Genomic DNA, 115343 nt, shown 5'->3' with positions numbered 1-115343 from the left:
TCAGCAGCCTTGAGCTGGCGTTCATGATCGTTGCCGTCATGCTGCTGGGCGTTGCAATCGGTGGCAGCAAGCTGCGCACCTGAATGCCGCTATAACTTGCGCGCCATTCCTGAAACCCGGATCGAACTGCCGATCTGCTCAGGGATCTCGGCGCGCAGACGCGACGGGCTGCCCATGTCTTCGCCTTGCAGGATGTCGATCAACCCTCCGTGCGGCCAGCCGACATCACGCAGATAACCGCCCAGCGCCGCCGTAGCTGCGCCCGTGGCCGGATCTTCGTACACGCCACCGAACGCAAACGGGTTGCGGGTATGAAACATCTGATCGGTTTCTGCCCAGGCCAGCAGAATCGTTGCCCAGCCCTCACGCACCATCAACTCGCGCCCGGCCTGTTGGTCGTAATGCATGGCCTTGAGCGCTGCGCGGCTGTTCAGCGCCAGAATCAGATGCCCGGCACCGCCGTTTATATGCGCTGGCGGGATGCGCTCATCCAGATCGCTGTGCGTATAGCCGAACAGCGTCAGCGCTTCTTCCAGCAACTGCGCGCTGACCGGTTTGCTGAACGTGGGCGGCGATTGCAGCGCAGCCGACGTCAGCGAACCCTGAGCATGCCCCTCGACCGTGATCTGTGTCTGATTGAGGGTCAGATCGAACACACCGTCGCCTTGCTGCGCCGCCAGGACGGCACCCAGCGCAATGGTGGCATGACCGCAGAACGGCACTTCGGCCAGTGGCGAGAAGTAACGCACTCGCCAGCCGTTTTCGAGAGGGGCGGCGAACACGGTTTCGGAAAAGCCGACGTCGGCCGCGATCTGCTGCATGCGTACCTCATCAGGCAGCGAGGCACCCAGCCATACACCCGCCGGATTACCGCCTTGATCGCCATCGCTGAACGCGGCCAGTTTGAGTATTTCGGTTGTCATGAGCTCGGGTCCTTGCCGTGGTCACGGGCGCACAGTGTGCTATGCAGAGGAGCGGGTAATCCAGTGAGAAAGCTTGATGCGGTGTATTTGCACGGCTGATGCCTGAGTGCGTTCACGGTGGATATCAAAGCACCTCACACCTCGCCATACGCCGCTGGACCAGCCGCTCGCGCAGGTTATCGTAGGCCCAGTTGAACAGCAGGGTGTACGGCAGAAACATCAGCAGCAAACCGATATCCAGCCAGAATGCCTGCATCAGGCTGATCGACAGCCACCAGGCGGCCAGTGGCACGACTGCCAGAATTAGCCCGGCCTCGAAACCGATGGCGTGGAGGATGCGGGTCATGGCCGTCATGGCAAATCCGAATCGGCTCCGCAGCCGGTCGAACAGGGCGTTGTAGACCATGTTCCAGAGCATGGCAACGGTGGAGATCATCACCGTCATGATGCCTATCATGGCCAGCGACTGGTTCATGATCCAGGCCAGCAGCGGCGCGACCAGAATCACGCCGCCGACCTCGAACAGGGTGGCGTGCAGCGCGCGTTCGCGGATAGTTTTATGCACCACGGGTGGTTGCTGACGTGTGGGCTGTTCGCGGTGAGTCATGTTCAGGCTGTCCTTTTGCTCGTTCATGGCCGCATTATCATCGGTGTTTACGTTAATCTGAAAATCGTTACCATCGGTAAAACCGATAAGAGATTGCCATGAGTTATTCACCTGAAGCCCTGGAAGCTTTTGTTCAGATCGCCGCACTGGGTTCGTTCAGCGCCGCTGCTCGGCGCCTGGGCAAGAGTCAATCGACCGTCAGTGAGGCAATTTCCCGGCTGGAAATCGACCTGGGGCTGGCGTTGTTTGATCGCTCGTCAAAGCAGCCGGTGCTGACCGACGCGGGGCGGGTCATGCTTGGCCGCGTCGATGACTTGTTGTGCGCCTCGGACCGGCTGCGCCGTGCTGCCGCGCGACTGGCGGCGGGCGTCGAGCCACGGTTGACGCTGGTGCTGTCCGATGCCAACCAGTTTGCGGATTTCGAGCGGCTGATGACTGAGCTGGATCAGCGCTTCCCGGAGCTGGAAATGGAGTGCGTGTTTGCCGAGCATGGCGATGCAATCAGCCTGGTGCAGTCGGGTCGGGCATCCTTGGGGCTGCTGTCGGCGCAGGCCAGCTACCCACCGGAAATAGGCCACGCTACCATCGACGAGAGCGCCGATTTCGGTCTGTTCGTGTCGCACAAACATCCGCTGGCCGCGCTGGAGCGGGTCGATTATCAGCAACTGGCGCGCTACCGCGCCTTGCGCCTCAACACACTGGTCGAGCACAGTATCCCCACCGACGACCTGCCCACCAGTGGCCACCGTCACTGGTCAGCGCCCAATTACCTGCTGCTGATGGACATGGCTGCCTTCGGTTTTGGCTGGTCGGCCTTGCCGCGCTGGCTGGTGTCGCGCTATTCCGGCGGGCTGCTCAAGGAACTCAAAGTAGCGGGGTGGCCGCGTCGTTCGGCGGTGGACATCATCTGGTCGTTCGAACGCAGCCTGGGGCCTGCAGGAGCATGGTTGCTGGATTCGCTGGTGCCGTTTGCGGGAGAGTGAGGCGGGTTCACCACAACATTCGTCCGATTTCCTCGATAAAAATCGGAACGGTCTGACGAGTTTGACTGGTGGGACAATAAAAGCATCAGTGGCTGCATTTCAATCAACCCGCAATGGCCCAGAACGCACATTTACCTCAACGCGAAAGGCCAGGTCGATACCTCGCCTGAAAGTGGTACGGACGTCGAGCAGCTAAAACCGTGTGGATCGAACTGATCGAACAGCCCACTCCACCCTCGATACAGCCCCCCAATCCCGCTATAAGCTATAAATAGCCTCCGCACACCGACAGCAAAGGAACCGGGCATGGCCTTCGATTGGCATTCTGACCTCATCACGCGAGACACGCCGGTGAATGATCACTATCGAAACACACAGAACGTGCGGCGCTTCATGACCGGGCAGTGTGGCCCCTCGTTCAGGTTTGATCGGCGGTTCATGGCCTGGATCAACAATGGCGAGCCCAAAAACATGGGGCAGGTTGTGGATGAATGGTTGCGGTTGTCATCCGTCTGAATGACGAGCATACCAACCCGAATCTGACGCGCTGCACGGTTTTTTCATAAAAGCAGGGAAAACTGTGTGCAAAACGCCATTATTTTTGCAAGCGGACGGTTTTTCTCGTAGCGTGCTCGTGCCGCCCTGTCCGATGGGAACGCGGCGCAACCCATGCCGCAGGTGCAGCCGCCGTGACCCCGACCGATTTACAAGGTCTCCAGAGCCGATTAGCCGCTCTGGAGCAGGAAAACGCCTCCCTTAAAGAGAGCCTGAGCGTCAGTGGCCAGGAAGCCCGGCACGCCTTGGCGCAGTCTCAGGAGCGTTACCGTTTTCTGTTCAACGCGATGGATGAAGGTTTTTGCATCATCGAGTTCTTCGACGGGCCACATGGCCCGCTGAGTGATTACATTCATATCGAGGCCAACCCGGCTTACGAGTACCACGCCGGTATTCCCGATGTGGTCGGCAAGAAGCTGCGCGAAATGGTTCGCGAAGAGGCCGATGGCTGGGTGGAGTTCTATGGCGAGGTGTTGCGTACCGGCAAGCCTGTGCGTTTCGAGCGCGAGCTGGTAGCGACCGGGCGTTACCTTGCGCTGACGGCTTTTCGCATCGAGCCTGCCAGTCGCAATCAGGTCGCGGTGCTGTTTCAGGACATCACCGAGCGCAAGCGTGCCGAACGTGCACTGCAGCAGCTCAATGAAACGCTGGAAGCGCGTATCGTCGAGGCAGTTGCCGAGCGTAATGTGCTTGCCAATGTGGTCAATGGCACCAGTGCGTTCATCCATGTCATCGACTCCGACTACCGCTGGATGGCCATCAATGGCTCTGCACTGCGCGAGTTCGAGCGCCTGTTTGGCGTCCGACCGCAAGTCGGTGACAACATGCTCGATTTGCTGGATGACCGCCCGATCAGCAAGGCTGGCCTCAAGGAGCGCTGGACGCGTGCGCTGTCGGGCGAGGAGTTTGCCGAAAGCGTCAGCTTCAGCGATTCAAATGACCCGGTAAGACACTTTGAAATGCGCTACAGCACCCTGCGCAATGCAGATGGGCAGGCCATTGGCGCTTACCTGTTTGCGTATGATGTCAGCGAGCGGCGGCGCGAGCAGGAGCGTCTGACCCAGGCCGAAGAAGCTTTGCGTCAGTCGCAGAAGATGGAGGCTGTCGGCCAGTTGACGGGCGGTATCGCCCACGACTTCAATAACTTGCTGACCGGCATCACCGGCTCGCTGGAACTGCTCAAGACGCGCCTGAGCCAAGGGCGGTTTACTGAAATAGACCGTTACGTGGCGGCTGCGCAAGATGCCTCCAAGCGTGCCGCTTCGCTGACTCACCGTCTGCTGGCGTTTTCGCGGCGACAGACGCTGGACCCCAAGCCGGTCGATATCAATCGGCTGGTGATCGGCATGGAAGAGCTGATTCGGCGTACGGTCGGGCCGCACATCACCCTGGAAGTCGTGACGTCGATCGGCTTGTGGTCAACGTTCATTGATGCGCCGCAACTTGAGAACGCTTTGTTGAACCTGTGCATCAATGCCCGGGATGCAATGCCGCGAGGCGGGCGGATCACTATCGAGACGGCCAACCGGTGGATTGACGAGCGCGGCTCACAGGCCCGTGACCTGTCGCCGGGGCAATACCTGTCGCTGTGTGTCAGCGATACTGGTACCGGCATGTCGCCGGAGGTCATCAATCGGGCGTTCGACCCGTTTTTTACCACCAAGCCATTGGGGCAGGGCACGGGCCTGGGGTTGTCGATGGTGTACGGCTTTGTGCGTCAGTCCGGCGGACAGGTGCGCATCTACTCTGAGCCGGATCAGGGAACGAACATGTGTCTGTACCTGCCGCGCCATTACCTTGGAGCCCCTGAGGAAATCGAGGCCGTCGGCACAGACGTTTCACCGCCGGTGCAGACCGAGCGCACGATAATGATCGTTGATGACGAACCGACCATTCGTATGCTGGTTGCCGAAGTCCTCGAAGACCAGGGTTACATCCCCATCGAGGCGGGAGAGGGCGCGTCGGCACTCCGGATTCTGGAGTCGGATGCAAGGATTGATTTGCTGGTGACCGATGTCGGTCTGCCGGGCGGCATGAATGGTCGACAGCTGGCCGATGCGGCACGAATCATCCGGCCCGACCTCAAGGTGCTGTTCATCACGGGCTATGCCGAGAACGCGATAATTGGCAATGGCCATCTGGATCCGGGCATGTGGGTGTTGACCAAGCCGTTTACCATGGAAGCGTTCGCCAGCCGCATTTACGAAATGATCGAGCGTGACGACTGAATCTGATCGCTGTCAGCGGTTTGGCAGCGCCTGAAACTCACCCTTGGACAAACCCTGCACGTCATTGCCCATGCTGTCGCGGATGCTCAGGTCGGCGCCTTTGTCGGTCAACGCCTTGAGCACTTCAGTGCGTTTGAACAGGGCTGCGTACATGGCTGCCGTCTGCCCTGCGTTGTTGGTCAGATCGGGGCCGCAGTCGGCTTTTACCAATTGTTTGGCAATGCTCAGTTCACCTTTGAAAATAGCCCCCATTAACGCCGTGTTGCCGCGATTGTCTTTCGCGCAAGGGTCTGCGCCTGCGTCGATCAGGCGGGTGACCGAGTCTTGGTGACCGTGGTAGGCCGCCAGAATCAGGCCGGTATAGCCTTGTTCGTCACGAACATTGAGGTCGTAATGGGCCTCGATGAAGGTATCGAGCATTGGGTTGTTGCCTTCACGGGACGCGTCGAAAAACAGTGTGCGCAGTTGGCTGGCAGTCTGTTCGGCGGTCAGATCAGGCGTGGCGGCGGGCTCTGCGGCGTTGGCCATGGCGCCAAACAGGAACAGACCGTAGATGAGATTCTTCATGGGCATTCTCCAGGCCAGGCCCGCCCTGACGTGGGATAACGTCAGGGCGGGACAGCAGATCATCAGTCTTTCAGGCTGGCAGCCAGTGACTTGACCTTGGCCAGATCGCCTTTGGCCGCTTCGGTTACCCGAGTGCCATAGGTGGGGTCTGCCTTGTAGAGGAACGACAGCATGATGTTCTTGCTTTCGGTGTCAGTGTCGGCCAGCGATTCACCGAAGCTCTGCACCAGGTCGGTCTGCTCTTTCGCGTTGTAAGAGCGATACAGATCACCCGCCTGCTTGAAGTTCTGCTCACGCGTGATCTTCGCCTGCTGGGTAGTGCCGCTGATTGGCAGCTCGCTGTAACGTGCTTTCTCATCGGCAGGACGGGGTTCCAGACGGCTAGGCTCGTAGTTCACGCCGCTGGTGGTTTTGCCGCTGTTCATCGCGCCATCCTGATTGCCGTTGTTCACTGCAACCTTTGGCTGGTTGACCGGCAGGCTCAGGCCGTTGGCACCCAGGCGATACATTTGCGTGTCGGCATAGGAGAACACTCGACCTTGCAGCAGACGGTCTTCGGAAGGCTCGATACCAGGGACCAGGTTGGCGGGTGCCATGGCGACCTGCTCGGTTTCCTGGAAGAAGTTGTCGACGTTCTTGTTCAGGACCATCTGGCCGATTTTCTTCTCTGGCACATCAGGCCAGATTTTGGTGGCGTCCAGCGGGTCGAAGTCGAACTTGGCCAGGTCTTCAGGTTTCAGCACCTGGATGTACAGGTCCCATTTCGGGAAGTCACCCTTCTTGATGGCGCCGACCAGGTCGTTGGTCAGGTGGCTGTAGTCCTTGGACTGAACCTGAGCGACTTCTTTAGGGTCGAGGTTCTTGATGCCTTGCAGCGTCTTCCAGTGGAACTTGACGTAGTGCACTTCGCCTTTGGCGTTGACCAGTTTGTAGGCGTGAACGCCGTTGCCGTCCATGAAGCGATAGCCGGTCGGTGTGCCTTCGTTGGAGTACAGCAGGGTCAGCGTGCGCGTGGCTTCCGGTACATGCGAGAAGAAGTCGAAGCGGCGCGAGTCGTTGTCCAGGTTGGTACGCGGGTCAGGCTTGAAGGCGTGCACCATGTCCGGGAACTTGATGGCGTCGCGGATGAAGAACGTCGGGAAGTTGTTGCCTACCAGGTCCCAGTTGCCATCAGCGGTGTAGAACTTGGTGGCGAAGCCATGCGGGTCGCGCAGGGTTTCTGGCGAGTGGTTGCCGTGGACCACGGAAGAAAAACGTACGAATACCGGGGTCTTCTCACCCGATTTGAAGACGGTCGCCTTGCTCAGGTCGCTGATGTCGGCGGACGCTGTGAATTCGCCTTTCACGCCAGTGCCGCGTGCGTGGACCACACGCTCCGGGATACGCTCGCGATCAAAACGCTGCAGCTTCTGCAGCAGCTGTACGTCTTGCAGCAGGACAGGCCCTTGGGCGCCTGCAGTCTGAGAGTTCTGGTTGTCGCCGACCGCTGCGCCATTGTCGCGGGTCAGGGTGTCCGCTGCATAGGCAGCCGGAATGCTGATAAGGCCGATGGCTGTTAAATGAACCATGTGTCTGGACCAGTTTAATAACGGCATTTTGAATCCCTCATATTTTTTTAGTAGGCCGAAGAATCTTATGCGCGTGAGGGCAGAGTGGTGATTAAAAAAATGTATGGGGTTGATTGAGATAAATGCTTATCACGCCAGGGAACCGAGCGCTAACAACTGTGTGATGCCGGATTTCAAGGCGGCCGGCGCGACGTTAAGAGTGCATTTTATTTCTGTTTTAAAAAGTTTTTAGTTATTTAACTCATTGAAAATAAATAGGTTTTTATTTGTATGACGGCGAAAATTAAAAGCCTGCTGGCGGTCGCTTTTATGGGCGGGATAGTAATCATTATCAACTTGATGGCTGATGACTATTTGCCAGTAAGTCAGGTGAATGTGGAACGAGCATACTGAATAGTCAATTAAAGTTCATGTTCGGTTAGTGGCTATTTGATGTCTTTTAAACAGGGTTGTTCGTGTTAAGTCAATGCGTTAAATAACGGCCACCCAAAATAATGGCAGGAAGATGACAGTGTCGTTGCTCGACAGCTCGACGCGCTATCATGCTGTCACTGCCCTCAACGGCAATGTTTTGTTTTCTGGAGCCCGTCGTCCCATGCCCACCGTCATGCTGCTACACACCCCGCCGCCGGAGTTCATCCGCAGTCAGATCCAGCAAATGGTCGTGGATTACGTGACCGATATCAGCATGGTTGCCATCGCACCGGGCAACCCGCTGTACAACCTCTATCAGTACGGCGTGGGCTACGAGGTGCATCTCTATCTCAACGCCATGAATGGCTCACAAAGCCTGACCGTCGAGCTGATTGTCGCTCTGGACGATGAAGACCCCGAAACCGTATTGGGTTTTCTGCTGTACCTGCCCGTACAGGATGACCCCCAGGCCTGTGCGGTCGCCTACATGGCAGTGCTCGAGAGCCACCGTTGTCAGGGTATTGCACGCTTGATGCTGGACAGGATGGTCAGCCGCTATGCGCATGCAGAGCTGTACTGCACGGTCGCCAAAGTGCCGTATTTCCAGGCAATGGGGTTTCAGGTGCTGGGTGCACGTGGCCCGCAGGTAATCATGAACACCCGCGATCATGGCACTGACGGTCTGCTCGCGGTCATGGACATAGCGCCCATTTACAGCTCCGTGGAGGTACGGCAGATTCACGCTTACTTGCTCAAGCAGCACGGCAACACAGCAATGCTCGATGCCGAGAAACAGCGCGACCATCACCTCGATCGGATGACCCGCGAGGCCAGGGCGTTCGCCGAACAGCATCTTGAGAATGGCGATTCGGTGCACGGGGTTTCAGCAACCGTTCGTCTGCACTGACCGTGGGCGTTTCGTGCTGGCAAGGCTTTAAACAGGGGATGTAGGCGCTGCATAAGCACTATTTGTCAAAGTCATCCGGCAAATAAGCGTGGGGCGGTGGAACGATCCAAATGGGGTGAAGTCATTATGATATCACTGCTGTTTGATCATTCACTCGGCACAACGTCATTCCCCATTCAGCCCCGGTAAGCCTTATGAATTTCCTGCGTCAGTCCAAGTTTTCGACCAAGCTTCTTTCTGCGTTCATCATTTGTGCATTGATCACGCTGGCCGTCGGCGGTTTGGGCATGACCGGTGTTACCCGCCTGGCCAGCGCGCTGGAGCTGACCTTCTCCAACAATCTGGTATCCGTCGGCAACACCAGTGAGACGCTGACCAGCCTTACCGCACACAACCGTGGGCTGTATCGCCTGCTGGATGCGCAGAGCGGTGGTGTGCCGGAGTCCGACAAGGAGCGTGTTCGTCAGGCGCTGGGCGATGACCTGGCTCGCGCCCAGAAAGTGTTTTCTACCTACCGGGCGACGCCGCTGGAAGATGACGAACGTGTTGCTGGTGACCAGATGGAGCAAATGCTGCCAGCCTACATTGCGGGCTCCCAGCAGGTTGTCGAACTGATGCGAGCCGGCGATTACGATAATGCCCGGACCCGCTTGAACGCTCTTTCCGCAGACGGTTTCGTCAAGATTCGCGGCTACATGCGGACCATGATCGACTCCAACAATCGCCAGATCAAGGAAGGCGCCATCGCTGCCGAAAAACTCAAGCAAAGCTCGGTGCTGATGCTGGAAGTCGGTGTGGTGATCGCGTTTCTGGTCGCGATCATGCTCGGCGTGATGATCACCCGCATGATCACCCGTCCTCTGGCCATTGCAGTGGCAAGTGCACAGCGTATTGCCGGTGGTGACCTGACCCAGCCGATTGTTTCTGATCGTGGCGACGAAGCCGGTCAACTGCTCGATGCGCTGTCCGGTATGCAGTCCGGCCTGAAACACACCATTGTGCAGATCGCCAGTGCGGCTGATCAGTTGGCATCGGCGGCCGAAGAGCTGAGCGCTGTGACTGACGAAAGCACTCGCGGGCTGACGCGCCAGAACGATGAAATCCAGCAGGCCGCAACGGCGGTCAACCAGATGACGGCTGCCGTTGAAGAAGTGGCGCGCAACGCAGTGTCGACATCCGAAGCGTCGAAGGCTGCGACCGATGATGCGGTCGATGGTCGTGGTCAGGTTGATCACACGGTCAAGGGCATCACCACCATGGTGCAGGAGATCACCGACTCTACCGGTGCCGTTTCCGAGCTGGCCGGGCACGTGCGGGAAATCAGCAAGGTGCTTGACGTGATTCGCAGCATCGCCGAACAGACCAACCTGCTGGCGCTCAACGCTGCCATTGAAGCTGCACGGGCTGGTGAGCAAGGGCGCGGCTTTGCGGTGGTGGCCGATGAGGTCCGTGCGCTGGCGCATCGCACTCAGGCGTCCACCGTGGAAATCGAAGGCATGATCAGCACCGTGCAGTCCGGTGCTGACGGCGCTGTAGCGGCCATGGGCAAAAGCCTGTCGCTGGCCACCAATACTCAGGAACTGGCCCTGCGTGCCGGTGCCGCGCTGGAAAAAATCACCCTGGGTGTCGCCACGATCAACGAGCGTAACCTGGTCATCGCCTCCGCGTCCGAAGAGCAGGCCCAGGTGGCGCGTGAGGTGGATCGCAACCTGCTCAACATTCAGGACCTTTCGACCCAGAGCGCCGCCGGTGCCAACCAGACCAGCGCTTCGAGCCAGGAATTGTCGCGCCTGGCCACTTCGTTTAATTCGCTGGTTGCTAACTTCAAGCTCTGATAAAGCGCTCCTCTGGCGCACGTCTTTGCCGTACCGGTCAGCCACAGAACAGGAAATTCCGGTCAGGCATGAAAAAGGCATTGCGCCACACCGGGTGATATCGCGCATCATAGGCGTACTCAGCCCGAGAGAGACTTTTCATGTCTGTTACTTCATCTGTCCTGCGACTGTCGCGCCTGAGCGTGTCGTTATCACTTTTGGGCATGCTGTCGTCTGCACTGTTTGCCGGCGCGGCATTCGCCAGCGACGAGACGCAACTGATCGAATCCCTCAACGCCTACCGTGGCCAGGCGCAGCGCTGTGGCGAGCAGGTGTCCATGGAACTGCCGCCGCTGAGCACCGACCCGCGTCTGGTGCTGCCCGCCAGTGGCAACCTGAACCTGCAACAGTCGCTGACCCGCGCGTCTTATCCGATGGTCACCGTGCAGGCGATCAGTCTGTCCGGACCGCGAGATGCGGCGTCGGCGTTGAAGGCGGTGCAGGAGAGTTTCTGCCGCGTGGTGCTGGACCCGCAGTTCGTCGATATCGGGGTCAGCCGGGACGGGCGCGACTGGCGCATCGTGCTGGCGCGCTCGCTGGTGGCATCACGTCTGGGTGACTGGCAAGCAGAAGGTCAGAAAATTCTGGAGATGATCAACACCGCCCGTACCCAGGCGCGTCAGTGCGGTTCGCAATCCTTCGCGGCCACTACACCGTTGAGCTGGAATCAGGTATTGGGGACGGCCGCACAAGGACACTCGCAGGCAATGGCCAATCAGAACTTCTTTGACCACAAGGGGCGCGACGGCCGCACGCCGGGTGACAGGGCCGAGCTTGCCGGCTATCTGGGCCAGCAGATCGGTGAGAATATTGCCGCAGGCCAGGACACTGCCCGCAAGGTGGTGGACGGCTGGCTGGTCAGCCCGGGCCACTGCGCAAACCTGATGACCCCCGGTTTTCGCGAGCTGGGAGCCGCCTACGCGATGGACCCCAAAAGTGACGCGGGGATTTACTGGACAGCCATGTTCGGCACGCAGCAATAGCGCAGCATGGCCGAACGCAGCGACTTTTTGTGTGACGTTTAGAAGCGAAACGCCTGGCGGCCGATCAACAACCACTGGCCCTTTTGCTTTTGCCAGATCTGGAAATTCTCGATTTCGGTCGGCACCACCTTGCCGCTGTTGACTGCCTCTGCGGAAAAGTGATTGCGCACCAGCGCGACGTCGCCTGACAGGGTGATTTTCTGGTTGAGCATCTGCAGGGTGTTGAAGGCGCTCTTACCGGTTTCGAGGTCGGCAATAAACGCTTTCTTGTCTTGAATCGTGCCGCTGGAATGCCCGTAGGTGAGGTTCTCGGCAGTCAGCGCGTTGAGTTGTGCAATGTCCTTGTGCAGCATGGCTTGTGTCAACTGCTCTACAGCTTTGGTAACGTCGGCTTCGTCGGTCGTTGCCGCTGCGACGTAGCCGGAGAACAGGCACAGAAAGCCCATAAGCAGTGTCAGCTTTTTCATCTTCATCCCTTTTCTTGTCATTATCGAATGTGGCGGAACCTGTACAGCTGAATAATTCATCTGTCGTCGTACAACTTAGATCAGGCTGGGGCATTCGACAAGGGGGATATGCCGGGAAGCGCGCTTCCCGGCAATAAACGCTTAAACGCGGAACTGCTTGGTGAGGCGGTTCAGGCCAGCGGCCAGCGTCGACAACTCGGCGGTGGCGATGGCGGTCTGGTTCGAACCCTCGGACGTCTGACTGGACAGGTCACGGATGCTGACCAGGCTTCTGTCCACCTCACGCGCCACCTGAGCCTGTTCTTCAGCGGCGGTGGCGATCATCAGGTTGCGCTCGTTGATCTGACTGATGGATTCAGTGATTTCGAGCAGTGCCTTGCCTGCGCCGTTGGCCATTTCCAGCGTCTTGTACGCCTGCACGCTGGTCTGCTCCATCGCGGTGACAGCGTTGCCGGTGCCGGTCTGAATCGAACCGACCATCTGTTCGATTTCACGGGTCGATTGCTGCGTACGGTGCGCCAGTGCACGAACTTCGTCGGCGACCACCGCAAAACCGCGTCCGGCTTCGCCAGCGCGGGCTGCTTCAATGGCGGCGTTGAGTGCCAGCAGGTTGGTTTGCTCGGCGATGGCGCGGATCACATCCAGTACCTTGCTGATGTCCGTTGCCATGACCGCCAGACCTTGTACCTCGGTGGACGTGAGCTGCACTTTGGACACCATCAGGTTGATGGCCGTGACCGTTTCATCGACCTGTGCGCGCCCGGCCATGGCCGCTGTGCTCGATTGCGATGTCACTTCGGAGGCCGATGCGGCGTTGCTGGCCACTTCCTCGACCGCAGCGCTCATCTGATTGACAGCGGTAGCGGCCATCTCGATTTCGTTGCTCTGGCGCTGAATGGTCCGCGAAGCATCTTCAGTCACCGCATGCATTTCTTCCGACGTTGCGGCCAGTTGAGTGGAGGAATCACCAATCAGCGTCAGCGCGCCACGCAGATTGGTTTGCATGGCGGCGAGGGCGGCAATCAGCCTGGCCGCTTCATCGCTGCCGCTGTGTGGAATGTCTTTGCTCAGATCATTGGCGGCGATGCGTTGCGCGATGTTCAGCGACTCATTGATCGGGCCGGTCAGGCTGCGGGTATACAGCCAGGCGAGCAACAACGTAGCGATTACGCCGACAGCGATAAAAATACCCACCATCCACAGGGTTTGCTGGTAGGCGTCGTCGGCCTGATTTCCCGCTCTTTCTGCTTTGCCATCATTGATGCCGATGAGTTTCTTGAGCGTGTTTTCAACCTGGTCCGCCGCGTTTTTCATCTCGCCATTGGAGATGGTGACTGCCTCCTCGAAATTTCCTGCGGCAACGGAAGCCAAGTAATGATTCTGGGCAGTCTGATAATCGCTGATGGCTTTGTTGAGCTCGTCGAATGCCTGACGCCCTTGAGGGGTCACGATCAACTTGCCGAGTGCATCCGAAAAGCCTGCAATCAGCGCGCGAGACTGCTGAATGTCGCTGAGTGCTTTGGTCTTGCGATCCTGCGGCTCAAGCGGGTTGCGCAAGCGGGCGTTGTTGCCCCTGATGCCGACAAATTCCCGGTCCAGAGAACCCAGCAGCTTCACGCTGGGCAGAACGTTTTCTTCAATGAATTTTTCTGCGGTGTTGAGAAGTGCTGCCTGACGCAGAGCCAATACACCCAATGCAACGATCATCAGACAGAAAATACCGAAACATAAAGCCGAACGCGGGGCGAGGTTGAGTTTTCTTAAAATCATTGTAATTTCTCCGATGGATGCAAGAAGCTATCGCCTTCCCCCGGACTTTCTTGACAAGCTGCCTGACTGAAAAAATCAGGCTTTACACACAAGTTGTAAGTAAACGTAACTGGATGCTGGCAACGGTAAGCTTTGAGACTGTCAACGTGAGACGCTGTTGATTGCTCGCGGCGCGTCGGATCAGCGTTTTTCCATCCCCAGCATGAACGTATCGACGGCTCTTTCGACCATGGCGCTGATCTGCTCGACACTCAGTCGTGCGGGTGTCTGCTGGTAAAGACGAATGTCGGTTTCTGCAGTCAGCAACGAGGTAAGTTGCAGCGCGGCTATATGTGGGTCGGTCTCGCGCAACTGGCCGCGCTGCATGGCTGCCGTCATCAATGCGGTCACCGTCTGCAGGCATTCCCGAGGGCCGGAATCATAGAACATCATGCCGATGGCGGAGTGCCCGGATTCAGCGACCACCATGCGGTAGACGGCCAGCGCATTGTCATCATTGATGAGCACCATCAGCATTCGCTCGCCGAAACGAGTGAACAGCGTTCTCAACTCTGCGTTTGTATCCGCGCCGTTGTAGGTCGTCAGCTCCGAAACCGCGTCGGCCAGATGGGCCGTTGCGAGCCTGTTGACCACGGCGATGAACAGCTCTTCCTTGGAGGGGAAATAGCTGTAGATCGTTGCCTTGGAGCCACCCATCCGTTTGGTGACTTCGTTCATGGACGCGCGTTCGTAGCCCATTTCGAGGAAAACGCTCGCTGCCGCATCAATGATGGCTTCGCGACGAGCTTCAGTACGGACCTTCATTTATATCCTCAATCCCTTAGTGAACCGGGTAGTGCAGTATGAGCAAAAAATCTCTAGACTGGAACTGAACCGTTCGGTACGATTTCAGCCGGCTTCGTGGAGCTTACTTGAAAAGCAGTTCCAGATAAATGCCGACGAATGGATGCTGTGTTCAACTCTGCAAAATCGATGAGCTGCCTCCCGGCATCCATTGCCTAAAATGTATCCGACGATGGAGTGAACAGGTCTATGAACATCATTGATTTCAATAAGCCCGTCAAACGCTCTTTTCGCGGAAATACGGCACCGGCACCTCCGCTCGAGAAAGTGCTGACCGTCATTCTGAAAACCGATGTGCCTGTCCTCATGGGCATATGCAGCGACGGGCTGCGCAGTAACAGCGCTATTCTGGGCGGTGAATTCCAGGCGGAGTATTTCAGCGGTTCGGTGCTTTCCGGTGGTGGCAATGTGCTTGTCGAGTTGTCGTCAGAGCTTGCCTTTCTGGAAACCCGCTTCACCCTGATCACTCAACTGGGTGAACTGATCAACGTCGAATGTAAAGGCGTTCTGCTCATGGATGAAGAGGGTCAGCAGGAACTGCAGAGCGGCGTGTGGCCCATCAGCGAAGGCCACTACCAGTGTACGTGCACGCCACGTTTCCAGGTTTCGCTTGGCCCTAACGACTGGCTGGAGAAAAGCGCCTTCATTGGCAAGATCGACTACATTCAGCGCAACGAAACGTTGATCAGTTTTTACCGGATGAAGCTCTGATTCAATGGGTTGAGTGTTCACGGTTCAAGCGGAGCAAGCCGTGGGGCTTGCTCCATTGCTACGATCAAGAGCCTTGCGGTTCAGAACGTGGCGACTTAAAACGTGACGCTGGCGCTCAAGCGTGCGGTGCGCGGCTCGCCCACGTTGACCTGCAACTGGCTACCGGTGCTTGACGGGTAGTACTGCTTGTCAAACAGGTTGTCCACGTTCAATTGCAGGCGGGTTTTATACCCGGCCATCGGCACGTCCCAGCGCAAAAACGCATCGGCTACGGTGTAGCTGCTCATATAGAAGGTGTTGGCATCGTCGCCAGCGCGCTCGCCAACGTAACGCGCGCCACCACCGGCATGCCATTCGCCCAGGTCCGAAGGAATCTGCAGGTGGTGGGTGAGGTACAGGCTGGCGGTATGTTTCGGCGCCTGACTCAAACGATTGCCCTTGTTGCTTGGGTCATCGAGCACTTCGGTGTGGGTGTAGGCGTAAGTGCCGATCATATCCCAACGCTCGGCGATGCGCCCGGTCACGTCCAGCTCTACGCCTTGCGAGCCCACCTTGCCCGCCGCTTCGCTGACGCCGGTAACGCCGGTCGGGGTAACGACGTTTTTCTTCTCGATATCGAACACTGCAAGGTTGAAGTTGAGTTCCGGCGCAAGTGCGTATTTGGCGCCAACTTCATAGCTGCGACCTTCTTCCGGGTCGAAGGTCGTGCCATCGTCGTTCACGTCATCATTGGGTACGAACGAACGGCTGTAGTTGCCGTACAGCGACAGGTCTTCATTGACCTTGAACACCAGGCCGGCCATCGGCAGGAACACATCGTCGTTTTTGTCCAGGTTAGTGACGCGGCTGGCACCAAGGCCTTGTTTGATGTACTGGTCATAGTGCTGATAACGGCCGCCAAGCACCAGAATCCAGCGATCGTTAAGGTGCCAGTTGTCCTTGAGGTACAGCGAAGACGAAGTCAGCTGATTGCTCAGGTTGCTGTTCGCCGCGCTGACGACACTGGGCTCGGCCAGGCTGCCATAAGCCGGCGAGAAGATATTGAAGCCGTTTTGAGCCGTGTTGCGGTAAGTCTTGCCGCGATACTTGTCGGAGTCTTCCTGCTCGGCGCCGATCAGCAGATCGTGCTGCTGGCCGAGAATGTCCTGCTTGCCGATGAAGTCCCAGCTGGCGTAACGGGTTTCGTAATCGTAGTGGCCGCCGTTGGCCTGACGACGCAACACGCCGCTGCTCGACAGAGTGCTGGGCTGGGCTATCGAGAGGCTGTAGCGGTCATTGTTCCAGCCATAGGTCAGGCGGGTTTTCCAGTCGTCGCTGAGCTGATACTCGAAACGTGCGGTTGCGGTTTCGCTGATGCCGACCGTGTTTGACCACTTCTCGTCGAGACGCTTGTCATAGCTGATGTCTGCCGGGTGGCCGCCGGTGAAAACAGTGCCGCGGTCGAACGGGCTGATGTAATCGTTGTATTCGTAGGCCAGGGTCAGGCTGGCGCGCTCACCGGTCCAGGACAGCGATGGCGCGATCAGCGTGTGCTGGTCAACGCCGTAGTTACGCCAGTAGTCCTCGCTCTGACGTTCAGCCACCAGCCGGTAGGCCAGCCCGGAATCGCCCAGCGGGCCGGTGGTGTCGACGCTGAAGCTGCCGCCACCTTCACTGTACGCAGAACCGCTCAGAGTGGTGCTTTGCACGTACTGTGGCTGTTTGCTGATCACGTTGATCACGCCGCCCGGTTCCATCGCCCCGTACAGCAGCGATGCAGGGCCTTTGAGCACCTCGACACGCTCGGTGGTCGCGCCGAAATTCTTCGACACCACCGAACGTACGCCATCGCGCAGGATCGAGCCGTCATCGTTGGTGCCGAAACCGCGCTTGATCACCGAGTCCTTGGTGTTGCCCAAGGTATTACCCTGACTGACGCCGCTGACAAATTTCATGGCGTCGTCCAGCGAGCGCACGTTGTAATCGGCGATCGTCTGTGGCGTGACGACGTTGACCGATTGTGCCTCTTCCTTGATAGGCACATCGCTCTTGCTCGCGGTGCTGGTGCTTTTGGCGTTGTAGCCTTCCGAGGCTTCGGAGGCCGCGGCGGAAACCTGCGTGGCAGGCAGCGTGGCGGTTTCTGCTGCATGCACTGGACCGCTGGAGAACATTGCCAGAGACAGCGCAGACAACAGAAAAGGGCCGGGACGGCGAGGGCGTTGGGAGGAGATGCTCAAGGGAGATGCTCTGTCATGACGTTAATAGCAATAATTTTAATTTGATAGTGATTCTCATGTAAATGAGTGAATGACTGATGCGCGTTTGTATCAGTCTTGAAACAGTGCTCTTTGCAGTATCAGGCCAGGTCACAAGGGAGCGTTAAGTTGGCGTCGATCCGCTTGCCCATGCTGATGACAGGCTCCGACGTATACCCAAGTGTTTGATAAAAGGCTTGCACGCTTTCATTGAAGGTATGGATCTGCAGATTGATCTTTACGCAGCCCAGATGAGCAAGTGCCTGTTCGGCGTGTTTCACCAGCGCGCTGCCCAGGCCCTTGCCGCGCTGTTGCGGATCGACCGCAACCGAATACAGCCAGCCGCGGTGCCCGTCATAACCGGCAAGAATGGTTCCGACTATACGGTCGGCACGGTCGTCGTCAGTGGCAGTGGCGACGAAAAACAACCGGTCCTCGACAGCCAGTTTCTTGTCGATCGACAGGTCCGGGCGGTTATGCGGTGTGGTGTCATTGAAGACGGTCTTCCAGAGCTGGATGACCGCGAGGCGGTGATGAGAGTCCGAGTACTCGACAATGGCATTCATTGCGCTGTCCTTGAGTGAGGTACAGCGAGATTACTGTCTGGTGTCTGGCGCTGTCTAACCGGCGTCTTTTTGCCCCTTGTTCTGCCTGTTGGCCTGAGAGGGCGTTGCGGGCGTATCGAGCAGTGAGCGGATCGCCCGGCTGTAGGTGGGCTGGCCGATCTGCATGCTGTTGTTGTGCGTGCCGCCGGGCACCAGTATCAGTTTCTTTGGCTCTTTCGCGGCGGCAAACAGTTGCTCGCTGAAGCGGGCGGGCACATAACGGTCTTCGGTGCCGTGGACGATCAGCACGGGCATGTGAATGTCGGCGATCTTGTCCAGCGAGTCGAACTTCTGTGACAGCAGCCAGCGCACCGGCAGCGACGTGTTGGCGAGGGCGGTGGCGACGTCGGCCAGATTGGTGAAGGTGGACTCTATGATCAGCCCGCGCGCTTGCACCGGGGCATTGTCCTTTTCGGCGTCATGGCCCAGTTCTGCGGCCAGGTCCACGGCGACCGCGCCGCCCAGCGAGTGCCCGTAGATCAGCCTGCGTTGCGGGTCAGGTTGCAATTGTTTCAAGCGTTGCCAGGCGATGCGTGCGTCTTCATACACGGATTTCTCCGACGGCAACTGGCCCATGCTCTGCCCGAAGCCGCGGTAATCGATGGCCAGTATCGAGTAGCCCTGCGCCTTGAGTTGCTGGATACGAAACAACTGGCCGGTCAGGTTCCATCTTGAACCGTGCAGGTACAGGATGGCCGGAGCATTCTTGTCGGGTGCAGCCCACCACCACGCATGAATATTCTGGGAAGTACCAAAGGCGGGCGTACGCAGCTCTATTTCCTGAACATCGGCGGGCAGCCCGCGGTACCAGCTTGCTGTGCCAGGCTCGATGCGAAACACCAGCTCGCGTTCCTTGTGTTCGAGAACGGCGCAGCCCACCGGCAGGCCGAGGATAATGGCTGCCATCAACACCCATCTAATCGGGCGTGCCTTGAAGCGGGCCAGCAGTGAAATCGCCATGAGGTGCGGGTCTCAGTCAACAAAGTGAAATAAATGCAGGTTTTGCACCAGTCTTGCAAGACGAGACGCCAAACATCGGTTACAGGATATTGCTTGCTTGGGCAATGAAGACGGCGACAGCTTGGGTCAGAGCGCGGTGCTGACGCAAACCCCTATGCTTCAATACCTTGCGCCACAGCCCACGAAGGCAGCGTCAACAAACGTCACTGGTTAGCACGATTGGTTATTGAGGTAGCCCTGGCCCATAGCTGCGGATTATGCTGTGTCTGCGCGGGCGCTGTGTTTTTGTCACCTGCCGCCGCCTGAATCGACACTCTGCTTACCGAATCGATCGCGCTTTGTTCAATTTCTTCAAGAGGTTACCGCCAATGTTCCACCACCGTCCCCTGGAAGAAAAAGATGTCCCTGTCATCTGCGAACTGCCGCAGAATGCCGACGAACTGTTTTACATGTTCCCCAGAGCAAACTGGCCGCTGACACCCCCGCAGCTCGCGGACGCGCTGGAGACCCGTCAGGACTCGACGGTCATCGAGATGGACGGTGAGGTCGTTGGCTTCGCCAACTTCTCGCAATGCCACTTTCGCGGCCGCTGCTCGCTGGGCAACGTCATTATCGCGCCCAAGGCCCGCTCCAAAGGGGTAGGCCGTTACATGATCACCCGCATGATGGAGATCGCCTTCGACAAGCACGAAGCCACCGAGCTCATCGCTTCCTGTTACAACCACAACGTGCCGGGGCTGCTGTTTTACCCGCGCATGGGCTTTCGCCCTTACTCGATCGAAGAAAAGCGCGACAAGCAGGGCGCTCGGGTTGCATTGATTCATTTGCGTCTGTCTGGCGAGCAAGCCTGAGGCTTTTCATAAAGGGCGTACGGCCGTTGCCTGTATCGGCCGTGCGTCCCTCTTCTCCGAACTACCCGCGTAACCCCTGACCGTTCGTCAGTTTATATACGGCGCAGGCCATCCATTCCTTGAAGTGCTGATTCGCCTCCTGTGCCCATTTATTGGAAAACAGTAGGGTGAATCGTTTTTGCTGTGTGTTTTTTAATAGCAGGACGGTTTAAACGTTCTGTGCATATTCAGTTATGAAAGTTGCTGGCGATGTGCTCAAGGGTGTATAACTGCGTTAAGCATCAAGTGAGTGGCGACAGATAATTGGCGGGCCGGCGCGGGCCGTTTTTAAACGTTGATCAACAATAAAAATTATCGGAACTCTGTCACTGTCGGGACATGCTTACACCCATAAGGAGATAAAGAGATGATCGCGAGTGGATTGTCTGAGTTAGAACTCAGAAGTATTGTCGAGCGTGCGTTCCTGCCGTCGCGTTGTACCTGCACGATTGCCAACCAAGAGATGACCGTGCAGATAAACGACCTGACGTCTGGGCGCATTCTTCACGAAACGGGTATCTCGTTACGCCGGATCAATACCAGCCGTGACATATCCGATCTGGTAGCCAGGCTGCGTCACGGGTTGTCCACTGCCAAAGTGTCTCACGCGCATTACAACGCTGCCTGACGCTGTTGCACCCGCTGATGCCCTTGGCATCGGTCTGTAGGCCTCGGTCATCGCTGATCGGGGCTTTGTCATTTTTGCAGATCCGCTTTTGTCAGGCTTGCCATCTGATTCTGCCTCATCCCTGATCCAGATCCTCCAGAATTACCCCGGCAAGGCTATTTCGCTGCTCGCCAACTTCACGGCGCTGGAAAACAGTGAGTTATTCGTCGGGTGATTGAAAAATAGTTAGAACGCATAACGCTTTTTAACGTCGCCGGACCTGAGCAAAATCAGGGTGTGAAAAACACAACACCATTCAAATCATCGGGTTGTCGTTGGAAACTGAACGGTCTTTACGCATCGCAGCCGGTTTGACACTGCGGGGTTTGTTTGCAAATATTCAACTCGAGTGCCGTGCCTCGTAACGCATTGTCACTCTTTCACGGTTGATTATTTTTCAGGTCGACCAACGTTCTGCAAAAAAAGGGCGGTAGCATGGGTTGTTTATTTTTGCTGCGGTCCATAAGTGCAGTTCCCTGTTTGCAGTTGCTGCCGGGGTTACTGTAACTACTTGTGACAATACGTCGTTGTTATGTGACATCTCATCACTTCGGTGGCTGACCACTCATCGTGTTCACCCTGCCTTTTCTCACCCTGAATCACTTCACTCTGAATCACTTCACTCTGAATCGTGCATGGACGCTGGTTCGCCTTACTCGCCAGGTATTCGATCATCCAGAACTTCTGGAATGCACCAACGTTAAATGACGATGGAGCACCATCATGTTTGAAACACGTATGGAAACGACCTGCGGGTGCATCGTAGGGGGCGCCGGGCTTGCCGGTATGGGCTTTCTGTTCAATGCCCTGAAAAGCGGTGCGTTGGCCGACCTTGCTGAAAAAGGGCTGATTGTCATTGATGCGAGTGATCAACCGGGCACGGGCATGCTGGGGCATTACCGGATCACCGCTAACTCGGTAGGTGACGTCTTTATCGACTGCCTGCGCGACCCGGCACTGCGTGATGTGTTTCGGCCGCTGGAATCTTCGGCAGCTTACTGGCGTATCAAGGCGCAAGCGCAAAGTGCGCCGCAGCTGTCCGATGTGGGGCTGCTAATGGCCGAGGCCTCAAGGCTGGTGCTGAGCCACATCGTGCGTCTTTACGGCGTTACGGTCTGGGCAGGTACAACCATTACCGAAGTCGTCATTGAAGACGACAGCTTTCGCTTGCAGATTGAAAGCCCGGACGGGACCAGACGTGTCCGCTGCAAGGCGCTGGTACTCAATCTGGGTGGACGTCAGGACCCACAGCAACTGATCACCAGCCTTGCCCGGCAGGACCTGATGCTATCCGGTACGACGACTATTCAAAGCGCCGACAGGCTGCTGCGCATGAATGCGGTGCAATTGCGCGAAGTGTTTGACTCTGTACTTGCCAGCAACAGACGCATCACGTTGGTGGGCGGCTCGCACAGTGCTTTTTCGATGCTGGAAAACCTGGCGGATGCCCTCGAGTTCGCCGGTTTGCAGGAGCTGACACTGGTCCATCGCAGCCGCATCAGGCTGTTTTATGAAAACGTCCAACAGGCGCACGCAGCCGGTTATCAGGTCGACTCGCTGCAGGACGTGTGTCCGATATCCGGGCGGGTCAATCGTTCTGGCGGCTTGCGTTACCGGGCGCTGGACATCGGGCGCGAGGCGGCGCTCACTGGCCGGGTTGGCAAGACCGGCGTGCGGGTAAAAATGTTTCAGACGCTGAATGGGCCCATCGGTGATCACGAGCAAGCCAGGCTCGCGCTGGCCGACTCGGGCGTGGTCGTACAGTGCTCTGGCTATCAGGCGGTGTTGCCGACGCTGCGCGATGCCGATGGCAGTCTGGTCAGTCTGCGTGAAAGCAAGGGGGGGCTGGATTCCGACGCATCTGGCTGCCCGCTGGACCAGCATGGGCGCAGGCTGAACGGGCTGTATCTCTTTGGTCTGGGGGCCGGGCTTGGCGTTGACCCACAGTTGGGGAGTGAGCCGGCCTTCGATGGGCGAATCTACGGTGTCTGGCAATTTCATCATGATGCCAGCCGAGCGGTGCTTGAGGCGGTCATCAACAGGCTCGCGCACAAGGCCTCAGTCACCGAAGCATTGTGTGCGGATGTATTCGCTCCGCAGGCGCTTCGTTTGCAGGCCGGCTAGACGGTGTGTTGCGGGGAAGAAAAACGATGGGCCATAAAAAACGGCGTCCCAGGGACGCCGTATGGCCGCTCTGCCCATGCCGGGCAGTTCAGCATTGAATAAGGGGGGTTGCAGGAATTATTGTGGGTCCTGGTTTGGAGCCAGTTCCGCCTGGATACGTTTGTAGATTTCTTCACGATGCACTGAAACATTTTTGGGTGCATTGATGCCCAGGCGGACCTGAAGCCCTTGAACGCCAAGAATCGTGACGGTGATCTCGTCACCGATGTTTATGCTTTCGCCTACTTTGCGAGTGAGTATCAACATAATCTTTTCCTTGATGGCCTCTTGAAAACGCCTCTCTCAAGAGGCTGGCGTTTGCCTTTGCGTGGTGATTGTTGCCGAGTGCATCCAAATGCATCCGTCTTATGACGTCACACTGGTGAATTTAATTCCCTCGGTTCATTTTCTTGTCATCGAGATTTGCATCCCCGATACGACGAGTGCGCCAATTCTGCCCGTTTCGACGTGAAAATGCCCGTATTTACTGGCGTAACATGAAAAGTAAAGGGAACAGCTGCACGCTTCGAGGTCATCCGTGCCTCGTTCGGGGGGCTCGGCGAGCCAATCTCCACGTGAGTGTAAGCGTAGGCATGACTTGCAAAGATTGCCCGAGCTTTCTGAAAATTCAAATGAAAGTGCGGTGCGAGGTTGTAGGAAAGGGCGGTTTGCGGAAGGCGGGTTTAGTCGTGCGGGGTGTGTTCGAGCCTGGTAACAGGTCGATTTTGTGTGAGGTGACGCACCGACAGGGGGGGAGGAAGTCTGTTCTGGCACAGGCCTTTGCGGGTTCTATCACCCGCAAAGACCGTGTGTAACGCTGGGGTTAAAGTGCCATCGACAACAGCATGATGAAGATCAGGCCGACCACCGACAGGATGGTTTCCATCACTGTCCAGGTCTTGAACGTTTCGGCAACGGTCATGTTGAAATACTGTTTAACCAGCCAGAAACCGGCATCGTTGACGTGCGACAGGATCAACGAGCCGGCACCCGTGGCCAGCACCAGCAGCTCGCGATTGACGCCTGGAATCAGGCCAACCACTGGCGCCACAATCCCTGCACCGGTAATGGTCGCCACGGTAGCCGAACCAGTCGCAATGCGAATCACCGCCGCCACCAGCCAAGCCAGCATGATCGGGTTGATCTGTGCCTGTACGGCCATGTGCCCGATGACATCACCCACACCGCTGGCCACCAGCATCTGCTTGAAGCCGCCACCTGCGCCGACGATCAGGACGATGGCTGCAACCGGTGCAAGGCTCTGGTCCAGCAGTTTCATGATTTTGGTGCGGTCAAAGCCGCGTGCCGCACCAAAGGTGTAGAACGCCAGCAACAGCGCTGCCAGCAGGGCAGTGATCGGGTGACCGATCAGGTCCATCCAGATGCGGAACATGTTGTTTTCCGGCAACACCACGTCAGCAAAGGTCTTGAGCAGCATCAGGAACACAGGCAGCAGGATGGTGATCAGCGTGATGCCAAAGCCCGGCAGGTTTTCAGTGCTCGACTCCTTGGCGATCTGGTCCATCAACTCCTGCGACGGCGTACCGGGGATGCGCTTGGAGATCCAGTTGCCGTAGATGGGACCCGCGATGATGGCGGTTGGCAGCGCGACGATCAGGCCATAAAAAATGGTCTTGCCGATATCAGCACCAAAAATGCCGATGGCCAGCAGCGGGCCCGGGTGCGGTGGAACCAGGCCGTGTACGGCCGACAGGCCAGCCAGCAACGGGATGCCGATCTTGACGATGGACACGCCGGTACGACGGGCGACGATGAACACCAGCGGGATCAGCAGCACAAAACCGATCTCGAAGAACAGCGGGATGCCCACCAGAAACGCGGAGAACATCATTGCCCAATGCACTTTCTGTTTACCAAAGGTGCGGATCAGGGTCTGCGCAATCTGGTCCGCACCCCCCGAATCGGCCATCAGCTTGCCGAGCATGGTGCCCAGGCCAAGGATGATACCGACGAAACCCAGCACGCCGCCGAAGCCCTCCTGGAAGGACTTCATGACTTTTTCTACTGGCATTCCCGACGTCAGGCCAAGAAAGCCTGCCGCCAGTGTCAGCGCGACGAAAGGGTGAACCTTGAAGGTGGTGATCAGTAGCACAAGGCCGACGATGGTCACCAACGCATCGACGAGCAGGAACGTCTCATGGGTCATACCGAACATGGGTGTTTCTCCGGTTATTATTTTAAGGAGCTGCTAACAGCGCCGGCGTGTGTCGTGTGTGCGCAAGACAGCGCTGTCTTTTGCACTCACGCCTTTATCAGGCGTGAGAGCCTTTCCACCATGCCGCGGCTTGTTCACCAATTACATCGATAGGCTTGCTGGCATCGACCACCAGGGTCAGTGGCTCGCCGATCGGTGGTTCCAGGGTCGCGAACTGGCTATCGACCAGACTCGCAGGCATGAAATGCCCGGTCCGGTTGGCGCAACGCTCGGTGGCCAGCTCTTTGCTCAGTTCGAGAAAGACAAAACCCAGGCCCGGCACCGCCGCACGCAGGCGTTCACGATAAATGAGCTTGAGTGCCGAACAGGTCAGCACCGGATGTTCGCCCTTGGCAAGGGCTGCGGCCAGTTCTTCACCCAGACGGGTCAGCCAGCCGGCACGGTCTTCGTCGGTGAGGGGGGTGCCGGCGCTCATCTTGTCGATGTTGGCCTGGGGATGGAACGCATCGCCTTCGATCAGGCGACCGCCGCTGTTACGGGCGATTTCTGCACCGACGGCACTTTTGCCGCAGCTCGAAACCCCCATGACTACAAGGGCGGAAATAGCGGTATTCGCAGTTGTCACAGTAGGCACCTCGTCTGGAGACAGCGCTGTCTTTGTCCGGTGGACATCGGGTTCAGCTGCAGCCGTTCCAGTTCTTGTCGTTGTTTTGGGTTCATCGTCAACCATCGGAGGCTGTTCTCCGGGGGCAGCCTGGCAGGGCGCCCGCATGTGAAACCAGCGATAAAGCATTGTCACGTTCCATGAGACAGCGCTACCTTATGGGGCATTCGACATATTTGGCAACCCCTATGTTAGTTGGCAACGCATGACACGCATTGGTTCCCGCTCTACAGGTCGGCCCACCTTGAACGAGGTGGCGCGGCTGGCGGCCGTTTCGCCGATTACCGCTTCCCGTGCATTGCGCGGTGTTGCCACTGTTGCCCCGGAGCTGGTCGAGAAAGTCCGTGCCGCTGCGCAAAGCCTGGGCTATGTCGCCAACCCGGCGGCCAGAGCGTTGGCCTCTTCCTGCAGCCAGACAGTGGTCGTGCTGGTGCCATCGCTGTCCAACCAGTTGTTCATCGAAACCCTTGAAGCCATTCAGGACGTTCTGCGCCTGCGGGGGCTGGATGTGGTGATCGGCAACTATCACTACTCGCCGGAAGAAGAAGAGAAGCTGCTGCGCAACCATCTGGTCAATCGTCCGCGCGGCGTTCTGCTGACCGGCTTTGACCACACCGCTGCATCGCGCCAGATGCTCGAGACCAGCGGCGTGCCGTGCGTGCACATGATGGAACTCGATACCCGTCTCGGTGCTTACTGTGTCGGTTTCTCCCAGCAACAGGCCGGGGCCGAAGCCGCCCGCCATTTGCTGGGCCGTGGGCGAAAGCGCCTGGCCTATATGGCGGCGCAGCTCGACCCTCGCGTATTGCAGCGCGGGGCGGGGTTTCGTCAGGTGCTGGAAGAGGCCGGAGTGTTCGATCCCGCGCTGCAAGTCTCGACCCGTCAGTCATCCTCGATTGGCCTGGGCGGTGAGTTGTTCGCCCGCCTGCTCGACGAGCACCCGGACGTGGACGGAGTTTTCTTCTGCAACGACGACCTGGCTCAGGGTGCAGCGCTGGAAGCTTTGCGCCTGGGTGTGGCGATCCCCGAGCGGGTGTCGCTGGTGGGCTTCAACGATTTGCCTGGCTCGGCGCACATGGTTCCGCGCCTGACCTCGATTCGCACACCTCGCCAGGAAGTCGGCCAGCGCGCTGCGCAGCTGTTGCTGGGGCTGCTCGACGGGATCACCCAGCATCCGCAAGTAGACCTGGGCTTCGAGCTGGTAGTGCGGGAAAGCTCCTGAACGTTTCCCCAGGGCCTGGCTTTGCAACCGTATCCCGATGTGCTCTCTGACCAATGGTAGCCGTACTCAAGAGGCTTGCGACGGCTTGGCTGCATTGCCCGACGGCGCTGTCTGCGAGGCGTTTTCGATCCCCTCGTGAGAGCGTTTTTGAAGCCTCTGGACTGTTATTTCTGACAGTACCCATCCCCTCGTGTTGAGTATTCAATGACTGCATGCTTTTGGATCGAAGCGGCATAGGAGTCTTGGCCGCATCGTTGGGCGACGGGGATATATCTTCTTATCTATTCCCCGTTCTGGCGGTCTTGCAAGACTTATTGACTGGTGAGAGACATGCAAAAAAAAGCATCTCGGAACACAAGCGCGTTGACTCACATGACAGAACCGGTCAGCCCCGGAGCGCCTCTGGACATCGCTTGGCTGACCGGCATCATCCCTCTGGGTTTTGTGCCCGCAGAGATCGCAATCAGTCCCGATGAAACGACGCTATACGTGGCCCACGAGAGTGGTCGCGAGGTCAGCGTGGTCGACATCGCCACCATGAGCGTGGTGGGCAGCATCAAGAGAGCCGGGGCGGGTGCTATCACCCTGAGCCCCGATGGCAAACGGCTTTACACCATCGGCCAGAAACGTTGCTACGTGGTCGATACACGCTTGCGTGAGGTCATCAGGATATTGCCGGCGGCCAACGTCAACAGGATCCTGTGCAGCCCGGATGGCCGTTTCATCTGTCTGTCGTTTCAGAACGCGCGCGGCGGGCTGATCCGCCTGATCGAAACCGAAAACTACACGGTCGAGAATGAGTTCGATCTCGGCGCGTTGACCAACGCGTCGCTGGCCCTCGGGATCAGCCCGTTGAACGACAGGTTCTACGCCACCATGCTGGTAGACCGCACCGCACCTACCGATGTCATGGCGATCAACCGGATCGATTACCTGCAACATGACATCCCGGGGTTTTCCGATCCGCGCTCAATGGCGTTCAGTTCCGACGGCGCGTGGCTGTATGTGGGTGGAATCGACGAGGTCTATATCGTCAATGCGGCCACTCACAAAACGTTTTATCGGGAAAAGCTGGGCACTCAGGGGTACCCGGTAAAAGTCATCGGTGTCACGCCGGATGATCGCTATGTCTACGCGATCTATACCTGCAATTACGACGTCTACCGGATCGACACCGTGAAGGGCATTGCGACCTGCATCGCGTACTTCCCTTCCGTGGGGGGCGCCGTGCTCAACAAGACCGCGACCTACATCTACTCCACGCATCCGGACATGAGCTGGATTTCCATTTACCGGCTGTAAGCCGTTCTTTGATGGCTACCGGGCGAGAAGCTGTTGAAAGGAATTGTCGGCAGGTTGAACACGTTTTGATGTTTTCTGGAAAGGGGCAGTCGTTGTCGGGTGCTTGAGTTTTTTGTCTTGACGTCCTGTATTTAAACATTCACAAGGAGTGGTTTTCATGTTGTTGTTATCGGGTTTCAGGTATTTCAGAGCTGTCGGTGTTGCGTTATTGTTTTTGAGCGTGTCGCTTGCAACGGTCAGGGCAGATGTTCGGCCGGAGACATGGCAGGTGGTTGTCGATGCCGGCAGCAGCAAAACGCGCGGTATTCTTTATCGGTTATCTGCCGATGCAGTGACGCCGGTTGTGGAATACAACTCCAAACTGCCACTGGCCCGTTATGCGGGTGTGCCCGACGAATCAGGCAACCTGTTAATAGCGCCCTTGCTGGACACGCTGGAGAGGCTTGCCAATGACCAGAAATACGCACTGGAAAAGAAGACTGTTCTTGTGAATGTTCTGGGCACCGCTGGCATGCGCGAGTTGTCTGCGGGTCAGCAAGGGGTTATTTATGAAGCTGTGAAGAAGTCGATTCTGGCCAAGGGCTGGGCGTTGGGGCAGGTGGGCACGATAGACGGCAGGGATGAGGGGATATTTGCCTGGGTGCACCTCAACTTTTTAAAAGGGCTGGCAACGTCTGACAACACCTTAGGCATAATCGAAATGGGCGGTGCCTCAAGTCAAATCACTTTCGCGCTCAGGTCTCCACCGATGGATAAAGCAGACGTCAGTCAAAATGCTCGTACAGTAATGTGGGATGGAAAAACCTACTCGGTCATCAGCGAGAGCCTGCTCGGCCTGGGTGCCGATGCTGCCAGGACGGCCATGAATAAAGTAAGACCGCAGGACCAGCGTTGCTACCCGCAGGGCGCGCTTATAATGAAAGTGCCCACGACGGGTGCGTTTGATTTCACAGCGTGCGACCTTGTCTATGATGAGGCCATTGCCGCAAACTATCAGTCTGAAATCAAAAAGCTGGACGCTATTGTCGCATCAAGTAATTACACTCAAACTGATTTCGTTGGGTTGAGTTCGCTTTACTATACGCTCAATTTTTTCAATAACGATTTGCCTGAACGGGGAACGCTTAAGTCTGCCCTTGAACAGTCGTGTCAGCGTTACGCGGATATTGAAGAGCGTCTCAGGCAGGATGACTCGAAAGACAAATATCAGCCTGAGAATAAATGTGCAAATGGCGTATTTGTCTATGATCTTCTTTATGATTATTTGCAGTTGGGGGATGGACGACTCACCGCTTTGAAGAAGGTTGAGAACATGGACATTCGCTGGACTGATGGGTTTTTATTGCTGGGTAAGCAAGCCCCATGAAACGCCATCGAATGGCGCAGCGACAGTTAGCGGATAACGCAGAAGCAGTGCTGACCTCTACGAAGTGCTTGACTCAACGGCAGGCTGCTTTTGCAGCCTGCCGTTAACGCCAGTCGGGTTTCAATTATCTTCGCAATCGATCAGTGGGCATCCTTGAACGCAAGCCGGGACTCATGCAGCAGGGGCTCGGTGTAGCCCGAAGGCTGCTCCGTGCCTTTGAATACCAGCGCGCAGGCGGCCTTGAAGGCGGCGGAGTTCTTGAAGTCCCTGGTCATCGGCCGGTAGTGCGAATCCCCGGCATTCTGCTTGTCCACCACTTTGGCCATGCGCTCCAGCACATTTTGTATGTCTTCCTTGCCTGCGATGTCGTGCAGCAACCAGTTGGCCATGTGCTGGCTGGAGATGCGCAGGGTCGCCCGGTCTTCCATCAGCCCGACGTTATGGATATCCGGCACCTTGGAGCAGCCGATACCTTGCTCCACCCAGCGTACAACATAGCCCAGCAGGCCCTGGGTGTTATTTTCCAGTTCTTCGAGAATCTGTTCGCGTGTCCACTCGGGTTTGCCCACCACGGGAATGGTCAGCAGGTCGTCGAGCCACTGATCGCTGACATCGACCAGTGACTGTTGCTCGAGTTGCTCCTGAACCTGACGCACATCGACATGATGGTAATGCCACGCATGCAGTGTGGCGGCAGTCGGCGAAGGCACCCAAGCGGTGGTCGCGCCTGATTTCGGATGAGCGATTTTCTGCTCCAGCATGTCGGCCATGCGATCGGGCATCGCCCACATGCCCTTGCCTATCTGCGCCCTGCCGCGCAAGCCGCAGGCCAGGCCGACCTGCACATTGTTGCGCTCGTAGGCCTTGATCCACGGCGTGTTTTTCATCTCGCCCTTGCGCAGCACAGGGCCTGCCTGCATGGCGCTGTGAATTTCATCGCCGGTACGGTCGAGAAAACCGGTGTTGATGAACGCGACCCGAGCAGACGCCGCATTGATACAGGCCTTGAGGTTGACGCTGGTGCGTCGCTCTTCGTCCATGATGCCCATCTTCAAGGTGTTGCGTGGCAGGTGCAGCACGTCCTCGATGCGGCTGAACAACTGGTCGGCAAACGCCACTTCGGCCGCGCCGTGCATTTTCGGTTTGACGATGTAAATGCTCCCGGCGCGCGAGTTGCCATGCCGGGTCAGGTCGTGCAGGCCGATCAGGCTGGTGATCACGCCGTCGAGAATGCCCTCGGGAATCTCCTTGTCGTCCTGGTCGACAATCGCCGGGTTGCTCATCAGGTGGCCGACGTTGCGAATCAACAGCAGCGAGCGACCGCGCAGCGTCAGTTCACCACCGGCTGCGGCGTGGTAAACGCGGTCGGGGTTGAGGCTGCGGGTGATGGCTTTGCCGCCCTTGTCGAGGGTTTCGGTCAGGTCGCCTTTCATCAGGCCCAGCCAGTTGCGGTAGACCAGCACCTTGTCGTCAGCGTCAACGGCGGCGACCGAGTCTTCGCAGTCGACGATGGTCGACAGAGCCGATTCCAGCAGCAGGTCCTTGATGCCGGCGGCATCGGTCTTGCCGACCGGATGCTGCGGATCGAATTGGATTTCGATGTGCAGACCATGATTCTTGAGCAGAATCGCCTGTGGCTGGTCAGGCTCACCTGTGAAACCGACGTATTTTTCCGGGTGTTGCAGAAGCGTCTGACTGCCATCCGCCAGGGTGATGCGCAGCTCGCCATCTTCAATGCGATAGCGGTTTGCGTCGCTATGGCTGCCGTTAGCAAGGGGCGCACTGGTGTCGAGCAGCTCGCGGGCAAACGCGATGACCTTGGCGCCGCGCAGCGGATTGTACCCGGCGCGGATTTCAGCGCCGTTGCTGGTCGAGATCACGTCGGTGCCATACAGCGCGTCGTACAGCGAGCCCCAGCGCGCATTGGCAGCATTCAGCGCATAGCGTGCGTTGCTGGCGGGCACCACCAGTTGCGGGCCAGCCTGCTCGCTGATTTCCAGATCGACATTGGCGGTAGTGGCTGCAACGTGTTCCGGCACGGGCTGCAGGTAGCCAATCGAGTGCAGAAACGCACGGTAGGCGGGCATGTCGGTGATTGGTCCGGGATGCGCCTTGTGCCATTTGTCCAGTTGGCCCTGCAAACGCTCACGTTCGGCGAGCAGTTCGCGATTGACTGGCGCAAGGTCATGAACCAGCGCATCGAAGCCTTTCCAGAATGCCTCTGGCTCCAGCCCGGTGCCGGGCAGCACTTCTTCATCGACAAAACGTTGCAGCTTGACGGCTACCTTGAGGCGTTGGCATTTGACGAAATCGGTCATCGAGTGGGCTCCATGTAGAGGGCGTGCTATGGGGCGTCTGGCAGGCAGTTCTGAATCAGCAAACTCAGTCCGCATTCAGTGCAGCGACGCCAGCCTTGGCCACTTGCGCGTCCTGATCGGCCTTAACGCCGGAAACGCCGACTGCGCCGATCACCTGACCGTCGACGATGACCGGCACGCCGCCCTCCAGCGAGGTCAGCAACGGGGCGCTGAGAAATGCCGTGCGCCCGCCGTTGACCATCTCTTCATAGCCCTTGGACTCGCGTTTGCCGAGTGCCGAGGTGCGGGCCTTTTCAATCGAGATGTAACTGCTGATCGGCGAGGCGTCGTCCAGGCGCTCGAATGCCAGCAGGTGGCCGCCGTCATCCACGACAGCGATGGCCACTGCCCAGCCGTTGGCCTGAGCCTCGTCGCGCGCGGCACCGAGCATCAGGCTGACTTCGGTCTGGGTAAGGACGGCTTTGATTTTCATGGGGTTCTCCAGAGCAAGGGTTATTGACTATGAGTTCAGCGCGATTGAAGAGTGCCAAGGGCTTCGTCAATCAGTTCGATCCAGTGCCGGACCGGTGTCCGGTTGGCGCTTGCCAGATGGGTCTGGCAGCCGATGTTGGCGGTGACGATCACCGCAGGCTTGCCGCTTTCCAGCGCGTTCATGCGGTTGTCGCGTAGCTGGCCAGCCAGCACCGGTTGAGTGATTGAGTAAGTGCCCGCCGAGCCGCAGCACAAGTGGCCATCCGGCACGCTTGTCAGGTTGAAGCCCAGCCGCGCCAGGATACGTTCGACCTCGCCTCCGAGTTTCTGTGCGTGCTGCAAGGTACAGGGGCAGTGAAACGCCAGTCGTGTGTCGGCCTTGATGCCAAGGCTGTCCAGCGGTTCGTCGCGCAGGACTTCGACCAGGTCCTTGGCTCGGGCGCTGATGCGTGCGGCCTTGTCTGCATAGGCCGGGTCGTCACGCAACAGGTGGCCATAATCCTTGACGAAGGCGCCGCAGCCGCTGGCAGTATGAACAATGCTTTCAGCACCGCTCTGGATGGCCGGCCACCAGGCATCGATATTACGCCGCGCCCGATCCAGCCCCGCCGCCTGTGCATTCAAGTGGTAATCCACCGCGCCGCAGCATCCGGCCTTGCTGACCGGGGTGACGCTGATGCCGAGGCGATCCAGCACCCTTGCAGTCGCCGCGTTGGTATTGGGCGACAGGCCGGGCTGTACGCAGCCTTCCAGCAGCAGCACGCTTCGGGCATGGCGGGGTGCCGGACGCAGCCCGGCAAACGGGGTGGTCGCCGGCAGTTTGCTTTTCAGTGCCCCGGGCAACAGCGGCCTTGAAGGTCGTGCCCAGCCCGGTCAGGCGTTTGAACAGTCCGGCGTTGGGCACGACCAGCCGCAAGCCTTCGCGCAGCAAGCGCTGGCCGAGTGGCCGTTGCACAACGGCATCGACTGCGGCACGCCCGATGTCCAGCAGGTTGTGATAATCGACGCCCGACGGGCAGGTGGTCTCACAATTGCGACAGCTCAGGCAGCGGTCCAGGTGCAACTGGGTTTTTTCCGTGACTTGCTGGCCTTCCAGTACTTGCTTGATCAGGTAGATCCGCCCACGCGGCCCGTCCAGCTCATCGCCGAGCAGTTGATAGGTGGGGCAGGTGGCGTTGCAAAAACCGCAGTGCACGCAACTGCGCAGGATGCGTTCGGCTTCTTCGGCGCGGGGCTGCGTTCGGGCGTGTTCGCTCAAGGTGGTCTGCATGCTTCAAAGCTCCCTGTACAGTCGGCCGGGGTTGAAAATGCCCTGCGGGTCGAGCCGGGTCTTGAGGGCCTGGTGATAGCGCAGCAGCGGCGTGGTCAAGGGGTGAAAAGGGCTATCGTCGCGGCCCTGGCTGTAACAGGTTGCATGCCCGCCGACCGAGGCTGTCATGGCCCGGATGGCGTCGCCGCTGGCATCGGATTTCAGCCAGCGCTGTGCGCCGGCCCAGTCGATCAGTTGTTCGCCCGGCAGGTCGAGCACGCCCGTGTCGGCAGGCACACAAACCCGCCACAGCGGGCCAGGGTCGAAAAAGAACGGCAGACGCTGTTCGTTCAACTGCTGCCAGTACGTCGCGTCGATCAGTTCGCCGCCGAGTCGCTCGTGCGCGGCTGCCACCGAGCCTTCGCCGCCTTCAAGACGTAGCCGCAGCACGCGACCGTCATGGCTGGCCGCGCTGATCGGCATCGGTTGCTGACCCCATTCGGCAAGGCAGGCCAGCGCGCGGGCGCTGTCCATTTCCAGCGCGATGCTGCTGCACAGACGCGGTTTGGGCAGCACTTTGAGTGACACCTCGGTCAACACGCCAAGGCAGCCGAAACTGCCGGTCAGCAGACGCGAGACGTCATAGCCGGCAACGTTTTTCATGACTTCGCCGCCGAAACGCAGGTGCTTGCCGAGGCCTGTGATCAGTCGTGTGCCGAGCACAAAATCACGCACCGATCCGCTCCACGGGCGGCGCGGCCCCGACAGGCCGGCAGCGACCACGCCGCCGAGTGTCGCCGCGCCAATGTCGGGCGGCTCGCACGGCAGCATCTGCCCTGCGGCGTCCAGCGCCTGCAACACCTCGCTCAGCGGTGTACCGGCGCGGGCAGTGATCACCAGTTCTGTCGGGTCATAGCTGACAATGCCGCGATGCGCGCGGGTGTCGAGCGGTTCGCCTGTTACCTCACGACCGAGAAATGCCTTGCTGTTGCCGCCCCGGATGCGCAGCGGCGTATTGTCCTGCAACGCCTGATTGACCTGTTCAAGCAGCGTATGGCTGGCGTCCCTGTCCGTTGTGTTCATCAAAAGCGCTCCAGTTCAGGGAAGGGCAACTGGCCTGCGTGGATGTGCATCGCGCCGAACTCCGCGCAGCGCTGCAGGGTCGGGATGTTCTTGCCGGGGTTGAGCATGCCGCTGGCGTCGAATGCCGCCTTGATGGCATGAAAAAAGGTCAGTTCGTCGCTGTTGAATTGCGCGCACATCTGATTGATTTTCTCGCGGCCAACGCCGTGTTCGCCGGTGATGCTGCCGCCCACTTCGACACACAGTTCCAGAATCTTGCCGCCCAGCGCCTCGGCGCGCTGCAGTTCTCCGGGTTGATTGGCGTCGAACAGGATCAACGGGTGCATGTTGCCATCGCCGGCATGAAACACATTGGCGACTCGCAGGCCGTATTGCCCGGAGAGTTCGCTGATGCCGCGCAGCACCCCCGGCAATGCACGGCGCGGAATGGTCCCGTCCATGCAGTAGTAATCCGGCGACAGGCGGCCAACGGCGGGGAAAGCGTTCTTGCGCCCGGCCCAGAAACGCACCCGTTCGGCCTCGTCTATCGCCTGGCGTACTTCGGTCGCGCCCGCCTGTGTGAGCACCTCGCGAACCCGCTCGCAATCGGCATGGACATCGGCTTCGACGCCGTCAAGCTCGCACAGCAGGATCGCTTCGGCATCGACCGGGTAGCCCGCGTGGATGAAGTCTTCGGCGGCGCGAATCGCCAGGTTGTCCATCATTTCCAGCCCGCCGGGAATAATGCCCGCCGCGATGATATCGGCCACCGCTCGCCCGGCTTTTTCCACCGAATCAAAGGCGGCGAGCAGCACTTTGGCCACCTGCGGTCGGGGCAGCAGCTTGACCGTGACTTCGGTGATGATCCCGAGCATGCCTTCGGAGCCGGTGAACAAGGCCAGCAGGTCGAAGCCCGGTGAATCCAGCGTATCGCTGCCCAGCGTCATGGCCTCGCCTTCGACGGTGAGGATCTCGACTTTGAGCAGGTTGTGCACGGTCAGGCCGTATTTGAGGCAGTGCACGCCGCCCGCGTTTTCCGCCACGTTGCCACCGATAGAGCAGGCAATTTGCGAGGACGGGTCGGGGGCATAATAAAGCCCGTGAGGCGCAGCTGCCTGGGAAATGGCCAGGTTGCGCACGCCGGGCTGGACCCGTGCCACGCGTGCGGCTGGATCAATAGCGAGGATCTGGTTGAAGCGCGCCATCACCAGCAGAACGCCTTTTTCCAGCGGCAGCGCGCCACCCGACAAGCCGGTGCCCGCACCGCGTGCAACCACTGGCACGCGATGCGCGTGGCACAGCCGCAGCAGCGTCTGCACCTCTTCAAGGTGGCGCGGCAACACCACCAGCATCGGCGTGGTGCGGTAAGCCGACAACCCGTCGCACTCGTAAGGCCGCAGCTCTTCGGTGCGGTGCAATACGTCCAGGTCGGGCAATTGGCGTCGCAGCTCATCGAGCAATTGCTGCTTGTCGACAGCGGGCAGCACGCCGTCAATGCGTTCGTTGTAGAGAATATTCATCAGGCCACCCAGCATTGTTTTTATCGGGTTAACGCATCGTAGCTCATTCGGTGCGAGGCTTGAGTTGACAGGTGAGGGCGGATCGCGCAATTTACGCATTGCGTAATGTGGTTACAAAAATAACAACAAGCAACGTTCCGTGCGTTGAGCAGGCGACTTCCGTGGATCTATTCACCTATTACCGTTCGACATCCAGTTACCGCGTGCGCATCGCGCTGGCCCTCAAAGGGCTGGATTACACCGCGATCCCGGTCAACCTGTTGCTCGATGGGGGTGAGCAGCGCACACCCGGCTACAAGGCCGTCAACCCGCAGGGCAGGGTGCCTGCGTTGAGGCTCGACGATGGCGAGGTCATCACGCAGTCACTGGCGATCATTGAATACCTGGAAGAGCGCTATCCACAGCCCGCACTGTTGGCACAGGATTTTGTGCAGCGCGCTCGCCAGCGGGCAGTGGCGGCGTTGATCGGCTGTGACATCCATCCGTTGCACAACGTTTCGGTGCTCAATCGGTTGCGCGGTCTGGGCCATGATGAGCCGGCTATTCTCGCCTGGACCTGTCACTGGATCGGCGAAGGCCTGCAAGCCGTCGAGCAGTTGATCGAGGAGGACTGCTTCTGCTTTGGCGCCAGCCCTGGCCTGGCAGATATTTACCTGTTACCCCAGCTGCATGCAGCCCATCGCTATAACATTGAACTGAGTGCGTACCCGCGTATTCAGCGAGTCGAACGCCTGGCCCTGCAACATCCGGCCTTTCAACGGGCACATCCTGATGCACAACCGGACAAGCCGGAGTAGGCTGCCCTCATGAAGCATTTTGGTCTGCAACTCATCTTTGGTGACTTCCTCGCGCGCAGCGTGCGCGGGATCCCGTGTGCGCCGCCCGCAGGACAGTGATTGCGTCGATTGCTCACTCTCACTTTCCTGCAAGGAGCCAGTCATGGCTGATCTCTACGAAGCTGACAAGTATGAAAATCCGATGGGCCTGATGGGCTTTGAATTCATCGAATTCGCCTCGCCGACCCCCAACAGCCTTGAGCCCGTGTTCCAGATGATGGGCTTCACCAAGGTCGCGACCCACCGCTCCAAGGACGTGACCCTGTATCGCCAGGGGGCGATCAACCTGATCCTCAATAACGAACCGCATAGCCTGGCGTCCTACTTTGCGGCCGAACACGGGCCTTCGGTATGTGGCATGGCGTTCCGCGTCAAGGACGCACAGCACGCCTATAACCGGGCACTGGAACTGGGCGCGCAGCCGCTGGAGATCGCCACTGGCCCTATGGAATTGCGCTTGCCTGCCATCAAGGGTATCGGCGGTGCGCCGTTGTACCTCATCGACCGGTTTGGCGAAGGCACGTCGATCTACGACATCGATTTCAACTTTATCGAAGGCGTTGACCGTCATCCGGTCGGCGCGGGCCTGAAATTCATCGATCATCTGACCCATAACGTATATCGCGGGCGCATGGCTTACTGGGCGAATTTCTATGAAAAGCTGTTCAACTTCCGCGAACTGCGCTACTTCGACATCAAGGGCGAATACACCGGCCTGACGTCCAAGGCCATGAGCGCGCCGGACGGCATGATCCGCATCCCGCTGAACGAGGAGTCGTCCAAGGGCGCAGGGCAGATCGAAGAGTTCCTCATGCAGTTCAACGGTGAAGGCATCCAGCACGTGGCGTTCTTCACCGATGACCTGATCAAGACCTGGGATGCGCTGAAAGCCACCGGCATGCGCTTCATGACCGCACCGCCGGACACCTACTACGAAATGCTTCAGGGCCGGTTGCCTGATCACGGCGAGCCGGAAGCCGAACTCAAGTCGCGCGGCATTCTGCTGGACGGCTCATCCGAAGGCGGCGAGCGTCGGTTGCTGCTGCAGATATTCTCCGCCACCCTGATGGGGCCAGTGTTTTTCGAGTTCATCCAGCGCAAAGGCGACGATGGCTTTGGCGAAGGCAACTTCAAGGCGCTGTTCGAATCCATCGAGCGCGACCAGATCCAGCGCGGGGTGCTGACGCCGGATTGACTGGCTTACTTGCGCCGATGAGTCCAGAAAGTTGAGTTCCTGCAGGCGCGGACCGGGCGACGCTTCGCTTGTCCGCGAACTGCCGGGAGCCGGCAGCAAACCCGGCTGCCTCGGTATGCCACACACAGCCGAGGTCACCGGTTCCAGGGCCGCTTTGCAGCCCATCGCAGCCGTCGTAACCTCCTGAAGCTCCCACGCCCTCCGGGCAGAAGCCCTGTTCTCCACGCCCAACGAGACTCAGGTATGACAATGATCGCCAGAACCAAGGGGCGAGAACGGTCGTGACTCAGCTGCGCAACTGGCTGCCCCCCATACGCTCACTGATCGCGGTCGCTGTTTCTAAAAGACGTCGAGCCGCCTGACCCTGCGCTTTATCGTTCAACACCGACCCCGGCCCGACCACGGTGATCACGCCCACCAGCTTGTTGCCCATGGCAAACAGCGGCGAGGACGCTGCGTTGATGCCCGGCATCAACATCCCTTGAATCTGATGCACGCCAGTGGCGCGGATCTGCTTTATGTGGCGCTCGACCTCGTGCAACTGATCAGCACTCAGACGAGGCGTTTCCTGCTCGCGCAGCAGCGCCGTTTCACCCTGAGCCAGAAAGCTGTCGAACACCAGGCCGGTAGACGAGCTGAGCAACGGCAGAACCGAGCCGATTTGTGTCACCAGCGTCACCGCGCCCATCGACGGTTCGACATACACCACCGTCGGGCCTTTGTTGCCCCACACGGCCAAAAAGCAGGTCTGATCGAGTTCGTCACGCAGGCTGGCCAGCCACGGCGCTGACACTTTCAGCACGTCCAGCTTGCCCAGCGACGCCAACCCGACCTGCAGCGCCTCGCGCCCCAGCCCGTAATGGTTGTTGACGGCGTCCTGCTCGGCAAAGCCGCTGGCGATCAACGCCTGCAGGTAGCGATGGACTTTGCTGGGCGGCATGCCCAAATGTTCGGCCAGTTTTGACAGGGACGTGGAGGGCGACAGTTCAGCGAGCGCCTTGAGCACGCCCAGGCCGACTTCGGCGGCCTGAACCTTCTGCTGGCGTCCGCCTGCCGGGCTTTCGGTTTCTTGAGTCATGGTCATGCGCCCGTCTGGAGAGGCAGCTTTACAGCTTGACCGGCTTTCAAACTCAAATTACGTTATGCGTAATTGTTTTACGATATTTCATCTGTTGCTGTGTGACCCAATAACAACAAGAGGTCCAGATGGCTATTCATTCCAGCTTCGAAGCGTTGGCCTATCAATCGGGCTTCGCCAACCAGTTCAGCAGCGAGGCGCTGCCTGGCGCCTTGCCCATGGGCCAGAACTCGCCGCAGAAACACCCCCTGGGCCTGTATGCCGAGCAGTTCTCAGGGACCGCTTTCACCGTCGCCCGCAACGAGGCCCGACGGACCTGGTTGTACCGCATCAAACCGTCGGCGGCACATCCGCGCTATCAACGCATGGACCGGCAAATCACTGGCCGTGAACAAGGCCCGATCAACCCCAATCGACTGCGCTGGAACGCGTTCGATATCCCGGCCGAGCCCGTCGATTTCATTGACGGGCTGATTGCGCTGGCCAGCACTTCAGCGGCAGATCAGGCCGAGGGCGTCAGCGTTTATGTGTACGCAGCCAATACGTCGATGCAGCGCGCGTTTTTCAGCGCTGACGGGGAATGGTTGATCGTGCCGCAACAGGGGCGACTCAGAATCATCACCGAGATGGGTGTGCTGGACATCGGCCCGCTGGAAATCGCCGTGCTGCCACGCGGCCTGAAATTCAGCGTGCAACTGCTCGACGGCAGCGCTCGGGGTTACCTCTGCGAGAACCACGGTGGTGTCTTGCGCCTGCCGGAACTGGGGCCGATCGGTAGCAATGGTCTGGCCAACCCGCGTGATTTTCTGACGCCCGTGGCCTGGTTTGAAGAGCGTGACGAGCCTGTGCAACTGGTGCAGAAATTTCTCGGCGAACTGTGGACGACGCAACTGCAACACTCGCCATTCGATGTGGTGGGCTGGCATGGCAATAACGTGCCGTACACGTACGATCTGCGGCGTTTTAATACGATTGGCACGGTCAGCTACGATCATCCCGACCCGTCGATTTTCACCGTACTGACCTCGCCAGGCGCCGTCCACGGTCAGGCCAACATCGATTTCGTGATCTTCCCGCCACGCTGGATGGTCGCTGAAAACACCTTCAGGCCGCCGTGGTTCCATCGCAACCTGATGAACGAATTCATGGGTCTGATCGACGGCGCCTACGACGCCAAGGCTGAGGGTTTCATGCCGGGTGGCTCGTCGCTGCACAACTGCATGAGCGCCCACGGCCCGGACAATATCACCGCGGAAAAAGCCATTGCTGCGGACCTGAAACCGCACAAGATCGAAAACACCATGGCGTTCATGTTCGAGACCGGCAAAGTGCTGCGCCCCAGCCTGCATGCGCTGGCCTGCCCGCAGTTGCAGGCCGATTACGACGCCTGCTGGAACGGCATGGCCAGAACTTTCAACAAGGAATCATCCTGATGAGCGCCTCTTCACATCGCCGCAGCTGGGTCGCGTCGGCCAATAGTCACGCCGATTTTCCGCTGCAGAACCTGCCACTGGGTGTGTTCAGCCACGGTGGCACCGGCCCGCGCGGCGGCGTGGCCATCGGCGAGCTGATTGTTGATTTGCGTGCAGCGTTGGCCGCCGGGTTCTTTCAGGGCCCGGCGGTGCAGGCGGCCGAGGTCGCCAGCCGCGATCAGCTCAATGATTTCTTCGCGTTGGGCGCGGCTGCCCGGCAAGCATTGCGCAGCGCCTTGTTACAACTGCTGGATGAAAGCAGCCCGCAACGCGACCGTTTGCAAGCCACGACCGGCGTGCTGCTGCTCATGAGCGAGTGCACGATGCACATGCCGGCGCGGGTCGGTGATTACACCGATTTTTATGTGGGCATTCACCATGCGCTGAACGTCGGCAAACTGTTCCGTCCGGACAACCCCTTGCTGCCCAACTACAAGTACGTGCCCATCGGCTATCACGGCCGGGCTTCGACCCTGTGTCCCTCCGGCACGTCCATCAGACGGCCCAGCGGCCAGACCCTGGCACCCGGTCAGGAAACCCCGGCCCTGGGCCCTTGCAAACGACTGGATTACGAGCTGGAACTGGGCGTATGGATAGGGCCAGGCAACGCGCAGGGTGACGCTATCGGCATCGGCCGCGCGGCGGAGCACATTGCCGGCTTCTGCCTGCTCAACGACTGGTCGGCGCGTGACATTCAGGCCTGGGAATACCAGCCGCTGGGTCCGTTTCTGTCCAAGAGCTTTGCCACCACGATTTCGCCCTGGGTGGTCACCGCCGAAGCCCTCGAACCGTTTCGCAGCCCTCAGCCGTCGCGACCGGAAGGTGATCCGCAGCCGCTGCCGTACCTGTCTGACCAGAACGATCAACTGCGCGGGGCGCTGGACATCGAGCTGGAGGTTTTGCTGCTCACCGAACAGATGAAAACCCAAGGGCTGGCGCCTCATCGACTGGGCTTGAGCAACTCGTTGAACATGTACTGGACCGTCGCGCAGATGGTTGCGCATCACAGCGTCAACGGCTGCAAGCTGCAAGCGGGCGATCTGCTCGGCACCGGCACGTTGTCCGGCCCTCAGGCGGGCCAGTTTGGCAGCCTGCTGGAAATGACCGAGGGCGGCAAACAGTCAGTGACGTTACCCGGTGGTGAAACACGAACGTTTCTGGAGAACGGTGACGAGGTGATTCTGCGTGCCCGGTGTCATCGCGAAGGGCAAGTATCGATTGGCTTTGGCGAGTGCCGGGGGAGGGTGACGGGCTGAGCGATTGCCCGGTCAACCGGGTATTTCGTACCAGCCGAGGAACATGTTCAGGGCTGACTCGACGACATTGCTCTGTTCTTGCGGGGTGAGCAACGCGGCATTGAAGGTTACTTGCGGCCAGAATGCGAACGACTTGAGCAGGGCGTGCATCTGCGTCGCTGCAAAGCCTGGATCGACGGGTTTCAGGCGGCCGTCCTTTTGCGCGGCGCGAATCCAGGCGCTGAAGGTTTCTTCGCGCTCGTTGATGCGCGCCAGCCACACTTGAGCACGTTCCGGCGAGTGTATCGTGGCACCTACTACTACCCGCGCAAGGTCCAGAAAACTGCTGTCAGTGAGGTTGCGCATCTTGCCCCAGAGCAATTCCAGCAGTTGCTCGCGCAGGCTGACGAGCGGCCGATAAACCACCTCCGATTGCGGCGGAGCACAGTTCCACAGGCGCTGAAGCATTTCGGCGAACAGTTCTTCCTTGCTGGGAAAGTGGTTGTACACCGTGCGTTTGGAAACCTCCGCCCGCGCGGCGATACGGTCCATGCTGGTGATCTCGAAACCACGATCGCCAAACTCGGCAATGGCCGCCTGGACGATGGACTCGCGTTTCTGATCGGTGAGGCGCATGGGTTCGGTCATAGGTTCGCTTCAAACGTGCGTTTAGAGAAAATTACACTCGGCAGTTTACTTGTCGCCAAGGATCATGCAAGCTTAAAACTACACCGTGTAGTGTAAAACACTGTTACATATTTTTCATCGGACATCCTGCAACGGGATTCACGTACAAAGTATGCACGGCTGGAGCCTCAACCTGTCCCCAGGAGTCAGCAAATCATGGCCTCGACACACCCGAAAAAGGATGTCTCTTCACTGCCTGTCTTGTCTCGTCACGAGGGGCGCTATCAGAATCACACGCCTATGAAGCCATTAGGCTTTTTTCGCATGCTCGGCATCTTCTGGGATCAGGCATTCAACAAACCCAGGGACACGCGCCCGGCGGGGGAGATTCCTGTGCAACCGCTGTCGCGTCAGCAATTGCTCGCAGCACCGAACAACACCGTGTATCGCCTTGGGCATTCGACCGTGCTGCTCAAGTTGCGCAACCGGTTCTGGCTGACCGACCCGGTGTTTGCCGAGCGTGCTTCGCCGGTGCAATGGGCCGGGCCGCAGCGCTTTCATCAGCCGCCGATCAGCCTGGAAGAACTGCCGCCGATCACTGGCGTGATCCTCTCGCATAACCATTACGATCATCTTGACCATATGGCCATCAAGGCGCTGGTCGACAAGACCGAGCACTTCCTCGCACCGTTGGGCGTGGGTGACAAGCTGATCGAATGGGGCGTGCCTGCGCACAAGGTGCAGCAACTGGACTGGTGGCAGTCCACAGAGGTGGCGGGCATAACATTCGTCGCCACGCCTTCGCAGCATTTTTCGGGCCGCACCTTGCGCGACAGCAACCGCAGCTTGTGGGCCTCCTGGGTGATGATCGATGACGATCAGCGGATCTTCTTCAGCGGTGACAGCGGCTACTTCGACGGTTTCAAGACCATTGGTGAGCAGTACGGGCCGTTTGACCTGACCCTGATGGAAACCGGTGCCTACAACGTCGAATGGCCGCAAGTGCACATGCAGCCAGAGCAGACCCTGCAGGCCCACCTTGACCTGCGCGGTCGCTGGCTGCTGCCGATTCATAACGGCACCTTCGACCTGGCGATGCACGCCTGGCACGAACCGTTCGACCGGATTCTGGCCCTGGCCTGGGAGCAGAATGTGTCGATCACCACGCCGATGATGGGCCAGCCGTTCTATCTGCAATACCCGTGTCGCGCAATGACCTGGTGGCTGGGGGTCGATGAAGTGGTCGCGCCCGAGTCAACTCAGGCGCATCCGGCGAGTGGCGAACGGTCCTGTAACTGCCGTCGGCAAAATGCCTGATATCGTCGGACGAGGCGCTGCCTGATTGCATTTTGATGCTATCGTGCTCGCGCAGACCTGCCCGGCCGGTCGCAGCGCCAGCGAGATGCCTCGATGCTCAACAGTAATGCCCTGAGAAAGCTGGACATGCAGGACCTGATGGTCTTTGTCTCGGTGTATGAGCAGCGCAACCTGACGCTGGTTGCGCAGGCGCTGCATGTCAGCCAGTCGACGGTCAGTTACTGCCTGAAAAAGCTGCGTGCCAATTTCGAAGATGACCTGTTCATCTGCACCCGCAACGGCATGCGCCCGACCCGCAAGGCGCTGGCGATGCATGACCACGTGCAGCAGATTCTGCAGCGGGTCAATCTGTGTCATGACGGCCTGAACCTGTTTGACCCGACCCGCAGGCACACCACGTTCACCGTCTGCGCTCCCGAGTATTTCGAACTGCTGGTATTGCCGCATTTGCTGCGTGACTTTGCGACTGCCGGTTTTTCGGTCACGGTCAATGTGCAAAAACTGGACAAACAACTGCCAGCCGAGCCGCTGAGCGATGGTCGTATCGACCTGGCTCTGTGTTTTGGCCCGGGATTTCATCGCCTGCCAGACAGCCTTGTTTCGCAGGTATTGCTTGAAGATGACCTAGTCTGTGTCATGGACACGCGATCTGCGCCGCTGAGCGCATTGATCGACACGCAGACGTTCACCCAGCGGCGCCACGTGTACCCGACACCGTGGACATCCGACACCAATATCGTCGATGGCTGGTTGCATGAGCAGGGGCTGTCGCGGGACATCGTCGTGCGTGCCAACAGCTACCGTGCGGCGCTGCAATTGCTGGAAGGCACGGACTTTATCCTGGTGCTGCCACGGCGCATCCAGACCCTGCTGGGCAACGAGCCGTGGATATCCGTTTTCGAACTACCGCCCGACCTGCCGGGTTTCAGCCTGGACATGCTCTGGAGCGAAAACGCTGATCAGGCCGAGGCCAGTGGCTGGCTGCGTGAGCAGATCGTGAAGGTGTGCGCCGAGCGCGGGTTGCTTTGAGCGGTGTTGTACTGGAATCCAACTTAATCCCGCTGCGCTGCACACTCAAGATCGGACGCAGTGCGTCCAGAAAGGCATGCCGACGCAGAGCGTCGCACGATAATCTGTAGCTGTTGCTCGCGCAGAAAACCGCTTTCCGGGTTTTTCAGGACTTGTCTTTCTGCGGATCAGGTGAGGTAGCAGGCCGGGGCTGTTCGCCCTGCTGGTTGAGTGCTTTGTTTTTTTCGCCTACTTTGCCGGCGTTTTCTGGTTTGTGATCGAGGTCTTCACGCTTGGATTCATCTTTCATGACTGTTCTCCAGATGGCTGGGCTATCTGGATATTGGTCACTGGGCGTGCAGCAAGATTCGATTTATATGACGCGCGGTCCGGTGCAGCTTTTCAGGCACTGAACCGCGCAAAACACATCAGCTCAGCAAGGTCAGCACGTCTTTGGCCGCCTGCGCAGAACTGGCCGGGTTCTGCCCGGTGACCAGCTTGCCGTCGGTCAGCACGTAAACGCTCCAGTCATCGCCCTTGGAGTAGTCGCCGCCCAGTTCCTTGAGTGCGTCTTCGACCAGAAACGGCACCACGTCGGTAAGGCCAACTGCTTCTTCTTCGCTGTTGGTAAAGCCGGTAACGCGACGGCCCTTGACCAGCGGCTCGCCATTTTGCGCTTTGACTTTACGCAGCACGCCGGGCGCGTGGCACACCAGGCCATGCGGCTTGTCAGCCTTGGCGAATGCTTCGATCAGAGCAATGGAATGCTGGTCTTCTGCCAGGTCCCATAGTGGGCCATGGCCGCCCGGATAGAACACTGCGTCGAAATCGGCAGCGTTGACCTCGGCGAGAAGACCAGTATTGGCCAGCACTTTCTGAGCATCGGCGTCTTTGGCGAAACGCTCGGTTTCAGCGGTCTGTGCGTCAGGCTCATCGCTTTTCGGGTCAAGCGGCGGTTGACCGCCAGCAGGCGAAACCAGCGTGACTTCGGCGCCGGCATCTTTAAACACGTAGTACGGCGCAGCAAACTCTTCGAGCCAGAAACCGGTTTTCTTGCCGGTGTCGCCCAGTTGGTCATGGGAAGTCAGAACCATCAGGATTTTCATATGCACGCTCGTTGTTTAAGGGTTGAGAGGGTGTAGACAGGCAAAAGCCTGAGGAGTTATCAGAAACTTTACAGCCCAAACGAAACGAGGCCGGATGTCGACGTATTGGCGTACGTCGAGGCCCGGCCTTGTTCAGCAAGCAGCGCTGAAAGTTTCAGTGATGGATCATTGCTCCTTGGTCAGGTCCACCAACGGCTCTTTGCGCACTTCGGTCTCGCGACCGTCCTGAATGCGCTTGATCTGCCCCAGCGTCTTGTCGACGGCACCCTTGTCAGCCAGCAGGCTGTAGGTGATCTGGAACTGACGTTGCTCTTTGGGCGCGATGGTCGGTACCAGGTTCAGCGGGCGCTGAAAGCGGCGGTTGTAGGAGAAACTGGTGCCTGGCTCCAGCCCGGTCACGTAACCCTGGCCTTTGGTGTCGGTGTTTTTCCACAGCGAGAACACCGGCAGTTGCTGTGTATTGAAGCCAACCGCTACGCCGAGGTTGCCGGCCTTGTTGTGCAGCACAGTGACGGTGTCGCCCTTGGCGTCGCCATAAGGCACGATGTTATAGACCGTTTCGTCGTAGTCCGGCGTCGGTGCGCGGTAAGTCTGCCAGTCGCCCAGATCACCCTTGGCCTTCTCGTTGAACGGCGAGACCTGTTTGACCGGCGCTTCAAAACGCGCGCCCTGTTCCAGGAACGGCGTGCTGAAGTTGCTGTGGTAGAGCGCCTGGTATTCTTTCGGATAATCGCCGTTGTTGGTCAGCGTATCGTTGAGCGAAAAGCTCGTGCTGCCGGGCTCGGTGACCAGTTCGGTCTGCACCGAGAAATCGACTTTCTTGAACGCCTGTTCCTTCAACTCACCCTTGAGGCGGATCGCATACGGCGGTTTTTCGTCGATCTGCAGCGTGACCTTGCTGGCCGGAATGTTGGCGGCGCGACCGTGCAGGGTCAGCAACTCGCCATTGTCCATGCCCGGATGACCGACCCACTCGTAGCCGCAGCGCGCGACCAGTTCGTTGAAGCCCTCCAGCCAGCCCAGTCCGCCACGGCCATTGAGCTCGATGAACGCCGGGTTGACCACATCCTTGACCGGCGAATCCCAACCCATGCGCACATCGCCAACCGACGCTTGCAGCACGTTCATGCCACGGGTCGGCACCACCGAAAGCTTCATGGTGCCGTTATCGATATCGATGATGCTCACGCCTTCCTGACGACCACCGTGCAGGGTGCGCAGGGTGATGGTAAACGGCTTGTCGGTCTTGACGCCCAGTTGCTGACTGGTGATCTGCTGATTCTGCGCAGCCTTGTCGGTGTCGAGCAGCACGTAATCCCAGGCAAAAACACTGGAAGCGGCGGTCAACGCGCCGAGGCCTACGAGCAGGGGAAGGGATTTCATGGCGGTGGTCCTTCTGAAATTATTGGAATTATGGTGTTGCATTGGGACGCCTATTTAACGCTCAGTTAATCGATTCAGCAACTGCGCGATATTCAGCGACTGCACCGGCTTCTTCGTGAGCAAGCGAAGCGTCGCCCGGCTCACACAAATGCGCTACCGCGGCCGGGGCGTCGAGCCGCATTGCTCGCGAGGGCTTGATGCACACTCACCCCGGCATCTGACCAGCACGAGCATCGCCCAGCAGCCGCTCGATCTGCGCGTGCTCCCAGCCACTGAGCAAGCTGACCGGGTCGGTGCGCAGCCAGCTTTCGAACGAGCCTTCCCGGCCTTGCGGGCATCGGCAGTATCGGCAACGGGTCGGACTGCTGTCGGTAATTTCCAGGGTGAGCAGCCAGCCTTCTATTTCGACCTGCTGCAACCCCGCGTCAGAGGCTTCGCCGATCAGCCGCAGTGACCTTGTGCCCATCGCAGCGTCCCGCAGTTGCTGGTAAACCTCACGCGTGCTCAAGGTTCTCATCGAATTCACCCGGTTGCATGTGCATGGAGTAAAGCACGATTTTGACCCGAGTCCGATAAGGTTGATGAGTCATTCAAACTGGCTGAAAACCCTTCAGGATTTCGCCGCGGCAGCAAACAGGTTTTCGACCTCGGGCCGGGTCTGGTTGATCGCGCCCAGTTGGCGGATCAGCTCCGCCTGCCGGCTGCCACGTATGCCTGCAGTGGTCATCACCGCATCACGCACGTAGGTGTAGACACCGCTCACGCCAAACGGCGTGACATGGCGCACGTGCTTGCTGATCCCTTCGGTGATCGCCTTGAAATGCTCGCCAGCGTAGTAAGTGCGGCGTGTCCAGGCCGACTCGAAAACCAGTTCCATCATGACGATATTCAGCCGCGATGCTTGGACCTCGTGATTAACCCCTGGCGCAGGCGGTGCAGGCTCGGCGTTGTCGTAGGGTTGCGCCAGGTGCAGGCGCAGCTTGAGCACTGCATCGCAAGCGGCCATCGCGCGCGCAAGCTTTTCTACCGCATCACGGGCGGCGGGCAGGTTGTTGCCGTCTAGGTGGAAATGCAGGTGCATTTTGTCCAGCGTGGCTGTTTCATTGGGGATCGGGTTGGCCAGGCGATCTACCAGCGTGCTGGAACCGTCCGGCACATCGTAGGCGATGGTTTCTTCGAACATGTTCTGCTCGTCGGAAAACAGCAGGGCGCTGGCGTCCTTGAATTGCGTCTGGTCTGCGGCAGACAAAAAGCCGATTTCCACGCCGCCATCCAGCACGTAACCCTGCAGAGGCTTGACGCCTTCGATGACGGGCCACAAGTGACCGTCCTTTTCGCGGGTCAGGTGGTGCTGCACGTACCAGCCCAACCCCGAAAGGCGCGCGCACAACGGGCCGTGGACATCTCGCCAGTAAGTGGCAAACAACTCGTGAGGCACGCCGTTCTTGCGCAGCACGGTGGTGTAGGAATTGATGACGATGTTCTGGTCTCGAGTGCCGTAGCTGCCAGTGAACGCTGAGTTGTGCATGGGGCTCTCTATCCTGAAGGTGTCTACCTCAGGCGTCTCGCCGGGAACGTAAGTTCAAGGAGATTTACCGGCGGGCACATGCTCGTGCAGCAATACAGGGCGAAACGAACAGATGACCCCGATACGCGCCAGCCAGGGTATGCACTGCCACAATCGACCACATGACGGCCAGCATCGCGACCAAGCCCACGCCAAACACATCGAAAAAACTCATGTTCAATGTCGCGCCAAGCTTGAGGGTTGCCAATGCGTACACACCGAGCGGAAAGGTGAACGCCCACCAGCCCAGATTGAACGCCAGGCCCTGCTTGAAATAACGCAGCGTGATCAGCCCGGCCAGCGCCATCCACCACAGGCCCAGCCCCCAGAAAAGCGTACCGACAATCACGCCCACGCCTGCCGCCACAGTCCCGACCGATGCCAGCCCATGCGCAGCAAAGATCTCCGGGGCGTCGCTGCCCATCACCAGCATGCCCAGTGCGCCCGTACCGATCGGCCCAAGTGCCAGCCAACTCGACGCCGCCATGCTCTCGTGGGGCAGTTTGTGCAGCGCCAGCCGCAGCAGCAGAATGACCAGAATGCTCAGCGCCACGGGCACCGAATAGGCCCACAGCACATAACTGGTGATCAGCACGGTGAACTGCGCGCTTGTCGTTGCAAGATGCGCGGTTAGTGAACCACCGCAGGCCGCTGCAACTTCTGCCGCGACCACAGGCAACAGCCACACAGCCGTCATCTTTTCAATGCTGTGCTCCTGACGGGTGAACATCATGAACGGGATCAGCACGCCACAAGCCAATGCCATCGCTACATCCAGCCACCACAAGGCTTCGGCGACCGGCACCACTGCATCGCCCCAGCGCGCCGGTCCGAACACCAGCAGGCCGTTAATAATGGTTGCCAGGCCCATGGGGATGGTGCCGAAGAACATCGAGACCGTTGAATGGCCAAAGATCTGCCGCGCCTCGTCGAAAAACAGCATCCAGCGGCTCGCGTACATCACGCTGAACAGGGCGAACAGTGCCACATTGAGAAACCACAGCGCTTCACCTGCGTCGCGCAACCAGGCCAGATTTCCCGGCAGTTGGGCGAGTGCCAGCGACAGAATGCCGGTGCCCATGGTGACGGCGAACCAGTTGGGCGTGAACTGGCGGATGGCTTCGCGTGGGCTTGCCAAAGCGGTGAAGGGTGCGTTGCGGGTGATGACAGTGGCGAAGCGGCTCATGACGTTGTCCTGCTGGGTGGCGGTGGAATCTGCCAGCAGTCTACGGGTCGACAATCAATTCACTAAACGGGTAGTCTCGATACTCATTACCTGATTTTCAGGTAGATCTGTCGGAGTTCAGGCGTGAGACTCAACCTGCGTCAGTTGCAGATTTTCTGTGCGATCACCCGCTTTGGCAGCACCACCAGCGCCGGCAATGCACTGGCGTTGTCCCAATCGGCAACCAGTGCTGCGCTCAATGAACTGGAAGGCGCGCTGGGCACCCGCCTGTTTGACCGGGTGGGCAAGCGCCTGGTACTCAACGACAGCGGCCAGAGCTTATTGCCGCGCGCCATGAAAATGCTGGAAAACGCCCAGCAGATCGAAGACAGCTTTCTATTGCCCGACACCACGTTGAACGCACGTTTGCGAATCGGCAGTAGCAGCACCATCGGCAATTACGAGCTGCCGTCGATTGTCGGCGCACTGCGCGAATCGGCACCCTTGCTGCGGGTGGACGTAGACATCGGCAACAGCGCGCTGATCGCTCGCAAGGTCGCCCGTTTCGAGATCGTCATGGGGCTGATCGAGGCACCCTGTCACCTTCCGGAACTGATCGCCGAGCCGTGGAGTGTCGATGAGATGGTCATTGTCGCTGGCATCAATCACCCGCTGGCCCGCCAGAAACAGGTATCGCTGGGTGAGTTGCAGGACGCGGAATGGCTGTTGCGCGAGCCGGGTTCAGGCACCCGTGAAGAGGTCGAGCACCTGTTGCTCAGGCACTTGCATGATCTGCAAGACCTGCGCGAGATAGGCAGCTCCGAGGCGATAAAGCGCACCCTGGCTCAGGGCATCGGCATCAGTTGCCTGTCCCGTCGGGTGGTGGCTGACTTGCTGGCGAGCGGGCAGTTAAAAGCGCTCGCTAGCCCATTGCCGCCGTTGAATCGGCGCTTTTTCATGATCCGGCACCGCGACAAGTTCATTTCGCCGAGTCTGGAGCGTTTCCGCGAAGCCTGTCGCCAGGCCACCGATCAGGCGGCCACGTTGCGCCACGGCTTGAGCCACAACGCCAGCCCGACCAGCAGCACCACACCATAAAGGCCGCTCAAGCCCAGTTGCAGCCAGGTGTTTTGCAGTGGGTGCAGCAACAGGGCGGCAATCACCATCAGCAGGCTGCCCAACGCCCAATGACTGCGCCACGGCAAAACCCCCAGCAATGACTGCCGACGCATCAGCAGCACCCCGGTGACCAGTGCGCCGCCCAGTGCGGCGATGGCGATGCCGGTCAGGCCGAACACAAAGGGCAATGTGCCGAGCAACAGCGCGTTGCACAGGCTGCCGATCAGTTCGCAGTTGAGCGGCAGGCGCGTGTCACCGGCCGCGTAGGCATAGCGCGCCAGCAGGGCGTTCCAGGCACCGAACATCAGCGGCACGGCGAACCAGGCCAGCAGCCCCGGCAACGGACCGTCGTGGGTCTGATTGGGCAACAGCAGCGTGACCAGCGCACCCGCCGCGCCAATCAAACCGGCCACGGCGGGCAAGGTCAGCAGCGTGGCGCTGCCCAGCCCGCGCCTCAACAGGGACAGACGCTGATCACCCGCGCTGCCGCTCATCAGCCCCAGCAGCACCTGATTCAGGCTCATCAACGCAATCAACGGCAGGTTGATCAGCTTGCGCGCCAGATTGACCCAGGTCACTGCGCCTTCACCGAGCAGCGAGGCGACCATTCGCTCAAGCAAGGCCAGCCCCTGACTGGCCAGATTACTGCTCAGCAGTGGCCCGATGCGTTGCAACAGCTCACGCACAGCGCCGGCTTCCGGTTGCCACTGCCAGGGTCGCCAGCCTGAACGGTACAGCGCCGGCAACAGCACACTCGGCATCAGCACGCTGCCCACTACGCAGGCACTGGCCACGCCCATCGACGTGGACGCATGACCCAAGGTGGCGAGATAGACCACCGGCGGCAAATTGAACAGCAGCGAACCCAGCCCGGCCAGGACAAACCGCGAACGCGCCTGCAACGGCACGCAGAACAGCGCGTGTAACAGAAAGCCGGGTGCGCACCACGCCAGCCAGTGCAGGCCGCTGGCAGCCTGGGCGTAACCCTCGGCATCCAGCCCCGGCCCGATCAAACGGACCAGTATTCCGGCACCCGCTGCCAGCAGGATGCTCACTGCCACACCGGTCAGCAGCAGGCGCGGGGCCATGCCTGCCAGCCAGCGCTGCTGCCGCTCGGCCGAACGTTGCTGGTACAGCGGCAATGCGGCAGCGCTGAGCAACCCCGCTGCGAGCGACATGCGCAGCGCCTCGGGCACAAACATCGAGACCAGAAAGGCATCGCTCTGGCCCCCCGCACCCCAGGCCGCCACCAGCAGCCATTCACGGGCAAAACCGGCTGCCAGGCCGGTGAGGGTGGCCAGTGTCAGCCAGAGTGTCGAGCCAAGCATCGCCTGCGCCGCTGATCAGTGGAACAAGGTGAACAGGCCTTTGCCGCCCACCTTGTAATTGAGATTACGCGCGCGCTCGCCTTTGACCTCGGCGTTCGGTCCGCTGACGATCGCGTAGGGCGCGACAGGTTTGGACACCACGCTGTTGCCGCCCACCACCGCGCCTTCACCGATATCGGCGCCGAAGGAGAGCAGGGCACGGCTGCAGATCCACGCATAGTCGCCGATGAACACCGGCCCGCCGACGGCCCAGAATTCAGGTTCGTTGAGGTCGTGGCCGCCGGCGATGATCAGCACATGCGAAGCGATGGTGACGTGATCACCGATCACCAGCCCGCCGCGCGCGTCCAGCTGGCAGTGCCAACCCACGGTGGTGTCATTGCCGATGCGCAGGCTGTCTACGCCGAGCACCTCGGTGTTGCGCCAGACGGTCGAGCCCTTGCCGATTTTCGCCCCGCCGATGCGCAGCCACAGCAGGCGCAGAGTATGGCTGGGGATCTTGCAGATGAGGATGTTGTAAGCCTGCTCCCAGGTTCGCAACATACGGTCACGCAGGGTCGGCCAGTTGATTCCGTACAGCGGAATCAGCTCCCCCAGCGTCTCGCTCGCCAGCAGCTTGTAGAAGCGCCGCGCCAGCGGGTTTTCGATTCTGGGCTCGATGTTCAGGTAGCAGATGAAAGACAGGGTCCGCTCCTTGATGCGTGTCTCGAAGCACACTTCGTTGTCGAGCATCCACTGGTAGGCTGCTTCCAGCTCGTCGAGTGGCACCGCCATCTTGCGTGCATAGTCGGGCAGTGCCTCTCTGAGATTATGAGAATGCAGCATGCGGTGTTTCATGAGGAGGCTCCCGGCTCGGGTGAGGTGACAGGGTATTGATGAGTGCGTGCGGCCTGGGCGCGCAGGCGTCGGGTTTCGTGCAGGCTGATGCCGACAAACAACCAGAACAAGGCAGCCAGCACGCTGGTAAAACTGAAATAGTGGTCAAACAGGCCGCTGAACAACGCCGCCAGCACACCCGTCGTGCAGCCCAGCGCAATGGCGTTTTGGTGAGTCAGCACCACCCGGCCGGACGCGGGGCGCACGTCCTTCCACCAACTGACGGTGACGGCAATGAACAGCAGCATGCCCGGCAGGCCGATCTTGTAGATGAAGTTCAGCCACAGGTTGGAAATGCCGAATTGGGTGTAGCCCAGCACCGGCGGGTCGGTCTTGAAGCCGATGCCGAACGGAAAGGTGGCCATGGCGTCCGGAAAGTGGCTGTACTCCAGAAAGCGAATCGCCGTACTGACGTCGTCATCGCTGAACAGGCCCATCAACCGCTCTTGCAGCGGCGGATAGAACATCAACAGCACGACACCGGCAACCATGCCGCCCATCAACAGCCGTCCCAAATGCGGAATACGCCGCCGGGCCATCCACAGCATCACAGCCACCAGGCTCACCAGCGCACCGCGTGAACCGGTCAGCAGCAGGCCGATGGCCCCCAGCACCGACACCGCCAGGCCCAGCTTGCGGGCTGCGCCACTGCGCGTCATGCCAAAGCAGAACGCCAGCGGCATCAGCATTGCCAGGGCTCCGCCTGCCACATTGGGGTGCATCCACGGCGAGCCCATCCGGCTGGAGAACGATTGCAGGCTTTCGTTGAGAATATCGGCGCCGCTGTAACCCAGGCTGCCAAGGATGGGGATAATGGCCGTCCCCGAGCGTTTGGTCACGTAGACCGAAATCGACATCAGCAACAACAGTAATGTCCCGCCAAGCACCGCCACGACCAGGCTTTCCAGGGTCTTGAGGTCGGTGAGCAGGCGCGGCACGAGAAACAGAATCGACAGGTTGAACAGCCAGCGGACCCAGTTGACCGGCCCGTTGCCTTCGGCGACGACGGTCAGCTGGCCGACCAGAAACGGGAAAGCACTGAACAGCATCAACGCTACCAGCAGCCGCTCGGTGCGCAGCATGGCGGGTGCTTTGTCATGCATCTGGAACACACCCTGCAACAGATAGCTGGCCCACGTCAGCATGATCAGCGCTTCGGACACCGTGGTGCGGATGCCGATCTGCACCGTGGAATAGGGCAGAAAGGTGCCGATCAGACCAAACAGCAGCAACCCGAGCACCGGGCGGCGAATCACCGTGACCACCGCGGCGATACCCAGCATAGCCATCAGCACCAGCGGTATCGGCAACAGCCAGATCATCACCCCGAATAACAGGCTGATCAGCAATCCTACGGGCATGGCCAATGGCATCAGCGCAGTTCCTCCAGCGCAGCGTGCACGCGTTCGCAAAAGGCTTTCAACTGATAGCGTTCAGTCCAGTCTCTGGCGATAGCCGGGTCTTCTTCAGGCGCCTGCGAAAGGCTGCCCATCAGCCTGATGAGGTTGCCGCTGTCGTCAGGCGAAAAGCGTGGGCTGTCGGGCGGGGCGACTTCATTCAGCGACGAGCCGGTAGCCACGGCAACCGGTGTGCCGACGTTCAGCGCCTCAATCACCGGCAAGCCGAACCCTTCGCGTCTGGACGGCTGCCAGAGCCGCTCGGCATGCTTGTAGACCGCGTGTAGCTCGGCATCGCTGAGGCCGCTCAGCACATGCAGCCCGGGCAACTGACGCTGGGCTTCGGTCAACGGCTCGTCGCCGCCGACCAGCACCAGCTCCGGGGTCTCGACAAACTGCATGCGCGCGGTCTGCCAGGCATCGACGAACCATTTGATGTTCTTGCGCGGCTCGCGCGTGCCCACGCACAGCCAGTAACGCTGAGGCAGACGCAACTGAGTGATATCGGCCGGCTCGCCCTGGAAGCGCTCGACCAGCAATGGCACGACGCGCAGTTTATCTCTGATGGCGGGAAACAGGCGTGCGGCCTCGTCGGCGGTAAATTGTGAGGGCACCCAGATTTGATCGGCGACCTTGAGCGACCAGGCTATCGACGCGTAGTCGGTAAAGCGGTAGACCCGCGCTTTAAGCCGTGAGCCATGATTGTTCTGCTCGGTGAGCTGAAACAGGTCATGCAATTGCAGCACGTAGCGCATGCCCGCCGGTTTGCGGCCCAGCGGCAGGCCCATGTTGATATTCGCCACGTAGATATCGACCCCTGCGTCGCGCAATGCACCGGGCAGAAATGCGCCTTCGAAGCGCAGGCGGTCGGGCAGACGATGCACCGAGTCCAGTGGCGCTGCCCAGCGCGGGGTATGAATCAGGCGGCGCACCGGATGGTCGTAAGGTGCTACACCGAACAATTGCAGTTGCACGTCCGGGTGTTCGCGGAAGGCTTTTTCCAGCGCGAAGTTCTGCCGGCCAATGCCGCTGACGGGATAACCGGCAGCCGCGCGGTAGTCGAGTCCTATACGCATGAGCGCGATCCTTGCTTGGGTTGCGAAAAACGGGTGTAGATGACTTCCAGTTGCGCGGCCGACACAGACCAGTCGTGCCGGGCGCGTACATAAACGCGGCCAGCCTCGCCGATCTGTTCGAGCCGTGCCGGTTTGTCGGCGTATTCGACGATCAGTGTTGCCAGCCCGGACGCGTCTTCGCTGCCCAGATAATGTTCACCATTGGTGACCGACAGGCCGGAAACGCCCTGCGCGGTGGTCACCACCGGCAGACCGGCAGCCATGGCTTCAAGGGTCTTGAGTTTCGAGCCGCCGCCTTGGCGCAGTGGCGCGAAGAACATCGCAGCGCCGGCCTGCAGGGTGCGCAAGTCCGGTACAAAACCCAGCCACTCGATGCGCGGGTCAGGCCAGCGTTCACGCCAGGTTTGAGGCATGCCAAAGCCGCCAATGGCAAAGCTCACATCAGGTGCCTGGGCCCAGACCTGCGGCATGATTTCGTCCAGCGCCCATTCGATGGCGTCGATGTTGGGGCCGTACTCGTAGTTGCCGATGAACAGCAGGCGACGGCTGTTGCGGTCAGCGTGAACGCTGGCGTAGTAGCCGCAATCGACACTGTTGACCACATAGGAGGTGGCCCTGCCGCTGAGGCGCGACAGCACTTTGGCGTCGTCTTCGGTGACCGCGATCAGTTCGCCGGTCTGGCGAAACACGCGGGTTTCCCAGCGTCGGTAGCGCCAGCGATCGTATACCGCGAACGCATTGGCCCAGCGTGGCAGGCGGTCGTAACTGGCCGCACCCAGATCGGACTCGACGTTGTGCTCGGTGAGCACGAACGGCTTGCCCGAGCGCTTCAGCGCGCGCTCGAATGGCTGAAAGGAGTAGGTGTGTTGCAACTGAATGATGTCCCAGTGTTGCGCAAGCAACTGCTCGAAGGCTTTTTCCAGTTTCGGCGCGTAACCGTTGACGCTGGCGAGCATTGGCGCCGGTGCGAACGCCACGGCCAGCAGGGTGCGCAGGCTCGACAGCGGGCGACGTTCGATCACGATCAGGCGCTCCAGCCAGGGCTCCAGCGCCGAGCGAGTGTTTTCGTCCAGGGCAGTCTTGGACTGTACCAGCAGGGTAATACGGTGGCCGCGCGCTGCCAGGTTGCGCAGCAAATGGTATTCCCGGGTCTTGCCGCCACTGGTGGTCGGCCACGGCAGATAGGGGAGCGTCCATAGAATTCGCATGGCTTAGGGCTTCCATTCCAGGATTTGCAGAGACGGCTTGAGCAGCAGAGTGATGCCCTGGCTGCCGGACAGCGGGGTGCGGCTGCCGGTCAGCGGGTCATGCACGACGGCGCTGGTGATGTTCGGGAGCGTCAGCGATGTGCCGGCAGCACTCCAGAACATCAGCAGGCGAGTGCCGTCTTCACGGGTCCACGGCACGGCGTACAGGTCGTCCGGTACAGCGCTCACTGCGGGCGGATCGGCAGGTTGCAGGCGCGGGCCGGTGATCTTCAGAAAATTCTGCAGCGCGGTGTAGACCGGTTTGGGGTTGGCTTGCAGGTCGAGCAGCCCGTAGCCTTGGTCGCGGGCCGACGCGCGTTCATCCAGATCGCTGAGGTTGAACAGGAAGATACGCTGGAAATCCATTGCACTCATCAGCGCCAGGCGTCGCAGGGTGTAGTCGGCCTGGCCGGGAGTGCCGATCAGACGCTGCATCTCCACAGGGCCGGCGTAGCTCGACCAGCCCCATTCGGTGGCCCACACCTGACTGACGCCATTGCTGTGCAGCAGTTGGTTCATGGCGTTGGCGCGTACCAGAAAATCACGGTCCGGCACCGAGTCGCCTTCCGGGTACTCGGAATACGGGTGGTAGGCGGCGACGATGTTCTGCTGGCCCAGGCCGTTGTCGATCAAGGTCTGCAACATATAGCCGGAGGTACTGTGCATCTGGCTGTAATAGGCCATGCCTGCAGTGACGATGGTCTTGTTCGGCAGCACGGCGCGAATCGCATCGGCGGTGGTGGTCAGCAGGCGACCATACGCCGCCGGGTCTTCCTTGGGCAGCCAGATGATGTTCGGCTCGTTCCAGACCTGCCAGTTGTTCACCTGTGGGTAACGCTGGGCGAGGGCGGTCATGCGTGCGGCAAACACGCTGAAATCCTTGGGCGGGTATTGATCGCGGCTCTGCGCGTTGGCCGGCGCGCTGCTGGCGAAAGACGCCGAGCCGACCAGGTACGCCAGCGTGTTGTAGTTGTGGGCCTTGATCGCCGCCATGGCGGCATCCAGTTCGGTCAGGGCGTACTGGTCCTTTTGCGGTTCGATGATTGGCCAGTGGATGGTCAGCCGAACCCAGTTCAGGCCCAGCTCGTCGAGGCGGTTCATCTGTTGCTGATAGATGTCCGGCGCGAAGTACTGAAACTGCACGTTGACGCCGAGAAAATCCTTCCAGACCACTTCGCGCGGGCCTTTGAGCACTGTCGCAGCCTGAGCGGCGGCGCTCAGTGTGGCGGCGATCAGTGCAGTGGTGACAGCGAGCCGGAATCTGGATGAACGTTGCATATCATTTTTCCTCGCAGGCTTGGCGGAAGACATCCCGGAAATGTTCGGCAGTGCGACTCCAGACCCTGGCCTTGCCCATGTGCGCGGCGTTTGCGGCCCATTGTTCGACCAGCCCCGGTGTTGCGCAAACACGTGCCAGCGCGCTGGTTAGCCCCGCTACATCGCCCTGCGGGTAGATCATGCCGTTGCCGTGCGAGACTTCCTCGGCAAATGATCGCGCATCGGAGGTAATCACGCCCCTGCCACAGGCCACTGCCCACGACAGTGCGCCGCTGGTACCGCGCAGTTTGCCAAGAATCTTCAGTTTGCTCGACTCGCGATAAGGCAGGACCATCACATGATGGGCCTGAATGACCTGCGGGATTTGTTCGGCAGGCAGGTCCAGTTGCCAGTCGATCAGGTCGACCAGCCCCAATTGACGAATGTGCAGGCGCAACTGCTCCAGATAGCTGCCCGACGGGCCGAAGGCCATTTCCGGCGCGCTGCCGCCGGCCAGGGTCAGGCGTACGGCGGAGCGTAATTGCGGCTGAGCGGTGAACACATTGGCCAGCGCATCGAGCAGGTCCTCGATGCCCTTGCCGCGATAGATAAAACCGAAATACAGCAGGCGCAAGGGCTTCAAGGGCGGCAGCGGCACAGGCTCGATGGCCACGTTGCCATGATTGATCACCACCATCTGCGTGGCGTCGAGCCCCATGCGCTGGCGCAGGCTCAGGCTGCCAGCCTGAGTCAGCGTTACAAGGCGGGTCATGTGCCGCGCCAGTTGCCGCTCCTCATGCAGGCACAGCGGGTCGGCCAGCACCGTGGCGATCTCCGGCAAGGGCGAACGCATGCCGGCCGCTATCGACAGCGGCCAGGGTAGTTTCTCGCGCCGCCACACCAGCCGCTCCGGGTCGTGCACGGTGGCCGTCAGTGGCAGGTTCGGGAACCGCTTGCGCAGGGCGCGAAGGGCCTGAAATTCGGCCAGCCGCCCGCCGCCCAGTTCGGCATGAACCAGATCGATTTCGCTCCAGTCCGTGTCGGCAACACGCTGCTGTGCGGCACCAGGATCGTTACCGATCCCCTGCAGCGGCGTGCTGACTTGCAGGCCGAGGCCTTCGAGCGCCTGACGCAGATGCCCGGCGTAGTCGGCGATGCCGTTCTGCTCGGGAGGCAGTGGCGCAAGCAGGGCAATGCGCATCAGCCACGGCTCCCTATCCGCTTGAGGAATCTGAGAACCTGCTCCGGCACTTCAAAACGACGCCGGTTGATGATGATGCCGTCGACTTTCTTGAACGCGGTATTGAGGTTGTGCAGCGTGTCTTCAAGCATGGGCACCGTGGTGTCCTCGGCGCGCACCACCAGAACGATCAGTTCGGCCTTGCGCAACAGCACAAATGCGTCCTGATTGGCCGACAGCGCCGAGGCGTTGATCAGCACGATTTCGCCAGGGCTTGCCGGGCCGGGGCCTTGGCTGCGGACACGATGGCCCTGTTCGGTCAACAGCGTACTGAGCCGCTCGATCACAAACGACACACCTGCGCCGGACTTGACCGAGGTGAAACCGATGGTAAGCCCGCGTTCTTCCACCTGATCCAGCGGCAGAATGCCGTACACCCGATGCAGGTTGGAGCTAAAGGCGGCACTGCGTTCCTGAGCGCGCTCAAGATCGGGCAGGCTGGTCCAGACCGGAACGCCAAAACTGCGCTCGATCTTGTCGCCGTCATGAATACGCTGGTCCAGCAAGTAGAAGAAATAAAGCGCGAGCGCCCCCACCACGAAGCTCAGCGGCAGTGCCAGGAGCAGCATCAGCAGGCTTTTCGGGAAGACCCGGCTCGGGTTGAAGGTCGCTTCCTCGATAGTCGCGATATTGCTGATCTGGCTGTTGTCCAGTTCACGGTCAATACGCGATTTTTCCAGGCTGTCCTTGTACAGCGCGTAGCTTTTCTCGGCCGCGTCCAGTTCGTTCTGCAGGCGCGAAAGCTCCGGCTCCAGATTCAGGGCCTGCTGACGGTCGGTTTCCAACTGAGCAATCTGCGCGTTCTGCTGGGCGAACTGGGTTTGCAGGCGTGCGTAGCTGGTCTGCTGATCGGCATAGACGTTCTGCATCCGGTTGTAGATCGGGTTGGGCGTGATGCTTTCCGAGCGCTGAACCGTCGCATCCTGCACGTTGAGCAGCTTCTTGAGGTTGTCGATTTCCTCGTTGATGGCGCGAATCGGCGGTGCCTGCTCCTTGAAGGAACGAAGCATTTCCTGGCGTTCCACTTCCTTGCCGTTGATGCGGGTCTGCAAGTCCTGGCGATTGGGGTTGAGCGCCAGCTCACGTCCGGCCGAAACCGTCTTTGGCTGCTCAGCCAGTTGCTTTTTCAGCAGGTCCAGGCCGGCCTTGGTCGAGGCGATGGAGCGGGTCGTGTTATTGCGCTCGGTGCGCAGATCGTTGAGCCCCTGCGAGGTATCGGCCAGGCGCTGGGAAATGCTCACCGCGCTCAGTTGATTGAGGTAGTTCTGAATCTGTTTCTTGTACTCGATGATGTTCTCGCCGGTGCTCTTCACTTCCGACTCGTAAAACGCATACAGGCTGACCCGGCCCAGGGTCTTGGTGCGTTGCAACTGGTACTCCTCGATCCAGGTCCTGAGCACGGTTTGCGCGGTGGCAGGGTCGTTCCAGGTAAACCTCAGTTCCATCACCGATGAGCCAGGCTCATGGCTGACCTTGAAGTTTTTCTCCAGGTCTTCGGCCAGCCGGTCGGACTGTGAACGGTTTTCCACCAGGCCGATAAACTGCAGAACGCTGCGCACGCCGTCAATGACGGCGCCAACCACCGCTTTGATGCCTTTCTTGATTGACGCCAGCACACCGGTTTCAGGGGGCACCATCGACAACTCCGCCAGGTACTTCTCGGACACCGCACGCATGATCGGCCGACCGGTCAGCATTCGCTCTTCGTCCAGCAACGGGTCGCGCAGGCCGCTCGGTATCACGATGGCTTGTCGGTCGGAAAGCTCGATAGGCACGGTGCTGCTGTCGCGGCCAGGCTTGACCAGCAGCAGGGCCGTCGATTCGTAGCGGTTGGGCAGCAGAAAGGCGCCCAGCAAAATGATGACGAAGGTCGCCACTACAGTAATCTTGACCTCGCGCTTGAAAATGAAGAACAGGCGCAGCAGGTCGCGGAAGGAGCGGATGTTGATCATGTCTGTATCCCTGACAATTAATTGGTACTGCGCAACTCGTAGTTCAGGCCCAGGCCGATCGACTTCGCAAAGGGAATCAGCTGGTTGAAATACAGGGATACGCCGTCAACTTTGTTGCCGACCGTGGATTTGGGAACGAACACGATATCGCCGCGTTTCAACAGCACCGGCGCGGACATGCCACCGGCATCCGCCCAGAGAAACTTGCTGTAGTCGAAAAAGTAGGTCTTGTAGAGCCCGTTTTCTTCCTGACGCAGCAGTGCGACCTGGCCAGCGTCGGCGTCCAGCGCCACGCCGCCTGCGCCGAGAATCGCTTGATTGAGGTTGGTGGCCACGTTGATCGGCAGCGTGACCGAATTGCGCACCGCGCCGCCGACAAACACGGTATTGCCTGGCGACTGGGAAATATTGATGGTCAGGGCAGTCTCGCGGTAGACGTTCTGCAACTTGCTTTCCAGCAAATCATTGAGCTGTTGCAATGTCAGGCCGGCAGCCTTGACGGTGCCGATATACGGGTAGGAAAAAGTGCCGTCGTTGAGCACCTGAAACAGGGTCAGTTCATAGATAGAGTTGGCCGTGAACGCCGAAATCGACGGTGCCTCGCCGCTGTTGCGCACGATTCGCAAGGTGTCGCCGGGACGAATCCTCTCCGGCGGCAGTGGTTTGCCGGCAAGCGCACGGCCGGCCGCCTGGCCGGCCTCTATCTGTGCACGGTCGTCGGGCAAACCCACCCTGGAAGGTGTGTTGCACGCACTCAACAGCAATAAGCTGGCGATCAGCATCATGCTTTTCATCGTTCCTGAGCTCCTGTCATGCACAAATACGGCTCCCTTGCGGGTAATAAATTCATGTTGGCGGGTACTGCCTGCTCCAGTCGCTATCGATCCAGGCCGTTTACGTGAACGGCCCTTTTATCGGTGTGCATTCACAGGTGTGCGCTCAGCTCTTCACGGCCTTTTCAGGCACCCGTCCGTAGATGTCGGTAAACCGCACGATGTCGTCTTCACCCAGGTACTCGCCGCTCTGCACCTCGATCATCACCAGATCGATGACGCCGGGGTTGACCAGCCGGTGCGTGAAGCCCGGCTTGATGAACGTCGATTCGTTGGTGTCGAGCATGAATTCGCGCTCGCCGTTGGTCACCGTGGCCATGCCGCTGACCACGATCCAGTGTTCGCTGCGGTGATGGTGCATCTGCAACGACAAGGACGCCTGGGGACGAACCACGATGCGTTTGATCTTGAAGCGCTTGCCTTCTTCGAGCACGGTGTAGGTGCCCCAGGGGCGGGTAACGGTGCGGTGCAGGCGGTAAGCATCATGGCCCTGGCGCTTGAGTTCCTGGGCAATGATCTTGACGTCCTGGCTGCGACGACCGTCTGCGATCAGCAAGGCGTCGGGGGTGTCGATGATGATCAGGTTATCGAGACCGACAGCGCCGACCAGCCGTTTGGGTGAGTCGATGTAACAGTTACTGACGTCATGCAGCACCGTTTCACCGTTGCAATGATTGCCCTGCGCATCGACGGGAGACAGCTCGCGCACCGCCTGCCACGAGCCGATGTCGCTCCAGCCAAGCTGGCAGGGCACCACGGCAACCTTGTCGGAACGCTCCATCAGCGCGTAGTCGATGGAAATGTCCGGGGTCAGGGCAAACGACTCACTGTCGAGTTCGATCTGCAGTTCGCGACCGCCTTCCTTGCGCTGGCTTACCGCCATGCACGTGCTGACCACGCTGAGCACATCGGGCGCGTGGGTCTGCAATTCGCGCAACACGGCGTCGGCGCGCATGCAGAACATGCCGGCGTTCCAGAGGTGCAGACCGCTCTGCAGATAGCCCTGCGCAACGGCCGCATCGGGTTTTTCGACAAAGCGGGCGACCTGACAGGCCTCGGCGTTGAGCGCCTGGCCTTTCTCGATGTAGCCAAAACCGGTTTCCGGTGCGGTCGGCACGATACCGAACGTGACCAGCCAGCCCTCGGCGGCCAGTGTCTGGGCGGCTGCCACCGCCCTGGAAAAGGCCGCTACATCAGTGATCAGGTGATCGGCCGGCAGCACCAGCAATTGCGCATCGTCGCCATACAGCGTGCTGACATGCAGCGCCGCGGCGGCAATGGCCGCTGCGGTATTGCGGCCGAAGGGCTCAAGGATGAAATCCAGACGCGCATGGCTTTTGTTCAGCAGCCGATAGTCGTCCACCGTGCGGAAATACACTTCCCGGTTGGTGACGGTCAGCAAGCGGTCTACGCCAGGCAGGCCGGCGGCACGCAGAAAAGTTTTCTGCAGCAGACTTTCGCCATCGGGCAGACGCATGAACGGTTTGGGCATGGCTTCGCGCGATACGGGCCACAAGCGTGTCCCGGAGCCGCCGGCGATAATGCAGGGGATGAGGATGCTCATCAATAAGCCTCACGAGTGAATAGCACTGCAGGCACAGTGCGCATTAGGATGTACAGGTCGAACCAGACGGACCAGTTTTCTATGTACTCAAGATCGAACTCGACGCGTTTTTCGATTTTTTCCACGGTGTCTGTTTCACCACGATAGCCGTTGATCTGCGCCAGCCCGGTAATCCCGGGTTTGACGCGATGTCGCGACGTGTACTCCTTCACCGCTTGCTCGAATAGGATGCCGGCTGCCTTGGTCGCTGTCGCATGCGGGCGCGGCCCTACCATCGACATGCTCCCCGCTGCCACGTTGAACAGTTGGGGCAGTTCATCCAGGCTGGTCTTGCGAATGAAACGCCCGACGCGGGTGATTCTGGAATCGCCCCGGGTAGTCTGTTGCTCGGCCGTCGCGTCAGCCTGGTGCTGATGCATGGAGCGGAACTTGAACACTTCGATCAGGCGATTGTTGTAGCCATAACGCTTCTGGCGGAACAGCACCGGGCCTGACGAATCGAGCTTGATCGCCAGCGCGACCAGCAGCATCACCGGCGACAGAAGCAGCAAGGCCAGCGAGGAGAGGACGATATCTTCAGCGCGCTTGATGAACGGTGACCAACCGTTGAGGGGCAAGTCCGAGGCGTTGAACATCGGCAGCCTGGCGACTTCGGTAATGCGGTTGTGGGTGTGCCGAAAAGCAATCATGTCGGGCACCAGCAGCACATTGACCGGTAACCGGCGCAGCTCGCGGATGATGTAATCCATGCGGTTTTCCGCGGTCCACGGCAGGGCCACCAGCACCTGGGTCACTTTCTCTTCACGAATCAGCCGTTCCAGATCGCTGGTGTTGCCCAGCAGCGGAAGATTGGCGACAGTCTTGGGCATGCGGCCGATGCGGTCATCGATAAAGCCGATCACGCCCGAACGAATGTCCTGATGTTCAAGCAGGTATTCGGCCAGACGCAGACCGTTTTCCGTGGCACCCAGAATCACCGCGTTTTGCAGAAACACACCCTTGCGCATCTGGTGCTTGAACAGCATCAGCAGCAACAGGCGAATGACGCCGAACAGTGCAAGGCTGGTCAGGTACCAGATAAGCAGTTCTTCGTTGGAGAGATAACCGAACAGCCCCATTGCCTGCTGCATGAACAGCAAAAGCCCGAAGGCGGCCGTCCAGGCAAGTGCCATCGCGCCCATGCGCAGGTCATTGCTGAACAGGACCTCGGAATAAACGCCCATGGCCTGAAACACCAGTACGCCGACACAGCCGAAAAACAGCAACATGGTCAGGTAACTTTGCGGTGTATGCAGGCTGCTGTCCTTGATCAGCAAGAGAATCGCCAGGCCGGGCAGAATGCAGGCAACACCGTGAGCCAGGCGGATGCCGAACAGAAAGTATTCGACCAGGCTGGTACGGGTGAGTGAAAGACTGTCAACGGGCTGCAACCTCATAGAACTCCCTTTCTACCTGTATACGTCTGAACCTTGCGGATCCTGGACGTCTCTTTTTGATGGTGTGTTTGAGGAGTCAAAAAACTATCTCATCGCAGATAATGATCAAGCGTAGTCAGCCAAGTGTCACAATGCGGAGCAATCCGGACTGTATTTTGTGAATATCACTTTATATATGTCGTCCGGTGGCGGATTTTATTTAAGGAGGCGCTGCAAAAATAGCCAACTGTCCCCACCCTTGGCACACTAAGTTCCTTCAACCAGCCTCCCTCTCCGTGAGCGTTACGCGCGTGCAGAAAACCTTCTCCGAACTCGAATATACCGGCAAGAAAAAGCAGACTCGCCGAGATCGCTTCCTGGCTGACCTTGAACAGTTGGTGCCCTGGGCCCAGCTGGAGGCGCAAGTGGCGCCGTTTTATAGCAACACCGCAGGCAAGCGCGGACGCCCTGCGATAGGGGTGTCGCGCATGTTGCGCATGTACGTCGTGCAGCAGTGTTTCGGTTTCTCCGATGAAGGTTGCGAAGATGCCGTCTACGACAGCCAGGCCATCCGCGGTTTTATGGGTATCGACCTGGGTCGCGAGTCGGCACCGGATGCCACCACCTTGCTGCGTTTTCGCCGCTTGCTGGAAACCCATCAGCTAACGCGGCTGCTGTTTGAAACGATTAACCAGCATCTGGCCAGCCGGGGGCTGCTGCTCAAGGAAGGCACTATCGTCGACGCTACCCTGATCGCCGCGCCGCCCTCGGTCAAGAACCGAGAAGGCAAGCGTGATCCTGAGATGCATCAGGCCAGGAAAGGCAATCAATGGCACTTCGGGATGAAGGCCCACATTGGTGTAGACGCCACGTCGGGGCTGGTGCACAGCGTAGTAGGGACGGCCGCTAACGTGGCGGATGTCACCCAGGTTGGCCAGTTGCTGCACGGTGACGAAACCTATGTTTCGGGTGACGCTGGATACACCGGTGCGGCCAAGCGACCGGAGCATGCTGAACGGGACGTTATCTGGTCGATTGCAGCACGGCCAAGCAGTTACAAGCAGCACGGCGAAGGCAGCGTGCTGTATCGGGTCAAGCGTAAAATTGAATATGCCAAGGCGCAACTGCGCGCCAAGGTCGAGCACCCCTTCCAGGTAATCAAGGTGCGCTTCAATCATCGCAAGGTTCGCTACCGTGGGCTGGAAAAGAATACAGCGCAGTTGTTCAGTTTGTTTGGGTTGGCCAATCTGATGCTGGCCAAGCGGTATTTGCAACAGGCGGCAGGATAAATCCGTCTGAAAGGCGGGACTGGCCCGCCAATCAGCAAAAGGAGGGCAGAAATCTGCCCGAGAAACGCAAAGCAAGGCCGGCAGGTTGAAAAAAACCGGCTTGGAAATGAAGACGGTGCGAACGGGTTAATTTTTCAGCGTCTCCTTAAGCCTTTTCAATCGGTTGAGGATGAAACCTTATTCAAACGAATGGGTGTGGATGTCAGTAAAGCTCATGAAACAAAGGGCGTCAGTACGAAAGTGTTCAAATACTGATGCAACGCTGTATCCAGAAACGCCGACTCCGGGTTTTATCCCGTGTTGGCGGGGTTGAACGCCTTCTCGATGACGTGAAATTTTTTCTGCAGCCAATGGGTTTTTTTGAGTTGGCCGGGGTCACAGTCATGCGTCGTGCGAAATGTACGCGGGCGCTGATACAGAAAGAGCGTCGCTCGCAGATTTTGATCCGTTCAGTTCGGCAGGGGAGGTGTCATGACACAACGCAGGGCAATGCTCATTCTTCACGGCAAGCAGTCACTCAACGAAGACGTGCGTGATGCTGTCGCGGACAAGCGCAAGCAGGGCTGGGAGCTGGATGTTCGGCTGACCTGGGAGGCGGGCGATGCGCAGCGTCTGGTCAATGAAGCGCTGGCGGCTGGGCACCGGCATATCGTGGCGGGCGGCGGTGACGGCACCTTGCGTGACATTGCCGAAGCGCTGGCGCTGGCTGCAACCAAGGCCAGTCTGACCATCCTGCCGCTGGGCACTGCCAACGATTTTGCCCGTGCTGCCGGTGTGCCGCTTGATGTGTCCAAGGCCCTGCAGCTCATGGACGTGGCGCCGCGCGCTGTCGATCTGGGCGAGGTGGGCGGCAAGCTGTTTCTCAACATGGCCACGGGTGGTTTTGGCAGCCAGGTGACGGCCAATACTTCCGAAGACCTGAAGAAAGTGCTGGGTGGCGCGGCCTATCTGTTCACCGGCCTGACGCGCTTCAGCGAGCTGCATGCCGCGCATGGCGAACTCACGGGGCCGGATTTTCACTGGCGTGGCGATCTGCTCGCGCTGGGCATCGGCAATGGCCGCCAGGCGGGCGGTGGGCACGAGCTGTGCCCGACCGCGCTGGCCGACGACGGTCTGCTCGACATCAGCATCCTGCCAGCACCGCAGGAAGTGGTTGGCACGCTCAGAAGCCTGCTGGAAGGCGGCCTGGGCATCGACAACATGTTTATTCGTGCACGCCTGCCCTGGGTGGAACTCAAGTCGGCTCAGGGGCTGGACATCAATCTTGACGGTGAGCCGCTGTCGGGCGAGGACCTGCGTTTCGTCGCGCGGCCGGGGGCCTTGCAAGTGCACTTGCCTGCAAACTCGCCGGTGCTGGGCAGCACGCCGCTGCTCAATCGTCCAGACTGATAATCCGTTCGCGCACGCAAAACAGTACCAATCCTGCGACGTCGAAAATCTGCAGCCGTTTCATGATCTGCGAGCGGTGAGTCTCGACCGTCTTGATGCTCAGGCCCAGGCCGCTGGCGATTTCTCGTGTGGACTTGCCACGCACGATCAGGCGCAGGATTTCCAATTGGCGGGCGGTGAGGTTGTAACGTTCTCTCGCAGCCCTGGCCCGTTCGGCCCGCGTACCGTGCACTGCACGCTCAAGGACAGTATGGGCGATGGCCGGGCTCAGGTAACGCTGATCGTTACGCAGCGCTTCCAGTGCCTGCTCCAGTTCAGTGGCGGTGGTGTCCTTGAGCAGGTAGCCACGAGCGCCTGCGTCGAGCGCGCGGATGATCATGTCCGGGTCGGTATGCATCGACAGGATGAGCACCTTGCAGTGCGGCTGCACCTTGAACAGTTGCTTCAACGCGTCGAAGCCGTCGATGCTTTTCATCCAGATATCGAGCAGGATGATATCGGGCTCCAGGCGCTGTGCCAGGCCTGATAGCTGCGCGCCGTCAGCCGCTTCGCCGACGATGGCGTAACCCGGTATGTCAGCGACCAGTGCTCGCACACCGGCTCTGATCAGGGAGTGGTCGTCGACCAGTAACAAATTGCAGGTCATTGTGGCTTCTTGTGCAAATTGGCCCGCTCATGAGTGCGAGCGGCCCTTCTTCAACCCTGAAGACAATGGACGGAAATGGCCGAAGTGACAATGCCTCTTCAATGACAGTGCAAAGGCGTATTCAACCCTCAGGCCTGAACAGCCATTACGGCCGGGCTGCATCCTTTGCAGAAGTCGACGCTGTCGAACCGCTGGCCAGTTTTTCGAGCAATTCCAGTTGTTCGTTGTTGTCCATCGGCAACTCGCCCGTCTGCGGATCAAGAAGTTCGACCTGCCAGGAAATCAGCATCAGGCAGTTTTTAACCGTCGACAATGTTTCCTGTGACAGTGGGTGGGCTTGATGCCCTGTTTTCAGTAACACACACAACTGACGCGAGAAATCAGCAATACAGGGAACAGCGGCTGCCTCTGCTTCCTGACCCAGTTTGCGCAGGGTGGTCAGAAGGCAGCCGGTTGCATCTTCGTCATTGGGGATCAACTCCAGATGCGAAAGACATTCTTCAGACGTGTAGAGAAGCGCCTGAGACGTGCTCAGGAACTGATCATGTTTGTGCTGCCAATCGTTATTGCTCAGCATCCTTTGTCTCCACTGATCATGGATAGCGAACTTCCGCCCGCGGCGAATGGCTGACAGTTAATGTCGATTTCAAACAAAAGTATGTAGGGCATTTCCGATTGTTACCAGTGCCGCTCGATTGCAGGACTTGGGAAGCGGACACGAACCGGACTCCATTCATGTATTGAGAATGGCGTCACAATAGTGGCATTGAGATGTTGATCATATCAGGTTATCCCTGATTGACTTTTTGCGGGCTGACGAGGTGCGGGCTTGAATATTTTCAGGGGGCAGGTCGATAACGCAGGTTTTTCGCGGTCTTCATCGGTTTGAGATGCGACACCAGTAAAGCATGATGGTAAAGTGACATCAATGCTTGGGCGTTGCCGTTCATCGCCATTAAAGGTCCGGATGGTTTCAGCCGATACACATTCAACAGACTCATCGTGACCATCGCTTCAGGAGCTAATAATGGCAGGCATTCTCGACACAGTAGATCAGCGCACACAGTTGGTGGGCGAGAATCGCCTGGAAATTCTCATGTTTCGCCTTGCCGGTCGGCAATTGTTCGCGATCAACGTGTTCAAGGTGCAGGAAGTGCTGCAGCTTCCCAAGCTGACCCTGATGCCGCAACGCCACTCATTCGTCTGTGGGGTGGTTAACCTGCGTGGTCAGACCCTCCCGGTGATCGACCTGTCCCAGGCGATCGGTATGCGCCCGCTGGTGCCAGGCCCTGGCAGCACCATCATCGTCACCGAATACAATCGCTCGGTTCAGGCGTTTCTGGTCGGCGGTGTGGATCGCATCGTCAACATGAACTGGGATGCAATCATGCCGCCGCCGGTCAGCGCCGGTCGCCAGCATTACCTGACCGCTATCAGCAAGGTCGATGACCAGTTGGTGGAAATCATCGACGTCGAAAAAGTCCTCGCCGAGATCGTGCCTTACAACGCCAAGGTATCGCGCGAGAAGCTCGAAGACCCGGTGCTGGAAAACGCGCGGGGTCGTGAAGTATTGCTGGTCGATGATTCCAAGGTGGCGCTGTCGCAGTTGCGTGACACACTGTCTCAGTTGGGTCTGAAGCTGCATGTGGCCAGCGACGGCCTCAAGGCGCTGAACATGCTCAAGGGCTGGGCAGATGCAGGCGAGAACGTGCAGGAAAAACTGCTGATGGTGTTCACCGACGCGGAAATGCCGGAAATGGACGGTTATCGCCTGACAACCGAGATTCGTAACGATCCCCGTTTACGCAGCCTGTACATCGTTTTGCACACCTCTCTGTCCGGCAGCTTCAACGAATCGATGGTGAAGAAGGTCGGTTGCGACAACTTCCTGTCCAAGTTCCAGCCCGACAAGCTCGTCGAAGTGGTGCGTGAGCGCCTGTTGATGGTGATCTGAAACCGCTGATCACAGATGCCTGCCGCTCCGGCTTGATATAAGCTTTGATGTTCGCCTCAAAGCTTATCGAGCCCTAAAAGGAACCGGCCCTCATGTTACGTCTCAGCTCGCTCTATCGTTTCCCCCTCAAATCCTGCAAGGCTGAGGCGTTGCAGCACGCATCGTTTGACCGGTTGGGGTTGGCGGGGGATCGACGCTGGATGCTGGTCGACGAAAGCAACGGGCGGTTTTTCACCCAGCGGGCGCTGCCGCAGATGTCTCGGCTGTCGGTGCTGTGGAATGCCGATGGTGGTGTAACCCTTTCTGCACCTGGTTTCGAGCCTCTGGATGTCGCAGAACCGCTGGACACCGACGCCAATCTGCGCGGTGTGACCATCTGGAGTGACTCGCTGCGAGTGCCGGACGCCGGCGATGCGGCGGCCGAGTGGGTCAGCAGGTTTATCGGCAAACCTACACGCATGGTTTACCTGCCTGTCGAGCGTGCGCGGTGCATGCCCAGCGGCTATGGATCAATCGATGACCGGGTGAATTTTGCCGATGGCTTCCCGTTGCTGCTCATCGGCCAGGGTTCGCTGGATGACCTTTCGGCGCGTCTTGGCCGACCGATGGACATGCTGCGCTTCAGGCCCAATCTGGTGATCGAAGGTGCCGAGGCCTTTGCCGAGGATGGCTGGAAGCGCATCCGCATCGGCGCTATCGAATTCCGCCTGCTCAAGCCCTGTGCGCGCTGCATCCTGACCACCATCGACCCGGCCACCGGTGAACGCAGTCCAGACCGCGAACCGTTCGCCACGCTCAAGACTTATCGGGAAGTGGAAGGCAATGTGCTGTTTGGCCAGAACATGGTCAATGACGGGCCGGGCGAGCTGGAAGTGGGCATGCCGGTGCACGTGCTCGAATAGCAGCGTCCGGCGGCAAGGGTGCTCTGCGCGGCACCCTTGTCGACGGCTTACAGATCGTCGAAGAAACGTTCGTGCCAGTCCACCAGCGGCTGTGGCGAATTGAGCTTCTGGCCGTAGATCACCGAATAAGACAACACGTTTTGCACGTACTGGCGGGTTTCGTCGAACGGGATGCTTTCAACCCAGACGTCGAAGGCCAGATGGTTGGCACCCCTGAGCCATTGACGCACGCGCCCAGGGCCTGCGTTGTAGGCAGCGGAGGCGAGCACGCGATTGCCGTTGAACTGGGCGTGCACCGAGCTCAGGTAGGCAGCGCCGAGCTGAATGTTGGTGTCCGGGTCCAGCACCTGCTGCGGGGAAGACAGCGGAATGCTGAACTTGCGGGCTGTTTCCTTGGCGGTGGCAGGCATCAGTTGCATCAGGCCGCTGGCACCGACGCCCGAGCGAGCGTCGTCCATGAAGGCGCTCTCCTGACGGATGATGGCGAACACCCAGCTTGAGTGCAGGCCACGGACCTTGGCTTCGCGCACCAGCGTGTCGCGGTGCGCCATCGGGAAGCGAATGTCCAGGTCATCCCAGTACTGCGCCTGACTGATCGTGCGGATGGCCGGGAAATACCACTTCAGGTCGTAAGCCAGTTTGGCCTGGGCCACCATTTCATCACGGCTGAACAGGCGGCTGACGTGATACCACTCGCGACGCCCGTCGACGATTTCGCCGCGATCATGAAACTCCAGCGCGCGACGCACACCTGGCGTGTTGCGCACCTTGTTGATCAGCGCCTGGCTGAGCACCAGCGGTTTGTTGTTGAGTTGATAAGGGCTCTGGGTGCGGTCTGCCGCCAGAAAACCGTAGAAGTCACGCTCTTTGGCGACGTCCTTGTACAGCGAGGCAATCAACGGGCTGTTGGGTTGGGCCAGTTCCAGGGAGCGCGCTTCCCAATAGCGCCAGCGATTGGTTGCAGCGAGGTCCTTGGGCAGGCGGCGCGCCAGTTCGTAGGCCTCTTCCCAGCGCCCGAGGCGCAACAGCAGACGCAAGCGCCACTCAGTCACGGTGTTGTCGCGCAGTTCTGGATCATATTTGGTCATGACCTCAAGCGCACGGTCGTCGTAGCGACGTGCCAGGGTCAGGCCGATTTGCTTGGCGATTTCTACCTGCTCTTCACGGGAAAAGTGCATGGTCGCCGAGTAACCGTCGAGCATCGACAGGGCTTTTTGCGGATCGTCCTTGGCCAGGCGGCGCAGGCCAAGGCCGACCACGTCGGACATGGCCTCATCGACCGGCGCAAATTGCCCCGGGTTGCTGACCATGTCCGGCTTCTGCGCGACAGCCAGCAGCAGACGTCCTTGCGGTGCCAGGGAATTGAGGCTGTTGACCAGCGTGTTGGCCAGGCTGTAGTTGCGCGCCTGAGCCGCCAGTTTGGCCCGCTGCCAGCGCTTCTGTTCGGTCAGCTGGCCGGCGGCTGCCCACTGGGCGAAAAAGCCGTCACAGGCTGCTGGTAACGTTTTGCCGGTCATCCATAGCTTTTCGGCGCTGGCGTAACCTTCGGCGCGCTGGTTGTTGTTCAATTGGTACTGCCCGTACAGGCAGTCCAGTTCGACGAAATTCATCTTCGGGTCGTAATACTTGACGAAGGGCTGCCAGTCGCCACGGTCTGCCAGCCAGCGCAACCAGCGCAGCTTCATCCAGTTGGCCTGCGGCAGGTCGCCATGCTCGGCAAGAAACTTCTCGATTTCCGCATTGCTGGCGGTTTTCAGGCGAGCGGTCAACTCGTCGTATTCGAGGTAAGGCTCCAGCGGATAGTCGGCCAGCGCCGTGCTGTACATCTGATAGGGGCCTGAATCGCCCTTGGCCAGCGCACGTTTCGCTTCGTCGTAATACTTGCGTTGTTGGTTGAGGTCTACCGCATGAGCAGTCTGGACGGCGGTGGTGGAGAGGAGCAGGCACGATAAAAAGCTGAACAAACGACTGCGCATGAGACTTCCGAGCAGATGAGTCGTGAAAAGTATCGCTAGCTTAGCCTTTTGCCAGCGTCTGGTGAAAGCATTGCCGACAAGCTTGACTCATGTAGCAATAATTGCCGGTTATAAAGGACCGATGGATGTCATCAAGGGTGCCATGAATCCCGACATCCGCCTGTTATCTCAGGTAGAATGCGCGCCCGGTTTTTGGAGAAGCTCATGACCCTGCTCAAATTCAGCGATGTGTCCCTTGCTTTCGGCGCCATGCCGTTATTGGACAAGGTGTCCTGGCAGATCGCCCGTGGTGAGCGGGTGTGCATCATTGGCCGTAACGGCACAGGCAAGTCCAGCATGTTGAAGCTGGTTAAAGGCGTTCAGAAGCCCGATGACGGCGCTGTCTGGCGTGCGCCAGGCCTCAAGATCGGCGAATTGCCCCAGGAATTGCCGGTAGCCGACGGACGGACAGTGTTCGACGTGGTGGCCGAAGGTCTGGATGGCGTCGGTGCCTTGCTGGCTGAATATCACCACCTGGCGCAGAACTGCGTCACCGAGGAAGACCTGAACAAGCTGATGCATGTTCAGCAGGACCTCGAAGCCCGTGACGGCTGGCGTTTGCAGCAACTGGTCGACAGCACCCTGAGCCGTCTGCAGTTGCCTGCCGACAAGACGCTGGCCGAGCTGTCAGGTGGCTGGCGTCGTCGCGTCCTGCTGGCCCAGGCGCTGGTTTCCGAGCCAGACCTGTTGCTGCTCGACGAACCGACCAACCACCTGGACATCGGTGCCATTGCCTGGCTTGAAGAAGCCCTCAAGGAATTCCAGGGGGCGGTGCTGTTCATCACGCACGACCGGGCATTCCTGCAAAACCTCGCTACGCGTATTCTGGAACTGGATCGCGGCGGCCTGATCGACTGGAACGGCGACTACGCCAGCTTCCTGGTTCACAAGGAAGCTGCGCTGGCAGCCGAAGAGACCGCCAACGCGCTCTTCGACAAGCGTCTGGCTCAGGAGGAGGTCTGGATCCGCCAGGGTATCAAGGCCCGCCGTACCCGTAACGAAGGCCGCGTGCGCGCCCTCAAGGAGCTGCGTGTAGAGCGCAGCGAACGCCGCGAGCGTACCGGCAAGGCCAACATCCAGCTGGACACCGCCGAGAAATCCGGCAAACAGGTCATGATCCTCGACAACGTCAGCTTTGCCCATCCGGGCGGCCCGATGCTGATCAAGGACTTCTCCATGGTCCTGCAGCGCGAAGACCGTATCGGCCTGCTGGGTGCGAACGGTACCGGCAAGACCACGCTGCTCAAGCTGATGCTCGACAACCTGCAGCCTACCGGTGGCAAGGTTGAAGTGGGTACGCGTCTGGACGTGGCGTATTTCGACCAGTTGCGTCACCAGCTCGATCTGGAAAAGACCGTGATCGACAACGTCGCCGAAGGCCGTGACTTCATCGACATCGATGGCCAGAGCCGTCACGTCCTGAGCTACCTCGGCGATTTCCTGTTCAGTCCGCAGCGTGCCCGCACGCCAGTCAAGGCGCTGTCTGGTGGCGAGCGTGCCCGTCTGTTGCTGGCCAAGCTGTTCAGCAAGCCGGCCAACCTGCTGGTACTCGACGAACCGACCAACGACCTCGACGTTGAAACCCTCGAGCTGCTCGAAGAAGTGCTGTTGACCTTCAAGGGCACCGTGCTGATGGTCAGTCACGACCGGGCATTCCTGGACAACGTCGTCACCAGCACGCTGGTGTTCGAAGGCGAGGGCAAGGTGCGCGAGTACGTGGGGGGTTATCAGGACTGGCTGCGTCAGGGCGGTTCGCCGCGTCTGCTGGGCGTTGCCGACACCAAGTCGGGCAAGGCCGAACTGGCCAGTGCGGTGGTGCAGGCTGCACCTGTGGCGGCTCAGGACATGCCGGTCGCGAAAAAGAAACTCAGCTACAAGCTTCAGCGTGAGCTGGAAGCGTTGCCGGCGCAGATCGACGAAGTGGAGGGCAAGATGGCCGTCCTCAACGCCGAGATGGCCGAGCCGGGTTTCTACCAGCGTTCGGCAGAGCAGACCGCGGCGGTTCTTGCTCAGCTGGAGAACCTGCAGGCCGATCTGGACAAGCTGCTGGAGCGTTGGGCCGAACTGGACGAGTGATCGTCTGACCTGTTCGTGCCATGCAGAAAAGCCCGGGTGACCGGGCTTTTTGCTATAGCCGGTTCAGATCACTCCGGCTTGCGGGCATCCGCTTTTTTGAGGCTCACTGCCAGCACATCGCAAGGCGCACCGTGCAGAACGTCATTGGCAGTGGAGCCGAGCAGCAAGGCCAGGCCGTGGCGACCATGGCTGCCGACGACGATCAGGTCGCATGCCTGATTCTTCGCCAACTGATGGATTTCCTGGCGTGGCTGACCGTAGACCAAGTGGCTTTCGCCCCACTTGACGTCCAGGTCTTTGTATTTGTCCTGTACCTGCTTGAGTTTTTCCTTGGCCTGGTCGAATTGCTGTTGCTGCAATTGCGAGAGGTCCATGGGTACATCGCCGCCGAAAGCCATCGCCATAGGTTCGACGATGTGCACGATCGACAACTTTGTGCCGCTGGCTTTGGCCAGCAGGCTGGCGCGGCGGATGACCGGATCACACTCATCGGTGAGGTCAATGGCAACCAGAATGTGTTCGTATGGCATGAGGGTGTCCTCCGGGAGAATTGCGATGCTGGGAGTATGGCTCTTTCGTTCGCATCTGGGCAGACCCTTGTGCAAGCCATTGTTTTCAAAATTGTTGTGAACAGCCTGTAATCGGGCGGAGGCAAGAAATATGACGGTCTGGATCGTTCTGTCAATCATTGGTGTGATGTTGAGCCCGCTTGTCTGGCTGCGTCCATCGCGCCATCAGAGCGGCAGAATGGCGTTGCGTATGGAGGCAAGGCGCATGGGCATGGGCATGCAACTGACGCCGCAAGACTGGCCGCACTGGTTGGCGAAAGAGCCGCCAAGCCCTTGTGCCCAATACCATCGACCGCGCCGTGCTGCCAGGACAGACGCCTGGGTGTACTGGCAAAGCGAGCCGGGCGTCTGGCGCAACCGCTGGCGCGAGGCCTGCGAGGATGCTCAGCTATTGAGCCACCTGACTACGTTGCCCGCAGACGTGTACAAAGTCGAGGCTGACAACCAGATGATTGCGTTGTACTGGGCCGAGCGGGGCGAGCCGCAAGTTTTACAGCGTATGGACGCCGTGCTCAAGGCATTGGCCTGAGACTGGCTCGCAGGCATCAAATCGCAGGCAATAAAAAGCCCGATAACAGCATCGGGCCGGGGTTGGCCAGGCAGGCCGATAATTCGTCGCGTGCCGACAGGCTTTCTCTGCCATGTCGGCCTTCGCTGTTGCGCACCCGCAAATCAGCTGCATTGCGAGCCTCTTGTGGCGCAGTTCTGCGACTCTAGACCTTTTGCTCCTTTTTGTCGCTATTTCTGCAACTATTTTTGTTTATGCTCTCGGGTGGTGCGTTTTTGTCTGCATTTTTCTGAAAATCGGGGTGTTCACAGTTGTGCAGCACAACGTCATGCCTTCCCCGCAATCACTGCACATAAACGAAAGCGCTTTTTTATCACGATGGCACTGACATCGCAGAACCGTTGTGTGACGCTTCACGTCACAGACCTGCGCCGCACATTCAAGATCGGACGCAGAGCGTCCAGAACGGCATGCGACGCGGAGCGTCGCACGATAGTGGATGCTTAAAGGGCTTTTTTATCGCGATGTCACTGACGACGCAGAGTGCGACGTAAGTGACGGCTGAGCCCTGGCGCTGATCCGGGGGGAACTCGGCATGGATGCCGAGTTAGCTGCACCGGGCCAAGGATGGCCCGTTGCAGCGACCCCCGGATCAGTGTCAGGGCGAAGGAACCCGACGAAGTCGGGCCGGAAACGGAGCCAGGATTTTGCATACTTTGATCCTTCAAAGTATGTCGCCGAGGGGCGAAAAGTTGACTCAAGTCGAGCCTGAATCTCACTGACATCGCAGAACCGCTTGTGCAACGCAGAGCGTCACAAACTGTTTCGGGGCGTCGGCACGATAGTTAAAGTTCGGCGTCATGTCTTAAAGTCAGAACCCAGGCACAGCTCTGCACTATCACTCTGGCGAATGATGGAGGATGGCAATCGGTCGTGGGCATTATGGACTGCTTGAATATTTCGCCAAACCGGCAGTTTTCATGAGTGTTTTGTCGAATTGACAATCTTCCGGTTTTGGCTGATGGTGTGCATACCCAAATCAAACGGGCGTATGAAATGAGCGTTTGGTCTTCAGACGGCTCTGACAGAATCCTGACTACCATGTCGCGTCGGGTATACGTGGGATTTGGCATGTTTATCGACGGCGACGTCGTAGCCTCGTCGGGCATCAATGCCCGGCGGGTATTGTTCAGCTTCCATATTGTGGAGATCAGTTGATGATTTACGAAGGTAAAGCCATCACGGTTAAGGCTCTTGAAAGTGGCATCGTCGAATTGAATTTCGACCTCAAGGGTGAGTCCGTCAACAAGTTCAACCGCCTCACCCTCAACGAGTTGCGTCAGGCGGTCGACGCCGTCAAGGCCGACGCATCGGTCAAGGGCGTGATCGTCACCAGCGGCAAGGACGTGTTCATCGTCGGTGCCGACATCACCGAGTTCGTCGACAACTTCAAGTTGCCGGAAGCCGAACTGGTTGCGGGCAATCTGGAAGCCAACAGGATTTTCAGCGATTTCGAAGACCTGGGCGTGCCCACCGTTGTCGCCATCAACGGCATTGCGCTGGGTGGTGGTCTGGAAATGTGCCTGGCCGCAGACTATCGAGTCATCTCCAGCAGCGCCCGTGTCGGCCTGCCGGAAGTCAAGCTGGGCCTGTATCCAGGTTTCGGCGGTACCGTGCGCCTGCCGCGCATCATCGGCGCCGACAATGCTATCGAATGGATCGCATCGGGCAAGGAAAACTCCGCAGAAGACGCGCTTAAAGTCGGTGTTGTCGATGCAATAGTGGCTCCCGAGAAGCTTCAGGCCGCAGCGCTTGACCTTATCCAGCGCGCTATTTCCGGCGAGTTCGATTACAAGGCCAAGCGTCAACCAAAGCTGGACAAGCTCAAACTGAACGCCATCGAGCAGATGATGGCATTCGAGACCGCCAAGGGTTTTGTCGCAGGTCAAGCCGGGCCGAATTACCCGGCGCCGGTCGAAGCCATCAAGACCATCCAGAAAGCCGCCATCTTTGGCCGTGACAAGGCACTGGAAATCGAAGCCGCCGGTTTCGTGAAAATGGCCAAGACTTCGGCCGCGCAGAGCCTGATCGGCCTGTTCCTGAATGATCAGGAGCTGAAAAAGAAAGCCAAGGGCTACGACGAAGTGGCTCGCGACGTGAAACAGGCCGCCGTGCTGGGGGCCGGGATCATGGGCGGCGGTATTGCCTATCAGTCTGCGGTCAAGGGCACGCCGATCCTGATGAAGGACATCCGCGAAGAAGCCATTCAACTGGGCCTGAACGAAGCCTCCAAGCTGCTGGGCGGTCGCCTTGAAAAAGGCCGTCTGACCGCTGCGAAGATGGCAGAAGCGCTAAACGCGATTCGTCCTACGCTGTCCTACGGCGATTTCGGCAATGTCGACCTGGTGGTTGAAGCGGTTGTCGAAAACCCCAAGGTCAAACAGGCCGTACTCGCTGAAGTCGAAGCCAACGTCGGTGAAAACACCATTCTGGCTTCCAACACCTCGACCATTTCCATCAGCCTGTTGGCGCAAGCGCTCAAGCGCCCGGAAAACTTCGTCGGCATGCACTTCTTCAATCCGGTGCACATGATGCCGCTGGTGGAAGTGATCCGTGGCGAGAAGTCCAGCGAAGAGGCTGTCGCCACCACCGTTGCCTATGCCAAGAAAATGGGCAAGAACCCGATTGTGGTCAACGACTGCCCGGGCTTTCTGGTCAATCGCGTGCTGTTCCCGTACTTCGGCGGTTTCGCCAGACTGGTCAGCGCGGGCGTGGATTTCGTGCGCATCGACAAGGTCATGGAAAAATTCGGCTGGCCGATGGGCCCTGCGTACCTGATGGACGTTGTCGGCATCGACACCGGCCACCACGGCCGTGACGTGATGGCTGAAGGCTTCCCCGACCGCATGAAAGACGACCGTCGTTCTGCCGTTGACGCGTTGTATGAAGCCAATCGTCTGGGCCAGAAGAACGGCAAGGGCTTCTATGTCTACGAGACCGACAAGAAGGGCAAGCCCAAGAAGGTCAACGATCCGGCGGTGCTGGACGTGCTCAAGCCGATTGTCTACGAGCAGCGTGAAGTCAGCGATGAAGACATCATCAACTGGATGATGATCCCGCTGTGCCTGGAAACCGTTCGCTGCCTGGAAGACGGCATCGTCGAAACGGCTGCCGAAGCTGACATGGGCCTGATCTACGGTATTGGTTTCCCTCCATTCCGTGGCGGTGCGCTGCGCTACATCGATTCCATCGGTGTTGCCGAATTCGTTGCCCTGGCCGATCGATATGCCGAGCTGGGTGCCCTGTATCAACCGACCGCAAAGCTGCGTGAGATGGCCGCCAATGGCCAGAGCTTCTTCGGTCAAGCGTCTTCCGAGGTATGAACGTATGAGCCTTAATCCAAGAGACGTCGTGATTGTCGACTTCGGTCGCACCCCGATGGGCCGCTCCAAGGGCGGTATGCACCGCAATACCCGTGCTGAAGATATGTCGGCGCACCTGATCAGCAAACTGCTCGAGCGCAACAACAAGGTCGATCCGGCCGAAGTCGAGGACGTGATCTGGGGCTGCGTCAACCAGACCCTGGAGCAGGGCTGGAACATCGCGCGCATGGCGTCGTTGCTGACCCAGATCCCTCACACTTCCGCCGCGCAGACCGTGAGCCGTCTGTGTGGTTCGTCCATGAGCGCGCTGCACACCGCTGCGCAGGCGATCATGACCAACAATGGCGACGTATTTGTCATCGGTGGCGTTGAGCACATGGGCCACGTCAGCATGATGCACGGCGTGGACCCCAACCCGCATATGTCCCTGCACGCCGCCAAGGCGTCCGGGATGATGGGCCTGACCGCTGAAATGCTCGGCAAGATGCATGGCATTACTCGCGAGCAGCAGGATGCATTCGGTTTGCGTTCCCACCAGTTGGCTCACAAGGCCACGCTGGAAGGCAAGTTCAAGGACGAGATCATCCCGATGCAGGGGTACGACGAGAACGGCTTTCTCAGGGTCTTCGACTATGATGAAACCATTCGTCCGGACACCACCCTGGAAAGCCTGGCGGCCTTGAAGCCGGCGTTCAATCCAAAAGGCGGCACCGTGACGGCGGGTACTTCTTCGCAGATCACTGATGGCGCGTCGTGCATGATCGTCATGTCAGCCCAGCGCGCCCAGGACCTCGGCATCCAGCCTCTGGCGGTGATTCGCTCAATGGCCGTGGCCGGTGTAGACCCTGCGATCATGGGCTATGGTCCGGTTCCGGCGACGCAAAAAGCGCTCAAGCGCGCTGGCCTGAGTATCAGCGATATCGACTTCTTCGAGCTCAACGAAGCGTTCGCTGCACAGGCCTTGCCGGTGCTGAAAGATTTGAAAGTACTCGACAAGATGAACGAGAAGGTTAACCTGCACGGCGGCGCCATCGCTCTGGGCCATCCATTTGGGTGTTCCGGTGCGCGCATCTCCGGCACCTTGCTCAATGTCATGAAGCAGAATGGCGGCACCTTTGGCGTGTCTACCATGTGTATCGGTCTGGGTCAGGGCATCGCGACCGTTTTCGAACGCGTCTGATTGCCGAGTGTGATGCGAGCCGGGGCTTGGTGCCCCGGCTTTCGTTTTTTTGAAAAATGGTTTTTTAACCAAATGTTTTGAACGTGTTACAAGAGGACCGCAGCATGCAATTGCAACCAGGGCTCTATCGCCATTACAAAGGCCCTCAGTACCGGGTTTTCAGTGTTGCCAGGCATTCCGAAACCGAAGAAGAAGTCGTGTTCTATCAGGCTCTGTACGGCGATTTCGGCATGTGGGTGCGTCCCTTGAGTATGTTTCTGGAGTCGGTCGAGGTTGACGGCGAGCACGTCCCGCGCTTTGCTCTGGTTGAGGCTGAACCCAGCCTGTTTTCCCGAACGTGAGACGGAATGGCACAACAGGCTGTGCTTGACCTCACCTTGTAGCCACTATATATAGCGTGGCCTTTACAAGCTCCTCACTGTCTTTCATCTAGTATTCAGGAATTTTCTGATCCATGGGCAAATCGCTGGTCATCGTGGAATCCCCGGCTAAGGCCAAGACCATCAACAAGTATTTGGGCAACCAGTACGTGGTGAAGTCGAGTATCGGCCATATCCGAGACCTGCCCACCAGCGGTTCGGCTAGTGCTGCCAAAGACCCTGCCGCCAAGCGCGGCAAGGCTGCTGCGGGCGAAGGCCCGGTACTGACGCCCAAGGAAAAGGCTCAGCGCCAGTTGGTCTCGCGCATGGGCGTCGACCCGGAACACGGCTGGAAAGCCAAATACGAGATCCTTCCCGGCAAGGAGAAGGTTATCGAAGAGCTGCGCAAGCTCGCCAAGGATGCCGACACCATCTATCTCGCGACGGACTTGGACCGCGAAGGGGAAGCCATTGCCTGGCACCTGCGCGAAGCCATCGGTGGGGATGACAGTCGTTACAAGCGCGTGGTGTTCAACGAAATCACCAAGAAGGCCATCCAGGAAGCGTTTTCCAGACCGGGTGAGCTGGACATCGCCCGAGTCAATGCTCAGCAGGCGCGTCGTTTCCTTGACCGCGTTGTGGGCTATATGGTCTCGCCGCTGCTGTGGCAGAAGGTTGCTCGTGGCCTGTCCGCAGGGCGTGTGCAGTCGGTTGCCGTGAAGCTGGTGGTTGAGCGCGAACGCGAAATCCGCGCCTTCAACCCCGAAGAATACTGGGAAATCCACGCCGACCTCGGCACTGCCAAAGGCGCAAACGTGCGCTTCGACGTGGCGCGTGAAAAAGGCGAAGCGTTCAAGCCGTTGAACGAAAAGCAGGCGATGGCCGCACTTGAAAAGCTCAAGGCGTCCAGCTATAGCATTGTCAAGCGTGAAGACAAGCCGACCAGCAGCAAGCCGTCGGCACCGTTCATCACCTCGACTCTGCAACAGGCTGCGAGCAATCGCCTGGGTTTCGGCGTGAAGAAAACCATGATGATGGCTCAGCGCCTGTACGAGGCGGGCTACATCACTTACATGCGTACCGACTCCACCAACCTGTCGGCCGATGCCGTCAGCATGGCGCGCGACTACATCGAAACCGAGTTCGGCAAGAAGTACCTGCCGGAAGCGGCGAATGTCTACAGCAGCAAGGAAGGCGCACAAGAGGCTCACGAAGCGATTCGTCCGTCCGACGTCAACACCCATCCTTCGAAGCTGACCGGCATGGAACGTGATGCAGAGCGCCTCTACGAGCTGATCTGGCGCCAGTTCGTGGCCTGCCAGATGCTTCCTGCGCAGTACCTGTCGACCACCGTCACGGTTGCAGCCGGCGATTTCGAACTGCGTGCCAAAGGCCGCATCCTGAAGTTCGACGGTTATACCCGTGCGTTGCCGCAAATGGCCAAGCCAGGCGATGACGACGTGCTGCCAGACATGGCGCAGGGCGAAGTTCTGAAGCTGAACACGCTGGACCCCAGCCAGCACTTCACCAAGCCGCCGGCGCGTTACTCCGAAGCGAGCCTGGTCAAGGAAATGGAAAAACGCGGTATCGGTCGCCCGTCGACCTACGCAGCGATCATTTCGACCATTCAGGACCGTGGCTACGTGGCGCTGCATAACCGCCGCTTCTACTCGGAAAAAATGGGCGATATCGTTACCGGGCGTCTGTCCGAGAGCTTTGCCAACTTGATGGACTACGGTTTTACCGCCGGGATGGAAGAAAATCTCGACGACGTGGCCAAGGGGCAGCGCGACTGGAAGAACGTGCTGGACGAGTTCTACGGTGATTTCCGCAAGAAGCTGGAAGTGGCCGAAGCCCCGGACAGCGGCATGCGTGCCAATCAGCCGGTGATGACCGATATTCCGTGCAAGGTGTGCGCTCGTCCGATGCAGATCCGTACCGCCTCGACGGGCGTGTTTCTCGGTTGCTCCGGCTACAGCCTGCCGCCCAAGGAACGCTGCAAGGCGACTGTCAATCTGACCCCCGGTGATGAAATTGCCGATGATGATGACGAGTCCGAATCGCGTGTTCTGCGCGGCAAGCATCGCTGCCCGATCTGCAGTACGGCGATGGACGCCTACCTGCTGGACGAGAAGCACAAGCTGCACATCTGCGGTAACAACCCGGATTGCACAGGTTACGAGATTGAAGAGGGTACTTACCGGATCAAGGGCTACGAAGGCCCGAGCCTGGAGTGTGACAAGTGCGGCAGCGAGATGCAGCTCAAGACCGGTCGTTTCGGCAAGTTCTTCGGTTGCACCAACGCCGAGTGCAAGAACACTCGCAAGCTGCTGAAAAGTGGCGATGCAGCACCGCCGAAAATGGACCCGGTGAAGATGCCGGAGCTCAAGTGCGACAAGGTTGACGACACCTACATCCTGCGTGACGGCGCTTCGGGTCTGTTCCTGGCTGCCAGCCAGTTCCCGAAAAACCGTGAAACCCGCGCACCGCTGGTCGCCGAGATCGCGCCGCACAAGGACGAGATCGATCCGAAGTACCACTTCCTCTGCGAAGCGCCGAAGCAGGACCCGGACGGTCGTCCGACGGTGATCCGTTACAGCCGCAAGACCAAAGAGCAGTATGTGCAGACCGAAGTGGAAGGCAAGCCTACCGGCTGGCGCGCGTTCTACGATGGCAGTGCCTGGAAGGTTGAAGACAAGCGTTGATCGCATGTGTCCGGCTCGCGCGAGCCGGACACCGTTTTTAATACGCTCGAGCCTGTGCCATCAGGGTGTCTCGGTGTTACAGGTTATGCTGGTCTTGTCCCATTGTTATGGAGAGTTTCGTCATGGCTCATGAGCTCTATACCCGTACCAACCAGAAAATCTACTTCGCAGGGCTCGCGCTTGAGGCGCTGGGCAGGGCAGAGAAGGGGCAGGCAGTAAATTCCCCGGCGCTGTTGCAGGCTGAGCGTGAGTCTGCGCTGTTTCATCTGTACGGGGCGCTGCTGGGCTTGTGTCATGAAATCGCAGGGTTCTACCGTTTGCCACAGGCCGGTACGCGCCGTGCGGAAGAATTGCTGACCCGGGAAGTGCTGGATGCCATCGCGATTCCTGAAATGGCCGAACTGGTCGAGCTTGCCCATAATCGCCAGACGTGGCTCGCGCAATTGCTTGGCGCCTATAACGCGCTGTACGAGCCGCCGCGTGCGCCGAAAAAGCTCAAGGGTGATGTCACACAGCCGATGATACTGGCTGTGAACCTGGACGCCGAGACGGAGTCTGATTTGACACGTGAAGAGCTTGAAAGCTGGCGTCAGCACCTGAAAGGGCTGGCGATTCGTTTTCGAGAAGGCCTGAGCGAGTGCTGAAAACCAATGAAGTGCAGGCTGGCAGGCTGTTACAATGCCCGCCTATTGCGGAGTAACTGTACCAATGCCTACCTCTTTTCTGGAAATTGTCGAACTGCCTGACGGGCGTATCGAGCTGCGTCGTGCCGATGACGAAGGTTCTCTGGTTACGCTCGATTTCTCTGCGGATGCCAAGGCGTTCATGCAAGGCCAGCACGTTGAAGTCGCCAAAGCCATGTTGAGTGTTGGCGTGCAGATGGCCGGTCGTCTGGCTGAAGGCGAGATCGAAAAGGATGACGTCCCTCACGTTCTGCACTGAGTGCTGAATACTGTCCCGGCAGCATCGACCGGGCAATGTCATTGACCGGGCGTTTCAGCCCAGCCGGATGTTAAGGCTCTGTGCTTCACCGATTCTTGCAGCACTGATCAGTTGCTGGCGCGCCGATGTGCCAAGTGGATTGATCCAGCTCACTACCGTATGACTACGACCTAGTCGAAGCGCTTCGCGCGTCAGCTCCAGCACACTTTGCGTGCCGCGTGGCTGCAGCAGCAGGATTCGCTCACGATTCAGCCCCGCCTCGCGCAGCCAGGCTTGGGTCAGGCTGGAAGGGGGCGCGATCAGCGTCAGCCAGCGAGCGTCGGTCTCTTCGCTGAGTTCCCGCAGGATGGGAGCCAGCAGGTTGAGGCAGTTCCAGGCGCCGCCGCGCAAAGACAGTTCACTGAAAACGTCCGGCTCGTTGGCCCAGGGTGTTTCGACTGCATCTGTCAGCAGCGGGGCGATAGGCTGAGCCAGAAACGCCTCGAACAGTGGCAATTGCGAATGCGGTGCTTGATGGAACTGCATAACGTCTCCTTAGCGGCGAATGACGCCGACGCTCAAACCTTCGATCACCAGTTCCTGATCCTTGAGATCGACCTCAATAGGGGCGAAATCAGGGTTTTCGGCCAGCAGCCAGACCTTGCTGCCTTCACGTTTGAAACGTTTGACGGTAACTTCGTCGCCTATCCGGGCCACCACGATCTGGCCGTTGCGGGCCTCGCGGGTGGTATGCACGGCCAGCAGGTCGCCATCCAGAATGCCGACGTCCTTCATGCTCATGCCGTGAACGCGCAACAGGTAGTTGGCGCTAGGGTGGAAGAAGGAAGGGTTGATGTTGCAGGACTCTTCGATATGTTGCTGAGCCAGAATCGGTGCGCCGGCTGCAACGCGGCCAATGACCGGCAGGCTGCTTTCGTCGGGGCGTGCCTCGAAGCCGGGGATACGGATGCCGCGTGAAGCGCCGGGCGTCATCTCGATGGCGCCTTTACGGGCCAATGCCTTCAGGTGCTCTTCCGCTGCGTTGGGTGATTTGAAACCCAGTTCCTGAGCGATTTCCGCACGGGTAGGCGGGAAGCCGTTGTCTTCCAGGCAGCGTTTGATGAAGCCCAGGATTTCAGCCTGGCGTGGCGTCAGTTTGATCATGATGGGCGCTCTGGCTTTTTATACAGTGACTGGGATTATATACAGTGAAAGCGTATTGGCAATCATCCATTTCATTCTCGCCGCCGAGCGGTTGTCGATCGGGTTTGAAACCTTTGTCAGGTAGCTTGTATAAGGGGGTTGATCGATCATCTGAAAGCGGGTTTCGTGACTGTCCGGCCACAAAGTGAACGCCTCGCTTGACAAGCAGTGCGCCTGATACGTATGTTTCAAACGTTCGTTTGTTAGGCAGAGAGCCATGGCCCAGTCGGAAACCGTTGAACGCATTCTTGATGCTGCCGAGCAGTTGTTCGCAGAGAAAGGTTTCGCTGAAACATCCTTGCGTCTTATCACCAGCAAGGCCTCGGTCAATCTGGCTGCGGTGAACTATCACTTCGGCTCGAAGAAAGCGCTTATTCAGGCGGTGTTTTCGCGTTTCCTCGGCCCGTTCTGCATCAGTCTCGAGCGTGAGCTGGAGCGCCGCCAGGGTAAACCCGAGCACAAGCCCAGCCTTGAAGAGCTGCTGGAAATCCTCGTTGAACAAGCGCTCGTCGTGCAGCCGCGCAGCGGTAATGACCTGTCGATTTTCATGCGTCTGCTCGGTCTTGCCTTCAGCCAGAGCCAGGGCCATTTGCGCCGCTACCTTGAAGACATGTACGGCAAGGTGTTCCGCCGCTACATGACGCTGGTCAATGAAGCGGCTCCGCGTATCCCGCCCATTGAGCTGTTCTGGCGCGTGCACTTCATGCTGGGGGCCGCTGCATTCAGCATGTCGGGCATCAAGGCGTTGCGTGCCATTGCCGAGACCGATTTCGGCGTTAACACCTCCATCGAGCAGGTTATGCGTCTGATGGTGCCGTTTCTGGCCGCCGGCATGCGCGCCGACACGGGTGTCAGCGACCCCGCAATGATTGCTGCCCAGCTCAGGCCGCGTACCAAGAGCGGCACCAGCACGCCTGCGGTCGCCAAAGCCTGACGCTTCAAACCCGAGTGACGCCTTTAGCCTGAATATTGCACTGCCCCGTCGCATTGCGTCAGGCCTCAGGATCAAGCACCATGCCCGGATTGGAAATTGGCACTGGTGTGTAAGGGTTTTTCTATGAGTTCTGGCCTGCAAGGCTCCCTGATGGTCGATGTCGCCGGTACCTGGCTGACCAGCGAAGACCGTCAGTTTCTGCGTCAGCCCGAAGTGGGCGGCTTGATCATCTTTGCCCGCAACATCGAGCATCCGCGTCAGGTTCGTGAGCTGAGCGCAGCGATTCGCGCCGTTCGCCCGGACCTCCTGCTGGCAGTGGACCAGGAGGGCGGGCGGGTTCAGCGCCTGCGTCAGGGGTTCGTGCGGCTGCCGCCGATGCGCGCCATCGCTGACAAGCCTGAGGCGCTGCTGCTGGCCGAACATTGCGGTTGGCTGATGGCCACCGAAGTGCTGGCGGTCGGGCTGGACCTCAGTTTTGCCCCGGTTCTGGATCTGGACTATCAGCGCAGCGCGGTGGTAGGCACGCGCGCGTTCGAGGGCGATCCGGAGCGTGCAGCGTTGCTGGCGGGTGCTTTCATTCGTGGCATGAACGCAGCAGGCATGGCCGCGACCGGCAAGCATTTTCCCGGCCACGGCTGGGCGGAAGCCGACTCTCATGTGGCCATTCCGAATGACGAGCGCAGCCTGGAGCAGATTCGCGCCAACGACCTGGTGCCCTTTGCGCGCCTGAGTCAGCAACTGGCGGCAGTCATGCCGGCGCATGTCATCTACCCGAAAGTCGATTCGCAGCCCGCCGGTTTTTCAAGGCGCTGGTTGCAGGACATCCTGCGCGACGAACTGAAATTCGACGGTGTTATTTTCAGTGACGACCTGTCGATGGCCGGCGCCCACGTGGTGGGTGATGCGGCCAGCCGCATCGAAGCGGCGCTGACTGCGGGCTGCGACATGGGGCTGGTGTGCAACGACCGTGCAGCCGCAGAGCTGGCACTAATTGCGGCTCAGCGCTTGAAGGTCAAGCCTTCGCCGCGCATCGCCCGCATGCGGGGTCAGGCGTCTGCCAGTACCGATTATCGGCAACACCCGCGCTGGCAGGCCGCGCTTCAGGCGCTACGCACGGCTCAACTGATTGATTAAGGATTTGCGATGACTGTTTACGCGATTATCGGCGGTACTGGCCTGACCCAACTGGAAGGCCTGAACATTCGGCAGTCCTTGCCGATGAACACGCCTTATGGCGCGCCATCCGGTGAAATCCAGATCGGCGACTATGCCGGTCGCGAAGTCATGTTTCTGGCGCGTCATGGCCATCCGCATCGCCTGCCGCCGCATCAGGTCAACTACCGGGCCAACATATGGGCCTTGAAGCAGGCAGGTGCGGAGGCGATTCTGGCGGTCAACGCGGTGGGCGGTATCCATCCGGCGATGGGCACCGGGCACTTTTGCGTACCGCATGACCTGGTCGACTACACCAGCGGCCGCCAGCACACGTTTTTTGCCGACGATCTGGAAGAAGTCACCCATATCGACTTCAGCTATCCCTACAGCGAAGCACTGCGGGTGCGACTGGTTGCGGCGTTGGCGGCTGAGGGTTGTGCGTTCAGCGATCGCGGCGTCTACGCTTGCACCCAGGGGCCGCGTCTGGAGACAGTTGCGGAAATCATCCGTCTTGAGCGCGATGGCTGCGACATCGTCGGCATGACCGGCATGCCCGAGGCTGCGCTGGCGCGTGAACTGGAGCTGGAGTACGCCTGTCTGGCGCTGGTGGTCAACCCGGCAGCGGGCAAGTCGACCGCTGTGATTACCATGGCCGAGATCGAGCAGGCGTTGCGCGACGGCATGGGCAAGGTCAAGGCGACCCTTGCCCGGGTGCTGTCGGCCTCCTGACTTACAGCATGCGCTTGAGGGTGTTGTCCTTGCGCACGATGTGGTGCCAAAGCGCGGCGACGACATGCAAGCCGATGACGTAGTAGAAGATTTTGCCCAGCAGCTTGTGCAGGTCTTCGAAATACTCGGCCGTGTGGTCCGAGATCGGCAAGGGCCAGGGTATTTGCAGGTCGGTGAGCGGGATAGGCAGGGAGCCTTTTTCCACCATCACCGTCAGCAGGCCCAGTAACGGCTGAGTAAACAGGAACGCATACAGCGCGTAGTGCGACAGGGTCGCGGCTGCGCGCAACACCCCTTCGAGCGGCGGCGTTATGCCGGGCGGGCGCTGACGGCGCCGTTCGGCAACGCGAAAAAACGCCAGCACCAGCACCACAATGCCCACCCAGAAGTGACTCTGTACCACCAGCGTGCGGTACTCGGAGCCTTTTCCGAACTGCGTGCGGCTCAGAATCAGGGTGTATGCCAGCACAATCAGTGCGGCCATGATCCAGTGCAGCCATCTGGCCTTTGCGGTGTAGCGTTGAGAGGTCGGTGCATCCACGGTTGAATTCCTTGTCGCTTTTTTTCACAGGCTCGGTAAACAGCTTAGGCAGTGGGTCGAGGTTATGCGTTTCATCTGAGTCTGATTTTTTTCAGGCGTCGAACTTGCTGCATTGAATTGCGGCCCATCAGATATGGCAAATACGCAGCACGGGCAACACAGGACGGAACCTGTGCTCACGGGTGGCTTCATATGACGTGAATATTCACCCAGGAGCGCGTCTTGACCAGTGCCATCCCGCCTGTCGGCCCGGTAACGCCGGTATCGGCCAGTGTTTCATTGAATGTACTGACCATGAACATGCACATGGGCTTTGGCATTTTCAATCGCCGCTTCATTCTTCCGGAGTTGCGTGAGGCCGTACGCAGTGTATCGGCCGATATCGTATTTCTTCAGGAAGTGCACGGTGAACACCATAGCCATGCCCGCAGGGTCAAGGACTGGCCGACGATTTCGCAGTACGAGTTTCTCGCCGACAGCATGTGGAGCGACTTTGCCTACGGCCGCAACGCGGTGTACCCGGACGGCGATCACGGTAATGCGCTGCTCTCCAAGTACCCCATCATCCAGCATGAAAACCTCGACGTTTCCATTGATGGCACCGAGCAGCGCGGTTTGCTGCACTGCATTCTGCAAGTGCCTGATCATGGCCAGGTGCATGCGGTCTGCGTGCACCTGGGGTTGTTTGAAAGCCATCGGCGCCAACAGCTGAAACTGCTTGCCCAGCTCATGGACCGCCTGCCTGAAGGTGCGCCGGTCATTGTGGCAGGTGATTTCAATGACTGGCGCCAACGTGCCGATGCGTTGTTGCAGGGCACCGGGCTGCACGAGGTGTTTGTACAGCGATTCGGCGCTCCGGCGAAAAGTTTTCCGGCCCGCTGGCCGCTGCTCCGGCTGGACCGGATTTATGTGCGCAACGCGACTTCCCACAGGCCGAAAGTATTGTCCAGTCGACCGTGGTCCCATCTATCCGATCATGCGCCGCTGGCGGTGGAGGTGACCCTATGAACAATACCAAAACGCCGTGGTGCGATGGCAACTCGGTCGAGCTGCTGATCAATGGCGAAGATTTTTTCACCCGAGTATTCGAGTGCATACGCGCCGCCCGCAAAGAAGTGCTGATCGAAACCTTCATCATCTTTGAAGACCGGATCGGCGAGGGCCTGCAGCAGGCGCTGCTGCAGGCGGCCGCCAATGGCGCGAACGTGGTGGTCACGGTGGATGACTACGGCACTTCGGATTTGAGTTCTACCTTTGTCAGAACCATGATTGACGCCGGCATCCAGATTCAGTTGTTCGACCCGCGCCCGCGTTTCATGGGCATGCGCACCAACCTGTTCCGTCGCCTGCACCGCAAGGTGGTGGTGATCGACGGCGAGCTGGGCTTTATCGGCGGCATCAATTACAGCGTCGATCACATGACCGACACCGGCCTGACCGCCAAACAGGACTACGCCGTTCTGGTACGCGGCCCGATCGTTGGTCGTATTCATCAGAGTGCGATGAACATGCTCAGCAAGGCAGTGCGCGCCAGACTGACGCCCACGCCGCTCAAGCTGGACCGTGCCGGTGACGCGCAGATGCTGCTGGCCGAACGTGACAATGGCGAACACACCACCGATATCGAAGAGCAATACCTCGAGGCGATTCGTGGTGCGACGCAACGCATTACCCTGGCCAATGCCTATTTCTTCCCCAGCTACCGTTTTCTGCGCGAACTGCGTAACGCATCACGGCGCGGCGTGAAGGTCACGCTGATTCTGCAGGGCCAGCCGGACATGCCGTTCGTGCGGGTCTGTTCGCGTCTGACCTACACCTACTTGCTGCGCGACGGCGTGGTCATCCATGAGTACAAGCAGCGCGCACTGCACGGCAAGGTGGCGCTGATCGATCAGGAATGGTCCACGGTCGGCTCCAGCAACCTCGACCCGCTCAGCCTTGCACTTAATCTGGAAGCCAATCTGTTCATTCGTGACAAGGCGCTGAATCAGCACCTGCAAGGCCACCTGATGGAGCTTGCCGCTGCGCACAGCACACAGATGAGCCTGAAGGGCGCGGCACGCGGTCAATGGTGGCGGGCGCCGATGATCGTTTTGAGCTTCTTTTTTCTGCGCCGTTTTCCGGCGATTGCCGGTCTGTTCCCGGTTCACGGCGTGCGGCTCAAGCCCTTGCGTGCCGGCGATGTGGTGCCTGAAGCCAAAGTGATCGAGCAGCAGCAGAACAATCATCCGCTGGACCAGGAGAAAACCTTATGACTCAGGCCGCGAGCGCAGCGCCGCAAAGTGCGCATAGCGCCAAATGGAAGTGGGCGAAGCGGGCCTTCACTGCGTTTTTCTTCATCGCCGTGCCGGTCCTGCTGTTTATGCTGGTCAAGAATCTGGACTGGCAAGAGGTCAAGAAGGCGTTGGCGTCGTATAAGGCCAGCACGCTGGCCATCGCTGCGGTGGTTGCATTCGCCAGCTATGCGACCTATTGCGGGTTTGACATCCTGGCGCGTTATTACACGCGTCATAAGTTGTCGATCAAGCAGATCGTGCCGGTCACGTTCGTCTGCTATGCATTCAACCTCAACCTCAGTTCGTGGGTTGGCGGCATCGCCTTGCGTTATCGACTCTACTCACGGCTGGGGCTGGAGGTGTCGACCATCACCCGGATCCTGAGCCTGAGCCTGATTACCAACTGGCTGGGCTATATGCTGCTGGCCGGGTTTGTGTTTTCGATGCGTTTTCTGGAACTGCCCGAAGAGTGGTCGATTGGCACCACGACCCTGCAATTGATTGGTTTTGGATTGTTGGCGGTGTGTTTTTCCTACCTGCTGGCCTGTCGATTCTCCAAAAAACGCTCATGGACGATTCGTGATCAGGAATTCAACCTGCCTTCGATGAAACAGGCGCTGATGCAGGCCAGCCTGGGCGCATTGAACTGGGCGCTGATGGCCGCGGTGATTTACACCCTGCTGCCTGACAAGGCGTTTTATCCGGCGATTCTGGGGGTTTTGCTGATCAGTAGCATCGCCGGCGTCATCACCCACATCCCGGCCGGGCTTGGTGTGCTTGAAACAGTCTTCATCACCTTGCTCTCGCATCAGTTTTCAAAAGGCAGCCTGCTCGCCGCGTTGATTGGCTACCGGGCTATCTACTTCCTGCTGCCGCTGATGATTGCCTTGGTGGTGTACCTGGTGCTGGAAAAACGTGCGAAAAAAATGGGCGAGAAGAACCAGCGGCGGATGGGGCAGGAGGCGAATTCCTGAGTGATCAATTCCACAAGGTATGGCCGCCTGTGGAAGCGACCGGGGCAGCGTCCTCAATCATCAAACCCGACCTGCTCATGTATCTCGTCAACCTTCAGTTCCAGGCGATACGCCACTGCGATGAACAGCGCCTGACACAGGCACAGTGTCGCGCTCAGCGAGCGGAAGGCGAACGAGCTGCCTTCGTTGACCAGCAACACCGAGTTGGCGCGTTTGGCCAGTGGCGACAGGTTGCTGTCGGTGATGATCAGGGTTTTGGCCTGATGATGCTGGGCAATGCGCAGACAGTGCTGGGTTTCCTTGCCGTAGGGCGTGAAGCTGATGGCAATCACCAGATCGTTGGCGCGTACGCTGCGCATCTGTTCGCGGTAACTGCCGCCCAAACCTGAAATCAGGTGGATGCGCTTGTTGGTGTGTTGCAGGTTGTACACCAGGTAATCCGCCACAGCGAATGAGCGTCGTACGCCCACCACGTAGATGTTGTCGGCATTGACCACCAGATCCACAGCCTTCTCGAATTCCTCATCGTCCAGATCGGCACTCAGGCGTTCCAGCCCGGACAGGGTGGCGTTCACGCACTCGCGTGCCAGATCGCCGGCGCTGGCTTTCTGCGACTTGTTGACGATCATGCTGCGGATGCGCTGCTGGTAATTCTGCACCGGCGTGGTCTTGTGCGTGTAAGCCTCGCGAAACAGGGTCTGCATCTCGCTGAAACCGCTGAACCCGAACCGCTGGGAAAAGCGCACGATGGCAGACGGATGAACCTCGCACTCGCGTGCGATATCACTGATCCGGTCGACCATGATGCGGTCGCTCTGCTGGCTCATGTAACTGGCAATACGCTTGAGCTGGCGAGGCAGGCCGTCGTACTCGTTGGTGATCAGCTTCAGCAGCCCTTCGGCGCTGGTCGGCGGCACGTCGACGCTGGTCTCGGGCAGAGTAGGCGGGTCGGCGCTGGTCATATTCAAATCCTTTCTGCTTGTTCTTTTCGGAGCACTGGGTGGCAGTCGCGCCCCTGATGAGGGAGCTGCTTTTGGCAGCAACACTCACTATATCCTACCTGTCTGCGCGGAGTGCCAGCACTTGAGCGATTCTATAGAAAAAATATTCCACTAAAAATAATTATAGAATAAATATTGATTGATGCTTCGCGACGTTTTAGGCTGCATTCACAAAGGCAGCTTGTGCACCTGATGCACGCGCTGCAGGCTGATAAAAATAACAGGAGCCACCATGGGCCAGACACGCTTTGCCACTGGGCGTCAGTTGGATCTGATTTGCCTCGGACGCCTGGGCGTCGATCTCTATGCGCAGCAGGTCGGCGCACGACTTGAAGACGTTTCCAGTTTCGCCAAATACCTCGGTGGCTCATCGGCCAATATCGCCTTCGGCACCGCCAGGCTGGGTCTCAGGTCGGCGATGCTCAGCCGGGTGGGCGACGACCACATGGGGCGTTTTCTGCTCGAGTCGCTGGCTCGCGAAGGCTGTGACGTCAGCGCCGTCAAGCGCGATCCCGAACGCCTGACCGCCATGGTGCTGCTGGGCCTGAAGGATCGCGAAACATTCCCGTTGGTGTTCTACCGCGAAAACTGCGCAGACATGGCCCTGCGCGCCGAAGACATCGACGAACAGCACATCGCATCCAGTAAGGCGCTGCTGATCACCGGTACGCATTTCTCGACGGACCAGGTGTTCAAGGCCAGCAGCCAGGCGCTGGATTATGCCGAAAAGCACAACGTCAAACGGGTGCTGGATATCGACTATCGGCCGGTGCTTTGGGGCCTGGCCGGAAAGGCGGATGGCGAAACGCGGTTCGTTGCCGACCAGAAGGTCAGCCAGCATGTGCAGCGCATTCTGCCGCGTTTCGACCTTATCGTCGGCACTGAAGAAGAATTCCTGATTGCCGGTGGCTCGACCGATTTGCTCGGCGCACTACGCACCGTGCGTGAACTGACCGCCGCAACGCTGGTGGTCAAGCTCGGGCCGCAAGGCTGCACGGTGATTCATGGTGCCATCCCGGCGCGCCTGGAAGACGGAGCGATCTACCCCGGCGTGCGGGTCGAGGTGCTCAACGTGCTGGGCGCCGGTGATGCGTTCATGTCCGGTTTCCTCAGCGGCTGGCTCACGGAGGCCAGCGACGAACGTTGCTGCCAGTTGGCCAATGCCTGTGGCGGGCTGGTGGTGTCGCGCCATGCCTGCGCGCCGGCCATGCCGACGCCTGCCGAACTCGACTACCTGTTCAACAGCCCGGAGCCGATCACCCGGCCGGATCAGGACGTGATATTGCAGCGCCTGCATCAGGTCAGCGTACCGCGCAAACAATGGAAACAACTGTTCATCTTCGCCTTCGATCATCGCGGGCAACTGGTCGAACTGGCCCAGCAGGCCGGACGCGATCTCAACAGCATCAGCCAGCTCAAACAGTTGTTTGTACAAGCGGTCGAGCGTGTCGAGGCGGACCTGCACCAACGCGGCATCGAGGCTGATGTGGGTCTGTTGGCAGATCAGCGTTTCGGTCAGGATTCGCTCAACACGGCCACTGGTCGCGGCTGGTGGCTTGCGCGTCCCGTGGAGGTGCAAGGTTCAAGGCCTTTGGCGTTCGAGCATGGGCGCTCCATTGGCAGCAATCTGATCAACTGGCCGCAAGAGCAGATCGTCAAGTGTTTGGTGCAATATCACCCAGACGACGAACCGATGCTGCGTCTGGAGCAGGAGGCGCAAATCAAGGCGCTGTATGACGCCTCGAAAGTCAGCGGTCACGAGTTGCTGCTGGAGATCATCCCGCCCAAGGATCATCCATCGGCTCATCCGGACGTCATGCTGCGTGCCTTGAAGCGCCTGTACAACCTGGGTATCTATCCGGCGTGGTGGAAAATCGAAGCGCAGAGCACAGAGGTCTGGCAGCAACTGGACGAGCTGATTCAGCAACGCGATCCTTACTGTCGTGGTGTGGTGCTGCTCGGGCTCAATGCGCCGGTCGAAGAACTCGCTGCCGGGTTTGCACAGGCGCGCGACAGCCATGTGTGCAAGGGTTTTGCAGTCGGCCGGACGATCTTTCGAGAGCCAAGCCGGGCCTGGATGGCCGGCGAGATCGACGATGCGACGCTGGTCAGCCAGGTGCAGAGCACGTTCAGCGGGTTGATCGAGTCGTGGCGCGAAAGCCGCGCCTGAATGGCAGTGATGCAGCGACGACAACGCAACGCTGTATCAACACAACGCAATAACAAAAAAGGTACAACCATGCCTGTTTCAGCTTCCACGCCCAAGATCCGCATCGGTATTAACCCGATCTCCTGGAGCAACGACGACTTGCCGGCCCTCGGCGGCGAAACACCGTTGAGCACTGCCCTGAGCGAAGGCAAGGACATCGGTTACGAAGGTTTCGAGCTCAACGGCAAGTTCCCCAAGGATGCCAAGGGCGTCGGCGATGTGCTGCGACCTTACGGCCTCGCGCTGGTCTCCGGCTGGTATTCAAGCCGTCTGGCGCAGCGCTCGGTGGCCGAGGAAATCGAAGCCATTACCCCGCACGTGCAGTTGCTCGCCGAGAACGGCGCTTCGGTGCTGGTGTACGGCGAAGTGGCCGACTCCATTCAGGGCCAGCGCATCCCGCTGGTCGAACGACCGCGCTTTCACAGCGATGCGGCGTGGCGTGAGTACGCCGAAAAACTCACCGAACTGGCGCGCTTCACCCTGTCCCGTGGCGTGCGTCTGGCGTATCACCATCACATGGGCGCTTACGTCGAATCGCCTCAGGACATCGACAAGCTGATGGCGTTGACCGGCAACGAGGTCGGGCTGCTGTTCGATTCGGGGCATTGCTATATGGGCGGCGGCGAGCCTTTGCAGGTGCTGGGCAAACACATCGAGCGCGTTTGCCACGTGCATTTCAAGGACGTGCGCAAACCTGTGGTGCAACTGGCGCGCAACAATCTCTGGAGTTTTCCGGACTGCATCATCAATGGCACGTTCACGGTGCCCGGCGACGGCGACATCGATTTTTCGGCACTGCTCAAGGTGTTGTTGCAGGCCGACTACAGCGGCTGGCTGGTGGTCGAGGCCGAACAGGACCCGGCGGTAGCGCCCAGTTATGTGTATGCCAAAAAAGGCTACGACACGCTGCGCCAACTGCTGGCCGATGCGCGATAGCGCTGATGCCTGATAAGGAGGATTGAATCATGAGTCTGCTGACCAAAAGCAAACCCGAAGGCCGTGACGTCGTGGCACTTGCCCCCGGCGCCCTTGAATACGTGGGCTTTGCCGCCTATCGCCTGGAGGCCGGAGAGCATCTGTCTCTCAGTGCAGAAGAACACGAGTTGTGTGTGGTATTGCTCGCCGGCCGCGCCAGTGTGACTGGCGAAGCACCGGGGCAGGGCGCTTTCAACTGGGAGAACATCGGCGACCGGCAATCGGTGTTCGAAGAAAAGTCGCCGTTCGCGGTCTACCTGCCACCCCACAGTCAGGCAGACGTTGTCGCGCAGGGGCCGGTGCATCTGGCGGTGTGTCGTGCCCCCGGCGATGCCGGCAAGCGGCTCCCGGCCCGGTTGATTCAGCCCGCCAGCATGAAACGCAGCGTGCGCGGCAAAGGGGCCAACACGCGCTACGTGTGCGACATTCTGCCGGACACCGAGTCGGCCCATTCGCTGTTGGTGGTCGAGGTGCGCACGCCTTCGGGGCATTCCTCCAGCTACCCGCCGCACAAGCACGACAGGGACAACCTGCCGCACGAGAGCTTTCTCGAAGAAACCTATTACCACATGGTCAACCCGCCCCAGGGCTTTGTCTTTCAACGGGTTTATACCGACGATCGCAGCATCGATCAGGCCATGGCCGTGGAAAACAACGACCTGGTGACGGTGCCCAAGGGCTACCACCCGGTGTCTGTGCCCTACGGTTACGAATCGTATTACCTGAACGTGATGGCCGGCCCGACGCGTGCCTGGCAGTTCAATAACGATCCGCAGCACAGCTGGCTGCTGGATCTTTAATCCCCCCTTTGCTTTGGAGTCATGCACATGAGCGAGTCACCGGTAATCGGCCACTACATCAATGGACAGGCGAACAACGGCGATGGCGAGCGTTACAGCGACGTCTTCAATCCGGCTATCGGCACGGTTCAGGCGCGTGTCGCGCTGGCCAGCGTCAAGACGGTGGATGAGGCGGTCGCGTCTGCCAAAGCGGCATTTGCCGGCTGGGCCGATCAGTCGTCGTTGCGCCGGGCGCGGGTGATGTTCAAATTCAAGGAGCTGCTTGACCAGCACCATGACGAGCTGGCGCAGATCATTTGCCGCGAGCACGGCAAGGTGCTGTCCGATGCCCGCGGTGAAGTGGTGCGTGGCATCGAAATCGTCGAGTTTGCCTGCGGTGCACCCAACCTGCTGAAAAGTGATTTCAGCGACAACATTGGCGGTGGTATCGACAACTGGAACCTGCGCCAGCCACTGGGCGTCTGCGCCGGGGTCACGCCGTTCAACTTCCCTGTCATGGTGCCGCTGTGGATGATCCCCATGGCACTGGTGACCGGCAACTGCTTTATCCTCAAACCTTCCGAACGTGATCCGTCGGCCAGCCTGCTGATGGCCCGGCTGTTGAAAGAAGCCGGTTTGCCAGACGGCGTTTTCAATGTGGTGCAGGGCGACAAGGTAGCGGTCGATGCCTTGCTGCAACACCCCGACATAGAAGCTGTTTCGTTTGTCGGTTCGACGCCGATTGCCGAGTACATTTATCAGCAGGGTACTTCCCGTGGCAAGCGCGTGCAGGCGTTGGGCGGCGCCAAGAATCACATGATCGTGATGCCCGACGCTGACCTGGATCAAGCCGCCGACGCGTTGATCGGCGCCGCCTATGGTTCGGCTGGCGAGCGTTGCATGGCCATCTCCATTGCCGTGGTGGTGGGCGACGTGGGCCAGCGCCTGATCGACAAGCTGCTACCACGCATTGACCAGCTTAAGGTCGGCAATGGTATGCAGGCTGACTCGGACATGGGGCCGCTGGTCACTGCCGTGCACAAGGCCAAGGTCGAAGGGTTCATCGATCAGGGCGTGAAAGAAGGTGCGAAGCTGATTGTCGATGGGCGCAATTTCAGCGTGCCGGGTGCCGAGCAGGGCTTTTTTGTCGGCGCAACGCTGTTCGACAACGTCACCCCGCAGATGCAGATCTACAAGGAAGAAATCTTCGGTCCGGTGCTGGGCATCGTGCATGTGGCGGATTTCGCCAGCGCCGTCGAGCTGATCAATGCCCACGAATTCGGTAACGGCGTGTCGTGCTTTACCAGCGATGGCGGCGTGGCCCGTGCGTTCGCACGCACCATCAAGGTCGGTATGGTTGGCATCAACGTGCCGATTCCGGTGCCCATGGCCTGGCATTCGTTTGGTGGCTGGAAACGCTCACTGTTCGGCGACCACCACGCCTACGGCGAAGAAGGCCTGCGTTTTTACAGCCGCTACAAAAGCGTCATGCAGCGCTGGCCGGACAGTATTGCCAAAGGGCCGGAATTCAGTATGCCGACCGCTAAATAATCTTCAATCAATGGAATGTTGCGGAGAACAATAACAATGAGTCATCCCCTGCGTTTCGCCCTTAATCGAATGGTCGCACCACGCCTGTCGCTTGAGGAATTTGTCGATCTGGCTGTGAAGCTGGGTGCCGACGCCATCGAAATCCGCAACGACCTCAAAGGCATCGAGATCGAAGACGGCACCGCGCCAACGGTGGTTGCTGATCTGTGTGCTGCCAAAGGCGTACAGGTGCTTTCGATCAACGCGCTGTACCCGTTCGATGTCTGGAATGACGAGCGCAGTGCCCAGGCCACGAAGCTTGCGCAATACGCACGTGCCTGTGGTGCCAAAGGGCTGGTGCTGTGCCCGCTCAACGACCGCGCCGACCCGCGCAACGGCGCGCAGCGTGCCGCCGGGTTGCGCACGGCGTTGACCGCACTGGCGCCGATTCTCCGTGAACACGGCATCCTGGGGTTCGTCGAGCCGCTGGGCTTCGAGGAATGTTCCCTGCGCCTCAAGCGTCAGGCCGTGGATGCGATCAGGGCTGTCGGTGGGCTGGATGTCTACCGGCTGGTTCACGACACCTTTCATCACCATCTGGCCGGCGAGGTCGAGCTGTTTCCCGAGCTGACCGGGCTGGTGCACATCTCCGGTGTCGAGGATGCACAGGCACCCCTCAACAGCATTCGCGACGGCCACCGCGTGCTGGTAGGGGAGGCTGACATTCTGGGCAATGCTGCACAGATCGAACGATTGCTGGACAGCGGTTATACGGGGCATCTGTCGTTCGAGCCGTTCGCCGAAAGTGTCCATGCGCTGGAAGACATTCCACAGGCAATCTCGGCGAGCATGGCGCATTTGTCACGAGCTGTTTCGCAGCGTCACTGATTTGATTTCAGCCGTCAGGTCACCTCAAACCCTGGCCACCTCAAACAAGAACAAGGTGCGAACATGAGTACAACCCGACTGACCATGGCTCAGGCCCTGGTAAAGTTTCTCGATAATCAGTATGTCGAAGTCGATGGCGTGCAGAGCAAGTTCGTCGCGGGCATTTTCACCATCTTCGGCCATGGCAATGTGCTGGGCCTCGGCCAGGCGCTGGAGCAGGACAGCGGCGATCTGGTGGTTCATCAAGGTCGTAACGAGCAGGGCATGTGCCACGCCGCCATCGGTTTTGCCAAACAGCACCTGCGGCGCAAGATCTACGCGTGCAGCTCCTCGGTGGGGCCGGGCGCGGCGAACATGATCACCGCCGCGGCAACGGCGTCCGCCAACCGGATTCCGCTGCTGCTGTTGCCGGGCGATGTCTATGCCAGCCGCCAGCCTGACCCGGTGTTGCAACAGATCGAGCAGTTCCATGACCTGAGTATCAGCACCAACGACGCCTTCAAGGCGGTCAGCAAATACTGGGACCGCATCAACCGCCCCGAGCAACTGATGAGCGCAGCGATCAATGCCATGCGCGTGCTGACCGATCCGGCCGAAACAGGCGCGGTGACCCTGGCCCTGCCTCAGGACGTGCAGGCTGAGGCCTACGATTACCCGGACAGCTTTCTGCAAAAGCGCGTGCACCGTATCGACCGTCGCCCGCCCAGCAAGGCCATGCTTGACGATGCGTTAAAGCTGCTGGCCGGCAAGCGCAAACCGTTGCTGATCTGCGGCGGCGGTGTGCGTTACTCGGGCGCGGCTGAAGCGCTGCAAGCCTTTGCCGAGCGCTTTGACATCCCCTTTGCGGAAACCCAGGCAGGCAAGAGCGCCATCGTGTCGGCGCACCCACTGAACATGGGTGGGATCGGCGAAACCGGCACGGTGGCGGCCAATCGGCTGGCAAAAGAAGCTGATCTGATCATTGGCGTAGGCACCCGTTACAGCGACTTCACCACGGCGTCGAAATGGCTGTTCCAGAACCCGGATGTGCAGTTTCTCAATATCAACGTCGGCGCTTTCGATGTGCAGAAACTCGACGGCGTGCAGTTGCTGGCCGATGCGCAGTTCGCCTTGCAGGCGTTGAGTGAAGTGTTGCAGGCCAGTGACTATCGGGCTGCCTGGGGCGACGCGCCACGGGCGGCGCGTGCCGAACTGGACGCCGAGGTTGATCGCCTTTATGCGGTCGAGTACCAAAGCGAAGGTTTTGTCCCGGAAATCAACGACCACATGGCCCCGGCCGTGCTGCGTGACTTTATCGAACTGACCGGTTCGTGCCTGACCCAGAGCGGCGTGCTGGGCATTCTCAACCAGAGCTTGCCGCCCGATGCAGTCATCGTTGCCGCCGCCGGCAGCCTGCCGGGTGATCTGCAGCGAGCGTGGCGCAGTACCGGCGTCGATACCTATCACGTTGAATATGGCTACTCGTGCATGGGTTACGAGGTCAACGCCGCACTGGGCGTCAAGCTCGCGGTGCCGCATCGGGAGGTCTTCGCGCTGGTCGGCGACGGCTCCTACATGATGCTTCATTCGGAGTTGGCGACCTCGATTCAGGAGCGGCGCAAGATCAACGTGGTGTTGCTCGACAACATGACCTTCGGCTGCATCAACAACCTGCAGATGGAACACGGCATGAACAGCTTCGGCACCGAGTTCCGTTTCCGCAACCCGCAGACCGGCAAGCTCGATGGCGACTTCGTGCCGGTGGATTTCGCCATGAGCGCCGCGGCCTATGGCTGCAAGACCTACAAGGTCAGTACCGCCGAGCAGCTGCACCAGGCGCTCGCCGATGCCCGGCTTCAGACCGTCTCGACGCTGATCGACATCAAAGTGCTGCCCAAGACCATGATTCATAAATACCTGTCGTGGTGGCGGGTCGGTGTCGCCGAAGTGTCGACCACCGGCACCACCGCGCAGGTGTACGACACGCTCAACCGCGAGCTGGCCAAGGCGCGTCAGTACTGATCACTTTTATCGTGCAGCGCCCGTGACCCGTTCACGGCAACCACCAATAACAGGCAACAACCAATAAAAAAAGGAACCTGAACATGGCATTGAAACTCGGCGTGATCGGCACAGGCGCAATCGGTCAGGATCATATCCGGCGTTGCAGCAAGACACTGGTCGGCAGTCAGGTGGTGGCCGTCACCGACATCAATCTGGAGCAGGCAGCCAACGTGGTGCGTGATCTGGGCATTGGCGCCGAAGTGTATGCCGACGGGCACGCATTGATCGCCGCGCCGGATGTCGAAGCGGTGCTGGTCTGCTCCTGGGGCCCCAGCCATGAAGAATACGTGCTGGCGGCCATCGCCGCAGGCAAGCCGGTGTTCTGCGAAAAGCCGCTGGCGGTCACTGCCGAAGGCTGCCGGCACATCGTCGAAGCCGAGATCGCCAGTGGCAGGCGTCTGGTGCAGGTGGGTTTCATGCGCCCGTATGACCAGGGCTATCGCGCGCTCAAGTCAGTGATCGACAGCGGCCAGATCGGTGAGCCGCTGATGCTCCATTGCGCCCACCGCAATCCGCGTGTGGGCGAGAATTACAAGACCGACATGGCCATCACCGACACCCTCATTCACGAACTCAATGTGCTGCGCTGGCTGCTCAATGACGACTACGTTTCGGTGCAGGTAGTGTTCCCGCGCAAGAGCGGCAAAGCCCTGGCGCACATGAAAGACCCGCAGATCGTGATGCTGGAAACCGCCCGCGGCACGCGCATTGACGTTGAAGTGTTCGTCAACTGCCAGTATGGCTACGACATCCAGTGTGAAGTGGTTGGCGAGAGCGGCATTGCCAGACTGCCTGAGCCTTCTCAGGTGCAGTTGCGCAGGGAGGCCAAATTGTCCAACGCGATTCTGATGGACTGGAAAGACCGCTTCATTGCCGCCTATGACGTCGAGTTGCAGGACTTCATCGACGGCGTCAAGGCAGGCACGATCTACGGCCCTTCCGCCTGGGACGGCTACGCCGCTGCCGTGGCCGCCGATGCCTGTGTACTGGCACAGAATAATGGCGCTGTGGTGCCGATCACCCTGGCCATGCGTCCGGCGTTCTATGCCTGACCGTTTTTCCGGCAACCCGGACATCTCTCGACAAGAATAAAAGGGAGGCATCATGCGTATTGCACTGGACCCTTACATGTATCGCCATCTGTCCCTCGGGGCGATGGTCGATAAAACCGCGGAACTGGGCTACGACTACATCGAGCTGTCGCCGCGTGAAGACTTCATGCCGTTTTACAAGTATCCACGCGTGGACCGGGCGCGGATCAGAGAGTTTCGCAAGGCCCTGAGCGACGCGGGCGTGAAGCTCTCCTCGCTGCTGCCGCTGTACCACTGGGCCGCGCCCGATGAAGACCTGCGCATTGCCGCCGTGCGCAACTGGAAGCGTGCCATTGAGGTGGCGGTGGAAATGGACTGTGACCTGATGAATACCGAGTTCAGCGGGCAATCCGATCATGCGCTGGTCTGCGAGAACCAGTTCATGAAGTCGATGGACGAACTGATGCCGCATTTCGAGCGCGAAGGCATAAAGCTGGATATTCAGGCACATCCCTATGATTTCTGTGAGCGCAATAACGAATCGGTAGACATCATTCGCGGGCTCGATCGCGACTGGATCAACTACCTGTACGCTGCGCCCCACACTTTTTTCTACGATGATGGCGTGGGGGATATCGCCTCCATGCTGCGCTACGCAGGCGACAGGCTCACGCACCTGATCATTGCCGACACCTATAATCATCGGGCTTCGTCCAACCTGCGCTACATCGTCAACCCGCCTGGCGTGACGGCGACCGTGCATCAGCACCTGGACATCGGCCAGGGCGAGGTGAACTGGGAAGCGTTTTTCTCGACACTCAGGGACATCAAGTTCGACGGTATCGCCACGGTGGCTGTATTTGCCTGGGAAGAGCGCGCCGATGAGTCGAGCCGATTCATGCTCGAACGGGTCAAAAGTGAGCTGCTGCGCTGATACAGTGGCAGCGACGACACAACCGATGGCTGCGGCCTGAGGTTCATGGACCACAGGAGATATCCATGCGAGCAGGGCTGGTGGGCTACGGCAAAGGGGGGCGTTACTTTCATGCGACGCTGATTTCAAGTGTGCCCGGTGCCACGTTTGCGGGCGTGGTGACCCGTTCGCCTGAACGAAAGCAGGACGTCGCCAATGATTATCCCGGCGTTGCGACGTTCGACACGCTGGCCGAACTGGTGGCTGCCGGGGTCGATGTGGTGGTGATTTCCACACCGCTGGCATCACGGCGAGCGTTGATTCTGGAGGCTATCGAACTGGGCGTGGCGGTGGTCAGCGATAAACCCTTTGCCAATGATGCCGCGCAGGCGCGTGAACTGGTGGAGGCTGCCGAGCGGCGCGGGGTGCTGCTCAGTGTTTATCAGAACCGGCGCTGGGATTCTGACTTCCTCACCGTGCGTAAACTGATCGACAACGATGCGTTGGGCGAAATCAGCCGCTTCGAGTCCAGCATCGAGCGCTATTCGCCGCGCTCCGTCGGCAAGGCCAGCGGTGGGGGCATGTTGCGCGACCTGGGCAGTCACCTCGTGGATCAGGCGCTGGTGCTGTTCGGACCGGTCGAGCGGGTGTACGGCGAATTGCGCTTCGCCGCCGCCGACGAAGAGCTTGATCACACGTTTTTCGTCGCGCTGACCCATGCCAATGGCGTGGTCTCGCATTTGTCCGGCAGTTGCCTGCAAAACACCCCCAAGCCGCGCTTCCGAGTCAGTGGCCCGAAGGGGTGTTACAGCGTCGACGGGCTGGACGGTCAGGAAGAAGCGGCGTTTGCCGGCCTGACTCCACGGTCCGAAGGCGAGCGCTGGGGCGTCGAAGAGCATCGGCGCTGGGGCTGGTTCGAGCAGGGCGATCATCGCGAACGCGTGCCCTCGGAGCGGGGCTGCTGGCTTGAGTTCTACCAGCAACTGCAACGTGCAGTGGACGAGCAGGGCAGCAACCCGGTCAACCCCCACGATGCAATCGCCTCGGCGCAGGTCATGGACGCAGCACGCCTGAGCGCCCGCGAAGGACGGATTGTGGTGCTGTAGACATACACACTCATGACTCACCCTCGAGCCGATTCTCCGCGTCGGCAAGCTAGTCAATGCTGTGCCGCCAGGTAGTTGCCACAGAAATGCTTTTGATGTGTTTTTTACGAAGATGGCACTGACGACGCAGATTGCGACGAAAGTGACGGCTGAGTCCTGACGCTGATCCGGGGGATGCGAGGCAGGACGCCGAGCAAGCCGCACCGGGCCAAGGATGGCCCGTTGCGGCGGCCCCCGGATCAGTGACAGGGCGAAGGAACCCGACGAAGTCGGGCCGGAAACGGAGCCAGGATTTTGCATACTTTGATCCTTCAAAGTATGTCGCCGAGGGGCGAAAAGGTGCCTTGAGTCGTAAACATATCCAGCTGACATCGCAGAACCGCTGTGTGACGCGGAGCGTCAAGAACTGCATGCCCACGCGGAGCGCCGGCACGATAGTTGTATTCGCACCACAGTGTTTTTGATGTGCTTTTCAACCACGATGGCATTGACGACGCAGATTGCGACGTAAGTGACGGCTGAGTCCTGGCGCTGATCCGGGGGATGCGAGGCAGGACGCCGAGCAAGCCGCACCGGGCCAAGGATGGCCCGTTGCGGCGGCCCCCGGATCAGTGACAGGGCGAAGGAACCCGACGAAGTCGGGCCGGAAACGGAGCCAGGATTTTGCATACTTTGATCCTTCAAAGTATGTCGCCGAGGGGCGAAAAGGTGCCTTGAGTCGTAAACATATCCAGCTGACATCGCAGAACCGCTGTGTGACGCGGAGCGTCAAGAACTGCATGCCCACGCGGAGCGCCGGCACGATAGTTGTATTCGCACCACAGTGTTTTTGATGTGCTTTTCAACCACGATGGCATTGACGACGCAGATTGCGACGTAAGTGCCAGGACGAAGGAACCCGACGAAGTCGGGCCGGAAACGGAGCCAGGATTTTGCATACTATGATCCTTCAAAGTATGTCGCCGAGGGGCGAAAAGGTGCCTTGAGTCGTAAACATATCCAGCTGACATCGTAGAACCGCTGTGTGACGCGGAGCGTCAAGAACTGCGTGCCCACGCGGAGCGTCGGCACGATAGTCATACTCGCACCACAGTGTTTTTGATGTGCTTTTCAACCACGATGGCATTGACGACGCGGATTGCGACGTAAGTGACGGCTGAGTCCTGGCGCTGATCCGGGGGATGCGAGGCAGGACGCCGAGCAAGCCGCACCGGGCCAAGGATGGCCCGTTGCGGCGGCCCCCGGATCAGTGACAGGGCGAAGGAACCCGACGAAGTCGGGCCGGAAACGGAGCCGGGATTTTGCATACTTTGATCCTTCAAAGTATGTCGCCGAGGGGCGAAAAGGTGCCTTGAGTCGTAAACATATCCAGCTGACATCGCAGAACCGCTGTGTGACGCGGAGCGTCAAGAACTGCATACCGACGCCGAGTGAAGGCACGCTAGTCAAAACCCGACGCCTGACACGTGTCGGGTTTTGGCATTTCTGCAATGAATAAAAATGAAATGGAATAAAATTCTAAAATCAGTTGAATTGGAAAATATTTTCCAATAGAGTCGTTTTCAGGTTACCGACTATCGAATCACCCGTGCATGAAGTCATTTTTCAGGCCACGGGGAACAAGCCAACAAAAACAAAACAAAAGATAGGTACTGTCGATGAAAACCCCCACTTCTGGCTTGCCCGCCAAGCTTTCTGTCACCTCGTCATTCTGGATCCGGCTCATGGAGCGATTTCTCACGATCGTCGCCCGTGGCATGTGCGTACGGCATAAGGACGCTCAACTGTTCTGCATCCCGGGTGCAACGGGCATTCGTCTGCCTCGCTGATTGGCTTTACTGTCGCTCCCGACAAATGGTTATCAGATCCAAACAACAACAAGAATCTGGAGAGCCCTCATGAAAACCAAGCTTGCTTTCACCTCACTCGCCCTGGCATTGATGCTCGGCAGCGGCGCTGCGCTGGCCGATATCAAGGTCGGGGTGGCCATGTCGCAATTCGACGACACCTGGCTGACCTACCTGCGTCAGGACATGGGCACCAAGGCCAAGAGCATGTCTGACGGCGTAACACTGCAATTTGTCGATGCCCGCGCCGACGTCAACAAGCAGATCGATCAGGTCAAGGAACTCATCAACAAGAAAGTCGACGCCCTGATCGTCAACCCGGTAGACACCGCCGCTACCGCGCGTATCACCAAGGAAGCCGTCGCCGCCGGCATTCCGCTGGTCTACGTCAACCGCCGCCCGGATGACCCCAAGCTGCCAGCAGGCGTAGCCACCGTAACATCCGACGACACCGAGGCTGGCCGTCTGCAGGCGCAATATGTCGCCGACAAAATGGGCGGCAAGGGCAGCGTGATGATTCTCTTGGGGGATCTGGCCAACAACTCCACGCAAAACCGCACCAAGGGCATCAAAGAGGTGCTGGCCAAATACCCTGATATCAAGATCGACCAAGAGCAGACCGGCACCTGGCTGCGCCAGAAAGGCATGGACCTGACTAATGACTGGCTCACTCAAGGGCGCAAATTCAATGCGGTTCTCGCCAATAACGACGAAATGGCCATTGGTGCTGCGATGGCACTGAAGCAGGCTGGAGTCGACAAAGGCAAGGTGTTTGTCGCTGGTGTCGACGGCACACCCGATGGCCTCAACGCAGTGACCAAAGGTGATCTGACAGTATCGGTTTATCAGGATGCCAAAGGGCAAGCCGATGGCGCGATTGATGCCGCTGTGAAAATGGCCAAAAAAGACAAAGTCGAGCCACAGGCAATCGTCATTCCGTATCGTCTGATCACGCCTGAAAACGTCTCCACTTTCAAATAACAACAGTCGACAGGCCAGGGAGGGAAGGGCGATGTCCTCCCATGCCTGCCGCCTGAGGAGTTTGTGATCATGTCCGGTTCCGCTACTGCCAGCCCTCCCGCAAAACCCGATCTGCCGTCCAGTGATGGTGCTGGCCTCACGCCAGATGCTCAGTGCCCCTATCTGCTGGAAATCAGCCATATCAGCAAAGGCTTCCCTGGCGTTATCGCGCTCGACGATGTCCAGCTGCGCCTGCGTCCCGGCAGTGTGCTGGCGCTGATGGGCGAGAACGGGGCAGGGAAGTCAACGTTGATGAAAATCATCGCCGGGATCTACCAGCCCGATACCGGCGAAATTCGCTTGCGCGGCAAGCCGATCAGCTTTACCACCCCGCTTTCAGCCCTTCAGGCGGGTATCGCCATGATCCATCAGGAACTGAACCTGATGCCCTTCATGAGCATCGCCGAGAATATCTGGATCGGCCGCGAGCAGCTCAATGGCCTGCACATGGTCGACCACCGGGAAATGCACCGCTGTACGGCGCAATTGCTGGAGCGTCTGCGCATCAAGCTTGATCCCGAAGAGCTGGTGGGCAACCTGAGCATTGCCGAACGGCAGATGGTGGAGATCGCCAAAGCCGTTTCCTACGATTCGGACGTGCTGATCATGGACGAGCCCACCTCGGCCATTACCGAGACTGAAGTGGAGCACCTGTTTTCAATCATTGCCGACCTGCGCTCGCAGGGCAAAGGCATCATCTACATCACCCACAAGATGAATGAAGTGTTCAAGATCGCCGACGAAGTGGCGGTGTTTCGTGATGGCACCTACATTGGCCTGCAGCGCGCCGAAAGCATGGATGGCGACAGCCTGATCTCGATGATGGTCGGTCGCGAGTTGACCCAATTATTCCCGCAGCGCGAAAAGCCTGCGGGCGATGTCCTGCTTTCTGTCAGTGACCTGAGCCTGAAAGGCATTTTCCAGCAGGTCTCCTTCGACCTGCGGGCCGGTGAGGTTCTGGGCATTGCCGGGCTGATGGGTTCGGGGCGCACCAATGTGGCCGAGACCCTGTTCGGGATCACTCCCAGCGACAGTGGCGAGATCCGTTTCGATGGCAAGACGGTACGCATTGGCGACCCGCATCAGGCCATCGAACTGGGGTTTGCGCTGCTGACCGAAGACCGCAAGCTGACCGGCCTGTTTCCGTGCCTGTCGGTCATGGAAAACATGGAAATGGCCGTCTTGGCCAATTATGCGGGTAGTGGCTTCGTGCAGCAGAAAGCATTGCGGGCGCTGTGCGAAGACATGTGCAAGAAGCTGCGGGTGAAAACTCCTTCGCTGGAGCAGTGCATCGACACGCTGTCCGGTGGCAACCAGCAGAAAGCCCTGTTGGCGCGCTGGTTGATGACCAATCCCAGGGTCTTGATTCTCGACGAGCCGACGCGCGGCATCGACGTCGGTGCCAAGGCGGAAATTTATCGGCTGATCTCGCTGCTGGCCAGCGAAGGCATGGCCGTCATCATGATCTCTTCGGAGCTGCCGGAAGTGCTGGGCATGAGCGATCGGGTCATGGTCATGCACGAAGGCGAAATGATGGGGATTCTCGACCGTAGCGAAGCGACCCAGGAAAAAGTCATGCATCTGGCCTCCGGCCACCGGGTTCATTGAGCTTGCGCCACAGAGCCCGGTAGAAGAACAAGAGGGTAATCAACATGAGCAACGCGATTCTGCAAAACAAGCCGGCCCTGGCGCCGACCGGAAAAAAAAGAAGGCTGCCGACCGAGCTGAGTATTTTTCTGGTGCTGATCGGTATAGGCCTGATCTTTGAACTGTTCGGCTGGATCGTTCGCGATCAAAGCTTTCTGCTCAACTCCCAGCGTTTGGTACTGATGATTCTTCAGGTGTCGATCATCGGCCTGCTCGCTATCGGCGTCACGCAGGTGATCATCACCACGGGCATCGACCTGTCGTCCGGCTCGGTATTGGCGTTGTCGGCGATGATTGCCGCGAGTCTGGCGCAGACCTCGGATTTTTCCCGCGCGGTGTTTCCTTCGCTGACTGACCTGCCCGTATGGATTCCGATCGTGGTCGGGCTCGGGGTGGGGTTGCTGGCCGGCGCCATCAACGGCAGCATCATCGCGATCACCGGCATCCCGCCCTTCATCGCCACATTGGGCATGATGGTCTCTGCACGCGGCCTGGCACGCTTCTACACCGAAGGCCAGCCGGTGAGCATGCTCTCTGATTCCTACACGGCCATTGGCCAGGGCGCGATGCCGGTCATCATCTTTCTGGTGGTGGCGGTCATTTTCCACATTGCGCTGCGCTACACCAAGTACGGCAAATATACCTACGCCATTGGTGGCAACATGCAGGCGGCGCGCACCTCGGGGATCAACGTCAAGCGTCACCTGATCATTGTCTACAGCATCGCCGGGCTGCTGGCCGGATTGGCAGGCGTGGTTGCCTCGGCGCGAGCCGCAACCGGCCAGGCGGGCATGGGCATGTCCTATGAGCTGGATGCGATCGCGGCGGCAGTCATCGGCGGCACCAGCCTGGCGGGCGGCGTCGGGCGAATTACCGGCACGGTCATCGGTGCGCTGATTCTCGGGGTAATGGCCAGCGGCTTCACGTTTGTTGGCGTGGACGCCTACGTTCAGGACATCATCAAGGGTCTGATCATTGTGGCGGCGGTGGTAATCGATCAATATCGCAACAAGCGCAAGACCAAGCGCTGATTTCGATCATTTGTGCAAAAGGGCCTTTTCAGGCCCTTTTGCGCTGTTGATATTGCAGGAACCGATACGCTTTGAGTGGGTCAGAGCCTCATCAAGCAGCCCGCTGATCGGGTTATACATCCCCGTTTAAAGGGTTTTACCGCAATTGTTGTACGAAAATCCTTCAATTGTGTTGCCGAGCCCGTGAGCCGGCCTTAGACTGCCGCCCCTCGTAAATTGAGTGCCAGGTGGCGCTTGGAGATTACTGGTTTGTACGGCAACGTCGAGCCGCTCCTCAATGCACGTTTTTTTATAGAGAAATAAATGACAAAGGAAAAGTTGCTGGCCATGCCGGCCGATGACTACATGAACGCCGAGCAGCACGCTTTCTTCGTCGAGCTGTTGCAGGGCATGAAGGTCGAGATCCACGCGCGAATCGAGCAGAGCCGTATTGCCATCGAAAGCCTGGACACGCCTGCCGACCCTGCGGACGCGGCTTCCGTTGAAGAAGAGCGTCACTGGCTGGTCAACGTGATCGACCGCGATCAACGCATGCTGCCCCAGTTGGAAATGGCCTTGTCGCGCATTGCCGATGACACCTTCGGCTGGTGCGATGACAGCGGCGAGCCTATCGGCCTCAAGCGTCTGCTGATCAGCCCGACCACCAAGTATTGCATCGAAGCGCAAGAGCGCCACGAGCAGATCGACAAGCACCAGCGCCAGGCCTGATACACAGGCAACAGCGACTGAGTGACCAAACCGGGACGCAAGCAATTGCCTCCCGGTTCTCTTGTGCCCGGAGTTTGCTGAATTGATTCTAGCGGGTACGGCAGGCGTGGCATGAGGCTAACCTTGCCTGTTAGCGGAAATACTGGTTCTCGATGTAGATGAACTGAGTGACGTTGTTGGCAGCCACTCTGTAGTCGATGACCTGGGTCTTGGACGATTTTGAATAGGCGCGACGTGTTGGCTGCATGATTTACCCGCTTAAAAGGCTAGACATGGTGTCCACCTGAATTTATGTGCACACGATGTCTGGGCTTTGCGGGGTTGGTTGATAACTTAGGCGGACGGATACGAACTGCTCACCAGAGATGCCTCGCTAAACCAGCTCCTCATTTTTTGCTAAGTGGGATTTGTGGCGCGGATACCGGATACCTTCATCACGTCTTGGGTCAATTTTCAATCGGCGCTAACCATCTAGGCGAAAGAATCGACGTCGAAATGACTAGGAGCACCGATTATGTGGCCGCCTGTGATAGAAGCAACAGCTCTGTCGTGACTGTCCGCATCTGGAGGAGCCATCGCCAATTGCTCAAGCGTGGTGTTGATAGCGTGTAGTCTCCACCGCTCGAGATTTACCGCTAGGGCCTCAGGTACTGCTGCAGCCAGACCATAAACTTGAGTTTCAGTCGCCTTTGTGAATCGAAGTGTTCCCAAGCGGTCACGTGTCTCTTGAATCTTACTTCTTTCATCACGTAATGCCTGCTTTTGCGCTTCGACTTGAGATTCCAGAGCCTGCATCGTGAATTGACGCTCTTTGGCCTGCAATTGCAGGCTAATACTCTCCAGAGCGTCATCAACCCAACGAAATTCACGCTCGGTTACCAAGCTGCGCTTGAACTCCTGTGATTCCTGGTAGCGCCGCAAGACAGCCCAGCAGGCTGGGATGTAGCTCACAACCATTTTATGGTTGGCGTTGTCAATAATCTGGCGAAGTGTTCCGCCACGCTTCGGAAGTCCACTCTTCTGCTGCAGCGCGACGGTGCATGCTGCATGCTCTGTGATCGTATCGCAACCAGGCTCCCATATGATCGAGGACTTATGCCCATCAGCAAACGAGACAGGCATAAAATGGCGCAGCTTGCCGTGGTGCGTATAAGGCTCCCCTGTCAAATTAGCAATGCCTCCTCCAAACAGCGCCAGACCGATTGGTACGTTGACGAACGTCACGATAGCTCCTGTGATGTAAACCGGCTTTGATGTGTTCATCCAGGTGGTTGGCACACTAGGCACCGGGTCGGTGTGATTCACTGTGCGATGATGAATCAAGGCAGTAGCGGCAGTAGCAAATGTCTCATCAACGGCTCGCGGCGCACCATACGTATAAAGCACGATGTCATAGTCATAACCCTTCCTGCGCCGAAGCATTTCGGCAACCAAGAAAGCAACAGCACCACCCAAACTATGGCCGGTAACAATCACCTTTTGGCCGACATGGAATCTATCCAGGTAACTGGTCACAAAGTTGATAACAGCTTTTGCCGATCCATAGAAACCGTTATGAACCTTGCCTACACCTTCCTCAAAAGGAACCTGGGCAGCATCTAGGTCACGAAATGCATCAGAAGTGCTCGCAGTGCCTCGGACAGAAAGCAAGACGATCTCGTCATGGTGCGTGATGAACGCTTGAGTATCGGTACCATTTTTCGATGTTGTGTCATCGAAGAAATGAATTTTCGCGGGATGCTCCTGATCATCTCCAAGGCTCGGTCTATTTACCTCGGGGTAGAGATCTGGATCGAAAGGTACAATCTCCAACCGTTTTGAGTAAGCAACCTCCTCATAGAGCGGATAGTAATTTTTTCCGCCTGCTTGGGCCGCATCGACCTGCCAAAGCTCTTCAAATTTTGAAAGCGTGTTACCAAACCAGTTACCGACACTTGGCTGCAAGGGGAAACTAACAGTATCGGCTTCTACCACATAGGCTTCGTCTGAGTCGCTTTTTACCTTAAAGAGATCTGGTTTCTGACCGAAATCGCTGTAGCTCAATGTTGCCATTAGCGCTAGCTGGTAAAGGTTCAAGGCGCAAAACTCGCTGTCAGTTGACAGCGCAGGTCGCAAGGCCCTTAAAGGACGAACCTCAAGCACGTGGTGCTTATTCGGAAGAAGACCAATTCCGTACACCCTGGCTGGTTTTGGGCCAAATCCAGACTCACCAGCTCCGACATCCTCTGGAGGCGTCTGCATCAGATTGCGCACGTACTCATTTGGCGGAAAGTTGCGGTCAACTATCGGAGGTAAATGACAGGCATGCTTCACCAGCTCACTCACTTCGACCTGGCAGAATGCGTCCGCTTCGCTTTGAGCCGGATTAGACCTTGTCCGAACACCAGATTTGTTAGAAAAGCGGGTTTTCTCGGCGCGAACTTGAAGTTCAGTGATAGGCAGCGGATAGCTACCCCTACCACTCAAAGCGGTATAGAAATCATCCTCCCCTACATATTCTTCACATGTTTTCAGCACGACAGGGCCACAGTAATGGTTATCTACCTTTCCTGAACCATTCGCATCGAGTTTTCCAGAGTATAGAACGCCTTCATAATCAATGACTTCGTAAGCTAGGCCAGCATAGGGCTTACCATCCCCAAACTCATCAACAAGCTGAAAGCTTACTGAGTGGCCACTCATAGGGCAGGCGTGTATGCGGTTATTGAAAAATGGTTTTTCCCACGTCTTTATAGACTGTACTGTCATGGAGTGACTTCCTTGTTTTCGGTGCATCCAGGGTAAATGGTGCAACTGCGGCCATCTGGCATGAGGAAAGTGCTGAAATCCTTCTCATTGCCACGACAAAATGCGTACGGATCCTTGAATCCTTTGCCCATGCAGCGCTTCCAACCATCGCTTACTTTGACCCACGTATCCTTCATGTAAGGTCGCTCTTCATCAGCGAGATTGATTTTCAATCGTATGGTCTTCCCAGGGAGTTGATCCAGGGTATAGGCGGCGGAGGGCTTGCCTGGTATTGGCTTTCCAGCCTGATCGTATGCTTTACAGTCGAGAATTTTTGTCAGACGACGCAAACCACCAGCCGTGCGGAACATCCATTGGCATTGGCCGGAAAACTCGCTCTCACCTGCGGTGTTGAAGACACCTTTGTCCATGTTCAAGAGATCCTCGCGCACGGAAAGTCCCGCCGAGTCTCTTCCCATGTCTCCGAAATCATCATCATAGGTAGCATTGATTTCCAGGTCTATCTGATTGATCACCAGCTCACAGCCTTTACTGGAGCGCCGTATTTCAATCTGCGAATCCGGTTTGTACTCCTTTCGCCACTCGCGATTGAATTGC

At 59.0% G+C, this 115343-nt stretch carries 100 protein-coding genes and 1 pseudogene (2 of these 101 running past the window's edge); 52 read left to right on the top strand and 49 right to left on the bottom strand.

All coding sequences use genetic code 11. The features are described from left to right. Positions 1–83: the end of an MFS transporter gene (locus tag PSPTO_RS18535; protein WP_005619360.1), read on the top strand. It extends 1069 nt beyond the left edge of the window; only the last 83 of its 1152 coding nucleotides appear in the window; its start codon lies off the left edge, out of view; the stop codon is at positions 81–83. 6 nt (positions 84–89) lie between these two features. Here the strand turns inward: PSPTO_RS18535 and PSPTO_RS18530 are convergent, their stop codons facing one another. Further along, positions 90–923 (bottom strand): PhzF family phenazine biosynthesis protein, encoded by an 834-nt coding sequence (locus tag PSPTO_RS18530; protein WP_011104622.1) that lies wholly within the window; start codon positions 921–923, stop codon positions 90–92. 124 nt (positions 924–1047) lie between these two features. Beyond that, positions 1048–1530, bottom strand: coding sequence for a multidrug/biocide efflux PACE transporter (locus tag PSPTO_RS18525; RefSeq protein WP_149032149.1), 483 nt, complete (start codon positions 1528–1530; stop codon positions 1048–1050). Positions 1531–1628: 98 nt separating this feature from the next. Between PSPTO_RS18525 and PSPTO_RS18520 the strand changes: the two genes are divergently transcribed. From PSPTO_RS18520 to PSPTO_RS18510, 3 genes are all read left to right on the top strand, one after another. Further along, positions 1629–2513, top strand: a complete 885-nt coding sequence (locus tag PSPTO_RS18520; RefSeq protein WP_011104620.1) for a LysR family transcriptional regulator — start codon at positions 1629–1631, stop codon at positions 2511–2513. Positions 2514–2819: 306 nt separating this feature from the next. Next, positions 2820–3029, top strand: a complete 210-nt coding sequence (locus PSPTO_RS18515; RefSeq protein ID WP_005765198.1) for a DUF6434 domain-containing protein — start codon at positions 2820–2822, stop codon at positions 3027–3029. A gap of 173 nt (positions 3030–3202) precedes the next feature. Then, on the top strand, positions 3203–5296 hold the full coding sequence (locus PSPTO_RS18510; RefSeq protein WP_032643380.1) for a hybrid sensor histidine kinase/response regulator: 2094 nt from the start codon (positions 3203–3205) through the stop codon (positions 5294–5296). A 12-nt stretch (positions 5297–5308) separates the two neighbouring features. On the opposite strand, the gene PSPTO_RS18505 is transcribed toward PSPTO_RS18510, so the two are convergent. Beyond that, on the bottom strand, positions 5309–5863 hold the full coding sequence (locus PSPTO_RS18505) for an ankyrin repeat domain-containing protein (protein ID WP_011104619.1): 555 nt from the start codon (positions 5861–5863) through the stop codon (positions 5309–5311). Between the two features lie 62 nt (positions 5864–5925). After that, on the bottom strand, positions 5926–7431 hold the full coding sequence (gene katB / locus PSPTO_RS18500) for a catalase KatB (RefSeq protein WP_046463487.1): 1506 nt from the start codon (positions 7429–7431) through the stop codon (positions 5926–5928). A 595-nt stretch (positions 7432–8026) separates the two neighbouring features. On the opposite strand from katB, the gene PSPTO_RS18495 reads away from it, so the two are divergent. From PSPTO_RS18495 to PSPTO_RS18485, 3 genes are all read left to right on the top strand, one after another. Continuing rightward, positions 8027–8752: a GNAT family N-acetyltransferase gene (locus PSPTO_RS18495; protein ID WP_046463492.1), complete on the top strand. Its 726-nt coding sequence runs from the start codon at positions 8027–8029 to the stop codon at positions 8750–8752. A 194-nt stretch (positions 8753–8946) separates the two neighbouring features. Further along, on the top strand, positions 8947–10587 hold the full coding sequence (locus tag PSPTO_RS18490; RefSeq protein WP_011104616.1) for a methyl-accepting chemotaxis protein: 1641 nt from the start codon (positions 8947–8949) through the stop codon (positions 10585–10587). Positions 10588–10727: 140 nt separating this feature from the next. Next, positions 10728–11609 (top strand): CAP domain-containing protein, encoded by an 882-nt coding sequence (locus PSPTO_RS18485; RefSeq protein ID WP_010206379.1) that lies wholly within the window; start codon positions 10728–10730, stop codon positions 11607–11609. 38 nt (positions 11610–11647) lie between these two features. Here the strand turns inward: PSPTO_RS18485 and PSPTO_RS18480 are convergent, their stop codons facing one another. The 3 genes from PSPTO_RS18480 to tvrR form a co-directional block, all read right to left on the bottom strand. Then, positions 11648–12076 carry a nuclear transport factor 2 family protein gene (locus tag PSPTO_RS18480; protein WP_032622221.1) on the bottom strand — a complete coding sequence of 143 codons (429 nt, stop codon included), beginning with the start codon at positions 12074–12076 and terminating at the stop codon, positions 11648–11650. Between the two features lie 141 nt (positions 12077–12217). After that, the gene (locus PSPTO_RS18475; protein WP_011104615.1) at positions 12218–13846 is read right to left on the bottom strand and encodes a methyl-accepting chemotaxis protein; all 1629 of its coding nucleotides are present in this window, start codon (positions 13844–13846) and stop codon (positions 12218–12220) included. Positions 13847–14026: 180 nt separating this feature from the next. Next, positions 14027–14650 (bottom strand): TetR/AcrR family transcriptional regulator TvrR, encoded by a 624-nt coding sequence (gene tvrR, locus PSPTO_RS18470; RefSeq protein ID WP_005765176.1) that lies wholly within the window; start codon positions 14648–14650, stop codon positions 14027–14029. 228 nt (positions 14651–14878) lie between these two features. Here tvrR and PSPTO_RS18465 point away from each other — a divergent pair, with 228 nt between their 5' ends. Then, a complete protein-coding gene (locus PSPTO_RS18465; protein WP_005765174.1) occupies positions 14879–15400 on the top strand; it encodes a DUF3237 domain-containing protein in 522 nt (173 codons plus the stop codon). Positions 15401–15495: 95 nt separating this feature from the next. Here the strand turns inward: PSPTO_RS18465 and PSPTO_RS18460 are convergent, their stop codons facing one another. From PSPTO_RS18460 to PSPTO_RS18450, 3 genes are all read right to left on the bottom strand, one after another. After that, positions 15496–17616 (bottom strand): TonB-dependent siderophore receptor, encoded by a 2121-nt coding sequence (locus PSPTO_RS18460; RefSeq protein ID WP_005765172.1) that lies wholly within the window; start codon positions 17614–17616, stop codon positions 15496–15498. Positions 17617–17735: 119 nt separating this feature from the next. Next, positions 17736–18200: a GNAT family acetyltransferase gene (locus PSPTO_RS18455; protein ID WP_005765169.1), complete on the bottom strand. Its 465-nt coding sequence runs from the start codon at positions 18198–18200 to the stop codon at positions 17736–17738. 54 nt (positions 18201–18254) lie between these two features. Continuing rightward, a complete protein-coding gene (locus tag PSPTO_RS18450) occupies positions 18255–19199 on the bottom strand; it encodes an alpha/beta hydrolase (protein WP_005765167.1) in 945 nt (314 codons plus the stop codon). Between the two features lie 368 nt (positions 19200–19567). Here PSPTO_RS18450 and PSPTO_RS18445 point away from each other — a divergent pair, with 368 nt between their 5' ends. From PSPTO_RS18445 to PSPTO_RS18435, 3 genes are all read left to right on the top strand, one after another. Further along, positions 19568–20050: a GNAT family N-acetyltransferase gene (locus tag PSPTO_RS18445; RefSeq protein WP_005765165.1), complete on the top strand. Its 483-nt coding sequence runs from the start codon at positions 19568–19570 to the stop codon at positions 20048–20050. A 406-nt stretch (positions 20051–20456) separates the two neighbouring features. After that, positions 20457–20717: a DUF1652 domain-containing protein gene (locus PSPTO_RS18440; protein ID WP_005765163.1), complete on the top strand. Its 261-nt coding sequence runs from the start codon at positions 20457–20459 to the stop codon at positions 20715–20717. 762 nt (positions 20718–21479) lie between these two features. After that, entirely contained in the window at positions 21480–22880 is a 1401-nt protein-coding gene (locus PSPTO_RS18435) for a hypothetical protein (RefSeq protein ID WP_011104612.1), read from the top strand. A gap of 117 nt (positions 22881–22997) precedes the next feature. On the opposite strand, the gene csrA is transcribed toward PSPTO_RS18435, so the two are convergent. From csrA to PSPTO_RS18420, 3 genes are all read right to left on the bottom strand, one after another. Further along, positions 22998–23186 carry a carbon storage regulator CsrA gene (gene csrA, locus PSPTO_RS18430; RefSeq protein ID WP_002554157.1) on the bottom strand — a complete coding sequence of 63 codons (189 nt, stop codon included), beginning with the start codon at positions 23184–23186 and terminating at the stop codon, positions 22998–23000. Between the two features lie 556 nt (positions 23187–23742). After that, complete coding sequence (locus PSPTO_RS18425) at positions 23743–25095, bottom strand: GntP family permease (protein ID WP_005765159.1); 1353 nt, start codon at positions 25093–25095, stop codon at positions 23743–23745. A 97-nt stretch (positions 25096–25192) separates the two neighbouring features. Further along, positions 25193–25681, bottom strand: coding sequence for a gluconokinase (locus PSPTO_RS18420; RefSeq protein ID WP_007245315.1), 489 nt, complete (start codon positions 25679–25681; stop codon positions 25193–25195). Between the two features lie 283 nt (positions 25682–25964). On the opposite strand from PSPTO_RS18420, the gene PSPTO_RS18415 reads away from it, so the two are divergent. From PSPTO_RS18415 to PSPTO_RS18405, 3 genes are all read left to right on the top strand, one after another. After that, positions 25965–26981 (top strand): LacI family DNA-binding transcriptional regulator, encoded by a 1017-nt coding sequence (locus PSPTO_RS18415; protein ID WP_005765154.1) that lies wholly within the window; start codon positions 25965–25967, stop codon positions 26979–26981. Positions 26982–27353: 372 nt separating this feature from the next. Next, a complete protein-coding gene (locus tag PSPTO_RS18410) occupies positions 27354–28283 on the top strand; it encodes a PD40 domain-containing protein (protein ID WP_005765153.1) in 930 nt (309 codons plus the stop codon). 157 nt (positions 28284–28440) lie between these two features. After that, positions 28441–29649 carry a hypothetical protein gene (locus PSPTO_RS18405; RefSeq protein ID WP_011104609.1) on the top strand — a complete coding sequence of 403 codons (1209 nt, stop codon included), beginning with the start codon at positions 28441–28443 and terminating at the stop codon, positions 29647–29649. 140 nt (positions 29650–29789) lie between these two features. Here the strand turns inward: PSPTO_RS18405 and PSPTO_RS18400 are convergent, their stop codons facing one another. From PSPTO_RS18400 to glcD, 5 genes and pseudogenes are all read right to left on the bottom strand, one after another. Further along, positions 29790–31967: a malate synthase G gene (locus PSPTO_RS18400; RefSeq protein WP_005765147.1), complete on the bottom strand. Its 2178-nt coding sequence runs from the start codon at positions 31965–31967 to the stop codon at positions 29790–29792. A 64-nt stretch (positions 31968–32031) separates the two neighbouring features. Continuing rightward, a complete protein-coding gene (locus PSPTO_RS18395) occupies positions 32032–32439 on the bottom strand; it encodes a heme-binding protein (protein WP_005765145.1) in 408 nt (135 codons plus the stop codon). A 35-nt stretch (positions 32440–32474) separates the two neighbouring features. Further along, positions 32475–33708 (bottom strand): annotated as a pseudogene (glcF, locus tag PSPTO_RS18390) (glycolate oxidase subunit GlcF). Positions 33709–33711: 3 nt separating this feature from the next. Next, on the bottom strand, positions 33712–34770 hold the full coding sequence (glcE, locus tag PSPTO_RS18385) for a glycolate oxidase subunit GlcE (protein ID WP_011104608.1): 1059 nt from the start codon (positions 34768–34770) through the stop codon (positions 33712–33714). Beyond that, positions 34770–36269, bottom strand: a complete 1500-nt coding sequence (glcD, locus tag PSPTO_RS18380) for a glycolate oxidase subunit GlcD (RefSeq protein WP_005765139.1) — start codon at positions 36267–36269, stop codon at positions 34770–34772. The genes glcE and glcD overlap by 1 nt, the downstream gene beginning before the upstream one ends. A 161-nt stretch (positions 36270–36430) precedes the next feature. Here glcD and maiA point away from each other — a divergent pair, with 161 nt between their 5' ends. Together maiA and hppD are read left to right on the top strand one after the other, a co-directional pair. Next, positions 36431–37066, top strand: coding sequence for a maleylacetoacetate isomerase (maiA, locus tag PSPTO_RS18375; RefSeq protein ID WP_005765137.1), 636 nt, complete (start codon positions 36431–36433; stop codon positions 37064–37066). Between the two features lie 142 nt (positions 37067–37208). Beyond that, a complete protein-coding gene (hppD, locus tag PSPTO_RS18370) occupies positions 37209–38300 on the top strand; it encodes a 4-hydroxyphenylpyruvate dioxygenase (RefSeq protein WP_005765135.1) in 1092 nt (363 codons plus the stop codon). Between the two features lie 286 nt (positions 38301–38586). Here hppD and PSPTO_RS18365 read toward each other — a convergent pair whose 3' ends face one another. Continuing rightward, positions 38587–39384 carry an IclR family transcriptional regulator gene (locus PSPTO_RS18365; RefSeq protein WP_005765133.1) on the bottom strand — a complete coding sequence of 266 codons (798 nt, stop codon included), beginning with the start codon at positions 39382–39384 and terminating at the stop codon, positions 38587–38589. A 122-nt stretch (positions 39385–39506) separates the two neighbouring features. Between PSPTO_RS18365 and hmgA the strand changes: the two genes are divergently transcribed. Both hmgA and fahA read left to right on the top strand, forming a co-directional pair. Further along, the gene (gene hmgA, locus PSPTO_RS18360; RefSeq protein ID WP_011104606.1) at positions 39507–40811 is read left to right on the top strand and encodes a homogentisate 1,2-dioxygenase; all 1305 of its coding nucleotides are present in this window, start codon (positions 39507–39509) and stop codon (positions 40809–40811) included. Then, positions 40811–42106, top strand: coding sequence for a fumarylacetoacetase (fahA, locus tag PSPTO_RS18355; RefSeq protein ID WP_005765129.1), 1296 nt, complete (start codon positions 40811–40813; stop codon positions 42104–42106). Before hmgA ends, fahA begins: the two co-directional genes overlap by 1 nt. Positions 42107–42118: 12 nt before the next feature. Here the strand turns inward: fahA and PSPTO_RS18350 are convergent, their stop codons facing one another. After that, a complete protein-coding gene (locus PSPTO_RS18350; RefSeq protein ID WP_005765127.1) occupies positions 42119–42733 on the bottom strand; it encodes a TetR/AcrR family transcriptional regulator in 615 nt (204 codons plus the stop codon). 195 nt (positions 42734–42928) lie between these two features. Between PSPTO_RS18350 and PSPTO_RS18345 the strand changes: the two genes are divergently transcribed. Both PSPTO_RS18345 and PSPTO_RS18340 read left to right on the top strand, forming a co-directional pair. Beyond that, positions 42929–44029, top strand: a complete 1101-nt coding sequence (locus PSPTO_RS18345) for an MBL fold metallo-hydrolase (protein ID WP_005765125.1) — start codon at positions 42929–42931, stop codon at positions 44027–44029. A gap of 93 nt (positions 44030–44122) precedes the next feature. Then, a complete protein-coding gene (locus PSPTO_RS18340; RefSeq protein WP_005765123.1) occupies positions 44123–45058 on the top strand; it encodes a LysR family transcriptional regulator in 936 nt (311 codons plus the stop codon). A 145-nt stretch (positions 45059–45203) separates the two neighbouring features. Here the strand turns inward: PSPTO_RS18340 and PSPTO_RS29935 are convergent, their stop codons facing one another. The 6 genes from PSPTO_RS29935 to PSPTO_RS18315 all read right to left on the bottom strand — a co-directional run bounded on the left by PSPTO_RS29935 (position 45204) and on the right by PSPTO_RS18315 (position 50279). Then, positions 45204–45347: a hypothetical protein gene (locus tag PSPTO_RS29935; protein WP_003378113.1), complete on the bottom strand. Its 144-nt coding sequence runs from the start codon at positions 45345–45347 to the stop codon at positions 45204–45206. A gap of 118 nt (positions 45348–45465) precedes the next feature. Then, positions 45466–46143 (bottom strand): type 1 glutamine amidotransferase domain-containing protein, encoded by a 678-nt coding sequence (locus PSPTO_RS18335; RefSeq protein ID WP_003378111.1) that lies wholly within the window; start codon positions 46141–46143, stop codon positions 45466–45468. A gap of 165 nt (positions 46144–46308) precedes the next feature. Next, a complete protein-coding gene (locus tag PSPTO_RS18330; protein WP_005765121.1) occupies positions 46309–47526 on the bottom strand; it encodes an aldose 1-epimerase family protein in 1218 nt (405 codons plus the stop codon). A 205-nt stretch (positions 47527–47731) separates the two neighbouring features. After that, positions 47732–48043 carry a DUF7693 family protein gene (locus PSPTO_RS18325; protein ID WP_005765119.1) on the bottom strand — a complete coding sequence of 104 codons (312 nt, stop codon included), beginning with the start codon at positions 48041–48043 and terminating at the stop codon, positions 47732–47734. 93 nt (positions 48044–48136) lie between these two features. Next, positions 48137–49054, bottom strand: coding sequence for a hypothetical protein (locus tag PSPTO_RS18320; protein ID WP_005765117.1), 918 nt, complete (start codon positions 49052–49054; stop codon positions 48137–48139). Positions 49055–49118: 64 nt separating this feature from the next. Next, positions 49119–50279: a TDT family transporter gene (locus PSPTO_RS18315; protein ID WP_005765115.1), complete on the bottom strand. Its 1161-nt coding sequence runs from the start codon at positions 50277–50279 to the stop codon at positions 49119–49121. 123 nt (positions 50280–50402) lie between these two features. On the opposite strand from PSPTO_RS18315, the gene PSPTO_RS18310 reads away from it, so the two are divergent. Continuing rightward, positions 50403–51356 carry a LysR family transcriptional regulator gene (locus tag PSPTO_RS18310; protein ID WP_011104604.1) on the top strand — a complete coding sequence of 318 codons (954 nt, stop codon included), beginning with the start codon at positions 50403–50405 and terminating at the stop codon, positions 51354–51356. On the opposite strand, the gene PSPTO_RS18305 is transcribed toward PSPTO_RS18310, so the two are convergent. The 11 genes from PSPTO_RS18305 to PSPTO_RS18255 all read right to left on the bottom strand — a co-directional run bounded on the left by PSPTO_RS18305 (position 51290) and on the right by PSPTO_RS18255 (position 65583). After that, on the bottom strand, positions 51290–52705 hold the full coding sequence (locus PSPTO_RS18305) for a lipid II flippase MurJ (protein ID WP_005765108.1): 1416 nt from the start codon (positions 52703–52705) through the stop codon (positions 51290–51292). The two genes, PSPTO_RS18310 and PSPTO_RS18305, sit on opposite strands and share 67 nt — an antisense overlap. Positions 52706–52720: 15 nt before the next feature. Beyond that, a complete protein-coding gene (locus tag PSPTO_RS18300; RefSeq protein WP_005765105.1) occupies positions 52721–53542 on the bottom strand; it encodes an acyltransferase in 822 nt (273 codons plus the stop codon). Further along, on the bottom strand, positions 53539–54954 hold the full coding sequence (locus tag PSPTO_RS18295; RefSeq protein WP_011104603.1) for an O-antigen ligase family protein: 1416 nt from the start codon (positions 54952–54954) through the stop codon (positions 53539–53541). Before PSPTO_RS18295 ends, PSPTO_RS18300 begins: the two co-directional genes overlap by 4 nt. Further along, complete coding sequence (locus PSPTO_RS18290; protein ID WP_005765101.1) at positions 54954–56054, bottom strand: glycosyltransferase family 4 protein; 1101 nt, start codon at positions 56052–56054, stop codon at positions 54954–54956. The genes PSPTO_RS18295 and PSPTO_RS18290 overlap by 1 nt, the downstream gene beginning before the upstream one ends. Next, entirely contained in the window at positions 56045–57262 is a 1218-nt protein-coding gene (locus tag PSPTO_RS18285; RefSeq protein ID WP_005765099.1) for a glycosyltransferase family 4 protein, read from the bottom strand. The genes PSPTO_RS18290 and PSPTO_RS18285 overlap by 10 nt, the downstream gene beginning before the upstream one ends. 3 nt (positions 57263–57265) lie before the next feature. Beyond that, positions 57266–58579, bottom strand: coding sequence for a cellulase family glycosylhydrolase (locus PSPTO_RS18280; RefSeq protein ID WP_011104602.1), 1314 nt, complete (start codon positions 58577–58579; stop codon positions 57266–57268). 1 nt (position 58580) lies between these two features. Continuing rightward, positions 58581–59759, bottom strand: a complete 1179-nt coding sequence (locus tag PSPTO_RS18275) for a glycosyltransferase (RefSeq protein ID WP_011104601.1) — start codon at positions 59757–59759, stop codon at positions 58581–58583. Further along, positions 59759–61750: a GumC family protein gene (locus tag PSPTO_RS18270; protein ID WP_011104600.1), complete on the bottom strand. Its 1992-nt coding sequence runs from the start codon at positions 61748–61750 to the stop codon at positions 59759–59761. Before PSPTO_RS18270 ends, PSPTO_RS18275 begins: the two co-directional genes overlap by 1 nt. A 17-nt stretch (positions 61751–61767) precedes the next feature. Next, complete coding sequence (locus tag PSPTO_RS18265) at positions 61768–62544, bottom strand: polysaccharide biosynthesis/export family protein (RefSeq protein WP_010204432.1); 777 nt, start codon at positions 62542–62544, stop codon at positions 61768–61770. A gap of 145 nt (positions 62545–62689) precedes the next feature. Beyond that, the gene (locus tag PSPTO_RS18260; RefSeq protein ID WP_011104599.1) at positions 62690–64147 is read right to left on the bottom strand and encodes a mannose-1-phosphate guanylyltransferase/mannose-6-phosphate isomerase; all 1458 of its coding nucleotides are present in this window, start codon (positions 64145–64147) and stop codon (positions 62690–62692) included. After that, positions 64147–65583: an undecaprenyl-phosphate glucose phosphotransferase gene (locus tag PSPTO_RS18255; RefSeq protein WP_005765093.1), complete on the bottom strand. Its 1437-nt coding sequence runs from the start codon at positions 65581–65583 to the stop codon at positions 64147–64149. The genes PSPTO_RS18260 and PSPTO_RS18255 overlap by 1 nt, the downstream gene beginning before the upstream one ends. 290 nt (positions 65584–65873) lie before the next feature. On the opposite strand from PSPTO_RS18255, the gene PSPTO_RS18250 reads away from it, so the two are divergent. Together PSPTO_RS18250 and yegS are read left to right on the top strand one after the other, a co-directional pair. Further along, entirely contained in the window at positions 65874–66851 is a 978-nt protein-coding gene (locus tag PSPTO_RS18250; protein WP_010213957.1) for an IS5 family transposase, read from the top strand. 471 nt (positions 66852–67322) lie between these two features. After that, positions 67323–68240 carry a lipid kinase YegS gene (gene yegS / locus PSPTO_RS18240; RefSeq protein ID WP_005765091.1) on the top strand — a complete coding sequence of 306 codons (918 nt, stop codon included), beginning with the start codon at positions 67323–67325 and terminating at the stop codon, positions 68238–68240. On the opposite strand, the gene PSPTO_RS18235 is transcribed toward yegS, so the two are convergent. The 3 genes from PSPTO_RS18235 to PSPTO_RS18225 all read right to left on the bottom strand — a co-directional run bounded on the left by PSPTO_RS18235 (position 68224) and on the right by PSPTO_RS18225 (position 69887). Next, complete coding sequence (locus PSPTO_RS18235; protein WP_005765089.1) at positions 68224–68886, bottom strand: response regulator; 663 nt, start codon at positions 68884–68886, stop codon at positions 68224–68226. The genes yegS and PSPTO_RS18235 overlap by 17 nt on opposite strands. A 145-nt stretch (positions 68887–69031) precedes the next feature. Beyond that, on the bottom strand, positions 69032–69463 hold the full coding sequence (locus PSPTO_RS18230) for a hypothetical protein (protein ID WP_005765087.1): 432 nt from the start codon (positions 69461–69463) through the stop codon (positions 69032–69034). A gap of 262 nt (positions 69464–69725) precedes the next feature. Further along, positions 69726–69887, bottom strand: a complete 162-nt coding sequence (locus tag PSPTO_RS18225; protein ID WP_155492146.1) for a hypothetical protein — start codon at positions 69885–69887, stop codon at positions 69726–69728. A 26-nt stretch (positions 69888–69913) separates the two neighbouring features. Here PSPTO_RS18225 and PSPTO_RS18220 point away from each other — a divergent pair, with 26 nt between their 5' ends. Both PSPTO_RS18220 and PSPTO_RS18215 read left to right on the top strand, forming a co-directional pair. After that, complete coding sequence (locus PSPTO_RS18220; protein WP_003378076.1) at positions 69914–70840, top strand: chemotaxis protein CheV; 927 nt, start codon at positions 69914–69916, stop codon at positions 70838–70840. A 92-nt stretch (positions 70841–70932) separates the two neighbouring features. Continuing rightward, positions 70933–71742 carry an MOSC domain-containing protein gene (locus tag PSPTO_RS18215; RefSeq protein ID WP_011104598.1) on the top strand — a complete coding sequence of 270 codons (810 nt, stop codon included), beginning with the start codon at positions 70933–70935 and terminating at the stop codon, positions 71740–71742. Between the two features lie 47 nt (positions 71743–71789). Here the strand turns inward: PSPTO_RS18215 and PSPTO_RS18210 are convergent, their stop codons facing one another. Beyond that, positions 71790–73718 (bottom strand): transglycosylase SLT domain-containing protein, encoded by a 1929-nt coding sequence (locus PSPTO_RS18210; protein ID WP_011104597.1) that lies wholly within the window; start codon positions 73716–73718, stop codon positions 71790–71792. 204 nt (positions 73719–73922) lie between these two features. On the opposite strand from PSPTO_RS18210, the gene PSPTO_RS18205 reads away from it, so the two are divergent. After that, positions 73923–75833: an ATP-binding cassette domain-containing protein gene (locus tag PSPTO_RS18205; RefSeq protein WP_007245346.1), complete on the top strand. Its 1911-nt coding sequence runs from the start codon at positions 73923–73925 to the stop codon at positions 75831–75833. A 68-nt stretch (positions 75834–75901) separates the two neighbouring features. Here the strand turns inward: PSPTO_RS18205 and PSPTO_RS18200 are convergent, their stop codons facing one another. Next, a complete protein-coding gene (locus tag PSPTO_RS18200; protein ID WP_003378068.1) occupies positions 75902–76363 on the bottom strand; it encodes a universal stress protein in 462 nt (153 codons plus the stop codon). A 130-nt stretch (positions 76364–76493) separates the two neighbouring features. Between PSPTO_RS18200 and PSPTO_RS18195 the strand changes: the two genes are divergently transcribed. From PSPTO_RS18195 to PSPTO_RS18160, 7 genes are all read left to right on the top strand, one after another. Continuing rightward, positions 76494–76931, top strand: coding sequence for a hypothetical protein (locus PSPTO_RS18195; RefSeq protein WP_011104596.1), 438 nt, complete (start codon positions 76494–76496; stop codon positions 76929–76931). 1196 nt (positions 76932–78127) lie between these two features. Further along, entirely contained in the window at positions 78128–80293 is a 2166-nt protein-coding gene (gene fadB / locus PSPTO_RS18185; protein WP_011104595.1) for a fatty acid oxidation complex subunit alpha FadB, read from the top strand. Between the two features lie 4 nt (positions 80294–80297). Continuing rightward, on the top strand, positions 80298–81473 hold the full coding sequence (gene fadA, locus PSPTO_RS18180) for an acetyl-CoA C-acyltransferase FadA (protein WP_007245350.1): 1176 nt from the start codon (positions 80298–80300) through the stop codon (positions 81471–81473). Between the two features lie 104 nt (positions 81474–81577). Continuing rightward, a complete protein-coding gene (locus tag PSPTO_RS18175) occupies positions 81578–81814 on the top strand; it encodes a DUF1653 domain-containing protein (RefSeq protein WP_003380890.1) in 237 nt (78 codons plus the stop codon). A gap of 113 nt (positions 81815–81927) precedes the next feature. Further along, positions 81928–84537: a type I DNA topoisomerase gene (gene topA / locus PSPTO_RS18170; protein WP_011104593.1), complete on the top strand. Its 2610-nt coding sequence runs from the start codon at positions 81928–81930 to the stop codon at positions 84535–84537. A 122-nt stretch (positions 84538–84659) separates the two neighbouring features. Then, a complete protein-coding gene (locus PSPTO_RS18165) occupies positions 84660–85181 on the top strand; it encodes a DUF6586 family protein (RefSeq protein WP_007245351.1) in 522 nt (173 codons plus the stop codon). Between the two features lie 64 nt (positions 85182–85245). Further along, positions 85246–85479 (top strand): hypothetical protein, encoded by a 234-nt coding sequence (locus PSPTO_RS18160; RefSeq protein ID WP_003315798.1) that lies wholly within the window; start codon positions 85246–85248, stop codon positions 85477–85479. Positions 85480–85533: 54 nt separating this feature from the next. Here the strand turns inward: PSPTO_RS18160 and sulA are convergent, their stop codons facing one another. Next, entirely contained in the window at positions 85534–86004 is a 471-nt protein-coding gene (sulA, locus tag PSPTO_RS18155; RefSeq protein ID WP_007245353.1) for an SOS-induced cell division inhibitor SulA, read from the bottom strand. 9 nt (positions 86005–86013) lie between these two features. After that, complete coding sequence (lexA, locus tag PSPTO_RS18150) at positions 86014–86622, bottom strand: transcriptional repressor LexA (protein WP_002554100.1); 609 nt, start codon at positions 86620–86622, stop codon at positions 86014–86016. Positions 86623–86878: 256 nt separating this feature from the next. Here lexA and psrA point away from each other — a divergent pair, with 256 nt between their 5' ends. The 3 genes from psrA (at position 86879) to PSPTO_RS18135 (ending at position 89479) form a co-directional block, all read left to right on the top strand. Further along, complete coding sequence (psrA, locus tag PSPTO_RS18145) at positions 86879–87595, top strand: transcriptional regulator PsrA (RefSeq protein ID WP_007245354.1); 717 nt, start codon at positions 86879–86881, stop codon at positions 87593–87595. A 123-nt stretch (positions 87596–87718) separates the two neighbouring features. After that, positions 87719–88729, top strand: coding sequence for a beta-N-acetylhexosaminidase (nagZ, locus tag PSPTO_RS18140; protein WP_011104591.1), 1011 nt, complete (start codon positions 87719–87721; stop codon positions 88727–88729). 9 nt (positions 88730–88738) lie between these two features. Then, positions 88739–89479, top strand: coding sequence for an S-methyl-5'-thioinosine phosphorylase (locus PSPTO_RS18135; RefSeq protein ID WP_005765040.1), 741 nt, complete (start codon positions 88739–88741; stop codon positions 89477–89479). 1 nt (position 89480) lies between these two features. Here PSPTO_RS18135 and PSPTO_RS18130 read toward each other — a convergent pair whose 3' ends face one another. Then, positions 89481–90020: a cytochrome b gene (locus PSPTO_RS18130; RefSeq protein WP_011104590.1), complete on the bottom strand. Its 540-nt coding sequence runs from the start codon at positions 90018–90020 to the stop codon at positions 89481–89483. Positions 90021–90242: 222 nt separating this feature from the next. Here PSPTO_RS18130 and PSPTO_RS18125 point away from each other — a divergent pair, with 222 nt between their 5' ends. Genes PSPTO_RS18125 through PSPTO_RS18115 form a run of 3 tightly spaced genes read left to right on the top strand, consistent with a single transcriptional unit; the run spans position 90243 to position 93270 of the window. Then, positions 90243–91028 carry an endonuclease/exonuclease/phosphatase family protein gene (locus tag PSPTO_RS18125; RefSeq protein WP_010204659.1) on the top strand — a complete coding sequence of 262 codons (786 nt, stop codon included), beginning with the start codon at positions 90243–90245 and terminating at the stop codon, positions 91026–91028. Then, positions 91025–92275: a cardiolipin synthase ClsB gene (gene clsB, locus PSPTO_RS18120; protein ID WP_005765031.1), complete on the top strand. Its 1251-nt coding sequence runs from the start codon at positions 91025–91027 to the stop codon at positions 92273–92275. The genes PSPTO_RS18125 and clsB overlap by 4 nt, the downstream gene beginning before the upstream one ends. After that, on the top strand, positions 92272–93270 hold the full coding sequence (locus PSPTO_RS18115) for a lysylphosphatidylglycerol synthase domain-containing protein (RefSeq protein ID WP_005765028.1): 999 nt from the start codon (positions 92272–92274) through the stop codon (positions 93268–93270). The genes clsB and PSPTO_RS18115 overlap by 4 nt, the downstream gene beginning before the upstream one ends. Positions 93271–93323: 53 nt before the next feature. On the opposite strand, the gene PSPTO_RS18110 is transcribed toward PSPTO_RS18115, so the two are convergent. Next, positions 93324–94232 (bottom strand): MurR/RpiR family transcriptional regulator, encoded by a 909-nt coding sequence (locus PSPTO_RS18110; protein WP_005619235.1) that lies wholly within the window; start codon positions 94230–94232, stop codon positions 93324–93326. 271 nt (positions 94233–94503) lie between these two features. On the opposite strand from PSPTO_RS18110, the gene iolC reads away from it, so the two are divergent. From iolC to PSPTO_RS18065, 9 genes are all read left to right on the top strand, one after another. Then, positions 94504–96441 (top strand): bifunctional 5-dehydro-2-deoxygluconokinase/5-dehydro-2-deoxyphosphogluconate aldolase, encoded by a 1938-nt coding sequence (iolC, locus tag PSPTO_RS18105; RefSeq protein WP_011104589.1) that lies wholly within the window; start codon positions 94504–94506, stop codon positions 96439–96441. 69 nt (positions 96442–96510) lie between these two features. Beyond that, positions 96511–97416 (top strand): myo-inosose-2 dehydratase, encoded by a 906-nt coding sequence (iolE, locus tag PSPTO_RS18100; RefSeq protein WP_007245360.1) that lies wholly within the window; start codon positions 96511–96513, stop codon positions 97414–97416. Between the two features lie 29 nt (positions 97417–97445). After that, on the top strand, positions 97446–98255 hold the full coding sequence (gene iolB, locus PSPTO_RS18095) for a 5-deoxy-glucuronate isomerase (protein WP_005765020.1): 810 nt from the start codon (positions 97446–97448) through the stop codon (positions 98253–98255). A 27-nt stretch (positions 98256–98282) separates the two neighbouring features. Beyond that, on the top strand, positions 98283–99785 hold the full coding sequence (locus PSPTO_RS18090) for a CoA-acylating methylmalonate-semialdehyde dehydrogenase (RefSeq protein ID WP_011104588.1): 1503 nt from the start codon (positions 98283–98285) through the stop codon (positions 99783–99785). Positions 99786–99821: 36 nt separating this feature from the next. Next, positions 99822–100652 carry a TIM barrel protein gene (locus PSPTO_RS18085; protein WP_005765016.1) on the top strand — a complete coding sequence of 277 codons (831 nt, stop codon included), beginning with the start codon at positions 99822–99824 and terminating at the stop codon, positions 100650–100652. Between the two features lie 63 nt (positions 100653–100715). Beyond that, positions 100716–102653 (top strand): 3D-(3,5/4)-trihydroxycyclohexane-1,2-dione acylhydrolase (decyclizing), encoded by a 1938-nt coding sequence (gene iolD / locus PSPTO_RS18080; protein WP_011104587.1) that lies wholly within the window; start codon positions 100716–100718, stop codon positions 102651–102653. A gap of 83 nt (positions 102654–102736) precedes the next feature. Further along, entirely contained in the window at positions 102737–103747 is a 1011-nt protein-coding gene (locus tag PSPTO_RS18075; protein ID WP_005765011.1) for a Gfo/Idh/MocA family oxidoreductase, read from the top strand. Between the two features lie 52 nt (positions 103748–103799). Next, positions 103800–104660, top strand: a complete 861-nt coding sequence (locus PSPTO_RS18070; RefSeq protein WP_007245364.1) for a sugar phosphate isomerase/epimerase family protein — start codon at positions 103800–103802, stop codon at positions 104658–104660. Between the two features lie 65 nt (positions 104661–104725). Next, entirely contained in the window at positions 104726–105745 is a 1020-nt protein-coding gene (locus PSPTO_RS18065) for a Gfo/Idh/MocA family protein (protein ID WP_005765006.1), read from the top strand. A gap of 1076 nt (positions 105746–106821) precedes the next feature. Here the strand turns inward: PSPTO_RS18065 and PSPTO_RS18060 are convergent. Continuing rightward, positions 106822–107052: a hypothetical protein gene (locus PSPTO_RS18060; RefSeq protein WP_044390335.1), complete on the bottom strand. Its 231-nt coding sequence runs from the start codon at positions 107050–107052 to the stop codon at positions 106822–106824. Positions 107053–107643: 591 nt separating this feature from the next. Here PSPTO_RS18060 and PSPTO_RS18055 point away from each other — a divergent pair. From PSPTO_RS18055 to PSPTO_RS18040, 4 genes are all read left to right on the top strand, one after another. After that, positions 107644–108573: a sugar ABC transporter substrate-binding protein gene (locus tag PSPTO_RS18055; RefSeq protein ID WP_007246965.1), complete on the top strand. Its 930-nt coding sequence runs from the start codon at positions 107644–107646 to the stop codon at positions 108571–108573. 69 nt (positions 108574–108642) lie between these two features. Further along, complete coding sequence (locus tag PSPTO_RS18050) at positions 108643–110220, top strand: sugar ABC transporter ATP-binding protein (protein WP_011104585.1); 1578 nt, start codon at positions 108643–108645, stop codon at positions 110218–110220. Between the two features lie 44 nt (positions 110221–110264). Beyond that, positions 110265–111290: an ABC transporter permease gene (locus PSPTO_RS18045; protein ID WP_003380853.1), complete on the top strand. Its 1026-nt coding sequence runs from the start codon at positions 110265–110267 to the stop codon at positions 111288–111290. Between the two features lie 303 nt (positions 111291–111593). Further along, positions 111594–111998: a TraR/DksA family transcriptional regulator gene (locus PSPTO_RS18040; protein WP_003380850.1), complete on the top strand. Its 405-nt coding sequence runs from the start codon at positions 111594–111596 to the stop codon at positions 111996–111998. A 471-nt stretch (positions 111999–112469) separates the two neighbouring features. Here PSPTO_RS18040 and PSPTO_RS18035 read toward each other — a convergent pair whose 3' ends face one another. Continuing rightward, entirely contained in the window at positions 112470–114746 is a 2277-nt protein-coding gene (locus tag PSPTO_RS18035; RefSeq protein WP_011104583.1) for a lipase family protein, read from the bottom strand. Then, positions 114743–115343 carry the 3' portion of a lipoprotein gene (locus PSPTO_RS18030; RefSeq protein WP_011104582.1) on the bottom strand. 200 nt of this gene lie beyond the right edge of the window, so only the last 601 of its 801 coding nucleotides appear in the window; its start codon lies beyond the right edge, outside the window — the gene reads right to left on this strand; its stop codon occupies positions 114743–114745. The genes PSPTO_RS18035 and PSPTO_RS18030 overlap by 4 nt, the downstream gene beginning before the upstream one ends.

Origin of the sequence: Pseudomonas syringae pv. tomato str. DC3000 (genome assembly GCF_000007805.1) — a bacterium.
GTDB classification, from domain to species: Bacteria; Pseudomonadota; Gammaproteobacteria; order Pseudomonadales; family Pseudomonadaceae; genus Aquipseudomonas; species Aquipseudomonas avellanae.
Note: the sequence above shows the minus strand (reverse complement) of the source record. Positions and strands in the feature narration are given on the sequence as shown.

What these genes read in the sequence shown, in the direction of transcription:
- PSPTO_RS18295 (WP_011104603.1), bottom strand. Translation starts at nt 54,954, where the DNA reads ATGCCATTGGCCATGCCCGTAGGATTGCTGATCAGCCTGTTATTCGGG.
- sulA (WP_007245353.1), bottom strand. Translation starts at nt 86,004, where the DNA reads ATGCAGTTCCATCAAGCACCGCATTCGCAATTGCCACTGTTCGAGGCG.
- PSPTO_RS18040 (WP_003380850.1), top strand. Translation starts at nt 111,594, where the DNA reads ATGACAAAGGAAAAGTTGCTGGCCATGCCGGCCGATGACTACATGAAC.
- PSPTO_RS18425 (WP_005765159.1), bottom strand. Translation starts at nt 25,095, where the DNA reads ATGTTCGGTATGACCCATGAGACGTTCCTGCTCGTCGATGCGTTGGTG.
- yegS (WP_005765091.1), top strand. Translation starts at nt 67,323, where the DNA reads ATGACACAACGCAGGGCAATGCTCATTCTTCACGGCAAGCAGTCACTC.
- PSPTO_RS18520 (WP_011104620.1), top strand. Translation starts at nt 1,629, where the DNA reads ATGAGTTATTCACCTGAAGCCCTGGAAGCTTTTGTTCAGATCGCCGCA.
- PSPTO_RS18420 (WP_007245315.1), bottom strand. Translation starts at nt 25,681, where the DNA reads ATGGGGGTTTCGAGCTGCGGCAAAAGTGCCGTCGGTGCAGAAATCGCC.
- iolE (WP_007245360.1), top strand. Translation starts at nt 96,511, where the DNA reads ATGCCTGTTTCAGCTTCCACGCCCAAGATCCGCATCGGTATTAACCCG.
- PSPTO_RS18445 (WP_005765165.1), top strand. Translation starts at nt 19,568, where the DNA reads ATGTTCCACCACCGTCCCCTGGAAGAAAAAGATGTCCCTGTCATCTGC.
- hppD (WP_005765135.1), top strand. Translation starts at nt 37,209, where the DNA reads ATGGCTGATCTCTACGAAGCTGACAAGTATGAAAATCCGATGGGCCTG.
- clsB (WP_005765031.1), top strand. Translation starts at nt 91,025, where the DNA reads ATGAACAATACCAAAACGCCGTGGTGCGATGGCAACTCGGTCGAGCTG.
- PSPTO_RS18175 (WP_003380890.1), top strand. Translation starts at nt 81,578, where the DNA reads ATGCAATTGCAACCAGGGCTCTATCGCCATTACAAAGGCCCTCAGTAC.
- PSPTO_RS18275 (WP_011104601.1), bottom strand. Translation starts at nt 59,759, where the DNA reads ATGCGCATTGCCCTGCTTGCGCCACTGCCTCCCGAGCAGAACGGCATC.
- PSPTO_RS18305 (WP_005765108.1), bottom strand. Translation starts at nt 52,705, where the DNA reads ATGCTTGGCTCGACACTCTGGCTGACACTGGCCACCCTCACCGGCCTG.
- PSPTO_RS18085 (WP_005765016.1), top strand. Translation starts at nt 99,822, where the DNA reads ATGAGTCATCCCCTGCGTTTCGCCCTTAATCGAATGGTCGCACCACGC.
- PSPTO_RS18205 (WP_007245346.1), top strand. Translation starts at nt 73,923, where the DNA reads ATGACCCTGCTCAAATTCAGCGATGTGTCCCTTGCTTTCGGCGCCATG.
- iolB (WP_005765020.1), top strand. Translation starts at nt 97,446, where the DNA reads ATGAGTCTGCTGACCAAAAGCAAACCCGAAGGCCGTGACGTCGTGGCA.
- PSPTO_RS18410 (WP_005765153.1), top strand. Translation starts at nt 27,354, where the DNA reads ATGACAGAACCGGTCAGCCCCGGAGCGCCTCTGGACATCGCTTGGCTG.
- PSPTO_RS18300 (WP_005765105.1), bottom strand. Translation starts at nt 53,542, where the DNA reads ATGAAACACCGCATGCTGCATTCTCATAATCTCAGAGAGGCACTGCCC.
- PSPTO_RS18515 (WP_005765198.1), top strand. Translation starts at nt 2,820, where the DNA reads ATGGCCTTCGATTGGCATTCTGACCTCATCACGCGAGACACGCCGGTG.
- PSPTO_RS18480 (WP_032622221.1), bottom strand. Translation starts at nt 12,076, where the DNA reads ATGAAAAAGCTGACACTGCTTATGGGCTTTCTGTGCCTGTTCTCCGGC.
- PSPTO_RS18285 (WP_005765099.1), bottom strand. Translation starts at nt 57,262, where the DNA reads ATGCGAATTCTATGGACGCTCCCCTATCTGCCGTGGCCGACCACCAGT.
- PSPTO_RS18165 (WP_007245351.1), top strand. Translation starts at nt 84,660, where the DNA reads ATGGCTCATGAGCTCTATACCCGTACCAACCAGAAAATCTACTTCGCA.
- PSPTO_RS18215 (WP_011104598.1), top strand. Translation starts at nt 70,933, where the DNA reads ATGTTACGTCTCAGCTCGCTCTATCGTTTCCCCCTCAAATCCTGCAAG.
- PSPTO_RS18280 (WP_011104602.1), bottom strand. Translation starts at nt 58,579, where the DNA reads ATGCAACGTTCATCCAGATTCCGGCTCGCTGTCACCACTGCACTGATC.
- fadB (WP_011104595.1), top strand. Translation starts at nt 78,128, where the DNA reads ATGATTTACGAAGGTAAAGCCATCACGGTTAAGGCTCTTGAAAGTGGC.
- PSPTO_RS18050 (WP_011104585.1), top strand. Translation starts at nt 108,643, where the DNA reads ATGTCCGGTTCCGCTACTGCCAGCCCTCCCGCAAAACCCGATCTGCCG.
- topA (WP_011104593.1), top strand. Translation starts at nt 81,928, where the DNA reads ATGGGCAAATCGCTGGTCATCGTGGAATCCCCGGCTAAGGCCAAGACC.
- PSPTO_RS29935 (WP_003378113.1), bottom strand. Translation starts at nt 45,347, where the DNA reads ATGAAAGATGAATCCAAGCGTGAAGACCTCGATCACAAACCAGAAAAC.
- PSPTO_RS18320 (WP_005765117.1), bottom strand. Translation starts at nt 49,054, where the DNA reads ATGCACAACTCAGCGTTCACTGGCAGCTACGGCACTCGAGACCAGAAC.
- PSPTO_RS18490 (WP_011104616.1), top strand. Translation starts at nt 8,947, where the DNA reads ATGAATTTCCTGCGTCAGTCCAAGTTTTCGACCAAGCTTCTTTCTGCG.
- PSPTO_RS18330 (WP_005765121.1), bottom strand. Translation starts at nt 47,526, where the DNA reads ATGAAATCCCTTCCCCTGCTCGTAGGCCTCGGCGCGTTGACCGCCGCT.
- PSPTO_RS18450 (WP_005765167.1), bottom strand. Translation starts at nt 19,199, where the DNA reads ATGGCGATTTCACTGCTGGCCCGCTTCAAGGCACGCCCGATTAGATGG.
- PSPTO_RS18485 (WP_010206379.1), top strand. Translation starts at nt 10,728, where the DNA reads ATGTCTGTTACTTCATCTGTCCTGCGACTGTCGCGCCTGAGCGTGTCG.
- PSPTO_RS18505 (WP_011104619.1), bottom strand. Translation starts at nt 5,863, where the DNA reads ATGAAGAATCTCATCTACGGTCTGTTCCTGTTTGGCGCCATGGCCAAC.
- PSPTO_RS18465 (WP_005765174.1), top strand. Translation starts at nt 14,879, where the DNA reads ATGAACATCATTGATTTCAATAAGCCCGTCAAACGCTCTTTTCGCGGA.
- PSPTO_RS18255 (WP_005765093.1), bottom strand. Translation starts at nt 65,583, where the DNA reads ATGAGGTTGCAGCCCGTTGACAGTCTTTCACTCACCCGTACCAGCCTG.
- csrA (WP_002554157.1), bottom strand. Translation starts at nt 23,186, where the DNA reads ATGTTGATACTCACTCGCAAAGTAGGCGAAAGCATAAACATCGGTGAC.
- PSPTO_RS18230 (WP_005765087.1), bottom strand. Translation starts at nt 69,463, where the DNA reads ATGCTGAGCAATAACGATTGGCAGCACAAACATGATCAGTTCCTGAGC.
- PSPTO_RS18115 (WP_005765028.1), top strand. Translation starts at nt 92,272, where the DNA reads ATGACTCAGGCCGCGAGCGCAGCGCCGCAAAGTGCGCATAGCGCCAAA.
- PSPTO_RS18290 (WP_005765101.1), bottom strand. Translation starts at nt 56,054, where the DNA reads ATGCGTATAGGACTCGACTACCGCGCGGCTGCCGGTTATCCCGTCAGC.
- PSPTO_RS18325 (WP_005765119.1), bottom strand. Translation starts at nt 48,043, where the DNA reads ATGAGAACCTTGAGCACGCGTGAGGTTTACCAGCAACTGCGGGACGCT.
- PSPTO_RS18110 (WP_005619235.1), bottom strand. Translation starts at nt 94,232, where the DNA reads ATGACCAGCGCCGACCCGCCTACTCTGCCCGAGACCAGCGTCGACGTG.
- PSPTO_RS18200 (WP_003378068.1), bottom strand. Translation starts at nt 76,363, where the DNA reads ATGCCATACGAACACATTCTGGTTGCCATTGACCTCACCGATGAGTGT.
- glcD (WP_005765139.1), bottom strand. Translation starts at nt 36,269, where the DNA reads ATGAATATTCTCTACAACGAACGCATTGACGGCGTGCTGCCCGCTGTC.
- PSPTO_RS18045 (WP_003380853.1), top strand. Translation starts at nt 110,265, where the DNA reads ATGAGCAACGCGATTCTGCAAAACAAGCCGGCCCTGGCGCCGACCGGA.
- PSPTO_RS18350 (WP_005765127.1), bottom strand. Translation starts at nt 42,733, where the DNA reads ATGACCGAACCCATGCGCCTCACCGATCAGAAACGCGAGTCCATCGTC.
- PSPTO_RS18035 (WP_011104583.1), bottom strand. Translation starts at nt 114,746, where the DNA reads ATGACAGTACAGTCTATAAAGACGTGGGAAAAACCATTTTTCAATAAC.
- psrA (WP_007245354.1), top strand. Translation starts at nt 86,879, where the DNA reads ATGGCCCAGTCGGAAACCGTTGAACGCATTCTTGATGCTGCCGAGCAG.
- PSPTO_RS18495 (WP_046463492.1), top strand. Translation starts at nt 8,027, where the DNA reads ATGCCCACCGTCATGCTGCTACACACCCCGCCGCCGGAGTTCATCCGC.
- hmgA (WP_011104606.1), top strand. Translation starts at nt 39,507, where the DNA reads ATGGCTATTCATTCCAGCTTCGAAGCGTTGGCCTATCAATCGGGCTTC.
- PSPTO_RS18525 (WP_149032149.1), bottom strand. Translation starts at nt 1,530, where the DNA reads ATGACTCACCGCGAACAGCCCACACGTCAGCAACCACCCGTGGTGCAT.
- PSPTO_RS18235 (WP_005765089.1), bottom strand. Translation starts at nt 68,886, where the DNA reads ATGACCTGCAATTTGTTACTGGTCGACGACCACTCCCTGATCAGAGCC.
- PSPTO_RS18340 (WP_005765123.1), top strand. Translation starts at nt 44,123, where the DNA reads ATGCTCAACAGTAATGCCCTGAGAAAGCTGGACATGCAGGACCTGATG.
- PSPTO_RS18400 (WP_005765147.1), bottom strand. Translation starts at nt 31,967, where the DNA reads ATGACCGATTTCGTCAAATGCCAACGCCTCAAGGTAGCCGTCAAGCTG.
- nagZ (WP_011104591.1), top strand. Translation starts at nt 87,719, where the DNA reads ATGAGTTCTGGCCTGCAAGGCTCCCTGATGGTCGATGTCGCCGGTACC.
- tvrR (WP_005765176.1), bottom strand. Translation starts at nt 14,650, where the DNA reads ATGAAGGTCCGTACTGAAGCTCGTCGCGAAGCCATCATTGATGCGGCA.
- PSPTO_RS18475 (WP_011104615.1), bottom strand. Translation starts at nt 13,846, where the DNA reads ATGATTTTAAGAAAACTCAACCTCGCCCCGCGTTCGGCTTTATGTTTC.
- glcE (WP_011104608.1), bottom strand. Translation starts at nt 34,770, where the DNA reads ATGAACACAACGGACAGGGACGCCAGCCATACGCTGCTTGAACAGGTC.
- PSPTO_RS18070 (WP_007245364.1), top strand. Translation starts at nt 103,800, where the DNA reads ATGCGTATTGCACTGGACCCTTACATGTATCGCCATCTGTCCCTCGGG.
- PSPTO_RS18220 (WP_003378076.1), top strand. Translation starts at nt 69,914, where the DNA reads ATGGCAGGCATTCTCGACACAGTAGATCAGCGCACACAGTTGGTGGGC.
- fahA (WP_005765129.1), top strand. Translation starts at nt 40,811, where the DNA reads ATGAGCGCCTCTTCACATCGCCGCAGCTGGGTCGCGTCGGCCAATAGT.
- PSPTO_RS18135 (WP_005765040.1), top strand. Translation starts at nt 88,739, where the DNA reads ATGACTGTTTACGCGATTATCGGCGGTACTGGCCTGACCCAACTGGAA.
- PSPTO_RS18405 (WP_011104609.1), top strand. Translation starts at nt 28,441, where the DNA reads ATGTTGTTGTTATCGGGTTTCAGGTATTTCAGAGCTGTCGGTGTTGCG.
- iolD (WP_011104587.1), top strand. Translation starts at nt 100,716, where the DNA reads ATGAGTACAACCCGACTGACCATGGCTCAGGCCCTGGTAAAGTTTCTC.
- PSPTO_RS18455 (WP_005765169.1), bottom strand. Translation starts at nt 18,200, where the DNA reads ATGAATGCCATTGTCGAGTACTCGGACTCTCATCACCGCCTCGCGGTC.
- PSPTO_RS18345 (WP_005765125.1), top strand. Translation starts at nt 42,929, where the DNA reads ATGGCCTCGACACACCCGAAAAAGGATGTCTCTTCACTGCCTGTCTTG.
- PSPTO_RS18090 (WP_011104588.1), top strand. Translation starts at nt 98,283, where the DNA reads ATGAGCGAGTCACCGGTAATCGGCCACTACATCAATGGACAGGCGAAC.
- PSPTO_RS18335 (WP_003378111.1), bottom strand. Translation starts at nt 46,143, where the DNA reads ATGAAAATCCTGATGGTTCTGACTTCCCATGACCAACTGGGCGACACC.
- PSPTO_RS18195 (WP_011104596.1), top strand. Translation starts at nt 76,494, where the DNA reads ATGACGGTCTGGATCGTTCTGTCAATCATTGGTGTGATGTTGAGCCCG.
- PSPTO_RS18530 (WP_011104622.1), bottom strand. Translation starts at nt 923, where the DNA reads ATGACAACCGAAATACTCAAACTGGCCGCGTTCAGCGATGGCGATCAA.
- PSPTO_RS18210 (WP_011104597.1), bottom strand. Translation starts at nt 73,718, where the DNA reads ATGCGCAGTCGTTTGTTCAGCTTTTTATCGTGCCTGCTCCTCTCCACC.
- lexA (WP_002554100.1), bottom strand. Translation starts at nt 86,622, where the DNA reads ATGATCAAACTGACGCCACGCCAGGCTGAAATCCTGGGCTTCATCAAA.
- PSPTO_RS18065 (WP_005765006.1), top strand. Translation starts at nt 104,726, where the DNA reads ATGCGAGCAGGGCTGGTGGGCTACGGCAAAGGGGGGCGTTACTTTCAT.
- iolC (WP_011104589.1), top strand. Translation starts at nt 94,504, where the DNA reads ATGGGCCAGACACGCTTTGCCACTGGGCGTCAGTTGGATCTGATTTGC.
- PSPTO_RS18365 (WP_005765133.1), bottom strand. Translation starts at nt 39,384, where the DNA reads ATGACCATGACTCAAGAAACCGAAAGCCCGGCAGGCGGACGCCAGCAG.
- PSPTO_RS18315 (WP_005765115.1), bottom strand. Translation starts at nt 50,279, where the DNA reads ATGAGCCGCTTCGCCACTGTCATCACCCGCAACGCACCCTTCACCGCT.
- PSPTO_RS18055 (WP_007246965.1), top strand. Translation starts at nt 107,644, where the DNA reads ATGAAAACCAAGCTTGCTTTCACCTCACTCGCCCTGGCATTGATGCTC.
- PSPTO_RS18435 (WP_011104612.1), top strand. Translation starts at nt 21,480, where the DNA reads ATGTTTGAAACACGTATGGAAACGACCTGCGGGTGCATCGTAGGGGGC.
- PSPTO_RS18225 (WP_155492146.1), bottom strand. Translation starts at nt 69,887, where the DNA reads ATGAGTCTGTTGAATGTGTATCGGCTGAAACCATCCGGACCTTTAATG.
- PSPTO_RS18415 (WP_005765154.1), top strand. Translation starts at nt 25,965, where the DNA reads ATGACACGCATTGGTTCCCGCTCTACAGGTCGGCCCACCTTGAACGAG.
- PSPTO_RS18395 (WP_005765145.1), bottom strand. Translation starts at nt 32,439, where the DNA reads ATGAAAATCAAAGCCGTCCTTACCCAGACCGAAGTCAGCCTGATGCTC.
- PSPTO_RS18260 (WP_011104599.1), bottom strand. Translation starts at nt 64,147, where the DNA reads ATGAGCATCCTCATCCCCTGCATTATCGCCGGCGGCTCCGGGACACGC.
- PSPTO_RS18270 (WP_011104600.1), bottom strand. Translation starts at nt 61,750, where the DNA reads ATGATCAACATCCGCTCCTTCCGCGACCTGCTGCGCCTGTTCTTCATT.
- katB (WP_046463487.1), bottom strand. Translation starts at nt 7,431, where the DNA reads ATGGTTCATTTAACAGCCATCGGCCTTATCAGCATTCCGGCTGCCTAT.
- PSPTO_RS18060 (WP_044390335.1), bottom strand. Translation starts at nt 107,052, where the DNA reads ATGCAAAATCCCGGCTCCGTTTCCGGCCCGACTTCGTCGGGTTCCTTC.
- PSPTO_RS18265 (WP_010204432.1), bottom strand. Translation starts at nt 62,544, where the DNA reads ATGAAAAGCATGATGCTGATCGCCAGCTTATTGCTGTTGAGTGCGTGC.
- PSPTO_RS18160 (WP_003315798.1), top strand. Translation starts at nt 85,246, where the DNA reads ATGCCTACCTCTTTTCTGGAAATTGTCGAACTGCCTGACGGGCGTATC.
- fadA (WP_007245350.1), top strand. Translation starts at nt 80,298, where the DNA reads ATGAGCCTTAATCCAAGAGACGTCGTGATTGTCGACTTCGGTCGCACC.
- PSPTO_RS18440 (WP_005765163.1), top strand. Translation starts at nt 20,457, where the DNA reads ATGATCGCGAGTGGATTGTCTGAGTTAGAACTCAGAAGTATTGTCGAG.
- PSPTO_RS18075 (WP_005765011.1), top strand. Translation starts at nt 102,737, where the DNA reads ATGGCATTGAAACTCGGCGTGATCGGCACAGGCGCAATCGGTCAGGAT.